We start from the raw sequence: 112,957 nt of genomic DNA, 5'->3' as shown, positions 1-112,957 counted from the left end.
GGCCGGTGAGCGCCAGTTGCCATTGAGGGTCTCCATCGCCTTGACCGCGATGCGCCGCTCCGATTCCGGGATCCCCTGATTGGAGAGGCCGCGCGCCAAGTAATCCTCCCAGCGGCGGATGGAGTCGTCGAAATGGCTGGCGGGGTCGGCCAGCAGGTCCTGGCGGCTCTGCTCGAAACGACTCGCTTCAGCACTGCTGTGGACGTAGCTCTGCAGGGTGTAGATATCCTGCTGGCCCTTGGCGGCCAGGGTGAGGCTGGCCTCGCTCACGTAGCCGAGCCCCTGCTCGTCGAGGGTGGTGCTACTCGGCAGGGTGCGATCGATGCGGTAGCTGGCGCTGCCGCTTTGCATGATGTTCCAGGTGCTGCGCAGTTTGCCGAACTGGAATGCCACGCCGCGCTCGGTCTGGCTGATGGTGCGGGTCCAGGCGGGGTACTGCTCGGCTACCGTCTTGTTGGCATCCCACTGGTTGAGCAGCTCCCCCTGCCAGTTGAGCTTGAGGGTGAGGGGGGCGTCAGTGTGGTTGATGAGGCGGGTGCGAACCAGCGCAGTGCGGGCATCGCCGTAGCGCAGCTCCAGCTCCAGGGTGAAGGGGTCGAATTCGAAGCGTTGCACCAGCGCCCCCGGGATGGCGTACAGCGCCTGTTTGCTGGCGCTGGTGAGGGGAAAGGCGCGGCCGCTCTCGTCGCTCAGGGTCAGCTTGTCCAATTCCCTTGCGAAGAACAGGCTGTACTCCTCTGCGATGACCATGGGGCCGGTAAAGCCGCCCCACTCGCTGTCGCTGGCGGGCAGCAGGAAGCCGTGCCAGGCGCCGAGATCGAGCAGCGGGTTGTATTTGAGGTTGGCGTAGCTGTCAAAGTCACGGAACTGGAGCGGGGTGCCGCTGCGGTCGATCACGTTCTGATACTGATTCGCTAGGGTGGCGCTGGGGGCGGCCGGGCTGCTGGAGTCATTGCCGTTGCAGGCAGTGAGGCCGAACAGGGCGACGCTCAGGGTGATGGAAAGTAAATTTTTACGAAACATCTCTCGCTCCAATGACAGTTTTTGTAGGTTAAGGAAGGTGTTTTATAGTGATTATTTTAGTGAAAGCGTTTGCGAGAGCCATTATAGGGCGATTATGACGGGATTATTGGCGCTGTGTCACAGTGCAGGAGGGGCGAGTGTGAGCCGGATCACCCGGTTACACGAGGTTACATAGTCTTTTGTTTTAGTAATTGTTTACTTTCGTGGTGGCAGTCAGCGAGAGAGAGGAGGGGCAGGTACGCAGGTATTGGTGGGGGGTCAGGCCGAACTCCTCCTTGAAGCGCGCGGCAAAGCGGCCGGGGGAGTCGTAGCCACAGGCGAGGGCGGTCTGAAGCGGCGTGAGCCCCTGTTGCAGCAGGGTGAGGGCGTGCCCCAGGCGTACCTGGGTCAGCACCTGGCGAAAGCTGCGCCCCTCGGCGGCCAGTTTGCGGACCAGAGAGGCGCGGCTCATGGCGAAGTGGGTCGCTACCGTCTCCAGCCGGTGATCAAGACCAGGCTCCACACTGAGGTAACGGGCCAGCCGTTCCCCCAGGGTCATGGTGGTGGCAGGAAAGAGCAGGCCAAGGCCCCCCGCTTCCCTGAGCTCGCCATAAAACCCTTGCAGCAGCTGGGTCTGGGCCGTCTCGCAGAGCTGCCGCTGCGCCATGGTGGTGACGAGATCGAAGCAGAAGGCGAGGGCCGACGTCACCCTGATGGCCGGTGGCTTGAGGAGATCGAGGGTGCTCTCTGCCAGCCACTCGGCCGGTGGCGGGGCCAGCAGGGTGAGCGCCTGGGAGCGAAACGTGCCCTGCTCCGGCTGGTTGACGAAGGTGAGCCGGTGACCCGCCGGGATCAGCAGCCAGCTCTCCTTGTCAAAGGAGAGGCGCTGCTCCCGCCACCACAGCTGCTTGCGGCCCTGCTGCACCCAGATGAGGGTCGGCGCGTAGATGAGCACCCGGCGCAGGGGCTGCTGGCGGATCCCGAAGTAGTGATTCAGTTGCAGCAGGGGCGTGCTCATCGGGCGGGCTCCTAGGGGGTGGTGAAGGTGGCGGTCAGGGTGGCCTTGCCAAGGGCCAGGCTGTTGAGCATGTAGCCTACCATGGCGGGCGGGGTGTTGGCCTTCACCTCCAGCGCCTTGGGCAGGGCCCAGACGGTGAACTGGTAGCGGTGCATGCCGTGACCGGCGGGCGGGCAGGGGCCGCCATAACCCTGGGTACCGTAGTCGGTGCCAAGCTCCAGCCCCTGCTTGATCTTGCCGGAGGCATTGCTCGGCAGCTCGCTCTGGCTGGCCGGCAGGTTCACCACCAGCCAGTGCCACCAGCCGCTGCCGGTGGGGGCGTCCGGGTCATAGGCGGTGATGGCGACGCTCTGGGTGCCGGCGGGCAGGCTCTGCCAGCTCAACTGGGGGGAGCGGTTCTCGCCGCTGCAACCAAAGCCGTTGAAGCTGAAGACCTTGTCCATGGGTTCACCCTCGCGGATGTCGGTACTCTTGAGGGTCATGGCGCCGGCGGGCAGAGCCGCGAGGCAGAACAGGGGCAGCAGCGGGATAATGGGGGATCTCATGATGGGCACTCCTTTGTGTGAATATGGCATTCACTCTAAGGGGGCTGGCTCAAAACAGAGTGCCCGTATGGCTCAAATTATGCCATGGAAACGGCTTTTGTGAGCTGTTCGGGGCTTTTGAGGGGCATAAAAAAACCGGCATCCTGGGATGCCGGTTTTTGGGAGAGGCGAGGGGCCTTAGCGCAGGATCATCTCGTCACGGCCCGGGCCGACGGAGACCATGGGCACCGGCACGCCCAGCAGGGCTTCGATGCGCAGCACATAGTCCTGGGCAGCCTTGGGCAGCTCGGCGAAGGTGCGGCAGGCGCTGATGTCTTCGCTCCAGCTCTCCATCTTCTCGTAGACGGGGGTGAGGGCGGCGGTCTGCGGCCAGATCGGGTTCTCGGTGTGGGCACCTTCGTAGGCCACGCAGATCTTCAGATCCGGCAGACCGGTCAGGCAGTCCAGCTTGGTCAGGGCCACTTCGGTGGCAGCCTGCAGCTCGACGCCGTTCTTGGTGGCGACGGCATCGAAGTAACCCACGTCACGGGGACGGCCGGTGGTGGCGCCGAACTCGTTGGTGATCTTGCGGAACTCGTCCTGGTTCTCCATGGCGGTCAGCAGGGTGCCGGTACCGACGGAGGAGCTGAAGGCCTTGGCCACGGCGATGACGCGCTCCGGGCGCAGGCCCGGCAGACCGCCACCGATGCCGGCGTAGGCGCCGGAAACGTGGGAGGAGGTGACCCAGGGGTATTCGCCGTAGATGAGATCACGGCCGGCACCCAGCTGGGCTTCGAACAGCAGGGTCTTGCCTTCGGCTTGCAGTGCCTTGAGGGGCATGCTGACGTTGCAGACGGCGTCCAGCCAGGGAGCGGACACTTCCAGCAGCCAGTCGGCCATCTCCTGGGCGGTCTGGGTGAATTCGAAGTCCGGATAGAGAGCCTTCATCTGCGGCAGTTTCCAGTCCAGCATGAACTGGATGCGCTCGACCAGCACGTCCGGCTGTTTCAGCCAGCCCACCAGGATCGCCTTTTTCATGACCCGATCACCGTAAGCCGGGGCGATGCCCTGACGGGTGGAGCCGTAGGCGCCGTCACCCAGGCGTTGCTCTTCCAGGGTGTCTTCCAGCGCGTGCAGCGGCAGGCAGAGGGTGGCACGGTCAGAGATGGCGAGCTTGGGAATGACGCCGGAGGCCTTGACCTCTTCCAGCTCGACGGTGAGCTTCTCGGGGCTGATCACCATGCCGGGGCCCAGCACGACCAGACAATCCGGGTTGAAGACGCCGCTCGGCACCTGGTGCAGCTTGAAGGTGCCCAGATCGTTGACCACGGTGTGGCCGGCGTTGTTGCCGCCCTGGAAACGAATACTGGCGCCAGCCTGGCCTGCCAGATAATCGACGATGCGGCCTTTGCCTTCATCACCCCAGTTAGCACCTACGACTACGATAGACGACATGACTCTTTCTCCTAAGACGTTAGGCGTCCATCCTAGGAGCCCCGTGAGGATTAGAAAAATTAATTATCTTTATAATTCCGATAAGGAAGCCATATAATTCCGGTGCCATTATCGACACCGCGCTCCCTTTCGTGGTGCCCGTGCCCTGGCGGCGCTGGCCTTGCCATCGACCTGGGAGAAGAGGAACCCCATGCTGGACATTCACTGGCTGCACACCTTCGTCACCCTGGCCCGGTTGCAGCACTTCGGCCAGACGGCCACCGAACTGCACATGACGCAACCCAATGTGAGCCTGCACCTCAAGAACCTGGAGCAGGCGACCCGGGTCAAGCTGGTGGAGCGCAGCCCGTTTCGCCTGACCCAGGCGGGGGAGCGGCTGCTGCAAAGCGCCGAGCGCGCCATCAACGAGTTGCAGCTCTGCCAGTCCGATCTCAATGCCCTGAGCCAGTTGAGCCAGGGGACGCTCGCCATCGCCGCCAGCGACATCATCTCGCGCCTGCTGCTCATCCAGCCGTTCCAGCGCTTCAAGCAGGCTTTCCCCGGCATCGACCTCACCCTGTTCAACACCACCTCGGATCAGGCGGCGGATCTGGTGCGGGCGGGCAAGGCGGATCTGGGCTTCGTGATGGCACAAAAGCGCAGCGAGCCGCTCTTCTACACCGAGTTGCAGCAGGTGACCTGGTGTGCCCTGGGGCACGGCCTGGCCCGCTGGCAGGCGCGGGCCAGCTCGGGGGAGAGCGATCCTCTGGACGAGCCGACCCTGATCCTGCTGGGGCACGACACCCGGACCCGGGCATTGATCGATCCCTCCCTGCCCCTGCTCGGCCTGCCGAGCTGCCGCATCATGGAGGTGGGGAGCGTGGATGCCCAGCTCGACTGGGCCGAGGCGGGTTTTGGCGTCGCCATCGTGCCGGATTTCTCCCTGCACCCCAGGCTCAAGCTGACCGCCCCGGTGACCCGGCTCACCGATTTTCCCGGTACCAGCCTGGGGTACGTGGTGCGCCAGAACCAGGTGCTGTCGCGGGCCATCAAGCAACTGCTGCACTGGGTGGAGGAGGAGATCCAGAATCCGGCGCTGCTGCTGGCGCCGTGACAGGCCAGGCGCCCGTTCCCCATAACCAAGAGGCCACCCCTGGGGTGGCCTCTTGGTTGGTGTTCATTGCCCGGCGGGGGCTGTGGTCTCCACCGCATGGTTGGGCGGGCTGGCCGGCATGGCCTGCGGTGATGGCGCCTCCAGCGGCGTTGCCGCCGAGGCGGGCGCCTCAAGCGGGGTCAGGGGATGGCCTGGCGCCAGGGTTGCGCTGCCCGGTGTGGGGGGCTTGGTCAGGGCCGGGGCCTGGTTAGTGGAGGCCGCCCCCGAACTGGTTGAGAGGGTCGCGGCGGCCGGCTGCTCCGGCAAGGTGTCGGACCCCTCCAGTGGCGCGGTGCCTTCCAGGGGGTCTATCCCATCGGTCGGTGTGGCCGCGCTGCTCGCCGGGGGCAAGGTCGGCAGGGCGCCCGAGGTGGCCCCGGCCCCGGATGCCGTGAGGGTGTCCGCCGGGAGGGTGGGCACGGCATCCAGCATGCCGGGATGGAGCAGGGCGATGCTGCCCGCCTGCATGCCTTCCCAGGTGAGGGTGGTCAGTGCCGGATGCAGTCGGGTGAACTGCTTGAGCCGCTCGTTCAGCACGTCCCGCAGGGTGCGCACCTCGCTCTCGGGCAGGCTGGCCAGCGCCACCAGTTCGGCGGTGACGGCGAAGGTGTTGACGCCGCTTGTCTGCCCCGGATAGAGGTTGGCGCCGATGCGGCTGCGATCGTAGTAGGGGTGCTGCTTGAGCAGCTTGTCCACCTGTTCCCCCTCGATGGGAATGAGGCGGGCCTGACAGCGGCCGGTGAGATCGCCGATGGCCTGATTGGGGTGACCGGCGACCACGAAGGCGGCATCCAGGGTGCCGTCACAGAGCCCCTCCAGCCGGTTGCCCGGGGAGATCACAGGCGGGCGACTGAAGTCGGCGACCCGCCACCCCATGGCATCGAGCAGGGCACGGCTGGTGACCCTGTCCCCGGAGTTGGGGGCGCCGACATCGACCCGCTTGCCCTTGATGTCGGCCAGGGTGGTGATGTTGCTGGTGGCGCTGGCAATCAGGGTCAGGGACTCCTTGTGGAGCCGCAACAGGCTGCGCAGCTGATCGTCCGGGGCCTGGCCCGCGAAGGGGCCGGTGCCGTGCACTGCATGGTAGAGCACATCCGACTGCATCAGGGCGAGCTGTACCTCTCCCTTGGCGAGGGCCGCCAGATTGGCGATGGAGCCCGAGGTACTCTGCACCGTGCAGTGCAGGTCGTGGCGGGCACTCTCCTCGTTGAGCAGGCGGCAGATGGCCCCCCCTGTGGGGTAGTAGACGCCGTTGAGGGCTCCCGTACCGATGGTGACATAGGCGGGGGAGGCGAAGAGGGAGGGCGCCAGCACGGCCGCAAGCCAGGGCAGGGCGGTACGTGACAGACGCAACAGGGCAGAGAAGGCGAATGGGCGCATAGTGGACCGAAACCGTGGCTGAACATGAGGAGGAGGCGGGCTCATCCGGTGATGAGCCTCATCTTATCCGTATCAGACGGGAAGCTGAACGGATTTTACCGCTTTCGCGCGCACCGGGCGGCCTGGGGCCGCCGCCCGGAACGGTTCGCTAGCGGGTCTGGAGAATGGCTTTCTCCATGCGGGCCAGGGCCTCGGTGAGACGGGCCCGGGTGCAGCCAAAGTTGAGTCGCACGAACTGGCCGTTGCCGAACTGGGCGCCGGGGGAGAGACCCACGCCCGCCTGTTCGAAGAAGGCGACGGGATCGTCCAGGCCCAGAGCGCTCATGTCGATCCAGGCGAGGTAGGTGGCCTGGTTGCGGGCCAGCTTGACGCCGGGCCAGCGGGCCACGGCCTGCTCGATCAGGGCCAGGTTGCCGGCCAGGTAGTCGAGCTGTTCATTCAGCCACTGCTCGCCCCCCTCATAGGCCGCCTCGGCCGCCACGAACCCCAGCAGATTGACGTCGGCGCTGATGCCGCGCATCGCCTGTTGCAGCTTGAGCCGCAGGCGGGCATTGGGGATCACGGCGAAGGAGCAGCACAGCCCCGCGATGTTGAAGGTCTTGCTCGGCGCCATCATGACGGCGGAGCGCTCGGCCGCCTCCGGGCTCAGGGCACCATAGGGGATGTGGCGGGCATCCTTGTCCAGCAGCAGATCGCAGTGGATTTCGTCGGAGCAGATCACCAGGTTGTGGCGCTCGGCGATGGCGTCGATGGCCAGCAGCTCTTCCCGGGTGAAGACGGTGCCACCCGGGTTGTGGGGGTTGCACAGCAGAAGCAGATCCGCCGAGGGGGCCTGACGCTCAAGCTCTTCGAGATCCAGCACCCAGCGGCCTTCTTCCTCCACCACGGGGACGGTGAGCAGGGGGCGGTCATTGAAGCCCGGCGCCTGCAGGAAGGGGTAGTAGACCGGCTTGGGGGTGATGATGCCGCGCCCGTGTTGGCTCCAGGCCTTGCAGGCGAGATTGAGGCCCGGCACCACCCCGGGCAGGAAGACGAGCCATTCGGGCTGGATGGTCCAGCCATAGCGGCTGGCCAGACGGGATACGATGAGTTCGATGAGCCGGGGAGAGGGGCGCGAATAGCCGAAGATGCCGTGGGCGACCCGTTTGGTAAGGGCCTCCAGTACGGCGGGGGGAGAGACGAAGTCGGTGTCTGCGACCCACATGGGCAGGACATCCTGACCCTTGTATTTGTCCCATTTCAGGCTCATGGTACCGCTGCGATCTATTTCCCGGTCAAAATCAAACATGTTAAATCCTTGTACTGGCGCTGGATGGGCTTCCAATGTACGGACTTGGACGCCCCCCCGCAACCCTTGAGGTGGCTGTTGATAATGACATAAAATAGCCGCCGCCATACGCCAAGCCCGCCCGCATCTGGCTCCTTTTTTTCTTCCATATCAATGGTATCTCTATGAGTTTGCTGTCTGTTGCCCGCAAGAGGCCGGATCCCGTCTCTCTCTCGTTTCTCGCCGTGACCTTCATGACCGGGGTGGCGGTGGCGCTGCAGGTGCCGACCTTGAGCCTGTTTCTGGCCGAGGAGGTGCAGGTGCGCCCCTTCCTGGTGGGGCTCTTCTACACGGTGAACGCGGTGATCGGCATCCTCATCAGCCAGTGGCTCGGCCACCGCTCCGACAACAAGGGGGATCGCAAGCAGCTGATCCTGCGCTGCTGCTTTGCCGGCATCGTGCTCTCCCTGCTGTTTGCCTGGAACCGGCAGTACTGGTTGCTGGTGAGCCTGGGGGTGCTGCTGGCGAGCCTGACCGCCACCGCCAGCCCGCAGCTGTTCGCCCTGGCGCGGGAATACGCCGACAGCCGCAACAAGCAGGCCGACATGTTCAGCTCGGTGCTGCGGGCCCAGTTCTCCCTGGCCTGGGTGATAGGGCCGCCCATCGCCTTCGCGCTCGCCATCGGCTACGGCTTCAAGGTGATGTATCTGGCCTCGGCGCTGGCCTATGTCATCTGCGCCTTCGTGGTGTGGCGCTGGCTTCCCTCCCTGCCGCTGCCGGTGATGGACAGCGAGGTGGAGCGGGTGAGCAGCTGGCGGGACCCGTCGGTGCGGGCGCTCTTCATCGCCTCCACCCTGATGTGGACCTGCAACAGCATGTACCTCATCAACATGCCCCTCTACATCACCCGCGAGCTGGGGCTGGAGGAGAAGCTGGCCGGTTTGCTGATGGGCACGGCGGCGGCCCTGGAGATCCCCTTCATGCTGCTGGCGGGCTACTACACCCGGCGCTTCGGCAAGCGGCCCATGATGCTGCTGGCGGTGCTGGCCGGGGTCGGTTTCTATGGCGGTCTCGTGACCCTGTCTAGCCAGCATGCCCTCATTGCGCTGCAACTGCTCAATGCCATCTTCATCGGCATCGTGGCCGGCATCGGCATGTCCTATTTCCAGGACTTGATGCCGGGGCGCGCCGGGGTGGCGACCACGCTCTTTTCCAACAGCATCCGCACCGGCTCCATCATGGCGGGGGCCATCGCGGGGACGGTGGCGGAGCTCTGGAGCTTCCACGGGGTCTTCATGGTGGCGGCGGCCCTGGCGCTGATGGCACTGGCCGCCTGCTGGCGGGTCCCCAACGTATAGGGGATGCAAAGGGGAGCCGATGTCCGGCTGTGCCGGCACCAGTGCCCCGGTCGTGCGGGGAAGAAGCGGCCTTACCTGGGGTTGTCTCCCTGGTATTCGATGCGCAGGCAGCGCAGCAGCAGCTCGGCCGCCGGCCCCAGCGCCTCCACCGAGGGGGTGAGCAGGTAGGTGTAGAGATAGCGCTCGTTGCCGCCGGTGAGGTCGAGCTGCACCAGCGAGCCCTCGGCGAGCTCCTCCTGCACCAGGTGGCGGGGCACCCAGGCGTAACCCATGCCAAGGCGCACCATGTTGAGCACCTCATGATAGTGGGTCGCCTTCCAGCCGGTGTCGTCCGCATCGTTCCAGTCCACCGAGCGGTGGATGGGGGGATGCAGGCTTATCTGGTTGTGGCTGGCCAGCACCTCGGCGGTGATGGGCTCTCCCTGCTCCGCAAGGGGGTGGCCCGCTGCGCACAGAGGAAGCAGACAGACTTCGTCCAGCGGCAGGCCGGTGCGATCCTGGGGCAGGTGCTCGGAGAGCATCAGATCTCCCGCCTGCAGCGCATTGAAGTGGCAGTGGATCCGCTCATGCAGGTTGATGCGGCAACCGCGGCTGCGGGGATAGAAGTGGGCCAGCGCCCGGTAGAGGCGCTCCCGCGGCTGCACCACGGACACATAGAGGTTGATCTGCGGCTCCCACTGCCGCTCCAGGTTGTTGGCCAGGTTCTCCAGCTCTTCCACCTGCTGGCTGAGCTGGCGCGCCCGCTTGAGGAAGATCTCCCCCGCCGGTGTCAGCACCGCCTTGCGTCCCCGCACCTCCAGCAGGGCCACCCCCAGACTCTGTTGCAGCTTGGCAACCGCATGATTGAGGGAGGATTGGCTCTTGTTCAGCGCCTCGGCAGCCTGGGCATAACCGCCGCAGTCCACCACCGCCTGAAAGATCCGCCATTGCTCAAACGTGCTCTTGGGACGAAACATAGTGCAACCTGTCTGGGGCCGATGGGATTCAACAGGGCGCGCCTTGGCACCCCCTCTTCACTGTAATCCCATCCGGTTGATTTGTTGATTTATTTGGGCTGGGCCACGAAGGTCTTGCCGCTCTGGCCCTGACTGTCACGCCCCATCAGGTAGAGATAGAGGGGCATCAGATCGGCCGGGGTCTTGAGGGTCTGCGGATCTTCCGCCGGGAAGGCGCTGGCCCGCATCCTGGTGCGGGTGCCGCCCGGGTTGAGGGTGTTGACCCGCACCCTGGTGTTCTCCAGCTCGTCCGCCAGCACCTCCATCATGCCTTCGACTGCGAACTTGGAAATGGCATAGGTGCCCCAGTAGGCGCGCCCCTTGCGGCCCACGCTGGAGGAGGTGTAGACGATGGACGCCTCGCCGTGCTCCTTGGCGGTCTGGCGAATGAGGGGCAGCAGCGCCTGGGTCAGCAGGAATTCGGATTTGACGTTGACCTGCATCACCTCGTCCCACTCCTGCTCCTGAATGTGTTCGAACGGCGACAGGGTACCGAGCAGCCCGGCGTTGAACAGCACGCCGTCGAGGCGGCCGAACTGCTGGGCGAAGGTCTCCGCCATGCCGCGGTAGTGGGCGGCAGTAGCCCCTTTCAAGTCCACCGGCACGATGGCGGGCAGGGGGTGACCGGCCGCTTCAATCTGGTCGTAGACCGCCTCCAGCTTGGCACTGGTACGCCCGAGCAGGATCACGGTGGCGCCGTGGGCCGCATAGGTGAGGGCCGCTTCGCGGCCGATGCCGTCACCGGCACCCGTCACCAGAATGACCTTGTCCTTGAGCAGATCACGGGGGGCCTGATAGTCGAGCATGTGGACTCCTGTTAACAATGCCTGGCGGCTTGGCGCAACGAATCGAGTGGGCAAGTGTACTGATCCGGCCCGGCAGTTGACCAGTATGAGACGGCAAAAATGTGAATAAAACAGGGCGATAGCATCGATCCCTCCGCCCTTGGCACGGGAGATGGCAGAGTTTTTGCGCGAGGGGGGCAAACTCCTTACTATGTGAAAAAACCGGACATTGAGCGGAGCATCAAGTGGCATTTTTGACCGAATACGGCCTGTTTCTGGCCAAGACCCTCACTTTCTTGCTGGCCATCGGCGCCGTCATCCTGATGGTGGCGAGCAGCCGCCAGCCCAAATCCCGCAAGGGGGAGCTGGTGGTGACCGATCTCTCCGGCGAGCTGGAGCAGGGGCGCCATCAACTGCAGGCAGCCCTGGCGGGCAAGGCCGAGCGCAAGCAGATGGAGAAGACCCGCAAGGCGGAGCACAAGGCCAAAGCCAAGGGGGAGGATGAGCGCAGCCGGCTGTTCGTCATCGACTTCAACGGCAGCATGGATGCCAAGGAGGTGGCCTCCCTGCGGGAAGAGGTGAGTGCCGTGATAGGCGTGGCCCGGCCCGGGGACGAGGTGCTGCTGCGCCTCGAATCCGGCGGCGGCGTGGTGCACGGCTACGGCCTGGCCGCCTCCCAGTTGCAGCGGCTGCGGGACAAGGACATCACGCTGACCGTGGCCATCGACAAGGTGGCGGCGAGCGGTGGCTACATGATGGCCTGCGTCGCGGACAAGATCCTGGCGGCGCCGTTCGCCATCGTCGGCTCCATCGGGGTGATTGCCCAGATGCCGAACTTCAACAAGCTGCTCAAGAAGCACGACATCGAATTCGAGATGCACACCGCAGGCCAGTACAAGCGCACCATCACCATGTTCGGCGAGAACGACGATCTGGGGCGGGAGAAGTTTCGCGAGGAGCTGAGGGCCATCCACGAACAGTTCAAGGCCTTCGTGGCCGAGCACAGACCCGGTCTCGACATCGACAAGGTGACCACCGGCGAGCATTGGCTGGCGAGCCAGGCCAAGCAGCTCGGACTGGTGGATGCGCTTTGCACCAGCGATGACTACCTGCTGGCCCAGGCCAGCCATCACAAGGTGGTCGGCATCCGCTACAGCAAACCCAGGAGCCTGACCCAGAAGCTTGGCAAGCAGGCGGCACTGGGGCTGGAGGCCGGCCTTGGCCGGCTGTGGCAGCAGAGCCCCTGGCGCTGAGAACCTGTTTCGAGCTTACTGCGAGGTCGTGATCAAGGCTCATGTGCTGTTCGGAATCCTCATGTGTATCTACACACTCCGGTTCCTGCGCTGCTCTTCACCTTGCTGACGATCTCTCGCTACAGCTCATGAACAGGTTTTATAGCTCAGTGCAAAGGACTAAAAAGAGAGCCGGGCATTGCCCGGCTCTCTTTTTTTATTGCGTCGGCTCTGCAGGCCGATGGCGCACCTCAGCGCTGGAAGGGGTAGACGGAGCCGAGTTTCAGGATCTGGGTCAGCTCGTCCAGGGCGGTGCGGGTCTCCAGCACCAGGGAGGGGTCGCGCAGATCGTCCAGCGCCAGGCTGTCGCGATAGTGCTTCTCGACCCACTGATCCAGGCGGGCAAACTGGCTGTCGGTGATGAGGCAGGCCGGGTTGACCGCGGCGAGCTCGGTGTCGTTCATGGCGACCCGTAGGCGCAGACAGGCGGGGCCGCCGCCGTTTCTCATGCTCTGCTTCACGTCCATGTAGTGGACGTCCTTGATGGGGGTGCCCAAGGTCACCAGCCTGGCCAGATAGGCGGACACCGCCGGGTTGTCGCGGCATTCGGTGGGGGCGATGATCGCCATCTCGCCGGATGGCAGGGTCAGGATTTGGGTGTTGAACAGGTAGGATTTCACCGCATCCTGCACCGACACTTCGCTGGTCGGCACCTCGATGAAGTGCAGTTCCCCGTCGCCGAACTTGGTACGCACCTCGGCCAGCGCCGCCTCGGTATGGAGGAACGCCTGCTGGTGGAAGAAGAGCACGTTCTGGTTGCCCACCGCGATGACGTCGTTGTGGAACACCCCCTGATCGATCACGTCCGGGTTCTGCTGAATGAAGACCGCACTCTCATCCCCCAGGCCATGCAGGCGGGCGATGGCCTGGCTCGCTTCCAGGGTCTGGCGGGCCGGATAGCGTTTGGGGGCGGGCTGGGAGACGTCGAAGGCGCTGCGGCCATAGACGAACAGCTCGACCCCCGCTTCGCCATAGGCGCGGCACAGCCGGGTGTGGTTGGCGGCGCCTTCGTCACCGAAGTGGTCGTTCTCCGGCAGATGTTGGTGGTGATAGAAGTGGCGATCGTTGTTGAACACGGCCCGCAGGATGTGCCCGGTCACCTCGGGCTCCAGGGAGCGGTGGAACTTGTTGGTCAGGTTGGCGGGGGTGAAGTGAATGCGGCCATCCTGGGTGTCGGCGCTCGGGGAGACGGTGGCGGCGTTGGCAGTCCACATGCTGGAGGCGGAGTAGCAGGCGGCCAGCACGGCGGGGGCCTGTCTGGCCGCCTGGGTCAGGACGCTGGCATCGTTGCCGGTGAAGCCCAGGCGGCGCAGGGTCGCGAGATCCGGTCTCTCCTGTGGCGCCAGCACGCCCTGCACCATGCCGAGGTCGGTCAGCGCCTTCATCTTGCGCAGCCCCTGCTTGGCCGCTTCCTTGGGGTTGGAGGCCTCTTTGGCGTTGCTCTGGGAGGCGACGTTGCCATAGGAGAGGCCGGCATAGTTGTGGGTGGGGCCGACCAGGCCGTCGAAGTTGACCTCGAAGTGCTTCATGATCACATCCTTTCGATTTTTATATGGGGAGCGGTTCCTTCCGCGCACAAAGCTGCGGTGTGCGGCCATTATAAAGAGATTTCATCCTTTGTAACAAGCTGATAACCAGAATGGGTTTTTATGTCACAAGGGTGGCTGGATATGTCATTTCCAATCTAAAAAAGGGGGGGGATATAGCATAAAAACAAAAAAGCGGTTGCTTCCCGCGCCCCGGCTTCGCATTAATAAATAAAGCAGCAGGGCGGTTCGGGCTGTCGGGCAAATTGACCCGCAAGATTGCTTTTTCCCGTCAAATCTCTTATACAGCCCCACAAAACCGCACGCCAACCCCGTCGGGTGCAATGAGGATAATAGTTACAGCATGGGCAAATCACTGGTCATCGTGGAGTCTCCGGCCAAGGCCAAGACCATCAACAAATATTTGGGCAAGGACTACGTGGTGAAATCCAGCGTAGGCCACGTGCGCGATCTGCCGACCAGCGGCAGCGCCAGCACCGAGCCCAAAAAACCTGTCATTCGCGGCATCAAGCTCAGCGAATCCGAGAAGGCGGCCAAGGATCGCAACGCCCTGTTCTCAAGGATGGGCATCAACCCAACCGCAGGCTGGCAGGCCAACTACCAGATTTTGCCCGGCAAGGAAAAAGTGGTCAGCGAGTTGCAAAGTCTGGCCGCCAAGGCCGACACCATCTATCTCGCAACCGACTTGGATAGAGAGGGGGAAGCGATCGCCTGGCACCTGCGCGAGATCATCGGTGGCGACGACAGCCGCTACAAGCGCGTGGTGTTCAACGAGATCACCAAGAGCGCCATCCAGGAGGCGTTCGCCCAGCCGTCCGAGCTGAACATTCATCGCGTCAACGCCCAGCAGGCCCGTCGTTTCCTCGACAGGGTGGTGGGCTACATGGTCTCCCCGCTCTTGTGGAAGAAGCTGGCCCGCGGCCTCTCCGCCGGTCGGGTGCAATCCGTCGCGGTGCGCCTCATCGTCGACAAGGAGCGCGAGATCAAGGCGTTCGTGCCGGTGGAGTTCTGGGATCTCAACGCCGACCTGCTCACCGCCGAGAAGAGCGAGCTGCGCATGGAGGTGGTCAGCCGCAACGGTGCCGACTTCAAGCCGGTGACCCAGGCCGAGACCTTCGCCGCCGTGGCGGCCCTGGAAGGGGTCGACTACAAGGTGGTCAACCGGGAAGACAAGCCGACCGGCTCCAAGCCGTCCGCTCCCTTCATCACGTCCACCCTGCAGCAGGCGGCTTCTACCCGTCTGAGCTTCGGGGTCAAGAAGACCATGATGATGGCCCAGCGTCTCTATGAAGCGGGTTACATCACCTATATGCGTACCGACTCCACCAACCTCAGCAAAGAGGCGGTGGATGCGGTGCGGGAATACATCGGCGAGCAGTATGGTGCCGCCTACCTGCCGAGCGAGCCGAACCTCTACGGCGCCAAGGCCAATGCCCAGGAGGCCCACGAGGCGATCCGCCCCTCCAGTGTCCAGGTGACTGCCGAGATGCTGGAAGGGATGGAGCCCGATGCCATGCGGCTCTATGACCTCATCTGGCGCCAGTTTGTCGCCTGCCAGATGACCCCGGCCCAGTACGACTCCTCCACCCTGACCGTCAAGGCAGGGGAGTTCGAGCTCAAGGCGCGCGGTCGCACCCTGCGCTTCGCCGGCTGGACCAAGGCCCTGCCGCCCATGGGCCGCAAGGGTGAAGACAGCCAGCTGCCGGCGGTGACCGTCGGCGAGGTGCTGAAACTGGTCAAGCTGGATCCGCGCCAGCACTTCACCAAGCCGCCCGCCCGCTTCACCGAAGCGGCCCTGGTACGCGAGCTGGAAAAGCGCGGCATCGGCCGTCCGTCCACTTACGCCTCCATCATCTCCACCATCGTCGACCGTGGGTATGTGCGGGTCGAGAGCCGCCGCTTCTTCGCCGAGAAGATGGGGGAGATCGTCACCGACCGCCTGGTGGAAAACTTCGTCGAGCTGATGAACTACGAGTTCACCGCCAAGATGGAAGACAAGCTCGACGGCATCGCCGAGGGGAGCCTGGAGTGGAAGAAGGTGCTCGACGCCTTCTACGCCGAGTTCACCCAGGAGCTGGAGCAGGCCGACAAGCCCCATGAAGAGGGGGGCATGCGTGCCAACCAGATGGTGCTGACCGATATCGACTGCCCGGATTGTGGCCGCAAGATGGGTATCCGTACCGCCACCACCGGCGTCTTCCTCGGCTGCTCCGGCTATGCCCTGCCGCCCAAGGAGCGCTGCAAGAAGACCATCAACCTGGTCAGTGCGGACGAGTTCGTCTCCGCCACCGACGGGGACGAGGCGGAAACCGATGCCCTGCGTGCCAAGCATCGCTGCGGGATCTGCGGCACCGCCATGGACGCCTACATCATCGACGACAGCCGCAAGCTGCACGTCTGCGGTCGCAACCCGGATTGCGATGGCTACGAGGTGGAGCAGGGGCAGTTCAAGCTCAAGGGCTACGAAGGGCCGAGCATCGAGTGCGATCGCTGCGGCTCCGAGATGCAGCTCAAGAACGGCCGCTTCGGCAAATACATGGGTTGCACCAACGCGAGCTGCAAGAACACCCGCAAGATCCTGAAAAATGGCGACATTGCACCGCCGAAAGAGGATCCGGTACCCCTGCCCGAGCTGAAATGCACCCAGTCCGACGCCCACTTCGTGCTGCGGGATGGCGCCGCCGGCCTCTTCCTGGCCGCCAGCAACTTCCCCAAATCCCGCGAGACCCGTGCGCCCCTGGTGGAGGAGCTCAAGCGCTTCCGCGATCGCCTCTCTCCCAAGCACCAGTACCTGGCGGATGCCCCGGCGTCAGATCCTGACGGAAACGCCTCCGTGGTGCGCTTCAGCCGCAAGACCAAGGAGCAGTACGTGATGACCGAGGTCAACGGCAAGGCGACCGGCTGGACAGCCCATTACGACAACGGAAAATGGCAGGAGAGCCTGCCCAAGGCGAAGAAAGCCTGATGGCGACGCCGCTCACAGCATGATGAAAGAGGCCCCTTGCGAGGGGCTTCTTTGTTGGTGGATGGCGATATACTGGAATAGCTGCATGGATGGCAGCGCAAGACAGGGAGTTGTCATGGAGATACATGAAATACAGCCGGGCATGACCTGCCTGACCCGTGAAGGAACCGCCTATGTGCTGGAGGTGGACAGACAGAGTCTGCTGGTGCTCTTGCAACGGGAGGATGAGACCATCCCGGTACAGGTGCGCAGCGATGACATTCTGGGGCCCATTGCCGGCGACTAGGGAAGAGAACGTGACGGAGGGCGACAACAGAGGCCCTCCCTTTGTTGCAAGAGCCCCCATCCCTTCGGGGCGTGCCAGCCTCGTCAGAAGGGAACCAGAAAGAGCAGCTCGGCCAGGTCGGGCTGCCACTGCCACTCCCGCATCCTGACCCGCCCGCCAATCACGGGCACCCCCTCCTCCTGCAGCAGCCCCGCTTGCTTGTCAAAGCCTGCGGATCCTTTTGGCAGCGAAATGGTGCCTGCCGCCCCCAGCACCCGGTGCCAGGGCAGCACCTTGTCGGTCTCCCGCAAGACTTTTCCCACCAGTCGTGCCCGTCCGGGCAGGCCCGCGAGATCCGCCACCTGGCCGTAGCTCACCACGCGGCCGGGGGGGATCAGGGCGAGGATCGCCTCGATGCGGGCCGTCTTGTCCAGGGGGGGCGCGTTCGTTCTCATGATGATGGCTCGTCAAAAACAGCAGAAGCGCCATTGTGGCGCTTCTGTCATGGAGCTTGCAATCTGTCAGCCGAAGGTCTGGCTCAGTCCCCTGAGCTCGCGGGCCCGCCTGAGCAGCTCCTGGCTGGAGTCGTCCACCGCCTGGATCTTCTGGCTGTTGGCGCGGGAGTATTCGGAGATCTGGTGGATGTTGCGGCTGATCTCCTCCACCACCACCTGCTGCTGCTCCGCGGCGGCGGCGATCTGGGTGGAGAATTCGGTCACCTGATCGATTTCACCCAGCACCAGGTGCAGGTTGCCTGATCCCTGGCGGGTCATCTCGACACATTCCCGGGTCTGGGCCAGGTTGTCCTGCATCATGCCCTGCCAGCGCTCCAGGGTGTGCTGGATCTGGCTGATGCTGCCCTGGATCTGCTCGGTCGCCTTGTGGGTACGGGTCGACAGGGTGCGCACCTCGTCCGCCACCACCGCAAAGCCGCGCCCTTGCTCGCCGGCACGGGCGGCCTCGATGGCGGCGTTGAGGGCCAGCAGGTTGGTCTGCTCGGCGATGCCCTGGATTTCACCCATCACGCTGCCAATGCGCTCCGACTCGCTGGCGAGCTCCACCGCGGAGTGGAAGGCCTGCTCCGCCTGGCTGGCCAGCCTGGTCATCTGCTGCTGGGTCTGATCCAGCTGTTCCACCGTGCTCTGGCAACTGCTGCGTGCCTCGGTCACCTGGCCGTTGGTGTCCTGGATATTGCGGGCAATCTCGTGTGCGGTGCTGGCCATCTGGGTCATGGCGGCCGCCATCTGTTGGGTCTGGGCATCCTGCTCGTTGATGTCGAGGAAGGCGCGGTGTGAGGAGTCCTGCAGATCGGTTGCCAGGGCCTGAAGCGGATGGGTGGCATCGTCGACCCGCCCCAGCACGGTGCGGATCCGGGCCTGCAGCATCTTCAGGTGAAAATCGGCGATGGCCCCCGGGGCATCCCCCGAATAGACCAGCCGGGTCAGGCTGTCATATTGCTGACCGAGCTGCCTGAGATAGCGGGGCAGGGCGATGAGTTCGCGCCAGTAGGCGCCCGCAATGGCGAGGGGGGGAAGCAGCATCAGCAGCGCGGTGAGGGGGCCCTGGGTGAGGGCGGCCCAGACCAGCAGCGCCAGCAGCGGCAGGCCGAGTATCAGCGGCCTGAAACGGCGCAGCGAGGGGCGGGCCGGGGTGCCCCGTTGCTCGGCCGAAAGCAGGGCCCGATAGGCCTGGGCGGCAGCCTGCTTGAGCTGGGGGTCGGGCTTGCAGCGCACCGACTGGTAGCCGCTTATCTTGCCGTGCTCGTAGATGGGGGTGACGTAGGCGTCGACCCAGTAATAGCGGCCATCCTTGCAGCGGTTTTTCACCACTCCCCGCCAGGGGTTGCCCTCCTTGAGGCGATCCCAGAGGTCGGCGAAGGCGGCCTTGGGCATGTCGGGGTGGCGAACCAGGTTGTGGTTGTGGCCGACCAGTTCATCGACCTGATAACCGGCGATACGGCAGAAGGCGGGGTTGGCGTAGGTAATGACGCCGCGCAGATCCGTGGTGGAGACGAGTTGCACGTCGGCGGGAAATTCCACTTCACTGTCCACGACCTGGGCGTGTTTGCGGGCCATAAGGGTAAGCTCCGATCTGTTTGCTGATTGTTATTGTGGCGGAACCGCAGGGAGGTGCATCCCCTGTCTGGTTTCATCGGGGGCCTTATTTTGCCAACAAAGGCAGATGAAAAGTAGGGGCTAGGTTGGGTTTTTGTTGTTGATGGGTAAAAAAACGGCGACCAAAAGGTCGCCGAAAAGAAAAAGATAACACTACCTCTGTGGCACCCGGTAACGCACTTGCAACTGGTCGAGGATGTGCAGCTGGCCGGGCAGACGGGCGACGAAGTGCTCCCACATCTTGCGGGCGGGAGTGCTCCAGGCCACCTCTGCCGTGGCCAGCATGCGCGGGAACAACATGTAGTCGAGACGATCGCGAGAGGTGATCAGTTCCGACCACAAGGGGCTCAGCACCCCCAGGATGTTATCGTTGGCATGGAAATCGGCCGGGGCAGGATCGCATGCATGCACCTGCGCCAGGTTGAGGGTACCCGCCCAGTAGAGTCCCGGCTCGTGGATGTCCTGACTCCAGGCGAGATCCAGATAGAGTTGCTGGGCAGGCGCCATCACCACGGGGTAACCGGATGCGGCGGCATCCAGGCCGGCCTGGAAGCTGGTCCAGGCGAAGACGGTGGCCTCCCGGCTCACCTTGTCACCGTGCAGTATCTCTTCCCACCCCAGCATCTGCTTGCCCTTGCCAGCCAGGTAGTGCTGGCAGTGGCGCAGCAGGTGCCCCTGCAGCTCGCGGCAATCCTGATACCCCTGCTCGGCCATCAGCTGCTGGCAGGCGGGACTGTCGGTCCAGACGCCGGTGGGCACTTCGTCCCCCCCCATGTGAACCTGACTCCCTGGGAAGAGATCGCACACCTCGTCCATCACGGCGTCCAGGAATCGATAGGTGCCGGGCAGGGCCGGGTTAAGCACGTTGTCGTCGAAATATTGCACCGAGAGGTAGCGGGAGCGGTCTGCCTCTTCCACCAGCAGCTCGGGCAGCGCCTTGATGGCGGCGTGACAGTGCCCCGGGATGTCTATTTCCGGAATGATGGTGATGCCAAGCCCGGCGGCGTAGGCGACCAGCTCGCGCACCTCGCTCTGGGTGTAGTAACCGCCATAAGGGTCGGGGCCGCCGCTCAGCTGGGGCCCCACCGCCAGGCCATGGCCGCGCCAGGCACCCACGGCGGTCAGCTGGGGGAAGGCCTTGATCTCAAGGCGCCACCCCTCGTCATCGGTGAGGTGCCAGTGGAAGCGGTTGAACTTGTAGAGGCTCATCTGCTTGAGCAGGCGCTTGAGGGTGGCGATGGAGTGGAAGTGGCGGGCACAGTCGAGGAAGATGCCGCGAAAACCGAAGCGCGGTGCATCCCGCACCGTCAGGCAGGGCAGGCTCTCTCCGTGTTGCAGCGCCCACTGGGCCAGGCTCACCAGCCCGTGGCGCCAGCCCGCCTCGCCGGCGGCCCGGATGACGATCTCTTCCGGCGTGATGGTGAGCTCATACCCCTCGGGGGGAAGTGTCGCCTCGACGAGGTGGATCTCCGCATCGTGATCCTGGGTCAGAGCCAGGCCTGTCAGCTCGTTGAAATGGACGAGCAGGGAGGCGAGGGGAATGGGGCCGTCGACGTGGGCCCGCTCGGCCAGCCGGAAGTTGCCTTCTGTATAAATCAGGTGGGCGGGCTGGGGCACGAGGCCGTTGACGGCCTCCACCTGTGGCAGGTCGGGGCCCGGGGAGGGCGGGTTGGTCAGGCCAAGGTCTTCCCCCACCAGCACCAGGGGTTGCAGCTGTCCCTTGCTCTCCAGGCTCAGGAAGAAACCCTTGGGCATATCGGAGTCATGCTTGAGCGGGGTGTTGCGACAGCAGAAGCGCAGCTCGCTCACCCCCTCGTGGGGCACCATGACCTTGTAACTGCCGCTCTGGCGCTCCAGAGCGCCCCCTTCGATCGAGTGGGGATCGATCTGGCGGGCGAGGCAGAAGTGGAGTTTCCAGGGGGCTGCTGGCAGTTGGCTCAGGGTGAAGCGAAACCAGACATCGTCACCGTCACGGTGATCGACCCGGGTGTGGATCAGGGGTGCGGACATGGGAATTCCTCTGATGGGGTGAAGGAAACGGGAACCTGTCCCGCAGGTGTTGTCGGCCCGACCAGGCTCAGGGATGCAGACATGGCAGCGTCTCCGTCCTGGCAAACAGGATGGCCCCCTCCAGCGCGTCGCGCTTGGGGGCGATCAGATGGAAGTGGCCCAGACGGGGGGCGAGGCGCGTGCCGATGCCGCCCAGCAGGGCGATCCGGTCTGCCCCGAGCTGGGTCATGCCCTCCAGCAGCATGCCGAGCTGGGCACAGGTCTCATCCAGCAGGGCGGTGGCGAGCTCGTCCCCGTCGCTTGCGGCATCGAATACCCAGGGGGCGAAGCGGCCATAGTCGGCCGGGATGGCGCGCGCAGCCCAGCGCACCACCTCGGCCTGATCCCGCTTGAAGTGATCCATCAGACGCACCGCCAGGGTGCTGGGGGGCAGGATGCCGTCGTGGCAGAGCAGGGACTGCTGGATGGCGCGCAGCCCGAGCCAGGCGCCGCTGCCGAGATCCGAGACGGGGAAGCCGCGACCCGAGCAGGTGCGAAGGCGTCCCTCCCGGTAGATGAGCCCCGCCGAGCCGGTGCCCGCGATGAGGATGGCCCCCTCCTGGCCGTCGAAGGCGCCGAGGCAGGCACCAAAGGCATCGGAGGTGAGCTTCACCCGCGCAAACGGGAAGGGCATGGTCAGCATGGCGTGGTAGCAGTCGGCGAGCTCGGCGGAGGCGAGTGCGAGCCCGACTCCCATCCGCTGTTCGCTCTCTCTGGGCAGACCTGCGTCGATGCGGGCCTGATCGATGGCAGCCAGCACATGGCCGTGGGCGAGGGCTATGCCCAGCTCCAGATTGGAGCCGGCGGCGCGCCCCTCGCCGAGCAGCTTGCCTGCGTTGTTGCGAATGCGGGCCCGGGTGTGGGTGCCGCCGCCGTCCACCCCGACCCAGAACTCAATCATGGGGGCCTCCCTGCGCGCTTTGCCAGGTGATGGCCAGGGTAAACCTGGCTGGCGGTATGGAGGATCCAGGGCTCTCCCCGGTGCCAGTGATGTGTGAACCGCTCTCAATCATGGTGGCCTCCTTGTGCGCTCTGCCAGGTGATGGCCAGGGCGAACCAGGCGGCGTGCGGGATCCATTGCTCCCCCCAGCGCCAGTTCTGATCCAGCCGATCCTTGTACGCCTCTGGAATAAAGGCCACGTCATTTTCGTCATCGAAGCCGGCGGTGATGCCGTTGCAGATCCCCCCCTGTGCATTGGGGTAGCCGGCGGTGTATTCCGGGTTGTTGATGCCCTGACCCGCCAGCATGCAGGTGTTGAAGGGGTTTCTCCCCAGGATCCAGTCGAGCTGCTGCTGGCCGAAGGTGCGCAGCAGTGCGCTCTGCCCGGGCAGGTGCTGTGCGGCAGCAAACGCCATGGCGGCGAGCGATGCCAGCCGGGCGTTCTCCCCCTGCCACCAGTAACCGGATTCGTTGTGATGGGGCATGAAAAAGCTCACCCGGGGCGCCTCATCGACCCCTTTCACATACTGGCGGGCGAGGGCGAACGGGTTGCCTGCCCGGGCCGCGAGGGCCAGCTCGGCCGCCAGGGCCTGCTCGGCGACGGTCCGGGCTGCCCACTGGCGCGCCGGATCCGGCTCGATGGCGAGATACTCCAGCAGCGCCAGCACCGGCAGGCCCGCTTCGGCGGCGTGGTAGTAGGGGCGAGAGCCATCGTCGTTGGCGACCCAATGGTGGCCGAGATCGGGGTGGGCGCGCTGGCGGGCGCACAGCCGGCCGGCCCGATCCCGCGCCTCGGCGAGCCACTCGGCGCCCAGCGTTCTGGTGAGCTCGACCGCCGCCAGCAGGGCGCAGTAGTCGTCGATGATGTTCTCGACCCCGTCGTCCAGGTAGGCGAGGTTGTGCTCGCGCAGGTGCAGGTAGCCGCGTCTGGCCGCGTCGGCGTACTGGCTTGTGTCAAGGTCGCCGCCACTCGGTTCCCGGGCGGCGCGGGCCAGGGCGGCGATGGTCATGCCGCCCCCCTGGCGAAAACCCGCCTGCCAGCGGGTGGACTTGATCCCCTGCTGGGTCGCATAGGCGCACAGCTCCCGCTGTTCGGGATCCTTGCTCCACTTGTCGAACAGGGTCATGTAGAAGAAGCCGCGCTCGTCCTGCATTCGGCAGAGAAAATCCGCCCCGTGCAACCCCTCGTCATTGAGCCGTTTGCACAGGTTCACCCCGTCGATGTCACGACGTGTCGCCAGGAGTTCCCGGCACTTGAGCAGGGACCAGACCACCATGGGGGTCTGCTGGGGATTGAGGTAGTTGGCGTAGGAGAGGTGACTCAGGTACTTGCTCATGTCGCCGCTGGCGTCGAACCAGCCGCCATGTACGTCCCGGCGCTGATCGGTGCCAAACAGGCGTGCCCTGCGGTCCGCCCGGTCGAAGGTGCCGCTGGCGCGTTGTCCCTTGAAGTAGTGGATGACATCGGAGAGGCAGCGGCGTGCCAGCAGCCCCCGGCCGATGGCAAAGGGGGTGGAGCGCACCAGGCGCTCCTGCGCTCCCGTAGTCACGACGGCCTCCAGTCGGTAGTGGCCGGGCTCGGTGAAGGCGGAGAAATCGGCCCGCCAGTAGTGGCGCCCCTGCCAGCCGGGGACACTTCCCGCCGCCACCAGCGGCGTCTCCAGCAGGAGGTGGTCGTCCTCCTGGCGCAGCAACCTGACGTGGCCGCGGATATCGAGGTCGGCGCCGCACTGCAGCAGGGCGCTCTTCTCCCCGTCACATTCGTAACCCACCTGGTTGATCAAAAGTTCCATCAAGGTCTTACTCCGAAGGCTCGCCCCTGGCGGGCGAGGCTCATTGCGGGGCCTTGCGGCCCCGACGCGAGGCATGGCCGGGCGACGGCGCCCGGCCGCGGGCCTGCTTACCCCTGTTCGTGGAGGTAGCAGCGCACGAAGTGGTTGTCGGCGAGCCGGGTCACCGGGGGCAGGCTCTCCTTGCAGCGGGGCATGGCCTGATGGCAGCGCCCGGCAAAGGGACAGCCACGGGATTCCGGGGTCCAGAGCGGGATCTCCCCCTTGCGACCTCCCTCCAGCTCGGTGTGGATGCTCTTCTCGGGATCCGGCACCGCCGAGATGAGCAACTGGGTGTAGGGGTGCTGGGGGTGGTGCAGGATCTCGTCCACCTCCCCCCACTCCACCATGTGACCCACGTACATCACCGCCAGATCTTCCGCCACGTAGCGTGCGGTGGCGATGTCGTGGGTGATGTAGAGCATGGAGACGCCGAGCTCGTTCTTCATCTGCTCCATCAGGTTGAGGATGCCGATGCGAATGGAGACGTCGAGCATGGAGGTGGGTTCGTCCGCCAGCACCACTTCCGCCTCCACAGCCAAGTTGCGGGCGATGTTGACCCGCTGGCGCTGGCCGCCGGAGAGCTGGTGGGGGTACTTGGCCGCGGTCGCCTTGGCGGGGGTCAGCCCCACCTTTTCAAGGAGGCCATAGACCATGTCGGGTAGATCCCGCTTGTCGCTCACCTTGCTGTGCAGCAGCAGGGGGCGGGCGATGTGGTGGTAGATGGTGTGGGTCGGATTCAGTGAACCGAACGGATCCTGCCACACCATCTGCACGCTCTGGCGATAGTCCAGCAGGGCGGTGCCCTTGTTGAACTCCTCGAGGTCGCGGCCACGGTAGAGGATGCGGCCGTTGGAGAGCTTGTACATCTTGGCAATGATTTTGGCGATGGTGCTCTTGCCGGAGCCGGATTCCCCCACCACTGCCAGGGCGCGGCCCCGGTGCAGGTTGAAGGTGATGTCGGACAGCGCCCGCATCTTGCCGCTCTTGATGGCGTTGGAGTTGACGGCGAAGTCCTTGTAGAGGTGCTGGACCTCGATGATGGGCGCGTCGGTTTGGGCGATTTGCATGACAGACATCCTTAACAGCCAGCGGCCTTGTCCAGATGGATCGGAAGATCCGGTTGTTCCTCTGCTGCCTCATGAAGGTGACAGGCAGCCTGTTGGCCGGGCCGGATCTCGGCCAGCCGGGTGTATTCCTGGCGGCAGCGCTCGTGCACCTTGGCGCAGCGTGCCTGGAAGCGGCAGCCCACCGGCACCTCCAGCAGATTGAGTGGGCTGCCATGGATCCCCTCCAGCACGGTCTTGGGCCCGTGCAGGGGGGGGAAGGAGTTGCCAAGGCCCCGGGTGTAAGGGTGCAGGGGCGCGGTCAGGATCGCCTTGGCCGGCGCCACCTCCACCAGCTCTCCCGCGTACATGATGCCGATGCGATCGCAGAACTCGACCATGAGCGAGAGGTCATGGGTGATGAAGAGGATGGAGAAGTTGAACTTCTCTTTCAGGGCATAGACCTTCTGCAGGATCTCCCGCTGCACCACCACATCGAGCGCCGTGGTGGGTTCGTCCATGATGAGCAGCTCGGGGTTGAGGGCCATGGCGATGGCGATCACCAGCCGCTGGCGCATGCCGCCGGAGAACTGGTGCGGGTAGTCCTTGAGCCGGCTCGGGTGGATGTCGACGATCTCCAGCAGCTCCTGGGCGCGCTTTATCGCCTCATAGCGGGTCATGCCGGGGTTGTGGGCCAAGAGCACGTCGCAGAACTGCTCCTCCATGCGCAGCACGGGGTTGAGCGCATTCATGGCGGACTGGAACACCACGCTCGCCTGGCGCCAGCGGTAGCTGCGCAACCGCTCGTCATCGAAGCCGAGGATGTTCTCTCCCTTGAACAGGATCTCGCCGCCGCTGATGTAGGCGGGCGGCTTGTGCAGCCTGGCCACAGAGAAGGCGACCGTGGACTTGCCGCAGCCGGACTCGCCGGCGAGGCCGAACACCTCACCCGGCATGATGTCAAAACTGACCGAATTGACGGCGCGCACGTCGCCGCTCTCGGTGATGTAGTCGACGCAGAGCTGGCGCACCGACAGCAGGGGTTGTTGCATGGTCATGCTGTCTTCTCCTGAGCAGTGATGGGAGTGGCAAGCTGCTTCCAGCGACGCAGGCCCTTGTGGGAACGAAGCTGCGGGTTGGCAATTTCGTCGATGGCGAAGTTGAGCATGGCGAGGCCCGCCCCCAGGGTGGCGATGGCGAAGCAGGGGGCCAGGATCTCCCACCAGGCGCCCACCAGGATGGCGCTCGAGGTCTGGGCGTTGTAGAGCATGATGCCCCAGCTGACCACGGTCGGGTCGCCGAGCCCCAGGAACTCCAGGGTCGCCTCGGTGACGATGGCGTAGATGATGGACCCGATGAAGCTCACCCCGATGATGGAGATGAGGTTCGGCAGTATCTCCACCAGGATGATGCGCCAGGCCGGTTCACCCAGCACCTCGGCGGCGATGACGAACTCCTTTTCCCGCAGGGCCAGGGTCTGGGCGCGGATGACCCGGGCACCATAGGCCCAGGAGGTCAACCCTATGATGAGGGCGATCACCATGGGGGAGGCCTCTCCGATGAAGCTTGCCAGCACCAGCAACAGGGGGAGGTTCGGGATCACCAGCACCACGTTCATCAGGAAGGTGAGGCACTCGTCCACCACGCCGCCGAAGTAGCCGGCGGTGATGCCCACCGTGATGGCCAGGGCGCACACCAGCAGGCCTGCCCCGAAGCCCACCATCAGGGAGATGCGGGCGCCGTTGGTGAACTGGGCCCAGAGATCGTGGCCCATGCGGTTGGAACCCATCACCAGCTCCACGCTGGGGGGCTGGTGGGGGCGGGCGACCCGCTTGGTGGGTTCGTTGCTGGCGAGCAGCGGGGCGAACAGGGCCATCAGCACGAAGGTGACCACGATGGCGAGGCCGAAGGCGGCCTTCTTGTTGCCCAGCAGGATTTTCAAGATAGTCGGCATACGCATCTTATTTGCCTCCTGTACGCAGACGGGGATCCAGGAAGACGTAGAGCACGTCCGCCAGGAAATTGAAGCTGAGCATGGTGATGGTCATGATGAGCAGTTGCCCCTGGATGAGGGGGTAGTCACGGGCCAGGATGCCCTGATAGAGGGTCAGTCCCAGGCCGGGGTAGTTGAAGATCACCTCGGTGATGAGGGATCCGCCGATGACGAAACCGAGCGCCATGGAGAGGGCGGTGACGCTGGGCAGCACGGCGTTGCGGGCGCCGTAGTTGAAGATCACCCGGTTGCTGGAGAGCCCCTTGGCCTTGGCCATGGTGATGTAGTCCTCGCCCAGGAGGTTGATCATGTTGTTGCGCATGGTGATGAGAAAGCCCCCTACCTGCACCGCGGCCAGGGTGCCCACCGGCATGATGGCGTGCAGCAGGATGCTCTTGATGTGTTCCCAACCAAAATCGGCGGGGATCTCGGGGCTGTAGGCGTAGCCGATGGGCAGCCAGCCGAGGCTCACGCCGAACAGGAAGAGGGCGAGCAGGGAGACCACCACGGGGGGGATGGCCTGCATCACCAGGGTGAGCGGGGAGAGGATGCTGTCCATGCGTCCGCCCCGGTACCAGGCGGCGAAGATGCCGACGATGGAGCCGATGGAGAAGCTCAGAATGGTGGAGGTGCCCACCAGGAACAGGGTCCAGCCGATGGCGCGGCCGAGGACGTCGGCAACCGGTTGGGGGTAGTAGCGCACCGAGGTGCCGAGATCCCAGGTGAAGACGCTCTTCACATAGGTGAGAAACTGGGTGCCGATGGGGCCGTCCACGAAACCGAAGGTGGCTTTGAGGGCTTCCAGCGCGGCGGGTTCCATCATGGCGCCGGCCCGGGCAAACATGACGGAGACGGGGTCCCCCGGCATGGCTCTGGGTAGCAGGAAGTTGATGGTGGCGGCCACCAGGAAGGCGACCAGATAGAAGGAGAAGCGTCTAAGTATAAATCCCATGGTGATACCTTTTACTGCAAGCCTGCCCCGCGCCGGGCAAAGCTCCCCCAACCCCGGCAGGTGCGGGGGATGGAAGACATGGCGGGGAAGAGGGCCCCCCGCAGGGGGCCGGGGTGATTAGCTGTTTGGCTTGAGTGACAGCACGTGCAGCAGACGCTCCGGAGTGTCCGGGTGAACCTGCGGCTTGGCGACCGGGTTGTCGGCACTGAACCAGCCATTGAAGCGCTTGGTGCTGTATTCGTACCAGGTCGGGTTGTTGAACACCGGGATGATGGTCTGGTTGGCCCCGACACGCTCCTGGATGGCGAACATGATCTCCTTCTGCTTGGCCGCATCGGCGGTCTGGGTGAAGTCGTCAATCAGCTTGTCGAGCTCGGGATCCTTGTAGCGGGGCGCCGCGAAGCGGTTGCCGCGCTCACCCATGTTGCGGGAGTGGAAAGCGGTCTCGAAGTACTTGTGCGGGTTGGCACCGGCAAAGTAACCCTGCAGGGCGACGTCGAAGTCACCGGTGATCAGGGACTCGGTCCAGACGGTGGCTTCCGGGGTGGCGGTCTTGGCGTTCAGGCCCAGGGCCTGCAGGCCTTCGACCCCGATCTGGACGGTGTTGACCCAGTCGGTCCAGCCGTTCGGTACCAGCACCTTGAACTCGATCTTCTTGCAGCTCGGGGTGTCGAGGAACTTGTCGCCGTCACAGTCCTTGTAGCCCGCCTGTTTCAGCAGGGCCTTGGCCCCTTCCAGGTCGAACTTGTTGTACTTGCCGTATTTCTTCTCGACGTCCGGGTTGTCCCAGGAAGCGAATGCCTTGCCAAGCCCTGACGGGTACTCGTTGACGGTGGGGTAGCCGTAGCCCGCGATGTCCACCATGGACTGGCGGTCCATGGCCATGGAGAAGGCACGGCGGAAGTTGATGTCGTTGAAGGCTTCGTGGTTGCCCGGGTTCTTGCTCTGGAAGTTGACGTTGAACGCCACTGTGCCGGAGGCGGGGAACCAGTACTTGTTGTTCTTGGGATCGTTGCCGACGTAGAGACGCTCGATGTCCGGCACGAAGGAGCCGAACCAGTCCACGTCACCCTTCATCACGGCGGCCAGTACCTGGTCGTTGGTGGCCATCTGCGGCATGCGCAGGCAGTCGATGGAGAGGCTGGCGTTGTCCCAGTAGTGCGGGTTGCGGCACTGGGTGTAGAGCTGGGCGGAGAAGTTGTCCACTTCGGTGAAGGGACCGGTCCCGACCGGCTTGTCGTTGGTGAAGGCCACCGGGTCTTTCACCGACTTCCACTGGTGCTCCGGCACGATGGGCACCAGCACCAGGTCGTTCACCACGTTGGTGTTGATCTCGGCCAGGTCGAATTTGACCTTGTGGTCACCCAGCTTCTCGACACCCTTGATCTGGGTCCAGATGGAGCGCTCGTCCAGCGCCTTGTTGGCCTTGACCAGGTTGAAGGAGAAGAGGATGTCGTCGGCGGTGAAGGCTTCACCATCGGACCACTTGACCCCTTCGCGCAGGTCGAAGGTGACGGATTTCAGATCATCGCTGAAGGCGTAGTGGGTGGCCAGACGATAGACGGGTTTGCCACCCTGCATATCGTTGAAGATCACCAGCGGCTCATAGATGAAGTGACGGGTGGTGTGGAGCAGACCCGCTTGCAGGAAGGGGTTGAAGTTCTTGACCCATGCGGTTTCCTGCTGGGCAACCAGTGTCAGCACCGTCTTGTTGTCGGCGGCCATGGCTGTGCCGGTGGCACCGGCAAGCAGAGTTCCCAGCATGACTGAGGTTGCGATTTTGGATACTTTGGCAAGCATATTTTTTCCTTTCTTATTGGTCTTCCATGGTTTTGGAATGGAGCACCGACATCGCATGCTTGGATACCGGCCCTCGCTGTTGGTCAGGTTTTGCACCCTTGTAGTTGTGTCGTCCAACGCCCTTAGAAAAGCAGAATTAACAGGAAAACAACAACCCTTCATTTCGTCGATATCGTAAAAATTGCACGGCGCACGTCATTATCGTCAAAATGCATTTTAAATCCTTTTAAATTATAAAGTTGCGTTAATTCTCACAAAGTAAAAAGTCTCCTTGCCACTCCCTGTGGCAACGATAATGTGAGCTGGATCGTGCTCGTTTTTTCCCCGTTGACACGGCTTATTTTTGTGCAGGAAACAAGCGGCTCATGTGGCAGGAGAGAAGTGTGCGCTGGTTCACGGGCGAGTGCGAAAAGAGGGAGGGGAGGGAGACCGGTGATGAGGGGTGGGACAGGGGATGACATGGGGGCATGCAAGAGCCTGACGGGCGGCGGACATTAAAAAAGCCAGTCGGTGAGACCGACTGGCTTTGAGGGGGAGTGGCGTGATTATTCCACCAGGCTGGCCCAGAGGTCGTACTCGTCCGCTTCGTCGATGCGGACCTTGACCATGTCGCCGGGCTTGAGGCCGGTTTCACCGTTCAGGTAGACCAGGCCGTCGATCTCGGGGGCATCGGCGGCGGAGCGGCCGGTGGCGCCCTCTTCGTCCACCTCGTCGATCAGCACCAGCATCTCTTTGCCCACTTTACGGGCCAGCTTGCGGATGGAGACCTGCTGTTGCAGCTCCATGAAGCGCTGGAAGCGTTCTTCCTGCACCTCGGCTGGCACCGGATCCGGCAGCTCGTTGGCCTTGGCCCCCTCGACCGGGCTGTATTTGAAGCAGCCAACCCTGTCCAGCTCCGCCTTGTCGATGAAGTCCAGCAGCATCTGGAACTCTTCTTCGGTCTCGCCGGGGAAGCCGACGATGAAGGTGGAGCGCAGGGTGATCTCGGGGCAGATCTCGCGCCACTTCTGGATGCGCTCCAGGGTGCGCTCGACGGAGCCGGGGCGCTTCATCAATTTGAGGATGCGCGGGCTGGCGTGCTGCAGCGGGATGTCGAGGTAGGGGAGGATTTTGCCGTCGCGCATCAGGGGGATGACGTCATCCACGTGCGGGTACGGGTAGACGTAGTGCAGGCGCACCCACATGCCGAGCTTGGCCAGCTCTTCGCACAGGGCCACCATGCTGGTCTTGACCGGCATGCCGTCGTAGAAACCGGTGCGGTGCTTGACGTCCACGCCGTAGGCGGAGGTGTCCTGGGAGATCACCAGGATCTCCTTCACGCCGGCCTCTTTCAGGCGCTTGGCCTCGGCTAGTACTTCGCCGATGGGGCGGCTCACCAGATCCCCGCGCATGGAGGGAATGATGCAGAAGGTGCAGCGGTGGTTGCAGCCTTCGGAAATCTTGAGATAGGCGTAGTGGCGCGGGGTCAGCTTGACGCCCTGGGCCGGCACCAGGCTGGTGAAGGGGTTGTGGGTGGGTTTTTCCACGTATTTGTGGACGTGGCCCAGCACCTCTTCATAGGCGTGGGGACCGGTGATCTCGAGCACCTTGGGGTGGATCTCGCGGATCTGGTTCTCTTTGGCGCCGAGGCAGCCGGTGACGATCACCTTGCCGTTCTCGGCCAGGGCTTCACCGATGGCTTCCAGGGACTCCTGCACCGCGCTGTCGATGAAGCCGCAGGTGTTGACCACCACCAGCTCCGCATCGTCATAGCTGGGCACCACGTCGTACCCTTCGGTACGCAGCTGGGTCAGGATGCGTTCGGAATCGACCAGGTTTTTGGGGCATCCCAAGCTCACAAAACCAATCCTTGGGGGATGAGACCTAATAATGCTGGAAGTCGCTTGTTGGACAGGTTGGTTGTCCAATGGCTGAGCCTGCGTGGTTGCAGGCGTCAGGCTGTCTGAGCTGGGGTCAAAACGGTTGACAGTCATAGGGGGTCGCTGGTCACTGATGCAAAAAAAGATGGCGGATTATACCTGATGAGCAGGAAAGAGGAAGAAGTGATGTGTGTATTTTTTGACCTGCCATATTAGGTTTCAATGCACGATATTTTGTGTCTTTTCCTGAGAGATGAAGATGATGCGCTCATCAACGACAGGGGCCTCGGTTACGAGTTCTGCCTCTAAGTCTTCAAGCCATCTTCGGCCGCCAGCATGTGCGGGAGACCTACATCAAGCAGTCCAGTACTGCCGTTGATTGCGACCGGCAAAATGAATCGCAGCTTGCTGATGATCCTAGCGTTGTTTCCTGATACCACGATTCGGAACATCCTCAATAGTTCAGCCCTCTAGGCTGTGTTCTCAAAATGCTGGTTTTCTGTCCACACATAACTCGCGCAAGTAGCGAAGGCAGAAAGCCAGTTTGATAAAGGCTGCAAAACTCTTGGCTAGCTTTTCATATCTCGTTGAAAACCGGCGAAACTTCTTCAACCAACCGAAGCACCGCTCCACGACATTGCGCCTGCGGTAATGCACCTTGTCCAGTACCAATGGACGCCCCTTATGGCGCCGTTGCTGGTCGCTGCGTTGCGGAATGACCGCTTTTATCCTTCTCCGCCGTAGCTCGGCTCGAAAGGCTTTGCTGCTATAGGCCTTGTCTGCGGCAAGATGCGCTGGCCGTGTTCGGTAGCGACCTGATGACGTTGGTATCCTCGCCATGGCCAACGCGCTTGTTGCATAGCTGATTTCTGCTGATTGCCCCGGTGACAGGCAGAAGCTCAGTGGTAAGCCATGACCGTCCGTGACCAAGTGAATTTTGCTGCCGAAACCTCCCCGCGAACGGCCAAGGGCTTGATTCATTGAGGTGTTTTTTTACGTGCACCGGCAGCATCTTTGGATGCTCTGACATTGGAGCCGTCCAGGCACCACAGGTCGAAATCGATGAGCCCTTCTTCATTGAGCTTGAGTTGCAGCGCTTCCAGAATGGCATCAATCCGGCCTGCATCCTGCCAACGCCGGAAGGTGTTGTAGACCGAATTCCATGGTCCGAAACGTTCTGGAAGGTCTCGCCAAGGAGCTCCGGTGTGGAGTATCCAGAGAATGCCATCGAGCACTTGGCGCGGTTCACGGGTAGGGCGCCCGATCAGGCTTCGAGAAGGAAACTGGGGCTCGATAAGCCCCCATTGTGCATCAGTCAGCTGATAACGGCGGGACACGGAATGGATCTTAAGCTGTTGAGAAGATGTGAGATTATATCCTCATCACTTTAAGAACACAGCCTAAGGCCAAGAACAAAAACATCTGAGTTGCATCTGTCAGCATGGTTAACCAATCTTTCATCTTCATATCCTCCTTTATTTACCATATTTCTAAAATAATCGAAACTTTTGGGTGGTCAGATATTTCTGGTATTATCGAAATATTCGTCATCGAGAGGAGTGCGCTATGCAATTGGAAGAAGTGGCTAAGGCATTGAAAGAGCTGGGTCATCCGACTCGTTTGTTCATTTTCAAGCATCTGGTCAAAGCGGGAGAGCAGGGCCTGCCTGTTGGAGACTTGCAAAAGCAGCTCGCCATTCCCGCATCGACCCTAAGCCACCACATTGCCGCGCTGGTCTCGGTTGGCCTGGTCAAGCAGAATCGGGAAAGTCGTACCCTACTGTGCGTCTCTCAATACGAAGTGCTGGAAGAGATCATCATATTTCTCCGCGAAGAGTGCTGCATGAACCGAATCTCTATCTGAGCAGGCCAAAAATAGGGTATGTCCTGATCCAGTCATCCAGCTTTCCCCAAGCGCTCTTCAATAGGTTTATTACTAATTTGTAATTTTTGTGACAGCTTCATGTAATGACTCAGAGTTTATAGTTAGTCACGTAACTTGAGTCATAATTAAATGAGGTGGTTTATGAATATTAAAATTGGTGCATTAATGGCATGTACGCTGGTCGTCGGAAGCTTCTCCGCTTTTGCTCAGGCTCCGGTGCCTTATAACGTTCGTGCTGGGCACAACATTATATATATGGATTGGAGTGCCAACGCACTTAGTACCGACACTGTGAGTGTATCTACCCTGGATGACACTAAACTGGGTACTGTAATGGCTACTCCTGGGAAGACAAAGCAACTGCAACTCCCCATGGGCAAAAGTATCAACACAGTCAAAGTCAGCTACAACGGTGATGTCCATGTGATTGCACTTCAGCATGGAATGGGTAGTGGGCGAAACAGATAAAGCAAATAAAATCATGCGCTTAACGTAAGTTTGGCGCATTTTTTTCTACGCATTGAGAAAAATGACAGTATTGTAATTGTACATTGATTTCTATAATGAGCATCATCACACATCACAGCTGTGATGAAATGGAGGCGCTTATGAATGATGTTCATAGTAAAAATGGATTTAATCCTTCTATCTCAAGAAGAAAGTTTGTTAAAGGGATTGCTGCTGGCGGAGTTGTGGCATCGATTCCTATGTCAATTAACGCTAAAGAAGAACTGCCGCAAAAGGTTTACAGCTCAGTTTTAAGTGGAACAGTAATCGATCTGGTAGTTGAAGAAGTTGTTGTCAACTTTACTGGAAGTACAAGAATTGCCACGGTTGTCAATCGCTCCATACCTGCACCGACATTACGCTTAAAGGAAGGCGATGAGGTTACTCTTCGTGTTACCAATAAGCTCAGTGAGCCTACCTCTATTCATTGGCATGGTATAATACTCCCATTTGAAATGGATGGCGTACCTGGTATTAGTTTCAATGGTATTAAACCAGGAGAGACATTCACATATAAATTCACGTTGGAACAGTCCGGTACATATTGGTATCACTCTCACTCTGGTTCTCAAGAACAGACGGGAATGTATGGCGCTTTAATTATAGAGCCAAAAGAAGGCGAGATTATATCAGCCGATAGAGATTATGTTGTTCTCTTGTCAGACTGGACAGATGAGCACCCGATGCGAATTTTATCAAAATTGAAATCGCAAAGTGATTACTATAATTTTAATCAGCCTACAGCTATCGACTTCATTAACGATGTCAGCAACAGTGGATTAAAGGTTGCCTTCACCAAACGCCAGATGTGGAATGAAATGAGAATGAATTCTACAGATTTGGCTGACTTATCCTCTGCAACTTTAACCTATTTAATGAACGGAACAACCCCTAATGGAAATTGGACTGGTGTCTTCAATAAAGGTGAGAAGATCAGACTTAGATTTATAAATGGTGCTGGAGGGTCTTTTTACGATGTCAGAATTCCAGGCATAAAAATGACGGTTGTACAAACCGATGGTGTTGATATTGAACCTATAGACGTAGATGAGTTTCGTTTCGGCCCTGGTGAAACTTACGATGTCATTGTTCAACCCATCGATAACGCCCATACGATTTTCGCACAGTCGATGGATCGTACTGGTTTTGCCCGAGGTACGTTGTCGACGGCGATTGGCCTTTCAGCTCCGATTCCTACTGTAGACAAACCTGAGCCTCTTTCAATGGAAGATATGATGGGCTCCATGGACGGAATGGATCACGGCTCCATGGCAGGTATGGATCATGGCTCAATGCCTGGTATGGCATCAGGTGCAATGCCAGCGATGGATCATAGCTCTATGGCAGGTATGGATCATGGCTCAATGCCTGGCATGGCATCGGGGGCAATGCCAGCGATGGATCATAGCTCTATGGCAGGTATGGATCATGGCTCAATGCCTGGCATGGCATCGGGGGCAATGCCAACGATGGATCATAGCTCCATGGCTGGTATGGATCATGGTTCTATGGCTGGTATGAGTAATGCTACACCGCCAAGCAAGGTTAGGCATGCCAGTACAGAGTTTGGGCCCAGTGTTGATGCGAGGGTAGATACACCAAGACGCAATCTGAATGACCCTGGTGTAGGGCTACGTAATAATGGGAGAAGAGTGCTTACGTTAGCAGACCTGAAAACTAAAGGTGGGCCCATAGATCCAAGACCAGCAGAACGCGAAATTGAACTTCATTTGACTGGAAATATGGAACGCTATACATGGTCGTTTGATGGCGTTGAGTTCGGTAAATCAACACCAATTCATTTTAATTATGGAGAAAGAGTTAGAATTACTCTCCACAATGACACCATGATGACCCATCCCATGCATTTACATGGTATGTGGAGTGAACTTGAGAATGAAGATGGCTCCTTTTTGGCAAGAAAGCACACAATACCTGTGCAGCCAGCACAACGAATTAGTTTTCTTGTGACCGCTGATGCCATTGGCCGTTGGGCTTGGCACTGTCATATTATGTTCCATATGGATGCTGGAATGTTCCGTGAAGTAGTGGTTTCTTGAGGAAATAAATAATGCTAATTCAAAGTATAGTAAAAAATGGAATATGGTTGATCAGCCTTGGGTTATTTGCTTCTCTTTCTTTTTCTGAGGAGTCAAAAGATGCTGTTAGCGGCTATCACCCTGATTTAACCGCATCTGAGGATAGCGAACAAAGAAGCCCTGATGAATATTCTGATGGACTCACACTTAGTTCAGGCCCAAGCCTTTTTGAAGGCAGAGAGCAGCTTTCCTTAGCAGATGAACATACCTTTTCTTCTCTGTTAATTGACAGGCTTGAATATTCAAATGGACGAGAGGAAAATTATGCTTCCTACAAAGCCCTTGCTTGGGTAGGGAAAGACTATCAAAAAATATGGTTTAAATCTGAAGGTGAATATAAAAATTCATTACAGGATACAGAAAACCAAGTTCTTTATGGGTATGCTACATCTGCATACTGGGACATCCTTTTTGGAGCAAGATATGATACATATCAATCTAGAAGCGATAAAGGATGGCTTGCCCTTGGCCTACAAGGATTAGCGCCATATTGGTTTGAGGTTGACTCCTCTTTATTTGTAGATCAGCATGGTCTAATGCTTTTAAGCCTAGAGGCGGAATATGACCTCTTACTTACTCAGAAATTGATACTACAGCCCCAAGCTGCAATGAATATTTACAGTAAAGATAATGATGATATGTCTGTTGGGCGAGGTATCTCAGACATCAGCACTGGCTTGCGGTTACGTTATGAAATAAGTAGGCAGTTTGCTCCTTACATAGGCGTTGAATGGAAAACTCTCGCTGGCAATACATACGATCTAGCAAAAGATCATGGGGAGAGTACATCTGATACGAGATTTATTGCAGGTGCCAGATTCTGGTTCTGATTACATAAGGAAGGTAATGTATGAAATTCAAAATGATTACTGCTGCTGTGATAGTAATTTCTACGGGTGTGATGGCTTCTGAGCAAGGTCATGACATGAACTCAATGAAGAATGGCATGAACCATGACATGAGTTCAATGAAGGGGAATCCAGCTCCTATGGGGCATGACATGGGGAGTATGGCTGGTTCCCCTGGTGTTGCCAAAGATGTGTCTAGAACCATTGACGTATCTATGGATGACACCATGCGGTTTACACCGAAAACGATATCGGTCAAACAAGGTGAAACAATCCGATTCTTTATAAAGAATAATGGAAAACTACCACATGAGTTCGTTCTCGGAACAACCTCAGAGCTCAAAGAGCATGCGGGAATGATGCAACAAATGCAAGGTATGCAGATGAAACATAGCATGCCAAACATGATCTCTCTTGCACCCAGTCAGAAGAGTGCAGTGCTATGGAAATTTGATAAAGCAGGTACAGTATCATTTGCTTGTCTTGTACCTGGGCATATGGAGGCTGGAATGCTTGGTGAAGTGGTAGTGAAATAATCCACTTTTCAAACAAAAAAAGAGGGGGCTCCCCTCTTTTTTTATTTGATTTTTTTGTGTTTTTAGTTAAAAAGTTTTGCCAATATCACAGTTTGATGATCTGCTGACACAAAAAGATCTAAATACCAATTAATGCTCGGCAGTATAACTATACTTAATATTAAGTAAAAAATACCGCATCACTCAGATAGTGTGACTTATTGGGTGAGTGAGTACAGGACGTGGTGCTGAGAGAAAATGAGTTGTCTACAGCATCTAATATTAATTGGAGGGATGTCAATGAATTCACATCACGAGCATAACCAATCTGATGAACCAGGTTTCTGGCGTTCTAGAACTGGGGTTGCTTTTATCATCATTGGTAGCGTTGCTGGTTACTTTTTGGTCACAGAACACTGGGCCCATTTCATGGGAGCCTTACCATATCTGCTTCTTCTCGCTTGCCCACTTATGCATGTATTCATGCATGGTGGACATGGTGATAACCACGAAAACGGCGATCATGGTAGTGATGAAAAAAAACAAAATATACAAAAGAGCTCACCCGACCAAAATGATAAATCTGATAAAGGAGAATCCTTATGAGTAACGATTTTTCATCCTATGGATTATGGTCGCTTGTGGTACTTAATTCAGTAGTGTTCATAATGTTTATATTTAGCTTTTTCAAACCTAAGTCGGCTAGGGATTGGCGTACATTTGGATCTATATCTGCATTTATTATTACTTTGTTTACAGAGATGTATGGATTTCCATTGACAATATATTTCATGTCTGGCTGGTTACAAAAAAATATCCAGAGGTTGATCTGCTCTCTCATAACTCAGGGCATCTGTGGTACACGTTTATAGGGGGTAATGGTGACCCACATTTTAATATCTTGCATATCCTAAGCTATTTTGTAATTGGTGCCGGATTTTACTTGCTTTCTAGTGCTTGGCATGTGCTCTTTTTTTCTCAAAAAATGAATAAACTCGCTATAACTGGCCCCTATTCAAAGATTCGTCATCCGCAATATGTCGCGTTTGCTATGATTATGTTTGGCTTTCTATTGCAATGGCCAACTATATTGACCCTTCTCATGTTTCCTATTCTCTTGATTATGTATAAGCACCTCGCGCTCACAGAAGAGCGCGAGGTTAGGTCTATATTTGGAAAAGCATATGATGATTATGCAAATAAAACCCCGCGTTTTATACCTTCATGGAAAGTAAGGAGCTGAGTGATGAGAATTAAGAAAATTTATCCATCAGCAGTAAACGATGACTTTCATCGCCATGATGATATAGAGGAACCAACAGAATTAGGCTCGCAATACCACACCGATCCTGTTTGTGGTATGAAAATACATCAAACTGAAAAATATGTTAAATATGATGGTGGGCTATATTATTTTTGTAGTGATAAGTGTTTTATTGCCTTTAATAAAAATCCAGAAACTTATGTAAGAACGGATGCGAAGCCTTCCGTATCTACCAGTGAATCTACTGCGCACCAAGCCCAGAAAGGCAGTGACAAAGAAGTCATATATATATGCCCAATGCATCCTGAAGTCAGAGTTAACAAGCCTGGTAATTGTCCTAAATGTGGTATGGCTCTTGAACCTGAAATGCCTCAGTTTGAAGATGAGGATAAAAGTGATTCTGAACTTTATATTTTCCAGTATCGGTTTTGGTTAACCTTGCCATTAACTATTGTTGTAACACTATTAGCAATGCTTGGTCATAAATTAGCATTTTTTAGCATGAATACTCAGAGTTGGGTTGAGCTGGTGCTATCCTTACCCGTAGTATTATGGGCTGCATCACCATTCTTTGAACGATGGTGGCAATCTATAGTAACTTTCAATCCTAATATGTGGACATTAATCGGAACTGGAACTGGTGCTGCATTTATTTATAGTATCATTGCCACAATATTACCAGATATATTCCCTGTGTCGTTTCAGTCAATGGGACGGGTTGCTGTCTATTTTGAAGCGGCAGATGTCATCATCTCACTGACGCTGCTAGGTCAAATCATGGAGTTAAAAGCTCGCTCAAAAACCTCTGAGGCGATTCGGTTGTTAATAGGACTAGCTCCAAAAACTGCCCGTATAATATATCCAGATAGAAGCGAACGAGATATTCCACTTTCCCAAGTTCAGGTGGGAGACATTTTACGTATCCGACCTGGTGAAAAAGTTCCTGTGGATGGGGTCGTTGTTGATGGTATCAGTACAATTGACGAGTCAATGCTGACAGGAGAGCCTATTCCGGTAAGTAAAAAACGAGGTGATAAAGTAATCGGAGCAACGTTGAATACAACAGGATCTCTTACCATGAGTTCAGAAAAAGTGGGTTCACAAACCATGCTGGCTCAAATCGTTAATATGGTTGTGCAAGCACAGCGTTCCAAGGCCCCAATGCAGGGAATGGCTGATAAAATAGCAGGTAATTTTGTTGTTGTTGTTGTACTCATTGCCATAACCACGTTCTTCACTTGGGGTTTTTTGGGGGCCACAACAGGCTGGCAGTATGGTTTACTGAATGCGGTTGCTGTATTAATAATTGCTTGTCCTTGTGCATTAGGCTTGGCAACACCGATGTCAATTATGGTAGCGACTGGTAAAGGTGCAACACAAGGAATATTATTTAGAGATGCAGCTGCGATAGAAAATTTCAGGAAGGTCGATATATTGATTGTCGATAAAACTGGTACGCTTACCGCAGGTCATCCTATATTTGAACAAGCCATATCAGTAAACGGCTTAGAAAATGATGAAATACTGAGATTAGCTGCCAGTTTAGATCAAGGAAGTGAGCACCCATTAGCACAAGCAATTGTCACAGCAGCGAAAGATAGATTCTTGACTCTGCATCATGTCAGCGATTTTGAAACCATTCCAGGGAATGGTGTAAAAGGTATCGTAGCTGAAAAGTTCCTTTTACTGGGTAATGCATCTTTGATGGAGCAAGAGGGAATAAGTACACAGGCAGTGAAGGATGATGCAGATCGATTACGTCACGAAGGTGCTAGTGTGATGTTCCTGGCCGTAAATCTTACCATCGTTGGCTTGCTAGTCATAAGTGACCCAATAAAATCATCCACACAGGAAGCTTTGGATGCATTGAAAAAAAGTGGGGTAACTGTAATTATGGCTACTGGCGATAGTCTATCTACAGCTAGGGCTGTGGGGGGTAAGCTCGGTATTAGCGAAATATATGGCGATGTTAAACCTTCAGAGAAATTGGCTCTAGTCACCAAGTTTCAACAGATGGGGCATATTGTGGCGATGGCGGGAGATGGTATTAACGATGCCCCTGCATTAGCAAGATCTGATGTTGGTGTCGCTATGGGAACAGGTACTGATGTGGCAATTAGTAGCGCCTCCGTTACTTTAGTCAAAGGTGATTTACGAGGGATTGCATTAGCCAGAACATTATCAAACATAACGATAAAAAATATGAAACAAAATCTAGCGTTCGCTTTCATATATAATGTTTTTGGTATACCGCTTGCCGCAGGTGTATTCTATGCGTCTACGGGATTCCTGTTATCACCAATGGTCGCGGCGTTAGCTATGAGCTTAAGTTCAGTCTCGGTAATTTTGAACGCGCTGAGACTCCGTGGTATGAAGGTCACGAATGCTTGATCCTATCTGCGGAGGTTATATGTCCGCAGATGAGTCTAAATGTCACCTATCGACATTCCACGACCAAGTGGCCTTGCTAGTTAATTTTAAAACAAGGCTGCTTGCTCCCTGATCGTTTTCCTTACCCAACTGACTTACTGCCAAACGGGCATACTTAAGCCCATTATCCTGTTCATGACCTTTACCCCTGCTAGGATTTCCCCCGCCACCTGCGCATTGCCTGCCTGTAAGGAAGCCCCGTGCGTAGCTGTCACTTGGGGCTGGGGAAGTCATGACTTACTGGCTGATTTTGGCAACCATGCTCTTTAATAATGCTAGTGTCGTCCTACGTTAAATAGCTAAAAGCTATTTGGCTGGGAATAATATATAAAATGAAATATAATCACCACTTAATTTGTTCCATGCCTTCCCTCCATTAACTTCGGTTATCGATTTAACAATCGATAGACCCAACCCGACACTATCGTTATTGCTAGATCTTGATAAATCTGCCCTATAAAATCGATCAAACATTCTCAAGGATTCATCGTAAGATATATCTTTGCATTTGTTCTTTATTTCAATGATAGAATTATTTCCTTCATCGTTTGATATTGAGATGCTAATGGCAGAGTTGCTCTCTGAGTATTTTATTGCGTTAGATATCAGATTGGATATCGAACGACGAAACATTATTTTGTCAGCAAATATAAGCTTATTAGTATTTGCAACGTTAAACGTAAGGCTTTTTTCTTCTGCTAAATACATAAAGAAATCTAAAATAGAAGAAAGTTCATTCTCTGAATCTAAAAATTCTTTATTTGCAGAAATCAAACCTTTGTCTGACCTGGCAATCCACAGCATATCGCTAACCATCTTTGCCAAACGCTCAAGCTCTTCCAGAATTGAATATAGGAACTCTTTATATTCGGAGATGCTCCTGTCTTGATTTAACCCAACTTGAGCCTGCATGATTATATTGGTTAATGGGGTTCTTAGTTCATGCGCTACATCATCTGAAAAATCAGATAACTTAACGAAACTATTGTTTAGTTTAGATAGCATGGTATTGAATGAGTCAACCAACTCCCTTAACTCTCTCGGATATTGGTTGGGTTCTAATGTTGAGTTCAACTGTTCAGCCTGAATAGTCGACATATGTTTGCTTAATATATAAATAGGTTTGTGGCCTTGCCTTATACCCAAGTATGTAGACAATATTATGATCGCCCAAACACCAAAGACTATGATTAATAGCTGCATCCTAAAGTCAGACAAAAAATGAGAGTGAACACTTGAGTCTAAATAGAACACGACTGAATAGGAGTTATCATTTTTTTTAAAATTAATGTTTTTACTGAGATATTTATGTGGAGCGGAAGTGTCAGTTTCAGATACATGAATTAGTGTATTGCTGAACTTTCTCAAATTAAAGCTGTCTCGTTCACTCCTATATATTTTTTTACCATCTTTTAATATCTCGATATAAAAATTAGAGTCAGGATTGATTGTATCCCAATTGATAATTCTTTGAACTGCATCTATGCGCTTTGAAAACTGCTCGATAATAATCGTTTTGTTATCTATCGTTTCATTATCAAGGTCTAAGAAATGATTTTTGATAGATGTCTCTACCAAAAATAACAAGGAAATCATACTGATCGTTATGGCGACAGAAACAAAAAGCATAGCACGTATAGTTATAGGCATGTTACTCTTCATCGCCAGCACCTTCTAATTTATATCCCATTCCTCGAATAGTATGAATTAATTTTATTTGATAATCATCATCAACCTTGGCTCTTAATCTTCTGATTGCAACATCTATTACATTTGTATCGCTGTCAAAATTCATATCCCATACCAAAGAGGCAATTAATGAGCGAGGTAATACTTCACCATGCCGCCGAGCTAATAACTCAAGTAATAGATATTCTTTAGGGGTGAGATGTAGTTTTTTACCCGACCGCTTAACTGTTCTTGATTTGATGTTTATAATCAAATCTGAAATTGATATAACCTCTTCAATATGATTGTCTTTGGATCGCCTAAGAAGGTTTTTTATTCTGGCTAGTAGTTCAGTGAATGCAAATGGTTTTGAAAGATAATCATCAGCTCCAGACTCTAGCCCCTTTACTCTATCTCCGACACCATCTTTTGCCGTCAGGAACATGACAGGTACTTGAATGTTTATATTTCTAATTTCCTCAAGAAGCTGCCATCCGTTAATCCCAGGTAACATAATATCTAGTATTATTAAGTCAAATTCATGGCTAAGTATATAAAAGCGACCATCAATTCCATTTGTGGCGAGAGTAACAATGTAGCCTGACTCAGTGAGTCCTTTCTTTAAATACTCACCTATCTTTGGCTCATCTTCAACAACTAAAATATTCATTATGTTCTCCAATATGCAGTATTAAGATAGTCAGTAGTCTATGCTACTACATACACTAAAAAATAAAAAAAATCCAGCTGCATCAAGAGTTTCAATGAAGGTTATATCGAAATTATAAAATCTAGAATGATTATTTTTAATGTTTAAAAAACGGCCAGCATAAGCTGGCCGTTTTTTACATGTGGAAGATCTTAACGGTTACTACCGCTTCCCATACCATGCGGGAGAGAGACGTTATGAATGGTTCCTTTATAGTCCACGATAACTTCTGTAATATTTTTATCAGAAGGAAGTGTTAACTGCTTGGTCTTACCAGGGAGAGCCTTCACAACGCCCAGTTTCGTGCCATCGGGGGTGGATACGTCCACGGAGTCAGTAGGCAATGCAGATATTTTCCATTCTACATAGACTACTCCATGCCCTGCTCTAAGATCGAAAGGCATTGGGGCATTAGCGAAAGCCGCTGAACTACTAATCAACATGGTGAGCGCAGCTAAGATGGTCTTGATTTTCATTGGATTACCTCATTTCGTTGTTATTGCACGGCTATCGCTAATCACTATATACAATCAACATTACATGCTGCTGTCAGCAAGATTACATTACCGTAAGGATATAGATCTTTAAGAGGGCAAGTATGTATGATTCACCCTATTGGGGTATGAGAGATGATTTTACACCACCTGGTTTTCCATATTTTGAATATATCTTAAGGGGCATGGCATGATGAAATTTATTGCAATGTTGTTAGTTTTTGTCGCAGGAGGCGGTAGTGTCTACCTGCTCACAAATTTTAAAGATGTAAATACATTAAAGGAAAAACAACCTCTTTATTGGGTAAACCCGATGGATCCAGCTGATAAGAGACCTTCTCCAGCCAAGGACACAATGGGAATGGATTTCATTCCTGTTTATGAAGAGAAAGCTCAAGGTCAAGGGTCAGCTGGCACAGTTACAATATCACCGGAAATACAGCAGAATCTTGGTGTTCGTCTCGATCAAGTCAAACGAGCTCCTACTTATCAGGAAATTGATACTGTTGGATATGTTGGATATGATGAAGACCGTCTTGAAGCTATCAACTCACGTATGGCTGGCTGGGTACGAACCCTTGCAATTAAAAGTGAGGGGCAAAGGGTTACCAAAGGTAGTTTTATTTACGCATTATATGCCCCTGATTTAGTAAATGCGCAGCATGAATACTTGTTGGCCATGAATAGCAGTAACCCTTTGTTGATTCGAGCCGCAGAAGGGAAACTCAAGGCGCTACAAATTCCAAGTGATCAAATATCTATTTTAAAGCGAACTAGGAAAGTGCGTGAAACAATTAATTTCTATGCACCTAGTGATGGATATATTTCTGAGCTAAAAATTCGAGAGGGACAGTACGTAGAACCAGCTGAGGCGCTATTTAATATCAGCACATTACAACAAGTTTGGGTCAGTGCAGAAATTTTTGAGCGCCAAGCTACCGTATTGAAATTGGGAGATCCAGTTACCATGACTCTTGATTATGCGCCAAGCAGAACTTGGGTCGGTAAAGTTGATTATTTATATCCCACCCTAGACGCATCAACTAGGACGCTTAAGGTCAGGCTACGCTTTGATAATCCAGACGAGTTCCTTAAGCCGAATATGTTTGCTCAGATCAACATAAAAGCCGGTGGAACCGAGTCTAATCTTGTGGTGCCTAGTGAGGCTATTATTAGAACAGGAACGCAGAATCGAGTAGTGCTGTCATTAGGTGATGGGCGCTTCAAATCTGTTGAAGTCACTCTCGGTTCTCAGTTTAGGGAACATATCGTTGTTACATCTGGAGTTGAAGAAGGTGATGAGATAGTAAGGTCTGCTCAGTTTTTATTAGACTCTGAGTCAAGTATCAGTTCCGACTTCCAGCGCATGACTGCATTTCGTCCTGCTCAAGTCTGGGTCAATGCTGACATCGTTGATATTGGTCAGAATAGGCAGATCACAATTGCACACCAACAAGTACCAGAATGGCAATGGCCAGCAATGCGTATGAGCTTTGAACTTGATAAGAGTATTGCTCCTTCAAGTTTAAAGATGGGTCACTCCGTGAGTGTTTTGCTAAGGCAGGATGGGGAACGATACATTATAACTGGTATCAAGGAGCCGATTGCTAAAACAAATATTAAAAATTCAGATTCAAATAGTAGCAACGGGAAAGGTAAGGCTCCATCTGCTCCACAATTGGACCATTCCAAGCATGATATGGCCGAAATGGATGAGATAGGAGGTCAGAAATGATCACATCAATAATTCGATGGTCTATTGGCAATCGATTCCTTGTTCTTTTGTTAAGTGTGTTGCTCACTGCATGGGGAATATGGTCAGTCAAGCAAACTCCTGTTGATGCGCTGCCTGATTTGTCGGATGTTCAAGTTATTATCAAAACAAGTTATCCTGGGCAAGCACCACAAGTAGTTGAAGACCAAGTAACTTACCCATTAACCACCGCCATGCTTGCTGTTCCTGGTGCAACTACCGTCCGTGGTTATTCTTTCTTTGGTGATTCTTTCGTTTATGTTCTATTCGATGACAATACGGATTTGTATTGGGCGCGGGCGCGAGTTTTAGAATACTTGAGCCAAGTTGCTCCTAATTTACCATCTTCTGCGAGGCCCCAGCTTGGGCCTGATGCAACTGGTGTTGGTTGGGTCTATCAGTATGCACTGATCGATAGAACAGGTAAGCATGACTTAAGTGAATTAACCTCACTGCAAAACTGGTTTTTAAAGTATGAATTACAGACTGTAGAGGGGGTTTCTGAAGTCGCTACGGTTGGAGGAATGGTTCGTCAGTATCAGGTTCGTGTAGACCCCAATAAGCTGCGTGCATATGGTGTACCTTTGTCTTTAATTCAGACAGCAATAGAACAAGGTAACCAGGAAACAGGTGCTTCAGTTATCGAGATGGCCGAAGCTGAGTATATGGTTCGCTCCAATGGGTATTTGAAAAATGTCTCTGATCTAAAAAACATTCCATTAGGAACAAATGTACGTGGTGCTCCACTATTGCTAGGTGATGTAGCGGATGTGGTAACTGGCCCTCAAGTACGTCGAGGCATCGCAGAGCTCAATGGTGAAGGTGAAGTCGTTGGGGGCATTATCGTCATGCGTTATGGCGAAAATGCACAACACACTATTGATGGAGTTAAGACTCGTCTTGATGAATTAAAAAGTAGTCTACCAGATGGGGTTGAGATAATAACTGTATATGACCGCTCAGATCTAATCCAAAGAGCAATCGACAACCTTTCAGGGAAGTTACTGGAAGAGTTTATTGTTGTTGTATTAGTTTGTTTAGCATTTTTATTCCACCTACGGTCATCGTTAGTAGTGATTATTACCCTACCAATTGCAATTCTAGTTGCATTTATAATAATGAATATACAGGGTGTCAACGCCAACATAATGTCTTTGGGAGGGATAGCCATCGCAATTGGAGCAATGGTTGATGGTGCAATTGTAATGATTGAAAATGTCCATAAGCATATGGAACAGACACCCCTAACTAATGAAAACAGATGGAAGGTAATTGGAGAGGCCAGTGCAGAAGTCGGCCCTGCTATATTTTTCTCTCTATTAATTATTACCATGAGCTTTTTACCAGTATTTGCTCTTGAAGCACAAGAAGGGCGGATGTTTGCTCCGCTCGCATATACTAAGACTTATGCTATGGCCGCAGCTGCTGCACTTGCAATAACGTTAGTCCCTGTTGTAATGGGGTACTTTATTCGTGGTAAGGTACTTGCTGAACAAGCGAACCCAATTAATAGATGGCTAAGTCAGGGTTATATACCTTTGCTGAAATGCGTCTTAGCATGGCCGAAGGTGACTCTTACTTTAGCATTTATCGTGACCGTTGTTGGTTTCTTGCCTTTAAAATATTTAGGGTCTGAGTTTATTCCTCCACTTGATGAGGGGGATCTGATGTATATGCCGACAACGGCAACAAATATCTCGGTAGGGAAAACGCGAGAGATATTACAACAAACAGATAAGCTGATTAGAACTGTCCCTGAGGTAAAGAATGTATTCGGTAAGGCTGGCCGTGCGGATAGTGCAACAGATCCAGCTGATCTTGTTATGATGGAAACCACTATTCAGCTGAAGCCTCAATCAGAGTGGCGTCCTGGGATGACACCAGAGAAATTACGGGAAGAGCTAGACTCATTAATTCAATTTCCTGGTTTGACAAATGCGTGGGTCCCCCCAATCAAGACTCGAACAGATATGCTCGCAACAGGAATTAAAACACCTGTTGGGATCAAGATTGCTGGTCCAGATCTTAAAGTGATACAAAAAATAGGACAGCAACTTGAGAAAATTGTTGGCAGTGTAGAGGGGGCATCATCCGTGTATGCTGAGCGTGTCGCCGGTGGTCGTTATGTCAAAGTTGATATCGATAGACTGAAGGCTGCCCGATATGGACTCAATATTGCGGATGTTCAAGCAGTACTAGCAACGGCTGTGGGCGGCATGGATGTTGGACAGACGATAGAGGGGCGAGAGCGATATCCAATCAATATACGCTATCCACAAAGCTATCGCGACTCAGTCGCTAGTCTAGAGTTGCTTCCTTTGATCACTCCCAAAGGTGAACGAATTGCTCTAGCTGATGTTGCTCGAATTTATATTAGCGATGAAGCCCCAATGTTGCGAAGTGAAAATGCTAGGTTAAATGGTTGGGTATATGTTGATATTAGTAATAGAGATATTGGATCATTTGTCGCGGATGCAAAAAAAATGGTCGGAGAACAATTAGTTCTTCCTGCTGGGTACTCTATTACTTGGTCTGGTCAATACGAATATATGGAACGAGCTAAAGCTCGCCTTACCTATGTAGTCCCATTAACCGTTGCCATCATAGTTCTATTGCTTTACTTGGCGTTTCGGCGTGTTCAAGAAGTGCTTCTTATTCTTACGACCTTGCCTCTTGCTATAGTTGGTGGCATTTGGTACGTGTGGCTAGCTGGATTTAATATGTCAGTGGCCGTTGGAGTTGGATTCATAGCACTTGCAGGTGTCGCTGTAGAAACAGGTGTATTGATGTTGATCTATCTCAACCATGCTTGGGATGATCTCGTTAAGAACGATAAACTTGATAATGCAGGATTACATGGTGCCGTTATCCATGGAGCTGCAATGCGACTACGTCCTAAAATGATGACAGTGGTAACGATAATTGCTGGCCTATTACCTATCATGTGGAGTCATGGGACTGGCTCTGAGGTTATGCAACGAATAGCCGCGCCAATGATTGGTGGGATGGTAAGCGCACTCGTTTTAACTCTCTTAGTTCTACCTGCGGCATTTTACTTATGGCGTAGACGTACTCTGAAGAGCATCACTAATACTACAGGTGTTGATATGCCTGAATAACGGTTGGTGCACAGGCGGATGCATTATATGAATATGCATCCGCTACTTTCGTTTTCTTTATTTACAATCTGTTGGTATCTATCATGATGAACAAAATGTTTTTACCTATACTCGCTCTTCTTAGTAGTTACACGCATGCGGAGGGCTTGCTAGATATTTATAACTTGGCGAAGCAAAAGGATCCGCAACTTCTTGAGTCAAAGGCAATGCGTGACCAATCATTCGAAAAAATCAATGAAGAGCAAGCATCATTTCTACCAAAGATAAATCTTGGTCTTAGTGCTAACTATGTTGACGATAATCTGGATATGCAAACTGGGAGCGCAACGAATAGTGCAATCAATCTAGAGCAATCTCTCTACAACAGTGCTAATTGGATTAATCTTGATTTAGCTGCGAAGAATGCGACACTATCAGATGTTTCTTATGTTCTTGAGCATCAAAACTTAGTGCTTCGTACAATACAGACATATTTTAATGTTCTCCAGGCTGAAGATTCGCTGATTTATTCTCAGGCAACGAAAACGGCAATTCAGAGGCAGCTTGCTCAAACCCAGCAGCGTTTTGAGGTAGGTTTGGCCGCGATTACTGATGTACATGAGGCAGAGGCCGCCTTCGATCAGTCTTTTGCCGATGAGATCTATGCAGAGAACACGCTTGAAAATAGCTATGAGGCTCTACGTGAGTTAACTGGTCTTGAGCATAGAAAGCTTAATAAGCTTGATACAGAGCGTTTCAGTCCTCAAAAAACTTTATGGAAAATTGATAAGTGGACTGATGCAGCAATTGAAAAAAATTTGGCATTACATCAGGCTCGGATTAAAAAAGAACTTGCGAAGATGCAGATCGATTTATCTAAGTCAGGACATAAGCCATTAGTTGATCTTACTATGGGGTTATCTTCAACTTATAATAACTACAAAGATAATACAGTTAATACGGACGGTTATTCCAATCAAGGCGACATTGGTATTAAATTTTCATTGCCACTATATACAGGTGGTGCAACAGCATCACAAGTCAAACAATCTTCTTTTGACTATGTTGCTGCCAGTGAGCAGCTGGAGAAAAGTTATCGCTCGGTCATGAGTGCAGTTAAGTCTTCATATAACAATGTTAATGCAAGCATAGGATCCGTTCGAGCATACCAACAAGCTGTAGTTTCTGCTGAAAGTGCTTTAAAAGCGACCGAGGCAGGATATGAGGTTGGCACTAGGACTATCATTGATGTATTGGATGCTAATAGAAAATTGTATGATGCAAAGACAAAGTTAGCTATTTCTAGATATAGTTACATAGTCAACGTTGCCACATTGAAATTAAATTCAGGGTCTTTAGGTAAAAAAGAAATAATTGATATTGATAATGGTTTAGTTAATTTAAGGTAGTTGTGTGTAATCTATTTTTCAATAGGCATCAGTTTTGCACTGATGCCTTTTATTTAACCTGGAAATTCATTTCTCTTATTTATTTTTTTTCGGAAGGTTTTTAGCACTTGTTACTATTAGTGTATAGCTATAAACTCATTCAGAAAATATAGCGACCTATAGGGCTGTAGTTTTTAATGTGGATTTAAGTTTTATAAAGACCATTGTTTAAATAATCCGCACTATACGTGCGAATTGCTCCATTTGTTCTTTCATCCGCTTTATTTCACAAATCGATGCTTCTTGAGTGGAACAATGTCCTCCCCATACGGTGCTCCTACTACAGATAGAATTAAAGGCCCACGCCGAGCAGGCATGGGCTCTCAGCATTAGATCAAGAAGTCATCCAGTGCTTTTCCAGCCGCAACTGCTTCTGCGATGGCCTTGGGAATGCGGCCCTGGCCAGTCCATGTCTTCTCCTGACCGCCTTCGGTGTACTTGTATTTTGCAGGACGGGGAGCGCGTTTGGCTTTGACTGAACCCTCGGATTTCGCCGGAGCGGCAGTGCCAACCAGCTCACTCGGATCGATGCCTGCCTGTTTCAACATTTCGGTAAACTCAGCCAGTTTTTGCAGGCGTTCAGCTGACTCTTCTCTCAGTTTGGTCTCTTGCTGTTCACGCTCAGCAAAAATTTCTTCGAATTTTTCCCTAACTTCGACTAACTGCTCAAATGACAGCTCACGCAGTGCAGCTCGCAGGCTGCGAATATTCAGCAGTGTTTTCAAAAAATCGTTCATTGATAGCCTCATGTATCACATTTTTATATCAGGAAAATTATCTCTCAATCCCAGCATCAGCTCCACTGTTTTTGGCACCAAGATGACTCAAAAAATAGCATCATTTAAAATTCGTGAGCTAAATTGCGTTTGGATCTACTTATTGGCCTAGCTCCAATCTGCTACCTGATTCGGGAATTCAGATAATAAGTGCGACACTCATGGATGAATGGCGAGAGGTGGCCAACTGCTGATTGGTGGTACCCTTCTGCTCGCCAAAGTAAAAGCAGTATCACCATGAGCTATCAGCAGTTGACCGAGGGGCAACGATACCAGTTATCGGTGCTTCGCGCACAGGGGATGTCCATCCTTGCCACCGCACGCGCCATTGGCGTTCATCGCTCCACCCTCTACCGGGAGCTGCGTCGTAACGCCGGGCCGCAGGGCTACCAGCCAGACAATGCGCATCAGCACGCCACCCACCGACGGGCCAGTGCGGCCAAATCTCGGCTATCTGCCGATGTCATCCAGTTTGTCGAGCTGACACTCGCCTGGTGGTGGAGCCCGGAGCAGATAAGCGCGGTGGGCAAGCAGATAGGCCTCATGGTGAGTCACGAGTGGATATACCGCCATGTGGCCGCCGACAAAGCCCGGGGTGGCCAGTTGTACCGCCATCTGCGCCAGGGCCACAAGCGCTACCGCAAGGGGGCGAGCAGCCTGCGTTCTCCCATCAAGGAAGCCCGCTCTATTGATGAACGGCCGGCTATCGTCGATAGCCGGGAGCGGCTCGGTGATTGGGAGGCGGACACGGTGCTGGGCAAGCAAGGCACAGGTGCACTGGTCACCCTGGTGGAGCGCAAGAGCCGGCTCTATCTGGTCAAGCGGGTCGCGAGCAAACAGGCTGGGGTGGTGCGGGATGCGATAATCGAGATGTTAACGCCCTACATCGAGCAGGTGCATACCATCACCTTTGACAACGGCGGCGAGTTTGCCGAACACAAGGCGATAGAGGAAGCGCTGGGTGCCGAGACTTACTTTGCGCACCCTTACTCTTCGTGGGAGCGCGGTCTGAACGAGAACAGCAATGGGCTGTTGAGGCAGTTTATCCCAAAGGGAACAGACCTGAGAGAGGTCACGGACGAGGATGTCAGGAGAGCGGAGCAGTGGCTCAACCTACGACCTCGGAAATGTCTCGGATTCAGGCAGCCTGTCAAGGTATTCGAAGAGTACCGTCAGGCGGCATAGGCGAGTGTCGCACTTCGAAGTTGAATTCGCGCTTTTGCAGAGTATGATTGTTTTACCAATGCAAACTCTTCTCTGCTGCGCCTGTCGCAGGTTGTCACAACCAGATCGTTTTCTTGCACCCGTTGAATCCCAGAACAATCAGATCCCGTCGGACTCCATCTGACCTTCAAGTCGATGGATGCGTTGTGCTATGGCTCCTAGACAAGCGAGAAAATCCCCCCATGCTGGAACGTGCAATATTTGGTTAGAGTAACAGCTATGGTTATGGCAGCAATGATGCAGGCGAGACCCCAAGAGCTTTGGCGATCAGATAAACTTTTTCCAAGGTTACCCTAGTCTCCCCACGTTCGATTTTTCCCATGTGACCACGATCTATACCAGCAATTAGCGCAAGTTTTTCCTGTTGCATACCGCGTGCAGACCGCAGTTCCCGTACATTTTTACCGAATGCAGTTGCGAGCACCGCAAGATCAAACTCGTCAGAATCCATGTTATCTCCTCACAAGAGGAGATATGGTCTACATTATACGGCACACTGTACACGGCTATGAGTACACGCCTATAATGACACTGCATATAAGCATCATTTGAGGGTGGAAAATGTCCAATCAACAGATCGTTTTGAGTCAGAATCAAAAAAGTAGCACCGTGACACTAATTTTTCAAAACGCGGATTTCTTAGCCGCAGTAGGAGATTCTCTGAGAGTGGAGTCATTCTTACATGTCACTATTAATCAATCCACATATGATGAATTTGTTAAGGGTGTTATGGCTTCGTTTGTTGCCGAATTTATGGATTTTAAGGAGCAATGGCCGATACCTCAGGAGCTTCAGGAGCTAAGGAAGGTCTGAACAAGTCTCTGGCATGGGATGTCGGAATTCATACGGATCTTCATCTCGGAGGGGTGGTCATTAGTAATGCTTGGTATTCCACAGTCAGTCTACAGCCCTTGGGTGAATCACATAGAGCGGCAGTAGCAAAGTTAGAGAGACCATCACACGCAATCATCAATGCAGAGGAGTGGTCAACCTGCGGACTCGATGCAGTTGATTCGCAGATGCTGCATGAATGGAGTAACAGGATATGAAAATCATGACCAAAAAAGAGGTCGAGGTAATCAGCGATATTCGCTGTGATGTTTGTGAAGAGAGTTGCCAAACGGAGGGGGCTGTTAGCAATATCGAGTTTGGCACATTGAGTGCCCACTGGGGTTATGGAACTCAGCACGATGGCGAAAGTTACGAGGTTCACCTGTGCGAGAGTTGCTTTTTTCAGGCCATAGCAAATCTGAAAGAGCAGCGGCGAGGTGCACTGATGTTTTCAGAGAAAGGGTATGAACCAGTTGCTGATTTTGGATTGATTAACCGGCACCTTGAACTTATCTGAACAGATTCGATATTGATCTTTGTAGGTTGTGTTTGAGCCAAGTTGCTTCAACTTTGATGTCTTCCAACGGAAGACCGCCGCTCTTCGCTCATCGTGGTTTGTCGCAGCGGTGGATGCATTTGTCGCTGGACCTCGTAAAGTAATGCTAACCCAGCCTCAGCTTGTTTTGGATTATAACCGGCGCTAAGTGATGGGATACCGCTAGCACAAGCCTGACTGTATTAGATGTGGATTGGTCTTGCGATCTTAGGTCAACCCAAGGAGACGAATCCTACTTTGGGGGCCTGTTTTGTGTTGGACATCGCTCAATCACTCTTAGGTGGCTCTTATTCAAGGGCGCGGATTTTACCGGAATGGCTAACCAAAAACTATACAGCCGACACGTCGGAAGCGAACAATCTCTTTGCCCGGGGACGCGGTGTGGGGCGGGCGTGACATGACCACGGGCAGGGAGGGAGCCGTCGCCAGTGCGGGCGGGATCACGATCCCTGTGCGCCGTCACCATTTGGCAGGAGGGGCAAAACGGGTGTCACTATACTCCCAACAGGCCTACAGAAGGATGTGCGGGATGGAGAGTTCATTTGGTGAGAAAGTGCAGAATGTGCACGCCACCCTCAGGCAGCGGTTTGACAAGTTGAGCCGGGTGGCGATCGCCATCTACGACCCGCAGACGGACCAGCTCAAGACCTTTGCCCACAGCACGGACGGGGGCTCGCCGCTGTTGCAGTACGAGGTCAGGCTGAGCGAGGTGCCTTCCCTGCGCTACCTGGCCGAGCACCAGCAGCCCAGGGTGCTCGATACCCTGGATTCCCTGCTGGGCTCACCCTCCGAGCACAGCCGCAAAGTGCTGGCGGCCGGGTACGCGTCGAGCTATACCGAGCCGCTGCTGCTCAACAGTCGCTTGTTCGGCTTTCTGTTTTGCGATGCCAAAGAGCTCGGTTACTTCGATGGCGCCATTTGCGGTGAGCTGGCGGCCTATGCCCAGATCCTGGCGGCCATCATCGCGGTGGAGTTCTTTTCCATCCAGACCCTGAACGGGGCCCTGACCACGGTGCGGGAGTTCAGCCGCTACCGGGACGAGGAGACCGCCAATCACCTGCACCGGATGTCGGCCTATTCGCGGTTCATCGCCCGGGAGGTGGCAGCCCATTACCCCTTGAGTGACGAGGAGGTGGAGTTCATTCACCTCTTCTCCGAGCTGCACGATATCGGCAAGATTGCGGTGCCCGACGCCATCCTGCTCAAGCCGGGCAAGCTCACGGCCGAGGAGTACGGGGTGATGAAGACCCACCCCTTCAAGGGACGGGAGATGATCGCCCTGATGATCCGCGAGTTCGGCCTCGACGGCATCCATCACACCGACATGCTGAAGAACATCATCGCCTACCACCACGAGCGTTTCGACGGTCAGGGTTACCCGGAAGGACTGGCGGGGGAGGCGATCCCCCTGGAAGCCCGCATCGTCGCGGTGGCGGATGTGTTTGACGCCCTCACCAGCGAGCGACCCTACAAGCAGGCCTGGCCCCTCGAAACGGCCTTTGAATACCTCAAGACCCATGCCGGCAGTCAGTTCGACCCTGTCTGCGTCGCGGCGGCGCTGCAAAGCCGGGAGGCGTTTTGTGCCATCCATCGGCAATATCGGGATCCCGTGATCACCTGATTGCGCCCCTCTCTCCTCCCCGGTTTCTCCCGGATTCCCCAGGCCCCGTCATCTGACGGCGGGGCCCTGGGGCCCTCTCTCGTTTCATCGCCTTTAGGTGCATCCGGCGCCGGGGTTGTTCTGCGGCATTGCGGCATTGCGGCTTTGCGGCGAGGCAGGGCGCCGCGGTGAGCGGGGCGGCCAACGGGAGGATTGTCCGGGGTAAGGTCATAAGAGTGCCTTATAAAAAGAGGCCAGATATTAGCCATATGACTGGCATGAGGCCGCTAGTGGGCACGACATGGCCGGGGCGGCGCCTCTGGCGGCCTGTTCCGCCGCGATGTCGGCTCGGTGGTGACACTTTGATCATTTCAATAATTCTTGTATAGTTGAAATGAAGCATCCAAGGGGGGAGACCCATGAACAAAGAGACGGCCACCAAGGTCTTTGAATCACTGGCTTCCGGGATCCGGCTCGAGGTGTGGCGGCTGCTGGTCAAGGCCGGGCTGGAGGGGCGGGTCGCGGGGGAGCTGGCCGGCGAGCTCGACATCGCCCCCAATACCCTCTCGTTTCACCTCAAGGGGATGCTCAACGCCGGGTTGCTGTCGGTGGAGCAGGAGGGGCGCTTTCTGCGCTACCGCGCCAACATCCCCCTGATGCTGGGGGTGATCGCCTACCTCACCGAGGAGTGTTGCGCTGGTCATCCCGAGGCGTGCGGCCTGCTGCCCGCCGGGCCCGGCAGCGCTTCCCGCGCCGAGGGGTCGTCGCCCTGCTGCGGCGAGTCGTAACGGGCCAGGGCGGGCTGTCGATGCCCATGCGCCGTGTCATTCATCTATCCAACCTGGGGTGCGAGCGTGGATCGCACCGGGAGTCATCATGTCTGCAAGCTGTGAGGCCAAGGCAGCCCCTGCCATCGGCTTTTTTGAACGTTATCTGACCGCCTGGGTCGCCCTCTGCATCCTGGTGGGCATTGGTCTGGGGCAGGGGTTACCGAGCCTCTTCAAGGCCATCGGCGCCATGGAGGTGGCCAGGGTCAACCTGCCGGTGGGGCTGCTTATCTGGGTGATGATCATCCCCATGCTGCTCAAGATCGACTTTGGCGCCCTGCACCAGGTGAAGGGGCACCTCAAGGGAATCGGGGTCACCCTCTTCATCAACTGGCTGGTCAAGCCCTTCTCCATGGCCTTCCTCGGCTGGCTCTTCATCCGCGTGCTGTTTGCCGACTGGCTGCCAGCGGATCAGCTGGACAGCTACGTGGCTGGGCTGATCCTGCTGGCAGCGGCCCCCTGCACCGCCATGGTGTTTGTCTGGAGTCGCCTCACCAACGGCGATCCCTACTTCACCCTGTCGCAGGTGGCGGTGAACGACCTCATCATGGTGTTTGCCTTTGCCCCGCTGGTGGCGCTGCTGCTCGGGGTCTCCAGCATAGTCGTGCCCTGGGATACCCTGCTCACCTCGGTGGTGCTCTACATCGTCATCCCTGTCATCCTCGCCCAGCTGCTGCGCAAGGTCTTGCTGAGAAAGGGGCAGGCCCATTTTGACGGCGTCATGACCCGCATCCAGCCCTGGTCGGTGGCGGCCCTGCTGCTCACCCTGGTGCTGCTGTTCGCCTTTCAGGGCAACGCCATCATCGAGCAGCCGCTGGTCATCGCCCTCCTGGCGGTGCCCATCCTGATCCAGGTGCTGTTCAACTCCGGGCTCGCCTACTGGCTCAACCGCAAGGTGGGGGAGAAGCACTCGGTGGCTTGCCCTTCCGCCCTGATCGGGGCCTCCAACTTCTTCGAGCTGGCGGTGGCCGCCGCCATCAGCCTGTTCGGCTTTCATTCCGGTGCGGCGCTCGCCACCGTGGTCGGGGTGCTCATCGAGGTGCCGGTCATGCTGCTGGTGGTGCGCGTGGTCAACGCCAGCAAACCCTGGTACGAGGCGGGGCTAAGCCGCTAACGGATGGCGGCTAACCCATTTCTATTCACTTGAGTCATGAGAGACAGGCAAATGAGTGCAATCACCCTCTATCACAACCCGGAGTGCGGCACCTCCCGCAACACCCTCGCGCTGATTCGCAACAGCGGCGTGGAGCCCACCATCATTCATTATCTGGAGACGCCCCCCTCCCGCGACGAGCTGGTTGCCCTGATCGCCGCCATGGGCATGCCGGTGCGCGATCTGCTGCGTAAGAACGTGCCCCCCTACGAGGCGCTGGGGCTGGCGGAAGATCGCTTCAGCGATGACGAACTGATCGATGCCATGCTGGCCCACCCCATCCTCATCAACCGGCCCATCGTGGTCACCCCCCTCGGCACCCGGCTGTGCCGCCCGTCGGAGGTGGTGCTCGATATCCTGCCCGACCCGCAGCAAGGGGCCTTTGCCAAGGAGGATGGCGAGCAGGTGGTGGACGGTCAGGGCAAACGGCTTCGTTGAGCCCCTGCGCGTCAGCGTCTGACCCGCGCCGGGGGGATGCCCTTAACGGGCAGGCGCCAGATCTGCTACTGTGACCTTCGACTCATCACAGAGGGTGGAAACAATGAAGATTCGATTCCTGGTGATAGCCACGGCACTGGCGCTGGCCTCGACCCCCAGTCTGGCCGACTGGGCAAAGCTGAAGGAGGCCGCCTCCGAACTCGGTACCGCGGTGAGCGATACCAGCAAGGAGGCGTGGAAAGGGATCACCGATTTTTCCAAGGAGACCTGGGAGTCGGTGTCCAGCTGGGGGGCCGAGGCCTACAACAAGGCGGGGGCCTGGACGGCAGAGAGTGCGGCCACCGGCAAGGAGTGGCTGACCGCCGCCGACAAGAAGCTCGACACCATGCTCGAGCCCAAGACCCCGGAGGAGGCGAGAACCGCCCTCGATACCATGGCCGATACCGCCCTGGTGCGGCTGTTCAACGAGCAGCCTTCGGCCAAGTTGCTGTTTGACAAGGCTTATGGCTATGCGGTGTTCGACTCGCGCAAGTTCTCCCTGATGATCCACACCAATCAGGGGGCCGGGGTCGCCGTCAATCGCACCAGTGGCAAGCACACCTACATGAAGATGTTCGGTGCCGGTCTCGCGGCCGGGATCGGCGGCAAGTTCTACCAGCAGGTGATCCTGTTCGAGGACAAGGCGAGGTTCGATGCCTTCGTCAGCAAGGGGTGGGAAGCCACCTCCGAGGTGGGCGCCGTGGCGGGCAAGGAGAGCGCCGAGCTCACCGCTAAGTACAATGGGGGCATGGCCATCTACCAGATTGGCGAGAAGGGGCTGTTGCTGGACGCCAACATCTCGGGCTCCAAGTACTGGCTGGATGATGACCTGAACAAGTGATCCCTGCCGATCTGACTCGTTTTTTCTTGGAGGAGATCGAGGTGCACTCTGTTTAATTGTCGGGACTTGCAGTAAAAAGAGGGCCTTGGGCCCTCTTTTTCATGGGCGCCGTACAGAGTCCAGCGACAAGGAGAGCAAGATGACCCATGAGGCCGAACAGGAGCGGATGGCTGCCCACCGCCGGGAGTGGGACAAGCAGAGCATCTATCTGCGCCTGCAGGAGGGGATCCCGGCCGCGTTCTGGGTCTGGGGGGATCTGGTGGCACCGCTCGAACCCTGCCTGACACAGGGTGATCAGGGGGCATCCTTCGGTTGGGGGGAGGCCGACGAGGCCTGCCTGGCGCTTTCCCATGCCATCATCGCCAGGCTGGTGAGCGTGGGGCTGGTGGCCCCCGAGCAGGCGGGGGAGAAGGCCCGCTACCTGCGCGACGAGGTGCTGGCCAAGCTGCCTGCAGGCGAGCACTACGATCTGCACCTGAGTTACCTGCGGCTGCTGCTGGGCGATCCCCCCGGATCGGCAACCTGATCCCCGGATGGCCGGTGCCCGCCGGCCTGATCGCGCCCCGCTTTTATCCCTGATCTCGAGATCCCACTCTGGTTGGCACCTTTATTGCTTCAAGCCAGTCAGTGTCAATGATTTGTCTGGGAAGGGAAGATGGAAATTAGCGCAAGCAGCCTGATGCAAGAGATGCAGGCCCTCAAGGTGGAAGCCGGTGCCACGCCGTTGACCCAGCCCGGTCGTCCGGTCAGCTCGGATTTCGGCCAGATGCTGCAACAGGCCCTGGACAACGTCAACGAGTTGCAGGGCACCGCCAACGATCTGCGTACCCGCTTCGATCTCGGCGACAAGTCGGTGGATCTCTCCCAGGTGATGATCGCCGGCCAGAAATCCTCCATCGCCTTCGAGGCGACGGTGCAGGTGCGCAACAAGATGGTCGATGCCTACAAGACCATCATGAACATGCCGGTGTAACTCGGGCCCATGGCGACCGAGCATCATGAACATGTCAGCAACAAGGACATAAACCGTGGCAACTGATCAAAACGGCGATCTGCTGATCAACAACGAGGGGGCGGCCGCCCTCGACGAGCACGAGCAGAAGAGCTCGGCGCTGGGCTTCCTGTCCAACACCGATGTGTTGCGTCAGATCACCCTGATCCTGGGGCTGACCATCTGTCTGGCCATCGCCGTCTTCATCCTCTTGTGGGGCAAGGAGCCGGAGATGCGTCCCCTCGGCACCTTCACCACCCAGGAGCTGGTCTCCACCCTGGATTACCTGGATCAGCAGAAGATCCCCTATCAGGTGGATGGCAAGAGCGTGCTGGTCAGTGCTGAAAACTATGCGGACATCCGGTTGCGCCTGACCCGCGCCGGTCTGGCCAACAACAGCGACGCCAGCAACGACGGCGAAGCCATCCTGCTCAAGGACTCCAGCTTCGGCGTCAGCCAGCGCATGGAGAGCGAGCGCCTGAAACTGAGCCGCGAGCGCCAGTTGGCGAGCGCCATCGAGCAGTTCCAGAACGTCGCCAAGGCCCAGGTGCTGCTGGCTATCCCGAAAGACAACGTGTTCGCCCGCAACGAACGCAAGCCCAGCGCCACCGTGGTCCTGAGCCTCAAGGGCAACGCCCTGGGCCAGGGTGAGGTGGACTCCATCGTCGACATGGTCGCCTCCGCCGTTCACGGTCTGGAGCCGACCCGCGTCACCGTGACCGACCAGAACGGTCGCTTGCTCAACTCCGGCTCCCAGGATCCCCTCTCTGCCCAGACCCGCAAGGAGTTTGCGATGCAGCAGAAGCAGGAGCTCGAATACAAACAAAAAATTGACGCCATCCTGATCCCGGTGCTGGGGGCCGACAACTATACGGCAGAGGTGGATCTCTCCCTCGACTTCTCCCAGCAGGAACAGACCCGCAAGACCTACAACCCGGACCTGCCGGCGGTGCGCTCCGAAATGACCATGGAAGAGAACAGCGCCAGCGGCAGCAACGGCGGGGTGCCCGGCGCCCTCTCCAACCAGCCGCCCGCCGCGTCCAACATTCCCGAGCAGGCTGCCGGCGGGGAAGGAACCGCCTCTTCCGGCCGTTCCCGCAAGGAAGCGACCCGCAACTTCGAACTGGACACCACCGTCAGCCACATCCGGCGCCAGCAGGGCGGCATTCGCCGCATGACGGTGTCGGTGGCGGTGGATTACAAGGCCATCCCCGGCGCCGACGGTGCCGTGACCCGGGAAGCCCGCAGCCAGGCCGAACTCGATACCCTGCGCCGTCTGCTGAGCGGCGGTCTGGGCTTTGACGTGACCCGGGGGGATACCCTGGAGGTGGTCGCCATTCCGTTCAACCGTCCGGAACTCGAGACCGTGGCCGACATCCCCCTCTACGAGCAGCCCTGGTTCTGGCGCGCGGTGCGCATCGCCGCCTCAGTGCTGGTCATCATAGTGCTCATCGTCACCGTGGTGCGGCCCATGCTCAAGCGCCTGCTCTACCCGGACGCCAAGCCGGAAGGGGAGCTGGACTTCGACAACCACACCGTGCTGGGTGGCGACGACGAACTGAGCCTGCTGGCCGCCCAGGCCGAGGCCGAACCGGTATTCGGTCTGCGGGATGGTCAGCTCAAGCTGCCTGACCTGCACCGTGACGAGGATCTGCTCAAGGCCGTGCGCGCCCTGGTAGCGAACGAACCTGACCTGGCCGCCCAGGTCATCAAAGAATGGGTAACCAAAGATGCCTGAAGAGAATAAAAGCCAGGTCACCGGCAACGACATCACCGAAAGCCAGCGTCTGATCCTGGATCAGATGGGGGGCATGGAGATGGCGGCGGTGCTGATGCTGAGCCTCAACGAGGAGGACGCGGCCCAGATCTTTCGCCACCTCGAGCCCAAGCAGGTGCAGCGGCTCGGCATGTCCATGGCCTCCATGTCGGATTTCAGCCACGATCGGGTGGCGGCGGTGCATCGTCAATTTATCGACGACATCCAGAAGTACACCAACATCGGCATCGGCAGTGAAGACTTCGTGCGCAAGGCTCTGGTGGCGGCGCTCGGGGAGGACAAGGCCAGCAACCTGGTGGATCAGATCATCCTGGGCTCAGGCGCCCGTGGCCTCGACTCCCTCAAGTGGATGGATGCCCGCCAGGTGGCCAGCATCATCCAGAACGAGCACCCGCAGATCCAGACCATCGTCCTCTCCTATCTGGAGCCGGAGCAGTCCGCCGAGATCCTGAGCCAGTTCCCGGAGCAGGTGCGCCTGGATCTGGTGATGCGCATCGCCAACCTCGAAGAGGTGCAACCGGCGGCGCTGCAGGAGCTCAACGACATCATGGAGAAACAGTTCGCCGGTGCAGCCGGTGCCCAGGCGGCCAAGATGGGCGGCCTGAAGGCGGCGGCCAACATCATGAACTACCTGGACACCAACATCGAAGGGCAGCTGATGGACTCCATCCGCGAGTCGGACGAGGAGATGAGCCAGCAGATCCAGGATCTGATGTTCGTGTTCGAAAACCTCATCGACGTGGACGATCGGGGTATCCAGACCCTGCTGCGGGAAGTGCCCGGGGATCTGCTGCAACGGGCCCTCAAGGGGTCGGACGACCAGATGCGGGAAAAAGTATTCAAGAACATGTCCAAGCGGGCCGCCGAGATGCTGGCGGACGACCTCGAGGCCATGGGGCCGATCCGGGTCTCCGAGGTGGAGGCCGCCCAGAAGGAGATCCTCTCCACGGCGCGCCGCCTGGCGGATGCGGGCGAGATCATGCTGGGGGCGGGTGGTGGCGAAGAGTTCCTCTAAGCCATGGGCCATGGAATGTGCGATGATGTCGGCCCCTGTACCCGGCCCTCGATAGGAGTCTCTTCGGCACATGAATGACAAGAACAGCAAACTGCGCGGCTATCTGAGGCCCGAGTCTGACACGGCGCAGATTGAGACCTGGGGCTGGCCAGAGATGGAGACCGAAGCCGAGGTCGAGACCAATGCCCTGGGGCTGGCTCCTGACTGGTATCGTCAGGAGCAGGCCGATGCGGCCCTGCCGGAAGAACAACCCGAAGAACCCGCCCCCAGCATCACCGCCGAAGAGGTGGAGGCGATTCGTCAGGCCGCCTGGGAAGAGGGGATGCGCGATGGGCGCGAGGCCGGTTTTGCCAAGGGGCTGGAAGAGGGCAAGCTCGAAGGCTTGCAGCAGGGCCACCAGGCCGGGCTGGAGCAGGGCAGGGAAGAGGGACTCGCCATGGGGCGGGAGCAGGTGGAGCTGGAGATAGCCCGCTGGCAAGCCCTGGTCTCACGCCTGGCCACTCCCCTTGGCGAGATGGACGAGGCGGTGGAGCAGCAGCTCATCGCCCTGGTGCAACAGCTCGCCCGCGCCCTCATCCGCCATGAGGCGCAAACCTCCCCCACGCTGCTGCTGGAGGCCCTCAAGCAGGGGTTGGCCCTGCTCCCTGCCGCCGAGCAGGGGGTCACCCTGATGCTGCACCCGGAGGATGTGACCCGGGTAGAGGCCGCTTTTGGCGCCGAGGAGTGCGCCAGGCGCCACTGGCGGCTGCAAAGCGAGCCCACCTTCTCCCCCGGCGATCTGCAACTGGCCACCGAGCTTTCCAGCATCGATCTTACCCTCTGTGGGCGCATCGATCAGCTGCTGCGCAATTTCCTGCGTGACAACGCGAGCTGAGCCATGGCCCGGTTCGAACCCGTCGTGCAGCGCCCTGCTGACGGCATCATCAGGCACCCATCGTCGGAGGCGACATGACGGCACCCCTTCTTGATCGGCTTAAAGGCTACCGGGTTCGCGAGCAGGCCCCCATACCGCCCGTGGCAGGCAAGCTCACCCGGGTGGTGGGGTTGACCCTGGAAGCCATTGGCTGCCGCGCCGCCATCGGCTCCCTGTGCCGTATCGATACCCAGGATGGGGCCCTGGAGGCCGAGGTGGTGGGGTTTGCCGGGGATCGCCTGTTCTTGATGCCGAGCGAGCAGCTCAAGGGGGTCATTCCCGGCGCCCGGGTGGTGCCCGTCACCGAAGATCACGGCATTCCGGTGGGCATGAGTCTGCTTGGCCGGGTCATCGACGGCATCGGCCAGCCCCTGGACGGGCTCGGTCCCATCCTCTCGTCCCAGACGGTGCAGTTCGCCCAGCACCGCATCAATCCCCTGGCCCGTCGCCCCATCCATCAACCCATGGACGTGGGGGTACGGGCCATCAATGCCGTGCTCACCGTGGGCCGGGGTCAGCGCATGGGGCTGTTCGCCGGCTCCGGTGTCGGCAAATCCGTGCTGCTTGGCATGATGACCCGGGGCTCGGTGGCGGATGTCGTCGTGGTGGGCCTCATCGGCGAGCGGGGCCGGGAGGTGAAGGAGTTCATCGAGGAGATCCTCGGCGCCGAGGGGCGCGAGCGCGCCGTGGTGGTGGCCGCCCCTGCCGATGCCTCGCCGCTGATGCGCCTCAAGGGGTGCGAGACGGCGCTCGCCATCGCCGAGTATTTCCGCGAGCAGGGGCTCAACGTGCTGCTGCTGATGGACTCCCTCACCCGCTACGCCCAGGCCCAGCGGGAAATTGCACTGGCGGTGGGGGAGCCGCCGGCCACCAAGGGCTATCCCCCCTCGGTGTTTGCCAAATTGCCGGCGCTGGTGGAGCGGGCCGGCAACGGCAGCGACGGCCAGGGCTCCATCACCGCCTTTTTCACCGTGCTGACGGAGGGGGACGATCTGCAGGATCCCATCGCCGACGCGGCCCGGGCCATCCTTGACGGCCACATCGTGCTGGCGCGGGAGCTGGCGGATGCGGGCCACTATCCGGCCATCGACATCGAAAAATCCATCAGCCGGGTCATGCCCATGGTGACCTCACCGGAGCACATGGAGCTGGCGCGCACCTTCAAGCAGTTCTACTCCCTCTACCAGCAGAACCGGGATCTCATCACCATCGGCGCCTACAGCCAGGGATCGGATCCGCGCATCGACCGGGCCATCATCCAGAAACCCTATCTGGATCAGTTCTTGCAGCAGAAAATGCGCGAGGTCATTCACTACGATGAAGGCCTGCAATCCCTGCAACTGGTGGCCATGCCCCTGATGCGTTGACCGGTGGAGAGCCCTTATGAGTAAAGGATTGACGTTGCTGGCGAGTCGGCTGGAGGAGGCCGAACAGCAGGCCGCCATGGCGCTTGCCAAGGCCCAGCAGGATCTCAAGCTGTTCATGGATCAGCAAAACGCCCTCAACCAGTACCGCCAGATCTACCACCAGCAGTGGACGGAGCGCGGTCTGCAGGGGATCAGCCCCCAGCAGAACAGCCAGTATCACGCCTTCATCAACAAGCTCGAAAACGCGGCGACCCAGCAGTACCAAGGGGTGTTGCAGGTGCGCGAGGCGCTGGCCGAGTGCCGCACCCAGTGGCTCGAAGCCCAGCAGCGGCGCAAGGCGGTCGAGCTGCTGCTGGAGAAGAAGGCGGACAAGGTGCGCCAGAAGGCCCAGCGCCAGGAGCAGAAGATGCTGGATGACTACGCCATCCTGCGTCGTTATCACCAATCTGGCCTGTAATTTGCTTTCTTCCGGTCATGCGAGGCCGATGGGCCAAGTCATGACCGCACGTGCGGCCGTCACCGAATCGTCGTCAGGGATCCCAGCATGATACAGACCCCCTTGATTAGCACTCTCCCCCAGGCGCCTTCTGCCGATGGCAGCGCCACCCTGCTGGCTCCCACCGTGGGGGGCGAAGGGGGTGTGCAGCCGTCAGGCGAGGGCAAGGCCGCCTTCTCGCAAGCTATGGCCATGGCCCAGCTGATGGGCAAGGCGCCAGCCAGTCAGGGAAATCCAGCGCTCCAGGGGCCCGCCGAGGGCGCCCGGGAGGGGCTTGCCCCGGCTGCCAAATCTTTGGCGTCTGACGAGCCCGCCACCGAGTCCGCGTCTTCCTCGAAGGGGGCGGACGACGAGGGGGAGCTGCCTCCCGACGACTTCCTGCAACAGTTGCAAGCCTCCCTGCGCCAGGATGTGAGCCTGGTGGTGCCCCCGACATCGCCCGCCCTGGCCGGTGAGGCAGCGGCGCCTGTGGACGGCAACCCCTTGCCGCCTGGCGCCGCTGCGCCTGGGATGGCAGAGGGGGTGGGAATTGCAGAGGACGTGGGGATGGCAGAGGGCGTGGAGGCGGCAGAGGGGAGCGCCTTCCTGCCGCAGATGACGCCAGAGCGTCAGCAGGAAGGGAACAAAACGAAGGCAGCTCCCGGTGCGGCCCAAGGCGCCAGCGCCGTGCCAAGCGGTCAGGGGGCTCTGCCGCAGGGAGCGGAAGAGCCCCCCTTGGCCGATGACACTGCCGTGGCCGACCAGGGCGGAGCGACCCGCCAGCCCATGGCAGGCAAGGGAGCGGAGCCGGGTGCCAAGGGGGCCGAGCCCCCTCTCTCGGGTCAGGAGCGTGCCGCCCTGCTCGCCAAAGTGGTGGCCGGAGAAAACGCCCAGGCTCCCACTGTCACCCGGGCTGACTCATCGCAAGAGGCACGGGTGAGCGATCCCCTGGCGTCGGCCGGACAGGGGGCAACCGCTTCCCGTGCCGCCAGCGCCTATGGCGATGGAGTGATCCGGACGGTGGCGCAGGGGCCGGCCCCTGCGGCCACACCGGAGTCCGCCCCGCCCGCGACGGCAGCAGGGGCAGAGAAGGAGGCCCCTGTCGCCGGTGAGGCCAGACAGGCCGAGGCCGCGAGCGGGCAGGGAGCCCGTGCAGGGGCCGAGCCTGTAGCGAATGCAGGGAGCAGCCAGCCCGTGACGACGGAGGACCCGGCCCCAGTCCAGGCGGCGCCGCAGATCCTGGCCCGTCACGAATCCCAGGGGGCACAGGCCCCCCTGACGGCCCTCTCGGCGGGCCTGGACCAGATGGAGAGCGCCCCCGTGGTGGCCGCCGGCGCGGCCGTGTCGGTTAAGCCCGCGGTGGACAAGTCCCGGCTCGATGAGCTGGGCAAACAGTCGGGGATGGAGGTCAAGGGCAGTGAACCCGCCGAGGGGAGCCAGCCTTTGCATCAGGCACAGAGCCAGGTCGGCGAGAACAGACCGCTGGCCGAGGCGACCGTCAGACGGGAGCCTCAGAGCCTGCCCCACCTCAAGCTGGCGACCCCTGAGGCCCCCGAGCAGCTGCACCACAAGGTGAACCTGATGCTGGCGGACAAGCTGCAGCAGGCGGAGATCCAGCTAGACCCCCTGGGGCTTGGCAAGATGAAGATCCAAATCCAGATGGATGCCTCCAGCCAGGCCAGCGTGCACTTCGTGGTGCAGCATGGCCAGACCCGTGAGATGCTGGAGCAGGCCATGCCGCGCCTGCGCGACATGCTGGCAGGGCAGGGGATCCAGCTCGGCCAGACCGTGGTGCAGCAACAGGCGCAGCAGCAAGCCTTCCAGCAGCAGGGGCAGTCATCCTCCCAGGGTCAGTCCGGTTTCGGTGACCAGGGGCGACAGGGGGGAAATGGCGGTGGCAGCGATGGCAGAGAGGCCGAGGGGAGCGCTCGCAACCTCACGCTGCTGGTGGAATCGGCAAACGATGCCGGAATCGATTTCTATGCTTGATGCATTCTTAAGTAAGTTTATGATACCGAACAAGTTTGAGACTAGGGTGGACAAGGGATGGCAGACGATAACGAACTGACGCTGAAGGATCCGGCGGCAGGCAAGAAAAAGAAGCTGATCATGATAGTCGCCCTGGCCGTCGTGCTCCTTGGCGGGGGCGGCGCCGGCGCCTGGTTCATGCTCGCCGGTGGGGATGAGCCCGCTGCCGAAAAGAGCGAGGCCAAGCCGGAGGCGAACACGCCCCAGCCCTCGCTCTATGTGGGCATGCCCCGTCCCTTCGTGTTCAACGTGGCGGGAGGCCAGCGGGATCGGCTGGTGCAGATCAAGATCCAGCTGATGGTGCGCGGCACCGCCGACGAAACCCTGGCCAAACAGAACATTCCCCTGATCGAAGGCACCTTGCTGCGGGTCTTCAGCTCGGCGACCGCCGAACAGCTGATGACCTTCGAGGGCAAGGAGAAGCTGCGTCAGGATTCGCTGGAAGAGTGCCGCCGGGTGCTGAACGACCTGGTCTCTTCTCCCGTAATCGAACAAGTGCTGTTTACCGGCTTTGTCATGCAATGAAAGGTGAAGCGTGAGCGATCTGTTAAGTCAGGACGAGATTGATGCCCTGCTGCACGGCGTCGACGATGTCGAGGAGGAGGAGCTGGGAGCTGCCGGGGATCCCGGTATCGCCCAGTTCGACTTCTCCTCCCAGGACCGCATCGTCCGCGGCCGCATGCCGACCCTGGAGCTGGTGAACGAACGGTTTGCCCGCCACATGCGCATCAGCCTGTTCAACATGATGCGGCGCACCGCCGAGGTCTCCATCAACGGCGTGCAGATGCTCAAGTTCGGCGAATATGTCCACACCCTGTTCGTGCCCACCAGCCTGAACATGGTGCGTTTCCGCCCCCTCAAGGGGACGGCGCTCATCACCATGGAGGCGCGGCTCGTCTTCATCCTGGTGGAGAACTTCTTTGGCGGTGATGGCCGCTACCACGCCAAGATCGAGGGGCGGGAATTCACCCCCACCGAGCGGCGCATCATCCAGATGCTGCTCAAGCTGGTGTTCGAGGACTACAAGGATGCCTGGGCACCGGTGATGGACGTGGGCTTTGAATACCTTGACTCCGAAGTGAACCCTGCCATGGCGAACATCGTCAGCCCCACCGAGGTGATCGTGGTGAGCTCCTTCCACATCGAGCTGGACGGCGGTGGCGGCGACTTCCACGTGGCCATGCCCTACTCCATGCTGGAACCCATCCGCGAACTGCTGGATGCGGGGGTGCAGAGCGACAAGGGGGATACCGACGTGCGCTGGAGCAAGGCCCTGCGCGACGAGATCATGGACGTCAAGGTGGAGCTCAAGGCCAAGCTGCTGGAGACCGAGCTCTCCTTGCGTGAGCTGATGGAGCTCAGACCCGGGGACATCATCCCGGTGGAGATGCCGGAGAACCTGCTGGTGTTCGTGGAGGACTTGCCCACTTTCCACGCCAAGATGGGGCGCACCAAGGAGAACGTGGCGCTCAAGATCACCGACAAAATCAAGCGCCCTGACGGGGTCAAGACAGAGATGCATCTGGTGACCCGCGGGGGCGTGCGCATTGATGGCGAAGCCGAGCTGGAAGAGCTCGAGCGAAGCATCTCTGACAAACACCCTGATTGATCCTCCCCCAGGGGAGGTGTTGCAACACTGAGGAATTGAAGATGAGCGGAACCGATGACGAGCAGGATTTGATGGCTGACGCCTGGGCGGCCGCACTGGAGGAGCAGGTCACGGCCGAAGCCAAGCCTGCCCCCCTGGAGGAGTTGAAGGACGAAGCCCCCATCAGCGCCGAAGAGCGGCGCAAGCTGGACACCATTCTGGACATCCCGGTGACCATCGCCATGGAAGTGGGCCGCAGCCAGATCAGCATTCGCAACCTGCTGCAACTGAACCAGGGCTCGGTGGTGGAGCTGGATCGGGTGGCGGGTGAGCCCCTGGACGTGCTGGTCAACGGCACCCTGATCGCCCACGGCGAGGTGGTGGTGGTGAACGACAAGTTCGGTATCCGCCTCACCGACGTCATCAGTCAGATTGAAAGGATCAAGAAGCTCAAATGATCCGTGTGCTCCCGTTGTGGCTGTTTTCCCTGCCTGCCCTGGCCAACCCGGGGGTAGGGGCCAATCCCCCCAGCCTCACCTCCTGGCTGCTCTCCAGCCTGATGGTGATCGGCCTCATTCTGGTGCTCGGCTTCCTGCTCAAGAAGAGCAAGCTCTCCCAGGTGATGGGAGGGGGCCAGATGAAGGTCATCGCCACCCTGCCCCTTGGCTACAAGGAGAAGCTGATGGTGGTCAAGGTGGGCGGCCAGCAGCTGCTGGTCGGGGTGACGCCGCAGCAGGTCAACTTCCTCTATCGCCTGGAGGAGCCGCTGGACGAGAGCCAGCCCCAGGCGTTCTCCGAGCAATTGGGCAAACTGATGGGCAAGCATGAAAAACGTTAACTGGACCCGGTGGCTGGCACTGCTCTCCCTGGTGCTCTCGCCCCTGGCGATGGCCCAGGACGGCATGTCGGCACTCACCGTCAAGACCATGGCGGATGGCAGTCAGGAGTACAGCCTGACCCTGCAGGTGCTGGCGCTGATGACCGCGCTCTCCTTCCTGCCGGCCATGGTGATCATGATGACCTCCTTCACCCGGATCATCGTGGTGCTCGGCATCCTGCGCCAGGCCATCGGTCTGCAGCAGAGCCCCTCCAACCAGGTGCTGATCGGCATCGCCCTCTTCATGTCGTTTTTCATCATGTCGCCGGTGCTGGATCGCATCAACAACGAGGCGCTGCAGCCCTATCTGGCCGAGACCATCGGGGCCAAGGAGGCCCTGGAGAAGGCGGAGCTGCCCATTCACCAGTTCATGCTGGCCCAGACCCGGGTCAAGGATCTCAATACTTTCATGGAGATAGCGAACGTGCAGGTGGCCGAGCCTGCGGACGTGCCGCTACGGGTGTTGATCCCGGCCTTTGTCACCAGCGAGCTCAAGACCGCCTTCCAGATAGGCTTCATGTTGTTTCTGCCTTTCCTGGTCATCGATCTGGTGGTCGCCAGTATCCTGATGGCCATGGGGATGATGATGCTCTCCCCCATGCTGGTCTCCCTGCCGTTCAAGCTGATGCTGTTCGTCATGGTGGATGGCTGGAACCTCATTCTGGGTTCCCTGGCCACCAGCTTCGGGCTGGGCTCGGGTGGTTAGGGGAGGGCAGACCCTCCCCCTGGCTCTCCCCTTCACTTGGGGAGGGCGCGAGGCCTCTCTTTCTCTCGAAGGAGGAGGCCAGGAGGATGCGGCCCTGGGCAAACCCATCACAAGGAGCGAGCAATGAGTCCTGAAACCTTCGTCGACGTCTTTCGCGAGGCGCTTTGGCTGGTGACCATCATGGTGTGCGCCGTGATCCTGCCGAGCCTGATGGTGGGGTTGGTGGTCGCCATCTTCCAGGCCGCCACCTCCATCAACGAACAGACCTTGAGCTTCCTGCCCCGTCTGGTGGTCACCCTGCTGGCCCTGGGAGCGGGGGCTCACTGGGGATTGCAGAGTCTGATGGACTTCTTCCAGCTGATGGTGAGCCAGATCCCCGAGGTGGTGGGCTGATGCCAGCCAAGGGCCACCCTTTCGCTCTGGCAGACCGGTGCCTGCGTCCTCCCGTTGGCCTGCCCCTGCCGGGAGTGTTGCTGTCATGACCTACACCACGGCGCTCATCATGGAGTGGCTCTCCTCCATCCTCTGGCCCCTGGCCCGGGTGAGCAGTCTCCTGATGGTGATGGCGGTCTTCGGCAGCCGGCTCGCCCCCGCCCATATCCGTATCGGCCTGGCGCTGGCGATCACCCTCATCATCGCCCCCCTGCTGCCCCCGATGCCGAAGATCGAGCTCTTCTCTCTCGGCAGCTTTCTGGTGCTGGGGCAGCAACTGCTCATCGGCATTGCGCTCGGCCTCATGACCCAGTTCCTGCTGGAGACCTTCGTGATGGCGGGTCAGGTCATCGCCATGCAGACCAGCCTGGGCTTTGCCACTCTGGTGGATCCCATGAACGGCCAGTCGGCTCCCGTGGTGGGTCAGTTCTACCTGATGCTGGCGACCCTGGTGTTTCTCGCGGTGGACGGCCACCTGCTGATGCTGCGCATGGTGGTGCTGAGTTTCGAAACCCTGCCGGTATCTGACAGCGGGCTCACCCTGCCTGCCATCCGCAGCCTGGTGAGCTTTCTCGGGGTCATGTATCAGGCTTCTCTGGTGATGGCGCTCTCGGCCATCATCGCCCTGCTGCTGATCAACTTCGCGTTCGGGGTGATGACCCGTGCGGCCCCCCAGCTCAACATCTTCAGCATCGGCTTTGCGGTGAGCATGATGTCGGGCCTGTTCATCCTCTGGCTCACCATCGGTGGCTTCATGGGGCACTTCGACGCGCTCTGGGAGCGGGTGCAGGAGACCAGCTGCGAGCTCATCAACGTCCAGTGCTTCGGGGGCCAGCATGACTGAGGCCCTCCCGGTTGCGGCCCTTTTGCCGCCACTCTGGCGGGCCGCCAGTCGGCTGATGCCGGCAGGAGGCCAGCATGGCTGATACCGATCAGGAACGCACAGAACAACCCACGGGCAAACGACTGCAACAAGCCCGGGAAAAAGGGCAGATTGCACGTTCCAAGGAGCTGGGTACCGCCAGCGTCCTGCTGGCGACCGTGTTCGGCCTCCTGATGATCAAGGAGAGTCTGGCAGGGGCCATGATCAAGGTGCTCACCATGGGCTTTACCCTGGACCGGGACCAGGCGTTCGACCCCAATGCCATGGGAGCCATGGTGCCCGCCCTGCTGGGGGAGCTGATCCAGCCTCTGGGGCTGCTGTTCATGCTGGTGATCATCGCCGCCTTCGTCGGCAACACCCTGCTCGGCGGGATGAACTTCTCCTCCGAGGCCATGCTGCCCAAGTGGAGCAAGCTGAGCCCCCTGAGCGGCATCAAAAGGATGTTTGGGGTGCAATCTCTGGTGGAACTTGTCAAATCCATCGCAAAAGTGGTGTTTATCAGTCTGTTCGCCTGGTGGATGCTGTCGAGCCAGTTCAACCATCTGCTGAATCTCTCTCTTGAGGGCTTTCCCGGCGGCATCGTCGATGCCCTGGACCTGCTGCTCTGGATGCTGATCATCCTCTGCTGCGCCCTGATCCCCATTGTCGCCATCGATGTGCCGTTCCAGAGCTGGAACCACAATCGCCAGCTCAAGATGACCAAGCAGGAGATCAAGGACGAGTTCAAGGACAGCGAAGGCAAGCCCGAGGTCAAGGGGCGGATACGCCAGTTGCAGATGCAGATGGCCATGCGCCGCATGATGGGGGATGTCCCCAAGGCCGATGTGATCATCACCAACCCGACCCACTACTCGGTGGCGCTCAAATACGATGCGGGCAAGCCGGGGGCTGCGCCCAAGGTACTGGCCAAGGGGGTCGACGAGGTGGCGATGAAGATCCGGGAGATCGGGCGCGAATACGACATCCCCGTCATGTCCTCCCCGCCGCTCACCCGGGCCCTTTACCACGCCACCGAGATTGGCCAGGAGATCCCGGAGGGGCTCTTCGCCGCCGTCGCCCAGGTGCTGGCCTATGTCTATCAGCTCAAGAAGTTCCGCCGTGGCCGCGGCCGGCGCCCGACCCCCATCGCCAAGGATCTGCCCATTCCCCCCGAGTTTCGCAAATAACGCAGTGGAGGCAGCCTGATCCCAGGTGCTCTCCCTTGTGCCCCGTGTTTCGCAAATAAAGCGGCCACCATCCGATCTCTCTCTTGTGTCGCAAACAAGGCCGCTATCTCCTTGTCGAGGCGCGTCGCCTCGCCCCATGGCCTGGGCTGGCCTTTGGCCTGCTTGGTGAAGGCAGCTTCCCCCCTGTCACCATTCCCCGTGACGCCAACGACGGACTTCTGACAGCGTTAAAATAAAAACCATATAAATCAATATATTGAATCCTTGGCTTGATATTTGCTTTAATCCGCTATTGGCAGTTTATCATTGAGATGCACGATGGGATTCAAAGCGGGACTGGGCCGTTTCAAAGAGTACAAGTGGCTGCTCAGCAGAGGGGTAGGGACGCCGCTGCTGGTATTGGCCTCTCTGGGGATGGTGGTACTCCCCATCCCGCCCCTGATGCTGGATATCCTCTTCTCCTTCAACATCGCCCTCTCCATCGTGGTGCTGCTGGTGGCGGTCTATACCCGCCGCCCCCTGGAATTTGCCGCCTTCCCCACCGTCTTGCTGATCGCAACCCTGCTGCGGCTCGCCCTCAACGTCGCCTCCACCCGGGTGGTGTTGCTGGAAGGCCACAACGGCAGCGCGGCGGCAGGCCACGTGATCGAGGCGTTCGGCAACGTGGTGATCGGCGGCAACTATGCCGTGGGCATCATCGTCTTCATGATCCTGGTGATCATCAACTTCGTGGTGGTCACCAAGGGTGCGGGCCGGATCTCCGAGGTGAGCGCCCGCTTCACCCTTGACGCTATGCCAGGCAAGCAGATGGCCATCGATGCGGACCTGAACGCCGGTCTCATCAATCAGGAAGAGGCCAAGAAGCGCCGTCAGGACGTGACTCAGGAAGCGGACTTCTACGGCTCCATGGACGGTGCCTCCAAATTCGTGAAAGGGGATGCCATCGCCGGCATCATGATCCTCTTCATCAACATCATCGGCGGCTTCATCATCGGCATGATGCAGCACCAGCTCACCTTCGGCGAAGCGGCCCAAGTCTATACCCTGCTCGCCATCGGTGACGGTCTGGTCGCCCAGATCCCCTCGCTCCTGCTCTCCATTGCCGCGGCCATCATCGTTACCCGTCAGAATACCGACCAGGACATGGGGACAGCGGTACTCGGCCAACTGTTCGAAAATCCCAAGGCGCTGGTGATCTCCGCCGGCATCCTGCTGATGATGGGCAGCGTACCCGGCATGCCGCACCTGGCTTTCCTGAGCCTGGGGGCGGTGGCGGCGGCGGGCGCCTGGTGGCTGCTGCGCCGCGAGAAGCAGAACAAGGCGAAGGCGGCGAGCGGCGAACTCATGCCGGCCCAGGGGGATGCCCCGGTGGAGCAGAAGGATCTCAGCTGGGACGACGTCATGCCGGTGGACATCATCGGCCTGGAGGTGGGTTATCAGCTGATACCTCTGGTGGACAAGAATCAGGGGGGCGAGCTGCTCAACCGGATCAAGGGGGTGCGCAAGAAGCTCTCCCAGGAGCTGGGCTTTCTGGTGCCTGCCGTCCACATTCGCGACAACCTGGATCTTGCCCCCAACCAGTACCGCATCACCCTGATGGGCGTGAGCACGGGGGAAGCCACCGTCTATCACGACAAGGAGATGGCCATCAACCCGGGGCAGGTGTTCGGCCAGATCCACGGTATCGCCACCCAGGACCCGGCGTTCGGGCTGGAGGCGGTCTGGGTCGCCAAGGAGCAGGTCTCCCAGGCCCAGACCCTTGGCTACACCGTGGTCGATGCGGCCACCGTGGTGGCTACCCACCTGAGCCAGATCCTCTCCAACCATGCGGCGCTGCTGCTGGGTCATGACGAGGTGCAACAACTGCTCGACATGATAGGGAAGCATCAGAGCAAGCTGGTGGAAGGACTGGTTCCCGAGGTGATCAGCATGGGCAACCTGGTGAAGGTATTGCAGAATTTGCTCAATGAAGGCGTGCCAATTCGCGATATGCGCACTATCCTGCAGACCCTCGTGGAATATGCGCCCCGCAGCCCGGACCCGGAAGTGCTGACCGCAGCCTGCCGGATAGCCCTGCGCAGATTGATTGTGCAGGAGATTGCCGGCCCCGAGCCCGAGCTGCCGGTGATCACCTTGTCACCAGAACTGGAACGTATATTGCATCAATCCCTGCAAGCAGGTGGGGGAGATGGCGCCGGTATCGAACCGGGACTGGCGGAGCGGATGCAACGCTCCCTGGTGGAAGCCACTCAACGACAAGAACTGGAAGGCCAGCCGGCCGTGCTTCTGACATCGGGGATATTGCGCAATACCCTGGCGAAATTTGTCAAGAATGCCATTCCTGGATTACGCGTGCTGTCCTATCAGGAAGTGCCTGACGACAAGCAGATCCGCATCGTCAGTGCGGTGGGACAGGGCTAGTTAGCGGAGATGACGGGTGAAGATTAAGCGGTTTTTTGCCAAAGACATGCGCACGGCGCTGGCCGAGGTCAAGGAGACTCTCGGACCCGATGCCGTCATCATGTCCAACAAAAAGGTCACCGGTGGGGTGGAGATAGTCGCGGCCGTCGATTATCAATCCCAGGTACCGGGGCCCAAAGACGCGCCGGTTCGCCGTCAGTTGAATGAAGAGAGCGTCAATATCTCGTCTGCGGGCAAACAGATGACGAGGTCGGCGCCACCCAAGGAACAGAACGAATACTACGCCGATACCCTGGCGGCCCTGCTGGCACGCCAGCAGAAGCTCAATCCGGCCAACCCGGCGGGTGGCAATGGCGCCCCGGGATCATGGTCTGGCAGCGGAGCGGGCAACGGTCAGCCAGCCTCGGCCTCCTGGCCCGCCAATGGCGCTGCCGGCACCCAGTCCGCCGGACTGGCGGGCGCGGCCAGTGCTCCCAGAACCCTGGCCGAACAGGGCCAGTGGGGCGCCGCTCCCGAGCCCGCCAAGCCCAAGGCCCGTCCTGCCGCCGCCCCGCGCCAGGCCCAGTCCGCCCAGCGGGATCAGGAGATGGAGGGGATGCGCAAGGAGATGGCCAGCATCCGCAAGCTGCTGGAGCACCAGATCTCCGGCCTGATGTGGCAGGAGGTGGAGCGCCGTGAACCCATGCGCGCCCTGCTCATCAAGGAACTCAAGAAGATGGGGTTCGACGACGCCTTTGCCGATCAGCTGGCGGGCCTCATCCCCGAAGACATGCCGATCCATCAGGCCATGGCCCAGCTGGCCGAGGTGCTGACGGCCCAGCTCAAGATCAGCGAGGACGAGATCCTGCGTCAGGGGGGGGCGGTGGCCCTGCTCGGACCGACCGGGGTGGGCAAGACTACCACCATCGCCAAGCTGGCGGCCCGCTTTGCCATGAAGTATGGCGCCGAGCAGGTGGCGCTCATTACCACGGACAACTACCGGATCGGTGCCCACGAACAGTTGCAGACCTATGGTCGCATCATGGGTTGCCCGGTGCGCCAGGTGCGGGACGCCGAAGAGCTGGCCAGTGCCCTCTATCAGTTCCGCCATCGCCGGCTGGTGCTCATCGACACCGCCGGGGTGGGTCAGCGGGATATCCGCCTGACCGAACAGCTCGACACTCTGGTGAAGAATGCCAAGGTGCGTATCCGCAGTTATCTGGTCATGTCGGCCACCTCCCAGCGACGTGTGATGCAGGAGGCGGTGGATCACTTCCGGCGCATTCCGCTCTCCGGCTGCATTCTGACCAAGCTCGATGAGAGCCTGAATCTGGGTGAAGTGATCAACGTGTGCATTCAAAACGCCCTGCCCATCAGTTACATCACCGACGGGCAACGGGTGCCGGAAGATATTCAAGTTGCCAACGCGGCGCTGCTGGTCGGTGCCGCCATGGGGTCGCTGGAACGGGAAGCAGAAGATCCCTATTTCTGGGGATCGGGTTTTGGCGAATCCGAAGATTCGGAGTTTTATGAGTAACATGTATATGGATCAGGCGAGTGGTCTGCGCAAAATGCGTCAAAACAATCGAGTGAAAGTGATCGCCGTGTCCGGAGGCAAGGGGGGCGTCGGCAAGACCAACGTGACCCTGAACGTGGCGGGAGCCATGGCCGCCCAGGGCAAGCGGGTGTTGGTGCTGGACGCCGACCTTGGCCTGGCCAACGTCGACGTCATGCTGGGGCTGAGGGTGCATCGCAACCTCTCCCATGTGCTGGCCGGGGAGTGCACCATAGACGACATCATCGTCGAGGGGCCCTACGGCATGATGATAGTGCCGGCCACCTCGGGCACTCAGTCCATGGTCGAGCTCTCCCCGGTACAACATGCCGAGCTCATCCGCGCCTTCAGCGAGATGAAGACCCAGGTGGACGTGTTGCTGGTGGACACGGCGGCGGGGATCTCCGACATGGTGCTGAGTTTCACCCGTGCAGCCCAGGACATCATGGTGGTGGTGTGCGATGAACCCACCTCCATCACGGATGCCTACGCGCTCATCAAGATCCTCTCCAAGGATCACGGTGTGTTCCGCTTCAAGGTGGTGGCCAACATGGTCCGCTCCCTGCGCGAGGGGCAGGAGCTGTTCGCCAAGCTGACCCGGGTCACCGACCGCTTCCTGGATACCTCCCTGGAGCTGGTGGCCTGCGTGCCTTACGACACCAACCTGCGGGCCGCGGTGCGCAAGCAGAAACTGATAGTTGAGGCGTTTCCAAAATCCCCTGCCGCCCTGGCATTTCGTGCCCTGGCGAACAAGGCGGCGAGCTGGCCCATCCCGAATCAACCGGGGGGCCACCTCGAATTTTTCCTGGAAAACTTGTTGCAAAAGCCGGTCATAACACAGGAAGACTCCCGTGAATAAAGCCCAAGCATACTTGCGTCATCAGGATTCCTACGTGCTGGTCGAGCGACACGCTCCGCTGGTCAAGCGGATTGCCCAGCATTTATTGGCTCGCCTGCCAAGCAGTGTCTTGCTGGATGACCTGATCCAGGCAGGTATGATTGGGCTGCTCGAAGCTTCCCGCAACTTTGACGGCAGCAAGGGCGCCAGCTTTGAAACCTATGCCGGCATCCGCATCCGTGGTGCCATGCTCGACGAGATCCGCCGCGGAGACTGGGTGCCCCGCTCGGTGCACCGCAACAGCCGTGCCATCGCAGAAGCGATCGAGAACGTGGAGCAGGCCCATGGCCGGGATGCCAGAGACACCGAGGTGGCCGCCAATATGGGGGTGTCCCTCGGGGAGTACCATGCCATGCTGCAGGATGTCTCCTGCGGCAAGATCATCGGCATCGAGGATCTGGGGGTCAGCGAGGATGTCATCGGTCATCCCGATGACGGCAACGGTCAGGGAGGATTCGACGATCTGGCGGCTGAACGCTTCCAGGGGGCTCTGGCCGAGCACATCGCCCGCCTGCCGGAGCGGGAGGCGCTGGTGCTCTCCCTTTATTACGATGAAGAGCTGAATCTGCGCGAGATCGGTGAAGTATTGAGTGTGAGTGAGTCTCGGGTGAGCCAGATTCATAGTCAGGCCATGCACAGGCTGCGCGCCCGTTTGCGAGATTGGAATTTATAAGTGGTTGTACTGGCTACACTGGAGCACAACTCTAAGGCATAATCCGCACCATAAAACCTGCGATCTGCATCATGTAAGTGAGCCGTCTTGGCGGCTATTTAGGAGGAACTTTGGACAAGAACATGAAAATCCTCATCGTCGATGACTTTTCAACGATGCGCCGGATTATCAAGAACTTGCTGCGTGACCTGGGATACAACAATACCCATGAAGCAGACGATGGCAACACGGCGTTGCCGATGCTGAAAAATGGCGACTTCCAGTTCGTGGTCACCGACTGGAACATGCCCGGTATGCAGGGCATCGACCTGCTCAAGGCGATTCGCCTCGACGACAAGCTCAAGCACCTGCCGGTTCTGATGGTGACTGCCGAAGCCAAACGCGAGCAGATCATCGAAGCCGCCCAGGCCGGGGTCAATGGCTATATCGTCAAGCCGTTCACCGCTGCCACCCTCAAAGAGAAGCTCGACAAAATCTTTGAACGTATCGGCTAAGGAGCGGCAGGGATGAAGGCCAAAACGAGTGCCATGATCTCGCTTGACCAGGCAAGGATGCTGGTTGCCCACCTGGAGCGGGAAGAGTTTGAACAGGCCGATACCATCCTCGCCGATGTGTGCGCCCCCAACGCGGCGGCCCTGTTTGACAAGGTGGGGCAGCTGACCCGCCAATTGCACAATTCATTGCAGGATTTTCGCCTGGATCCCAGGATCCCCGACCTGGCCACCCATGAGATCCCGGATGCCCGGGAGCGTCTGAGCTATGTCATCGACATGACGGACAAGGCGGCCAATCGCACCATGGATGCGGTCGAGGCAAGCCTTCCCATCGCCGATCGACTCAACGACAACATTCAGCTGGTCATGCCCAACTGGAATGCCCTGATGAGCCGGGATCTCGAGCTGGGTCAATTCAAGGCGCTGTGCCATCAACTGAATGATTTTATTAAGGCTTCTGAGACGGATGCCGATAAGTTACGACAACTGCTGACGGAAATTCTGATGGCTCAGGATTTCCAGGACCTGACCGGTCAGATGATCCGCAAGGTGATCAAACTGGTGCAGGAAGTTGAAACGAAGTTGATAGAGATGCTGACCATGTTCGGTGAGGGCGTTAGCGACAATTCGGCACGTAGCCTGCCAGTGAGCGGCATCGAGGCGGAAGGTCCCATCATGAACCCGCAGACCCGCTCAGATGTGGTCAATGGTCAAGATGATGTGGACGATCTGCTGTCTAGCCTGGGATTCTAATGGAGTGACGCATGGCCTTCGAAGTTGATGAAGACATACTGCAAGACTTTTTGGTCGAAGCATCAGAAATATTGGAACAGTTGTCTGAACAACTGGTCGACTTGGAAAAGCGGCCCGATGACAAGAACCTGTTGAACGCCATCTTCCGCGGCTTCCACACCGTCAAGGGGGGAGCGGGCTTCCTCTCCCTCACCGAACTGGTGGATGTCTGTCACGGTGCCGAGAACCTGTTCGACATGCTGCGCAACGGCAAGCGGACCCTCAGTGCTGAGCTGATGGATGTCATCTTGCAGGCGCTGGATGCCATCAACGTCATGTTTGCCCAGGTCCAGAACCGCGAAGAGATAAGCCCCGCTTCTCCCGATCTGCTGCACGATCTGCACGAGCTGTGCAAGCCGGAAGGGCAGGAGCAGCTGCGTACCGCCAGCGTGGCGGCCCAGCCAGCACCCGAGCCTGAGCCCGAACCCGCACCAGAACCCGAGGTCATCGCCGAGGTGGCGCCTGTCGCCGTCAATGGCGGTGGCTCCATCGACGAGATCTCTGCCGACGAATTTGAACGCCTGCTCGATGAGCTGCACGGTGTCGGCAAAGCGCCGACGGTCTCCGCCGCCCCCGTGCTGAGCGGGTCAGGTGACATCACAGACGACGAATTCGAAGCCCTGCTCGACCAGCTCCATGGTCAGGGCCAGCACGGTGGTGCCCCCGATCTGGCACCTTTGCAGTCGGTCCAGAAAGAGGTGGACGAGCTCATCGACGACGATGAGTTCGAGCGCCTGCTGGATGAACTGCACGGCCGTGGGCAGGGGCCCCAGCACAGTCTGGCGTCTGCTCCTGCGCCCGCTCCCGAACCCAAGGCTCCGGCACACGCTGCCCCCGCAGCCCCGGTGACGCCGCCCAAGGCGCCGGTGGCCGCCAAACCTGCGCTGGCAGAGCCCCCAGCGCCAGCCAGGGCCGCCCCTGCCAAGCAGGCGGCTCCCGCCGAGAGCAACGCAGTACAGAGCGATACCACGGTGCGGGTGGATACCAAGACCCTGGACGTCATCATGAACATGGTGGGCGAACTGGTGCTGGTGAGAAACCGCCTGGTGAGCCTCGGCATCGCCAGCAATGACGAAGAGATGTCCAAGGCTGTCGCGAACCTCGACGTCGTGACCGCCGATCTGCAGGGCGCGGTCATGAAGACCCGCATGCAGCCTATCAAGAAAGTATTCGGCCGCTTCCCGCGCGTGGTGCGCGATCTGGCTCGTACCCTCAAGAAGGAGATCGAGCTGGTGATGGTGGGTGAGGACACGGATCTGGACAAGAACCTGGTGGAGGCCCTGGCCGACCCCCTGGTTCACCTGGTGCGCAACTCCTGCGACCATGGCGTCGAGATGCCGGACGTGCGCGAGAAGGCGGGCAAGCCCCGTCAGGGCACCATCACCCTGAGCGCCTCCCAGCAAGGGGACCACATTCTGCTCTGCATCGAGGATGACGGCGCAGGGATGGACCCGGAGAAGCTCAAGTCCATCGCCATCAGCCGTGGCGTGCTCGATGCTGACAGCGCGGCGCGCATGAGCGACAACGATGCCTACAACCTGATCTTCGCCCCCGGCTTCTCCACCAAGTCGGAGATCTCCGACATCTCCGGCCGTGGAGTAGGCATGGACGTGGTGAAGACCAGCATCGTCAGCCTCAATGGCTCGGTGCACATCGATTCCACCTGGGGCAAGGGCACCCGTCTCGAGATCAAGGTTCCCCTGACCCTGGCCATTCTGCCGACCCTGATGGTGGAGGTGGGTCAACAGACCTTCGCCCTGCCCCTCGGTTGCGTGAATGAAATTTTCCACCTGGATCTGAAAAAGGCCAACGTGGTGGATGGCCAGCTCACCATCATCGTCCGTGACAAGGCGATTCCGCTGTTCTACCTGCACAAGTGGCTGGTACGCGGTGCCGGCAAGACGGCCCGCCAGGACCAGGGCCACGTGGTCATCGTCCAGATAGGGACCCAGCAGGTGGGCTTCGTGGTAGACAACCTCATCGGTCAGGAAGAGGTGGTGATAAAGCCCCTGGACAACCTGCTGCAAGGTACCCCCGGCATGGCCGGCGCCACCATTACCAGCGACGGCGGTATCGCCCTCATTCTAGATGTGCCCAGCCTGCTCAAGGCCTATGCCCGTCGCCACTGAGCGCCAGGCTCAAGGAGTTAAAAGAATAACAATGGCAGTCAAGGTATTAGTGGTCGACGATTCGAGTTTCTTCCGCCGTCGGGTCAGCGAAATCATCAATCAGGATCCCCTGATGACGGTGATCGACACGGCTCAGAACGGGCGGGAGGCGGTAGACAAGGCGCAGCAGTTGCGGCCCGATGTCATTACCATGGACATTGAAATGCCGGTGCTCGACGGCATCAGCGCCGTGCGCGAGATCATGGCCAAGTGTCCGACCCCCATCCTGATGTTCTCCTCCCTGACTCACGAGGGAGCCAAGGCAACCCTGGATGCGCTGGATGCGGGCGCCCTCGATTTTCTGCCCAAGAAGTTTGAAGACATCGCCCGCGACAAGGACGAAGCCGTGAACCTGCTGCAGCAGCGGGTCAAGGAGATCGCTCGCAAACGCTTCCTGATGGCGACCCGGCCCCGTGCCCCCGAGCCTGCCGTCCGGCCCGCCGTCACGGGGACCCTGAATCGCCCCTTGGCCGAACGCCAGCCCGAGCCTGTGCGGGCAGCGGCGGCTCCCGCCGCGTTCAAGCGCAGTGGCAAGAGTTACCAGCTGGTTGCCATCGGTACCTCCACCGGCGGGCCAGTGGCACTGCAGAACGTGCTGACCAAGCTGCCGGGAGATTTCCCTCATCCCATTCTGCTGATCCAGCACATGCCGGCCACCTTCACCGCTGCCTTTGCCGCCCGCCTCAACGGGCTGTGCCAGATAGGTGTCAAGGAGGCGCAGGACGGCGACGTGCTCAAGCCGGGTCAGGCCTATCTTGCCCCCGGTGGCAAGCAGATGCTGCTGGAAGGGCGCGGGCCCGGTGCCCGTCTTCGTATCATCGATGGCAATGACAAGGTCAACTACAAACCCTGTGTGGACATCACCTTCGCCTCCGCCGCCAAGACCTATGGCGACAAGGTGCTGGCCATCGTACTGACCGGCATGGGGGCGGATGGCCGCGACGGTGCCCGTCTGCTCAAGGAGCAGGGGGCGACTATCTGGGCGCAGGATGAAGCCTCCTGCGTGGTCTATGGCATGCCCCAGGCTGTTGCCAAAGCGGGCATAGCAAGCGAATCCCTGCCGCTGGATCGAGTGGCCCAGCGCATTCTGGTCGAGTTGGGTCGCTGACCATGGGCATGCTCGGCCTGGTGCTGGCGCTGGGGGCCGTCGCCATCGCCCAGTGGTGGCATGGCGGGAGCCTGCTGACCCTGCTGGATGGCCCGGCCTTTGTCATCGTCGTCGGGGGAACCTGGGGGGCGGTGATCTTGCAGACTCCCCGCAGGTACCTGCTCAGTGCCCTGAGGCAGGCAACCTGGATGCTGTTTCCGCCGCAGCTGGATCTTGCGGAGCAGGCCGAGCGCCTGAAGGCGTGGGCCCAGTTCGCCCGCCAGCAAGGCTTGCTGGCGCTGGAAAACCAGGCCGAGGCCGAGCCCGATCCCTTCACCCGCCAGGGGCTTTCCATGATTGTGGATGGCGTCTCCATCGAGGATATCCGCAGCCTGCTGGAGGCGGATATCGACATCGAGCAGGAGCGCAACGAGCACTCGGCCAGGGTGTTCGAGTCCATGGGGGGGTACAGTCCCACCATCGGCATCATCGGGGCCGTGATTGGCCTCATCCAGGCCATGTTTCATCTGGAGGAGCCAGGCACCCTGGGGGCGGGCATTGCCGTGGCCTTCGTCGCCACCATCTACGGGGTGGGCTTTGCCAACTTGCTCTATCTGCCGATTGCGAATCGGTTGCGCGCCTTCCACTACCATTACGGCCTCTATCAGGAGATGACCCTGGAGGGGCTTCTGGCCATCGCCCACGGGGAGAACGGCCCGCAGGTTGAAAGGCGGTTACGGGCTTATCTGAAAGGGGAGTAGCCATGCGCAAGCGCTATCGTTTGCACCTGCAAGGGCGAGAGCATCTCGATCGCTGGCTGGTCTCCTATGCCGATTACATGACGCTCATCTTCGCCCTTTTCGTGGTGCTCTACTCCGTTGCCATCGTCAACAAGGAGGAGTACCGCGCCGTCATCGAGGGCATGACCCAGGCCTTCAACCAGGCGCCGCGCAGCGATGGCCTGCTGGAAGGGCGGGGTAATTCCTTGCTGGACAACCCGGTCTCGGCCGCCCCCAGCCTGCTGGAGAGCCAGGCCTCTGCGTCCCCCTCGCGTGCCCCCATCACGGGTACGCCCGTCTCGCAAGATGGCACGGCTCTTGCGCAGATCGACATGCAGATCCAGGAGTCCATGGGCGCCCTGGTCGATGCAGGGGTGGTGAAGCTTGCGCAGGATGACAACTGGCTGACGGTGGAGCTGAGTTCAGGTCTCCTGTTCAACAGTGGCAGCGCTTTTCTGGGGAGCAATGCCGCCCCTGTGCTCGATACGCTTTCAGGTATTCTCAAACCGGTCGATAACTATGTCAGGGTGCGGGGCTACACGGATAACCAACCGATAAACAACGAAATTTTCCGCTCCAACTGGACATTGTCAGCGGCCCGCGCCGAGGCAGTGCTCAATGCCCTGGTGGGCAAAGGGGTGGCTCCCGGTCGGCTCGCCTACGAGGCGTACGGAGAGTTTTCCCCCTTCGTCGACAATGGCACCGAGCAGGGACGATTACAGAATCGCAAGGTGGTGGTCGCCATATCCAGGTTCGCCTGGGTGCCGCCAGCCCCCGTCAAACCGCTGACGGTGGCACCGGTGCAGGACGCACCGCAGAGTGTCGACAGTGAAAAGATCAGGGTGATCGCGCTGCCCGGTGGGGGCATACGCATAACAACAAGGCAGGATTGATACAGTGATTGTTTGGACGGTTGCCAATCAGAAAGGTGGAGTCGGTAAAACCACCACGGTCGTCTCCCTGGCGGGCATTCTGGCCCAGCGTGGCCAGCGGGTACTGCTGATCGACACCGACCCCCACGCCTCCCTGACCTCCTATCTCGATTTCGACTCGGACAGGCTGGAAGGCACCCTGTACGAGTTGTTCCAGGCGGCCAAACCCAGCGCCGAGCTGGTCAACCGGATGACCCTCAAGACCCGATTCGAGAACATCAGCCTGCTGCCCGCCTCGATTACCCTGGCCACGCTGGATCGGGTGATGGGCAACCGGGAAGGGATGGGGCTGGTGCTCAAGCGCGCTCTGCTGCGGGTGCAGGATCAGTTCGACTACGTGCTCATCGACTGTCCGCCGGTGCTGGGGGTCATGATGGTGAACGCGCTGGCGGCCTGCGATCGCATCCTGGTGCCGGTGCAGACCGAATTCCTGGCCCTCAAGGGGCTGGAGCGGATGATGAAGACCTTCGAGATCATGCAGCGCTCCAAGCGGGAGAAGTTCCGCTACACCATCATTCCGACCATGTTTGACAAGCGTACCCGTGCCTCCCTGATGACATTGCAGTCCATCAAGGAGCAGTATGGGGAGGCGGTGTGGAATGCGGTCATTCCCATCGACACCAAATTCAGGGATGCCAGTCTGGTGCACATTCCTCCCTCCATCTATGCACCGGGCAGCCGGGGCACCTATGCCTATGAGACCCTGCTCAACCATCTCGACGCGCTGGAGCGTCAACGGATCCAGGAGGTGATGCCGTGAGAGAGACCACCCAGGTTCGGGCCATGGACGACTATTTCCACTCCCTGCTGCTGGACGATGCCCTGCTGCGGGAAGATCCCGAAGACGAAGCACCGGCCCCAGCGTTGCAACGTCAGACCGTCGCCGTGCCGGAGGTGGCTGCCACCCCCTATCTTGAAGCCGATACCCGACTGGCCCAGCTGAGCGAGCTGCTTGCCCAGGTGGGACAGGTCCAGTTCGAGATGGATGCCCTGAGCCACGAAGAGGTGCATGTCGAGCCATTCCAGCTCGAGGCGGAGGTGGTTGACAGTGAGCCTCTGGTCGCCCTGGCAGAGCCGGTGGTGGAAGCCGTGGTGGAGGAGGTCGAGCCCGTCGCCCTCGCGGTGGCAGAACCCGCACCCGCCCTCGGAGCGGTGCCCGCACCGTCGACCTGGGAGAACCTGGATACCGGCAACGAGTTTCAGGCGCTCTTCTTCGATGTGGCCGGGGTGACGTTTGCGGTGCCTCTGACCGAGTTGGGGGGCATCCATCAACTGGGGGAGGTGACCTCTCTCTTCGGCCAACCGGGCTGGTACAAGGGGATCATGACCTCCCGCGAGCAGAAGATGAACGTGGTGGACACGGCCCAGTGGGTCATGCCGGGCCAGCATCTGGAGATGGACGATTACAAATATCTGATTATGCTGGGAGAATCACCCTGGGGATTGGCCTGTCACCAGTTGAAGGGCACAGAACTGCTGCACCGGGACCAGGTGAAGTGGCGCCATCAGGAGGGCAAGCGCCCCTGGTTGGCCGGCATGGTCAAGGAGAAGATGTGTGCCCTGCTGCACGTCAGGGAGCTCTTGCTGCTGCTTGGCCGGGGCGTGAACATCGAAGGCCGCTGACAACGTCGGCATCGCCATGGTTTTATTGCTAATTTTACCCGTTGACGGGTTCATACAAGGATCAAGAAGATGACAGAGAAGCGCAATATTGCACAGAATCTGGCCGAAGACGAAGTGCTGCAGTGGGTGACCTTCCAGTTGGAAAACGAGACCTATGGCATCAACGTGATGCAGGTTCAGGAAGTGTTGCGCTACACCGAGATCGCTCCGGTCCCGGGTGCACCTGACTACGTGCTGGGCATCATCAACCTGCGTGGCAACGTGGTGACCGTCATCGATACCCGCTCCCGTTTCGGCCTGCCGGCCGGGGACGTGAGCGAGAACTCCCGCATCGTCATCATCGAGGCGGAGAAGCAGGTGATCGGCATCATGGTGGACAGCGTGGCCGAGGTGGTCTATCTGCGCTCCTCCGAGATCGATGCCGCCCCGGCGGTAGGCACCGAGGAGAGCGCCAAGTTCATCCAGGGCGTCAGCAACCGTGACGGCCAACTGCTGATCCTGGTGGATCTCAACAAGCTGCTCTCCGACGAAGAGTGGGAAGACATTGGTTCCCTGTAACAGGGACGGGAACGTGCGGACGGGGGCGATGGCACCTGTCCGCCTCCCTGTGACGGTAAGGTGATGGTTTGATGATTGAATTTGCAGCCTTGGGGTTGTCCTTGCTCGCACTGGTGCTGGCCCTTTACGGGATCCTGGGGCACCGTCGTCGCCAGCGAGAGTCCGAGGCCAGGGTGGAAGCGCTGCAGGGGCAGCTCGAGAGTCTGCGCAAGCAGATGATGGAGTTGCACACGGGCGCCATCGGCATGGGCCAGCGTCTGCAAGCCGCAGAAGGGGCCATGCAGAAGATCCACGACAGCCAGCAGGAGCTGACGTTGCAGGATCCGGAGCGCCGCCTCTACAGCCGCGCCGCCAAGATGGTGGAGCTTGGTGCCGATCTGGACGAGGTGATGAGCGAGTGCGAGTTGCCCCAGGCGGAAGCGGAGCTGCTTATTTCCTTGCGAAAGGGACGCAGCTGACGGATGTGTCGCGGGGAGGCCGGTGCCTCCCCGCTTTCTGTTCGGCCCGTGGCCACTTCTTTCTCGATGCCGGGACGGTGATAATCCTTTGGCATCAATCTCTTTGGTGGAGGCGCGATCTTCCCCACAAATCCTGTTGATTATTGGCATCTTTGAAAAGACGCCTCCGGATCCTGTGTTAAGATGCAGGCCGCCTCATTTTCAACGATTACATCCCCATGCTGCTTCAAGCGAACAATCTGAGCTGCGTGCGTGAAGATCGCACCCTGTTTGAACATCTCTCCTTCGCGGTGCGTGCCGGGGATTTGATGCAGATTGAGGGTCCCAACGGGGTGGGCAAGACCAGCCTGTTGCGCCTGCTCACCGGCCTCTCCCAGCCCTTTGCTGGCGAGGTGTGCTGGAATGGGGAGAATATCCGCCATTGCCGGGATGAATACCACGCCAGCCTGCTTTACCTGGGCCATCAGCCCGGCGTCAAGGCGACCCTGACCCCCCTTGAGAATCTCTCCTTCTACCAGAAGCTTCATGGCCCTGCCGGGGACGGCGTGGATCTCTGGCGGGTGCTGGCCCAGGTCGGCCTCGCCGGTTTCGAAGACTATCCCGCGGGGCAGCTCTCCGCCGGGCAGCAGCGACGGGTGGCGCTGGCCAGGTTGTGGCTGAGCGAGCGACCGGCGCTCTGGATCCTGGACGAGCCCTTCACCGCCATCGACAAGCAGGGGGTCAGGGTGCTGGAGCAGTTGTTCCTCGCCCACGCGGACAGGGGGGGCATGGTGGTCCTTACGACCCACCAGGATCTGACCCTGATGCAGGGACGGCTCAAGACCCTCTCTCTGACCTCGCTGTTGCAGGAGTAGCCCATGCTGCGCGCCGTCATACACCTTATTCACCGCGAGTTGCTGATGGCCCTGCGCCAGCGCGCCGACATCTTCAACCCGCTCTGGTTCTTCCTCATCGTCATCACCCTGTTTCCATTGGGGATCGGGCCCGAGCCCCAGTTGCTGGCCCGCATCGCTCCCGGCATCATCTGGGTGGCGGCCCTGCTGGCGGCCATGCTCTCCCTGGAGCGGCTGTTTCGTGACGACTTCAGCGACGGCGCCCTGGAGCAGATGATGCTGATGCCCCATCCCCTGGGGTTGCTGGCCCTGGCCAAAGTGATCGCTCACTGGTTGCTGACCGGTCTGCCGCTGTTGCTGGTCTCCCCCTTGCTCGCCATCCTGCTCTCCCTGGAGCTGAAGACCTATCTGGCCGTGGTGGCCACCCTGGCGCTCGGTACGCCGGTGCTGAGCCTGCTCGGGGCGGTCGGAGTAGCGCTGACCGCAGGGCTGCGCAAGGGGGGCGTGCTGCTCAGCCTGTTGCTGCTGCCGCTCTATATTCCGGTGCTTATCTTCGCCACGTCCGCCATCGACGCGGCGAGCATGGGACTGCCCTATGCCGGCCAGCTCGCCATCCTGGGGGCCATGCTGGTGGGGGCATTGACCCTGACGCCCCTGGCTATCTCGGCGGCGCTGCGGGTGAGTGTCAACTGATTGATTTGGTGAAAAGATTTTCGTTTGAAGCCTTGTTAGGGGCGAGATAGTTGAGATAGATCAAGGGGATGGCTGCTTATTGCTTTCGGGGGATATGATGTTTTTCCCCCATGGGTATGGTAGCCCTCGCCACTTAAAAATTAATAACTGAAAGGTTTCGTGAGCTATGTGGAAATGGTTGCACCCTTATGCCAAACCCGAGCGCGCCTATGGGCTGGCCGGCACCCTGCTGCCCTGGTTTGCCGTGACAAGCCTGCTTGCCTTCATCATCGGCACCGTCTGGGGGCTGGCTTTTGCACCCGCCGATTACCAGCAGGGCGACTCTTTCAGGATCATCTATATCCATGTGCCTTCCGCCATCCTCTCCATGGGCGCCTACTCCACCATGGCGGTGGCCGCCTTCATTGGCCTGGTGTGGCAACTGCGCATGGCAGACATGACGGTGGCGGCCATCGCCCCGGTGGGGGCCGTCTTCACCTTCATTGCCCTCTTTACCGGCGCCGCCTGGGGCAAACCCATGTGGGGCACCTGGTGGGTGTGGGATGCCCGGCTCACCTCCGAGCTCATCCTGCTGTTCCTCTATCTGGGTGTCATCGCCCTCTACAACGCCTTCAGCGACAAGGTGGTGGCGGGCCGCGCCGCCGGCATCCTGGCGCTGGTCGGGGTGATCAACCTGCCCATCATCCACTACTCGGTGGAGTGGTGGAACACCCTGCACCAGGGGGCCACCATCACCAAGTTTGACAAACCCTCCATCTCCCCCGAGATGCTGTGGCCGCTGCTCATCATGATCCTGGCGTTCGCCGCGTTTCTCGGTGCCCTGACCCTGATGCGTTTTCGCAATGAGCTGCTGATGCGGGAGTGGCACCGCCCCTGGGTCGCCGACATCGCCAGGCAGGAGAAGTAAGCATGCACTTTGCCTCGTTCAGTGATTTCATGGCCATGGGAGGCTATGCCTTCTACGTCTGGCTCTCCTTCGGTCTGACCCTGCTCTGCCTGGTCGGCATCGTCATTTCCACCCGATTGAAGACCCGCAGCCTGCTCGGCGAACTGCGCAACAAGCAGGCTCGGGAGGCACGCCGCAAGGCGGCCCAGCAGATGGAGAACACCCTATGAACCCGCGCCGCAAGAAACGCCTCACCATCATCCTGGCCATCAGCCTGGGCCTTGTCAGCGTGACTGGCCTGGTGCTCTATGCCCTGAGCCAGAACATCGACCTCTTCTACACCCCGAGCGAGCTGGTGGAAGGGAAGGGGCCGGAGAAGATCAAGCCCGAGGAGGGGCAGCGCCTGCGCATCGGTGGCTTGGTGGTGCCGGGGTCTGTGGTGCGGGATCCCCAGAGCCTCAAGGTAGCCTTCAAGCTGGTGGACAACGGCGGCCATCTGGTGACGGTGGAGTTTGACGGCATCCTGCCGGATCTCTTCCGGGAAGGGCAGGGGATCGTCGCCCAGGGCACCCTCAAGGATGCCACCACGGTCGCCGCCTTCGAGGTGCTGGCCAAGCACGACGAGAACTACATGCCGCCGGAAGTGGCCGACGCCACCAACGGCATGCACTTCAAGCCCGAATACACAGAGGCACAGTTGCAGGGAGCCAAGCAATGATGCCGGTATGCGCCAAGAATTCACTTCTTTATACCGCCAAATCGGCAGGTTTCTCCGTGCAATCGAGAGGGAATAGTCAATGATCCCGGAATTAGGGCAGTTCTCACTGATCCTGGCCTTCGCCACCGCCCTGCTGCTGGGCAGTTACCCGCTGATCGGGGCCCATCTCGGTCGTCTTGGCATGATGTCGGCGGCCCGCCCGCTCGCCTACAGCCAGTTCCTGCTGCTGCTGCTGTCGTTTATCTGCCTCACCTGGGCCTTTATCGACAACGACTTCACCGTGCAGTACGTGGCCACCAACTCCAACAGCCTGCTGCCCCTGCAATACCGCATCTCGGCGGTGTGGGGAGCCCATGAAGGCTCGCTGCTGCTCTGGGTGCTGACCCTGGGGGGCTGGACGGCGGCGGTAGCCCTCTTCAGCCGTCGCCTGCCGCTCGATGCGGTGGCGCGGGTACTCGGGGTGCTCGGCCTTATCTCGGTGGGCTTCACCGCTTTTGTGCTGTTCACCTCGGATCCTTTCACCCGCACCCTGCCGTATTTCCCGGTGGACGGGCGGGATCTCAATCCGCTGCTGCAGGATCCCGGTCTCATCTTCCACCCCCCCATGCTCTACATGGGCTACGTGGGCTTCTCGGTGGCCTTCGCCTTCGCCATCGCCTCCCTGATGACGGGGCGTCTGGACGCCACCTGGGCGCGCTGGTCCCGTCCCTGGACCATGGCGGCTTGGGTCTTCCTGACGCTGGGCATCGTGCTCGGTTCCTGGTGGGCCTATTACGAACTTGGCTGGGGTGGCTGGTGGTTTTGGGACCCGGTGGAAAACGCCTCCTTCATGCCCTGGCTGGCGGGCACGGCCCTGCTCCACTCCCTCGCGGTGAGCGAGAAGCGCGCCACCTTCAAGGCCTGGACCGTGCTGCTGGCGCTCTCGGCCTTCTCCCTGAGCCTGCTCGGCACCTTCCTGGTGCGTTCCGGCGTGCTGGTGTCGGTCCATGCGTTTGCCTCGGACCCGACCCGGGGTCTGTTCATCCTGGGCTTCCTGCTGGCGGTGATAGGCAGCTCCCTGCTGCTGTTCGCCTTCAAGGGCTCCCAGGTGAAGAGCCACGGCAAGCATGAGCTGTGGAGCCGCGAGACCCTGCTCCTTGGCAACAACATCCTGCTGGTGGCGGGCCTGCTCACCGTGCTGCTCGGCACCCTGTTGCCCCTGGTGCACAAGGAGCTGGGGCTTGGCAGCATCTCCATCGGCACCCCCTTCTTCAACCACATCTACAGCTGGCTCATCATCCCCTTCGCCCTGCTGCTGGGGGTGGGCCCCCTGTTCCGCTGGCGCCGCCAGGATCTCGGTGAGCTCAAGGGCAAGGTGATGCTCGCCCTGGTGCTGAGCCTGGCCGCGGCTCTGCTGTTGCCCAAACTCTTTGCCGAGGCGTTCAAACCCTGGGCTGCGCTCGGTATCGGCCTTGGCGTCTGGATCATCGTCACCAGTGTGCAGGAGACCTGGGCGCGGGCCACCCACAAACACGGTTTTGCCACCGGCGTGCGCAAGCTTGGCAACAGCCACTGGGCCATGATCCTGGGGCACGTGGGGCTCGCGGTCAGCATCATCGGCATCGCCTGCACCCAGAACTACAGCATCGAGAAGGACCTGCGGATGCAGGCCGGCGATCGCGTCCAGTTCGCCGATTACGAGTTCGTCTTCACCGGCATCAAGGAGAAGAACGGCCCCAACTACGACGGTTTCAAGGGCGTGCTGGAAGTGCACCGGGATGGCAAGCAGGTAGCCCTGCTCAAACCCGAGAAGCGGATGTACACCGTGAGCCGCATGCCGATGACCGAGGCGGCCATCGATGCGGGGGTTACCCGGGATCTCTATGCGGCGCTCGGCGAGCAGCTCGACAACGGCGCCTGGGCGGTACGGATCTACTACAAGCCCTTCGTGCGCTGGATCTGGTTCGGCGGCGTCTTCATGGCCCTCGGCGGCGTGCTGGCCATGCTGGACAAGCGCTACCGCTTCGGACGTCGTGACGAGGAGGCCAAGGCATGAACAAGAAGACCTGGCTCTATCTGCTGCCCTTCATCATCTTCCTGATGGGGGCCGTGTTTCTGTTCAAGGGGCTCTACTCCGATCCCACCAAGCTCGAATCCGTGATGGTGGACAAGGAGGTGCCCGTGTTTACCCTGCAGGACATCTATGACCTGGGCAAGCAGCACGACAGGAGTATCCTCAAGGGGCGCCCCATGCTGCTCAACGTCTGGGCCACCTGGTGCCCGACCTGTTACGGGGAACACACCTACCTCAAGGAGCTGGCGGGGCAGGGGATCTACATCGTCGGCATGAACTACAAGGACGAGCGTGACAAGGCCATCAAGTGGCTGGCGGAGCTTGGCAATCCCTACCAGGTCAACCTCTACGATCCGGACGGCATGCTGGGGCTGGATCTCGGTGTCTATGGCGCGCCCGAGACCTTCTTCATCGACAGCCAGGGCATCATCCGCTATCGCCACGTGGGGGACATCAACCCAGACGTCTGGGCCAGTACCCTCAAACCCATCTTTGATGCCATGAAGTGAGGCCTCCCCGATGAAAACACTGATTGCATCCCTGTTGCTGCTGGCCGGTCTCGTCTGTGCCGGACAGGCCCGCGCCGCCATCGATGTCTACACCTTCGAGAGCGACGCCCAGGAGCAGACCTTTCGCGAGCTGACTAAGGAGCTGCGCTGCCCCAAGTGCCAGAACCAGGACATCGCGGACTCCAACGCCGGGCTCGCCAAGGATCTGCGGGACAAGACCTACCAGATGGTGCGCGAGGGCAAGGAGAAGCAGGAAGTGGTGGACTACATGGTGGCCCGCTACGGCAACTTCATTCTCTATGATCCCCCCCTTATGGCCTCGACCCTGATCCTCTGGCTTGGCCCCTTGCTGGTCATCGTGATTGGCGTCGTCACCGTGGTGGTGCGAAGCCGCCGCCATGCCCCTGCTCCCTTGCAACAGCCTGAAGGCACCCTGAGTGCAGAAGAGCAGGCTAGGCTGTCCGCCCTGCTCAAAGAGGAAGATAAACCATGACCCCATTCTGGATACTGGGTGCGGCCCTGCTGGTGCTGGCGAGCCTGGCGCTGATCGTGCCGCTCTGGCGCGGCGAGGGCAGGCAGAGCATCAGTCGCTCGGCCCTCAACAAGCAGCTCTATCGCCAGCGCCTGCTGGAGATAGGGGAGGAGCGGGAGCAGGGGATACTGGCGGAGGAGCCGGAATCCCTGGTGGAGCTGCAGCGCAGCCTCCTGGACGACATTCCCGACGTGGAGCAGACCGCCCGTGGCGGCAAGAGCCTGATCTGGATCCCCGGTGTGCTGGTGCTGGCGGTGGTGAGCATCGGCCTCTACGCCAAGCTCGGCGCCTGGCAGGAGGTGAGCCGCTGGCAGGATGCCAGCAGCCGGTTGGGGGAGCTCAGCAATCGCATCCTGGTGGAGCGTGATGCCCGGGTGACCGAGCAGGATCTGCTGGACTTCACCCTGGCCCTGCGAACCCGGCTGAAAGAAGAACCGAACGACTACCGTGGCTGGCTGCTGCTGGGGCGCCTGACCCTGGATGGCAATGATCCCGAGATGGCCCGCGAGGCGCTGGAGCGTGCCTACGCCCTCGCGCCCCAGAAGGCCATGGTGGCGGTGCCCTATGCCCAGGCCCTGATGATGACGGGGGAGGAAGCCCGTGCGGATCAACTGTTGCAGGCGGTCATTGCCGAGGACCCGGCCAACATCGAGGCTCGCTCCGTCCACGCCTTCATGGCCCTGCAAAAAGAGGATTTCCAGACCGCCCTCGACCGCTGGCAGGGGATGTTGCCGCTGCTGGAGCCGGGCTCGGCCCGCTACACCATGGTGGAGCGCTCCATGGAGTACGCCAGGCAGCAGCTTGGCCAGCGTGGCATCGCCGTGACCACCCCGTCTGCCGAAGGCCAGGCACAAGCCGGGGTGCTGGCGGTGAAAGAGGGGGAGTTCCCCCTGCACATCACCCTGGCGCCGGGTATAAAGATGCCGGAAGATGCCCATCTGTTCGTCTTTGCGGTGATCCCCAACGGTCCGCCCATGCCCATCGCGGTCAAGCGCATTGCAGGCCCGCATCTCCCGCTCACCCTCTCCCTGGGGGACGGGGATGCCATGATGGAGGGGAGCAAGCTGGCGGCCCATGCCGAGCTGCAGTTCAAGGCGCGCCTCTCCCGGGGCGGCAACGTCATGAACAAGGAAGGCGCCTTTGAAGGGGTTTCGGTCACCGTGCCGACCAGCACCATCCCCACAGCGCCGATTGACATCCGCATCGATCACGCCCTCTAATACGCTTTTGGCCCACCCCTTGGGGTGGGCCCCCTGTATAATTCATATCAATACCCAAAAAAATCTTAGGACTTTCATATGTATCTGCGTTCAGGAGCATTGGCGGTGGCATTGCTGCTCGCGGGCTGTGCGGGCGGGCCTCCCAAGCCGGGCCCGGAGAGCCTGGATCTCGGCGAGACCCCGAGCCGCCCCGGGGCATCCAGCACGGCCAGCGATCCTCGCGACCCCTTCCAGGGGCCCAACCGTGCCATGTGGGCCGTCAACTATGACGTGCTGGAGCCCTATGTGGCGCGCCCCGTGGTACACGGCTATGCCCGCTATGTCCCGCAAGGGGTGAGGGACAGCATCGAGAATTTCGTGGACAACTTCGACGAGCCGAGCAGCATGGTAAACCACCTGCTGGTGGGTGATCTGAAAGGGGCCGGTACCAACCTGGGCCGCTTCACCCTCAACACCACTGTGGGCCTGCTCGGTCTGTTCGACGTGGCCAAGCATGCGGGCCTGGCTCGCAACACGTTGGAGATGGACACCGTGCTCGGCAAGGCCGACATCGGGGATGGCGCCTATCTGATGGTGCCGGTCTACGGTCCCACCACCACCCGGCAACTGGTTGGGGATACCATCGATACCATCTACTTCCCCTATGCCCTGCTGACCTTCCCGCTGAAGGTGGTGCACTGGGCGCTGGATGGCCTCGGTACCCGCTCCAAGCTGATCGATCAGGAGCGCATCATCGACAACGCGCTGGATCCTTACGCCCTGACCAAGGACTTCTACTTGCAGTACAACGATGGCAAGGTGACGGGTCGCAAACCCGAGCTCCAAGAGCAGAAGCCAGAGGCGGCGGATGATGGCAACCTCGACGATTACATGGACGAGATAGACCAGTAAGCACGGTCATCTTCCACAAGGCGCCTGCGGGCGCCTTTGTTGTCGATGGCAGGTATTCGACCATAAAAAAACGCCCCGCAAGTGCGGGGCGTTTTGGCAAGAAAGGCTTATCAGGCAGCCAGGTTCTTGGCCACGAATTCCCAGTTGACCAAGGCCCAGAAGGTTTCCATGTACTTCGGACGCAGGTTGCGGAAATCGATGTAGTAGGCGTGTTCCCACAGGTCGACGGTCAGCAGCGGGGTGGTACCGGCTTCGGTCAGCGGGCAACCGGCGTTGGATGTGTTGACTATGGCCAGGGAGCCGTCAGCCTTTTTCACCAGCCAGGTCCAGCTGGAGCCGAAGTTGCCGATGGCAGACTTGGTGAACGCATCCTTGAACTCGGCGAAGGAGCCGAAGGCCTTGGTGATGGCATCGGCCAGGGCGCCAGTGGGCTCGCCACCGCCGTTCGGGGAGAGGCAGTGCCAGTAGAAGGTGTGGTTCCAGATCTGGGCAGCGTTGTTGAAGACGCCACCAGTGGAGGTCTTGATGATCTCTTCCAGAGACTTGCCTTCAAACTCGGTACCCGGCACCAGGTTGTTCAGGTTGACCACGTAGGTGTTGTGGTGCTTGCCATGGTGGTATTCCAGGGTTTCCTGGGAGATGTGCGGTTCCAGAGCATTGATTGCATAGGGCAGAGCGGGAAGTTCGAAAGCCATTTTCTACTCTCCATTGGCTGGTCCGTGCGAAGGCGACGGTTGCAAGACATTGCGTACTCTTTTCTATCTTGAAAAGAATTGTTCTTGAAATGAGGGGGCCAGACGGCCCAAAGCCCGTCGATTGTAGCAGTATCAAAGATGGGCGAACAACCCTTGATTCTTGCCATGATCCGGATCAAGCTGCGGCGTATTGATGCATGACTTCTTTCATTCGCAACGGTTTGCCAGTTTGTGGTCTGCCCGGATTGCAGTAGAATGGCCGCCGAAATCGCTCCAGTGAGGCATTTATGGAAACTATTGAAAAGATCAAACAGCAGTTGGCTGAGAATCCCATCATCCTCTACATGAAGGGATCCCCCAAGCTGCCCAGCTGCGGTTTCTCTGCCCAGGCCTCCCAGGCCCTGATGTCCTGCGGCGAGCCTTTCGCCTATGTCGACATCCTGCAGAACCCGGACATCCGCGCCGAGCTGCCGAAATTCGCCAACTGGCCCACCTTCCCGCAACTGTGGGTCGAGGGCGAGCTGGTCGGTGGTTGCGACATCATGATCGAGATGTTCCAGGCCGGCGAGCTGCAGACCCTGATCAAGGAAACTGCCGCCAAGCACAAGCAGGATGACGCTGCCGCCGAATAAGGCCGCATTCATACCATGCAAAAAGGGGAGCCACTGGCTCCCCTTTTCTTTGTGCCCACGACAGACATCAGACGATGCGCTCGAGGCGCGCCATGTAGAAGCCGTCGAAGCCGGTCTCGGCCGGGCTGACGTTGTGATCGCCGATCAGGCGGAAGTGCTCGTTGGCGGCGAGGAACTTGTCCACCTGCTGGCGGTTCTCCTCGGGCAGGATGGAGCAGGTGGCGTAGACCAGCAGGCCGCCCACCTTCACCATCTGGCTGTAGCGCTGCAGGATCTCCTCTTGCAGGGCGACCAGCACCGGCAGGCGCTCGGCGGTGTCGCGCCACTTGGCATCCGGGTTGCGCTTGAGCACGCCAAGGCCGGAGCAGGGGACGTCCAGCAGCACGCGATCGGCGCTTTCTTTAAGGCGCTTGACGGTCTTGCTGCTGGTGATGACCCGGGTCTCCACGTTGTGGGCACCGGCGCGGCGGGCGCGCTGCTTGAGGTTCTCCAGTTTCCACTCTTCCACGTCCATGGCCAGCAGACGGCCCTTGCCCTGCATCATGGCGGCCAGGTGCAGGGTCTTGCCGCCGGCACCGGCACAGGCGTCGATGACCCGCATGCCGGGCGCCACGTCCAGGGCCGCGGCCACCAGCTGGGAGCCGGCATCCTGCTGCTCGAAGCAGCCGTCGGCAAAGGCCTGGGTACGGAACAGGGCGGCGTCCGAGGTCACTTGCAGGGCGGTCTCCACTCCGTCGACGGGCACTGTGGTGACATGCTCTTTGGCCAGCATGGCTTGCAGCTCGTCCCGGGTGCACTTGAGGGTGTTGACCCGCAGGTAACGCTTGGGCATCCAGGCCAGGGCGGCACGCTCGGCCGGCCAGGCGTCGCCCAGTTGCTCGCTGCCGAGTTTTTCCAGCCAGGCAGGGCAGCCGTCCATCAGCACGGGGTTCTTCTTGGCCTCGGTCAGGCGGCGGCGGAACGCCTCCTCGTTGAAGCGATCCAGGGTCGGGTGGTTGGGCTGATCTATCTTGTGGAAGGCGTGCCAGCTGTGCAGCAGCGGCCAGACATTCTTCTCCGCCTGACGGACCTGGATGCCGGTGAGGAAGCAGTAGAGGCTAAGGCGGCGCAGCAGATCGCCGGTGACCAGGGCAATCCTTGCCTGTTCTTGGGGTTTGAGTTCGATGCCGGAGAAGTGACGTGCATAGGCGCGGTCGAGGGTAAGACCCTGACCCAGCACATCGTCAACGATGGCAACGACCAGATCCCCGAAACGGGGCAACAGTGGGGACTTGAGCATGAGATTAACCTTGGCCAAAGAAAGAGTGAACCGGCCCCGTCGAAGAGGGGTTCTGGAACGGACAAATCCGCGCCATGATAGGGGCTAGTCTGCATTGGTGCAACCTTCCCCATTCGAGGAATGTACAGAGGATGTTGCTGGACTAATCGGACCAGCGGGCAAATGATGCCGTGGCAGTTCAGGTGAATCCGTTTAAAAAGGAATTAAAAAGATGCAGTTGATGAAATATTCTCCGCTGGCGGTGCTGGTGGCGGGTCTGATGACGTCCGGCAACCTGATGGCCGGCGAGTGGCATACGGTCACGGCGCGGGCCACCGCCGCCGACGGGTACGAGGTGAGGGCCAGCCAGTATCGCATCGTCACCGTCTCCACCGATTACCTGGCTGCCCTGAAGGGGGGCGAGCGCCGCCTGACCCTGCCCCTGCCGGATGGCAAGGAGGTGACCTTCAGCCTGCAACCCTATGATTTGCTGCCAGCGGATCTGGCTGCCAAATATCCCGATATCCTGGCTTTCAAGGGGCATAACGAAGTGGCGCTGGGCGAGACCGGGCGCTTCGATCTCGGTCCCCAGGGATTCCACGCCATGTTCAGCCATGAAGGGAAAATGGTGTTCGTCGATCCCCTTCGCAATGGGGAAGGCTATGCCGTCTATTACCAGCAGGATGCTCACAGCCGGCTGGAAGAAGAGGCGGACAAGGTGATCGGGGGCGAGGCCAAAAAGCTGGCCCGCCAGGTGCTGGTGGATGGCAACGAGCGCAAGCGCTATGTCATCGCCATCTCGGCGGCGGGGGAGTACACCCAGTATCACGGTGGCACCGTGGAGGCGGGTCTTGGCGCCATCACCACCCTGCTCAACCGGGTCAACGAGGTCTACCAGCGTGACGTGGCGGCCGAATTCCAGCTGGCCAGCGGCAACGACACCATCATCTTCACCGACGTGGCGAACGATCCCTTCAACAATGATGACGGCGATATCGATGCCAACATGCAGGTGCAGGCCGATGCCCTGACCAAGGGTCTGGGGGCCTTCGACATCGGCCATGTGGTCAATACCGGTGGCGGTGGCCTGGCGGGACTGGGCGTACTCTGTACCGACGAAAAATCGGCGGGGATGACGGGCTCCTCCGAGCCGGTGGGGGATGCCTTCTTCATCGACTACGTGGCCCACGAGATTGGTCACCAGTTCGGGGCAGAGCACACTTTCAACGGCACCACAGGCAGCTGTGGTGGCGGCAACCGGGAGGCAAGCCAGGCCTGGGAGCCGGGCAGCGGCAGCTCCATCATGGCCTATGCGGGGATCTGCGGAGACGAAGATCTGCAGCCCCACAGCGAGCCCTATTTCCACAGCAAGTCCATCGAGCAGATGCGGGCCCACATGGCCACGGAGCCAAATTGCGGCACCCCGTTGGCGCTGGTCAACAATGCGCCCCAGGTGGCGGCAGGCAATGACTACGTCATTCCCGCCAACACCCCCTTCGTGCTCAAGGGGGCGGGGGCCGATCTTGACGGCGATCCGCTGAATTACACCTGGGAGCAGATCGATCTGGGGACGGAGTCGAGCAGCCCGGCCACCATGGTGGACGACGGCAGCCGCCCGCTGTTCCGTTTCGTGGCGCCGACCAGCGTGCCGGAGCGCACCCTGCCGAGTCTCACCTCCCTGCTCACCAACACCCTGGCAATAGGGGAGGCCTGGCCTGCCACCAACCGGGACCTGAACTTCCGCCTCACGGCGCGGGACGGCAAGGGCGGTGTCGCCAGCGATGACATGAAGATCCAGGTGGTCAACACCGGCAAGGCCTTTGCCCTGACCAGCCCGGTGGTGACCCCCCTGGGGGCGGGCAAGACGCAGACCATCAGTTGGGAAGTGGCTGGCTCCAATGCAGCCCCCATCAACTGCAGCAAGGTGGATCTCTTCATGACCCGGGACGAGGGGGCAAACTGGACTCCCCTTGCCAGCGGCAAACCCAACTCGGGCTCGGCGAGCGTCACCATCCCGGCGGGCCAGGACGGCACTGCCCGCTTGAAGGTGGCGTGCAGCGACAACATCTTCTTCGCCATCAGTCCCCTCAAGCTCTCGGTCACCCAGCGCGGTGAAGAGGGGGGAAGCGGTGGCGGTGGTGCCCTCGGCTTCTGGACCCTGGCCCTGGCGTTGCTGGGCTGGCAGCGGAGGCGGGCATGAGACTGGCAGGGGTGCTGCTGCTCACCCTGCTCGGCGGTTGTCAGGCCGATGCAGACACCCTGGATCAGGCGGTCAGCGCCAGCCTCGCCAGGCAGGATTACCGGCTGATCGTGCGGGCCGGGCGCGGCGAGGTGGCGCCCGGGATCGCGGCGGATCAGCAGGCGGCGGCCAAGGCCCGCTGCGGCGTGCGCTATCTCGACGGATTCGGGGATGTCATCAAGCCGGATCAGAAGGAGGCCCATGCCAGGCTGAGCGCCTATGCGGCGGACTACAACCGGCGCATGCTGGCCCATTGCCCGCCGGTTGACGGCAAGCAGTAGGCTGACGGCCATCGGCATAAAGAGGGAGGCATGAGCCTCCCTCTCTTTTTGCTCCGCCATTTGGCCGCCCCGAGGCTTGTACCCATGGCGCGCTCGTCGCACAATGCCTGCACCCATCGCCGCACGGGCGGCAGAGAAAGAGAGAAGGAAAATCAAGATGATGGATGTGGCTGATCTGCGTCGCGAATACACCAGGGGTGGACTGCACCGGGCCGATCTGCCGGCCGAACCCCTCGCCCTGTTCGAGAAGTGGCTGGCCCAGGCGTGCGAGGCCAAACTGACCGATCCCACCGCCATGGTGGTGGGCACCGTGGATGCCGATGGCCAGCCCTGGCAGCGCACCGTGCTGCTCAAGCACTACGATGCCGAAGGCATGGTGTTCTACACCAACATGGGCAGCCGCAAGGCGCATCAGCTGGAGGGCAACCCCCGTATCAGCCTGCTCTTCCCCTGGCACACCCTGGACAGACAGGTACACGTGACCGGTCGGGTGGAGAAGATGAGCACCTTCGAGGTGATGAAGTATTTCCACAGCCGTCCCAAGGATAGCCAGATCGCCGCCTGGGTCTCCAAACAGTCGACCCGCATCTCGGCCCGTGGCGTGCTGGAGGCCAAGTTCCTCGAACTCAAGCAGAAGTTTGCCAATGGCGAGGTGCCGCTGCCGAGCTTCTGGGGTGGTTTCCGGGTGCGCATCGACACCGTCGAGTTCTGGCAGGGCGGGGAGCATCGTCTGCACGATCGTTTCTATTACACCCGCGAGGGGGACGGCTGGCACATCGAGCGCCTGGCGCCCTGATGAACATCGCCCGGCTCAAGAACTTCACCGAGATAGTGAAGAACAACTTCAACATCTCGGCGACGGCGGAGAAGCTCTATACCTCCCAGCCGACCCTCAGCAAGCAGATGAAGATGCTGGAAGAGGAGCTGGGGCTGGCGCTGTTTACCCGCAAGGGCAAGAACCTGGCGGGCCTGACCCCCATGGGGGAGCAGGTGATGGAGCTGGCCAGGGGAGTGGTGGCCCAGGTGGAGCAGATTGGTCAGCTTTCCCTCGGGGATCAGCTGGCCACCAGCGGGGTGCTGCGCATCGCCACCACCCACACCATGGCCCGCTACAAGCTGTGCCGGCGGTCATTACCGAATTCTCCCGCCGCTACCCCGAGGTGAGCATCCAGCTGCATCAGGGAGCCCCTGCCCAACTGGCGCAGATGGCGCAAAACGGGGATGTGGAGATGGCCATCGCCACCGAGTCCATGCACCTGTTCGACGAGCTGGCGACCGTGCCCTGCTATCGCTGGGGGCGCAGCGTGGTGGTGCCCCACGGCCATCCGCTGCTGGACTGCCAGCCGCTGGCCATGGCGGATCTGGCCCGGTATCCCCTCATCACCTATGTGTTCGGTTTCACCGGCCGCTCCAAGATGGACAAGGCGTTCGGTCGCCATGGCCTCAGCCCCCGCATCGTGCTGACGGCCACCGACAGCGACATCATCAAGCACTATGTGCGCCTGGGGATGGGGGTCGGGGTGATCGCCACCTCGGCGTTCGACGAAGGGGACAGGGAGAGCCTGGTCTGCCTCAACATCGATCATCTGATCGCCTCGAGCGTGGCCCATGTGTGCCTGCGCAGGCACGCCCACCTGCGGGACTACATGTACGACTTCATCCACCTCTATGCCCCCCATGTGAGCCGGGAGACGGTGCAGCTGGCGCTGCTCAACCAGGGAACGCCCGCTCCGTCTGCAACTCTGCCCTGGCTCTGACGCCGAGACATAAAAAAGAGAGGCCGTCGGCCTCTCTTTGCATTGCTATCCCCTTGTACTGACCCCTCAGGCGGCTCGGGTCGCCAGATTGACGAAGATCTGGGCTCCCACCAGCAGGCAGTCGTCGTCCAGGTAATAGGGGTTCGCGTGCAGGTAGTTGCAGATCCCCTTGGCCTGATTGCCGCTGCCGAGGAAGAACATGGCCCCCATGCGGCTTGGCGTGGCGTTGATCATGTAGCTGAAGTCCTCGCTGCCGGTCATGGGCTGGCCCTTTGCGTTGATCCCGTCGCTGGACAACACATTCGAGGCGGCTTGTTGCAGGCGCTCGCAGGCCTGGGGGTGGTTCTCCACCGCCGGGTAGCCGGCATGGACCATGGTGGTCTTGAAGCCGCGCAGCTCGCTCTGGGCGATGATGTCCCTGAAGCTGTTTTTCAGGATCTGGTCGGTTTCGGCATCCATGGCGCGGATGGTGCCACGGGCCTGCACATGATCGGCGATGGCGTTGGGAATGGTGCCGCCGTTGATCATGCCGCAACCAAAGACCGCCGGGCTGAACGGGCTGGTGCGCTTGGCGACGATGTAGTCCATGTCCTCGATGATCCGCACCGCCTCCCGGATGGCATCCAGCCCCTTGTGGGGGGGGGGGGAGCCGTGGGCGGAGATGCCGTGCACATCAAGCGTCCAGGCCGACCCCCAGGAGGACATGACCCCCTGGTTGAACTTGATGGTGCCCGTCTCCATAGCGCCGTCGTTGTGCAGGGCATAGACCTCGTCCACCCCCTTCATGCAGCCAAGCTCTACCATCTTTTCGGCACCGGGGACGCGCATGTCCTCTTCCGCCATCTGGAAGATGAAGCGGACGTTGTACCGCAGGCGATCGCGGTTGGCGGCCAGAAACCTGGCGGCGGTCAGAGCGATCGCCATGTGGGAGTCGTGGCCGCAGTTGTGGGCCATCCCCTCATGGGTGGATTTGAACGCCACCTCGCTCATGTCGTGCATCTCCAGGCCATCCATGTCGGCACGAAAGGCAATGGTGGGCAGGGTGGGGTCGACCGCCAGATCCCCGTGAAAACCAGTGAAGCCGGGATACAGGGTGATCCTGTAGCCGAACTCTTCCATCAACCCACGGCAGTAGGCAGAGGTCTTGAACTCGGCCCCGGAGTATTCCGGGATGCGGTGCAGGTGGTGGCGCACTTCGTAGCTGAAGTCGCGCAGGGCCAACAGGTCAGGTTCGATATGGTAGTGGTTCATCAGATGATCCCTTGAATGGAGAAACCGAGCTGGGCAACCAGGGAGGCGCCAAAGAAGCAGCAGGTGGAGACGATCATGAAGATGAGGATCACTTTCCACGACATCTTCTTGAGTTCTTCGAGCTGACCGCCGACGGAGAGGCCGGCAAAGGCCAGCAGCGGCACGCAGCAGGAGAGGAAGGAGATCTTCGCCACGGCATCGATGAAGAGGCCGCGCACCGGGGTCTCGGGCAGGCAGATGAGAATGCCGATGATGGTGGCATAGGCAAAGGCCGGCAGGGAGGAGGGCAGATAGCGCTTGGTCACCAGGGAGGCGAACACCACCAAGGACATGGCGACGAAGCTGTCCCCCATCTGCCACAGCGGCAGGCCCGAGGTCAGGGTCTGGGTGAACATGGCCAGCAGGATCGCCAGGAAGACGAAGCGCATATCCATCACGATGCTTTTCATGCTTTCTCTCCTTTGGCGGTCAGGGCATAGATTTTTTCAGCGAGCGGCAGACCCAGATAGGTGAGGGAGAGCGCTCCCAGGGCCGACGAGAGCAGGTTCGAGGCGGCGGCGATGCTGAGCACCTGCTGGGCCATCGCCTCATCGAGGCCGTTGATGAGGGCACCGGAGGCGGCGCTCAGCATGGAGCCGGATCCCACGCCGGAACCGGCGGCCAGGGCCAGGGGGTGCAGCCCCGTGAGGGGGGCAATGCTGCCGAGCACGCTGAACCAGAGGGTGCCGATGACGGAGCCGCACAGGTAGATGGCGAGCACGCCGATGTACTCCTGGGAGCCGGTGCCGAACTTGCCCTGGATCACCGCGACCGAGGGTTCACGGCTGATGGAGGAGCAGGCCCCGATGGCGCGGCGGCCAAAGCCGAACTTCACCGCCAGCGGAATGGCGATGAGGATGGGCAGGAGGTTGCCTATCTCCTGCAGGAAGAGCGGTACGCCGACGCTCAGGATCATCTTGAGGTTGGGGATGATCATCCTCGCATACTGGGTCCCGAGGATCAGCAGGCTGAAACCCACCATCTTGCCGCAGAAGCCCTCTTCTCGCTCGGTGAAGAGCCTCTTCCAGCCGGGAATGCGATCCTTGACGGGCTTGGCGGAGACGATCATGCCGATGATGACGGCAAAGAGCATGGGCAGGATGGGGATGATGGCGATGCCGAGTCTGATCTCCTGCTTCCCGATGAGGGATTGGGCCACGAAGATCAGCAGGGCGGTCGCCAGGGTACTGACTACTACCGTTTTGAGTGGGCTGGTTGGCTGCATAGTGTGTTCTCTTGTTATCCGTTGTCCTTCATGGGCGTCTTTGGTCACGCCATGATGGGGGCATGATAGGAAGCGAAGAGAGGAAGGAATGTGACCGCCATCAAGTCAGCCATATGGCATTTTTTCATGGGGTATGCCGTTTAACCATGGTAAACATATGGTTTAACAACTCATTGGCAGCTGCTTATGCTGCCTCAGACAGGAGTGTGGTGCCGCCCGGGCACCCGGTGCCTGATCCGGGGGGGGGGGATGTGGGGGAAGGAATGGATCTGTTGATAGAGGGCGCGCTCTGGCGCCCCTCCTGGCAAGCGGCGTTGCAGGCCTGGCAGCACCGGGGAAACCGCTGGTGGCTGCTGCTTGGCAAAGGGGAGGCGAGGGAGATGGCACCTTGGGCGGCCAGCCCGCCAGATGGCATTCTCCTTGCCCGCGACCTGCTTGCCGCCTGGCTGGGTGAGGCCGCCTCCCCGCTGATGGCGACACAGCCGGACCGGCAGATCCTGATCGCTGCCTCCGGCTCCCTGCTGACCCTGGCCAGAGAGAGCGGCCTGCTCACCCTGGGGCCCGTGGGGGCGGATCACCGCCTCGGTGCCGATGACGACCTTGGGGTTGCCCTGCAACGCCTGCTTGCCCGCCGCCTGATGACCCCGGTGCTGCGCGAGCCTGGCGGGCAGGACGCGCTGGTGCTGCGCCCCCTGCTGCCCGGCGATGAGAGCGCCATCCTGCGTTATTGTTCGGATGCGGCGCTCGCCCGCTATACCCTCAACATCCCCCACCCCTATTCGCCGGAGGCGGCGCGGGACTGGCTTGCCCTGAGCGGGCGCAAGGCTGCTCTCGGGCTGGGATGCACCTGGGCCCTGACTCTGCCCCAGGGGCGTGGAGATGAGCCCGCTCCCCTGGTCGGCACCCTCTCCCTGCACTGGCACGGGGAGCTGGCATGGTGGGTCGGCGTGCCCTGGCAGAACAGGGGGCTGGCCACCCGGGCCGCGAGCCTGGTCAGGGCGTTTGCCTTCGAACAGTGGCACCTGCCTGCCCTCACCGCCCGCCACATGCCGGGCAACCTCGCCTCAGGCCGGGTGATGGAAAAGACTGGCATGCACCATGACGGGCATCGGTCAGATCCGGCCGATGGCGCCCTCGAGCTCGATCACTGGCGGCTGGATCGCCCGGCGCGTCTGACGGATGCACGCAAAGAGGCGCTGGCCCCCTGGCTGGATGACGAGGAAGTGGTCGTGGCCATACTGCACGATGAGGGGGTGGCGCTCTTCATGGCGGGGGAGGCGACAGAGGGCGAGCAGACACTCAGTGGGCTGACGGTGCGGCGCTATCCCCTGGCCATGCTGGCGCCAGAGGCGCCCGGGGTGCAGGCCCATGGTGGTGGCGCCCTGCTCAAGGAGTGCGGGGATCTGGGCCTCGCCTATCTGCGGCGATTGCGACAGCCTGATGACGGACGCTGATGACTGGCACAAGAGAGCTCATCGCGAAGCCTGGTGCGGGGCCTGTCAGGTGTTTTCCTGAGTCCGCCCTCCCATTTTCAGACAAAGGCAGTGAAGTGGCGCCCCACTTCTGTGGAATAATGGTCGCCCTGCTGTACGAGGAGTAACGCTGTATGTTGAGAACCGAGCGTCCCGGCGACATGCTGCCAGTCTATGAGCTGGTGAGTGCCGCCTTTGGTCGTCCCGACGAGGCCGAACTGGTCAACCGCCTGCGAGAATGTGGGGCCGCCGTGGTCACCATGGTCGAGGAGGAAGAGTACGAGTTCATGGGGCACCTGATGCTGAGCCCGATCACCATTGAGGGACAGGAAGGGCCCTGGCTGGGACTGGCACCCGTGGCCGTGCATCCCGACTGGCAGGGGCAGGGCATTGGCTCGGATCTGGTGCGGGAAGGGCTGGACACGGCACTGGAGATGGACTGGAAGGCGGTGGTGGTGCTCGGGGACCCTGCCTACTACGCCCGTTTCGGCTTTCGGCCTGCCAGCGACTTCGGCCTGCACTGCATCTACGAGGTGCCGACGGAGTGTTTCATGGCGATGGAGTTGCAACCCGGCGGGCTCGACGGGGTAAGGGGCGAGGTGCTCTATCACCCCCTGTTCGATGAAGAGCCGGTGGAGTGACCGCCTGCCCATCCATGAAAAAGGACCCTTAGCGGGTCCTTTTTCATGCCATGCCCATCGCTTGAACGGACGTCACTGGGCCAGGGATTTCAGCTGCTGCTTGCCCGGCGGGTTGTTCCAGTCGATGGGACCGTGGGTGAAACGGTACTGAAGCCTTGGCAGACTCAATTCCAGCCACTCCTCCCGGAAGTAGGCATAACCCTGGTCCCAGTCTGGATCCTGCGCCCAGCCGGTCTGCAGGAAGTGGAGCCGGGTGCCCTGGCCCTCCGGCACGAAGCGCAGGCTGACCTGGGTCTTCTGCTGACGAATGTGGGGAAACTGGGGAGGGAAATTCCAGCTGAAGCTGAGCAGATCATGGGGCATGACCGCCATCACCCGGCACCCTTCGCTGCCACGCTCGCCGAGGGGAGCATCGGGTCTGAAATAGATCTCGAACGGTCCGTTGGGTTCCGGGACCATGAGGCACTCCGGCGCCAGAAAACTGCGCAGCCCGCTCTCCGTGGTCCAGGCCCGCCAGACATCGTCAATGTGGGCGGGTACCAGAATACTGCCTTCAATTTGCTTGTTATCCATAAATCAGTGAACCTCAAACCAGTCATGGACGGGACCTCGGCAGTATAGCCCCTGAGGCGATAAAATAGGCAGCCCTGTGTCACACGGTTACGTATTCAAGAGGGTCCACATTGCCGATTTGACAGCACGGCGGGATCCATCGAGAGTGGGAAGCGACAAGCACGCAACGCAAGGATGGTGTCATGATCAGAATGATGACGGAAGCTGACGAGCCCATGCTGGCGCAGCTCTTCCTCAAGGGAAGGCGCCAGGCCTTCCATTGGGTTGATCCCGCCCTGTTCCGGCTCGAGGATTTTGCCGAGCAGACCCGGGGCGAGGAGATCTGGGTGGCGGAGAAAGGGGGCAGCCCGTGCGGATTCGTCTCCATCTGGGGGGCCGAGAGCTTCGTGCATCATCTCTACGTGGTGGCGGACTGGCACGGGCAGGGCATGGGGCGGGCCTTGCTTGCCGCCGGCTTGGCCGGATACCCCTCCCCGGCCTCCCTCAAGGTGGCCATGCGCAACACCACGGCGATGGCTTTCTATCATCGCCTGGGCTGGGAGAACACCGAAGAGACGGGTCATTGCGACATCACGGGCCCCTGGCGCAGGCTGGTGTTGACGCCCGATGCCGCAGGGGAATAAGCCGCTGGCAGACTGCGGCAACCGCACCGCACATTGATCTCCAGCCCTGGCAGGGCATAAAAAAGCCACTTCGCGGGAAGTGGCTCTTCAACACATCCGGGGGAGGGCAGACCTTCCCTCGCTCAACCGATGATCACAGGGCCGCCACGGCCTCTCTTACCAGGGCGGCCAGCTCTTCCCACCTGCCCTCGTCGATGAGCTTGGCCAGCACCATCCAGGTGCCGCCGCAGGCGATCACGGCATTCAGCCCCAGATACTCTTTCAGATTGGCCGGCGTCACGCCGCCGGTGGGCATGAAGCGCACCGGATAGACGGCGCCCAGGGCCTTGAGCATGGCGGTGCCGCCTGACTGCTCTGCCGGGAAGAACTTGAGGTGGCGAAGCCCCATCTTCATGGCTTGCTCCACCAGGCTGGGGTTGTTGACCCCGGGGATGATGGTGACGTCCTTGTCCAGGCAGTACTGCACCGTGGTCGGGTTGAAGCCGGGGCTGACGATGAAGTCAGCACCCGCCGCAACGGCCGCATCCACCTGCTCGCGGTTGAGCACGGTGCCGGCCCCGATCAGCAGATCCGGGTAGGCCGCGCGCATCTGGCGGATGGCCTCTGCGGCGGCGGGGGTGACGTCGGCCCCTTGCAGGCGTGCGGCGAGATAACCGGCGCTGAAGGAGTTGCCCGCCGCCGTGGTGTCGATCACCTGTTTGGCGGACAACCGCAGGGCGGCGATTTCGATCCGCTGCGTTGCCGTGACCACCAGGCAACCTCAGAGCCGCGCTTGACGACGATCTCGCCCACCCCGAAGCCCTGGCTCCCTGGCTGCATTGCGAGCGCAACCCCTACTGGCGCAAGCTCCACGAGCATATCGACGACAAGGCCATCTCCAGCTGGTGCGACGATCACGACCAGATCCTCAAGGCCCTGATGCGCAAGGATCCGCAGGCGGCCAAGCTGGCCATGTGGCAGCACCTGGAGAACACCAAGCAGATGCTCTTCCAGGCCACCATCTTCGATGACGAAATGGAGGATGACCGCTACCTCTTCTCCGAAAATCCCGTCGTTCATCTGACCCAGCCTTCCACTGCCAACGGCTAGTGGAAGATTCTCGGGGGCGAACCCTCGAGGTTGTTTCAACCCCATGGAGGCGCTGGGCTGATGGCGTGGCCCACAGCTCCCGGGCAAATTGCTGCTCCACTCGCCGGTTTTTGCTGGCGACGCCACCTGGAGCTGGCCCATGTCAAATGCAGCCACCCCTCGCAGAGCCTTTGGCCTGATCTGGAGATGTGCTGCGCTCGTGGGGCGGATACATCCTCTCAAGGTGAGAAAAAGGATACAAAAAGGGCCACTTCTTGCGAAGTGGCCCTTTCCAAACGTTTGGCTGGGGGAGTCTGAATCTATAATTCATGTTATTGATTTTAAATGATTTTGCTGTATCTATCAGGATGGTGATGTTGCTATTGGTGTTACTGGCGAATAAGCCACCCCACATTTTTGCCATTGAGGCGTACCGGTCTACCCCGCGAAAAAGCCGGCCAGGTCTCCGGCTACTTCGAGCGCTCGCGACGCACTTCTCGGGATGCGGGTTCAAATTCCTATGACCCGGATCCCACGATTCATACTCACCGTGTTGTTCTTCGTGCCGACGTAATTCGTTTTTCACTGGGCTGCGCAATTGCGCACTCTCTAAGCCTCCACCAACGCCTCCAGCCCTTGCTACACCTAGCTCTTCCAGTATTGGACCACCATTGTATTTCGATTTTGCACAGCGGCTTGTGCGCAGAAAAATGCGCAAATTGCGCAGTTTGTAGTGCGCAGTTCAGAGGGGATTGCGCAGGTACTGATAGGGGCAAGCGGCCGGCCCAGGAAGGATGGCTCATTCGGTAGCGGTGGGAGGTCGTTTCACATGCCGTGGCAGGAGCGCTCCATCACCGCCCTTGGCTTTCTGCCGGCTTAGCCGCGGAGTTTGTGGCCAGTGGCGGTACCAGGTGTAACGGATCCCCGTCGAGTTAGGTGCGGAGTTACCGCTTGGAGCATGGCATATCAGGGAACCCACGACACTGCCGATTCAGAGGGCCACCTGGTGAGTACAGCTAATGGCCAGGGAATGGCGCAGCATGAACAGAGCCCACCAGGTGACGGCAGGAAGTATAGCTAAAACAACACGCAGCTCGAAACTAGTCTCGGGTGAGATCTACTTCTGTACAAACATTACAACTTAGTTCCGTTACTAGATGACGAGCCATGTAGGATCCTTCTCAGGTTCCGTGGCACTTTTTGAATTTGAGGCCTGAACCACAAGGGCACTGCTCATTTCTGCCAATTTTCTCCGAATATTGACTTAATGCCAACTTGGGCTTCTGGCTGGCAACCCTAGCTTGATGCTTTAACTGCGTTATGTATCTTGACTGATTTTCAACCTCTGTACGTTGGTCTCCGGTTAGCCCTTCAATATAAGGAGACAAACGCCGCATTTCTGCGCCAGCCTCATCGTGTTGCCCACAAAGGGCGAGTATTACTGCATACTGGCTTCGGACCTGAACTAATCGATTCACTAAATAGCTGTTCCGAATAGTAGATCACCGGAGGAAGGGAACTCAGTCCAGTTTGTGCGATCTGATTAGTCGCTAAACAAAACAAGCCACACCCAAAGGACTGAGTTGATGCCTATCCTACCACCTCTGCCACGACCACAACGGCGCCGCATTCACAAAATCATCCATGCCACCCGTGATAAAGGACATGCTCGTCGCTTGATGGCCATCTTGCTGTTACATGAAGGACGCACGATCACCGATGTTCATCACCTTACCGGCGCTGCGCGCTCGACCATCGGTCGTTGGCTTCGGTGGTATCGAGATGAAGGCATAGATGCGCTAGAAGCCTTACCGGCTGGCCGTGCCCCAGTCTTACCTATCGCCAAGATTGTCACCCTACTGGTGCTGCTCATGCAGTTTTCTCCGCAAGATTTTGGTTATCAGCGCAGCCGTTGGTGTACTGAACTATTGGCTATAAAAATCAATCGGTTAACAGGGCTCAATGTGGCAGCCTCCACGCTCCGCCGATGGTTACCTCGTATGGGCATTGTCTGGCGCAGGCCCGTGCCGACCTTGCGGATAAAAGACCCAGCCTATCAGGAAAAAATGGCGAATATCGACGCCGCGCTGGCCCGCTGTGATGCCGATAATCCGGTGTTTTATGAGGATGAAGTCGATATAGACCTCAATCCCAAATTAGGAGCCGACTGGATGTTCAGAGCGCAGCAAAAGCGGGTTGTCACACCGGGGCAGAATGCCAAGCATTATCTGGCAGGCGTTCTCCACGCAGGCAACGGAAGGGTACTTTACGTCAGCGGGATCAAGAAAAACTCATCGCTGTTTATTGCCATGCTGGAAAAGCTGCGCCACCACTACCGACGAGCCAAAACCATCACGTTGATCCTCGATAACTACATCATTCACAAAAGCAAACAGACCGAGCGATGGTTGAAGAAGAATCCCAAGTTCTGCCTGGTGTTCCAGCCAGTTTACAGCCCTTGGGTTAATCACATAGAACGGCTATGGCACAAGTTACATGAAACCATCACGCGCAATCATCAATGCAGAGGGATGGCAAACCTGCTGGCCCGAGTGAAACACTTCATGGATACCGTGTCTCCTTTCCCGGGGAATGGCTATGGCACAGCGAAGGTGTAGCACTATTGGGATCAGTTATTTAGGCCTTCTCCATGTACGACTGGCAGCACGTGTTGTTCCATGACTTCTCGAGCGCCTATATAATCTCCTCTAGGGAAGGTGCTAACAAGTCACTTGGCACAAAAACACACCATTCTAAATTATTGATATTAAATGGCTAAACTTTTTAGTTTTGGCACATAGGGTACTTATTCGCACCTTCCCTAGCAACAAATTCATCAGCCAAATCCTGTCCTACCCGAACCATAGAATCTGCAGCCCGAACCATATTGTAGAATTTCATAGAATGAATACGAACGAATGGAGCTATTTTCTTCTGAGCATCCAGAGTTCTGGCGTAAAGCTCAAGGGCATCTGCAAGATGCTTAATATGCTCTTGTACATTTTCTGGCTTATTTATTATTTCCCATAACACATCTGCATTTTTACCCATTACATCATCAGGACTAATTCCGATTATACTATAATAATCGCCTATTATTTCTTGACACAAAACTTCTGCATCTTGGTGTTTCTTCAGTTTCCATAGAGCAATAGCATAGTTATAGTCAAAAATACGTTTATGATCGGCATCTGGTAGCTTGTGACGAAAATCAGTCACAAGCTGTTCAACATCGTTGGCATTACCAATATCTGCTGAGAACAATATTTTCTTCATTATATAGGCAGCTTCCTCGCTGTAGCCAAACTCATTCTCTGCGAGTAGCGCCTCCATAGCTTCAAATCGATGATAAGCTTTATCAAAATCCCCTTGCCTAAATTCAGAGAAAATAATTCCATCTAAAGCCCAGAATTTATGAACAGGGTCCAACGTATCTGAATTTAATGCATTTTCAAGGCTGGCCATTATGTCTACGGTGATCCCCATTTCATGAAATAGCTCCTCACCCGAAAGAGAAATAAGCGCCATAACATCGTTGAGCCTGATGAAAACCTGCGTTAACAAGGAGAACCTAGAAGTGTCGCGAGTTTCATGAAGACTTGCGATCAGTAGATCTCTTAACGCTAACAATGCGTTGTTAGTCACCTGAGGGTTCATTAGCTCC

Annotated in this window: 109 protein-coding genes and 4 pseudogenes (2 of these 113 only partly in view); 77 read left to right on the top strand and 36 right to left on the bottom strand. The window is 58.9% G+C overall.

What is annotated here, in order from left to right; translation table 11 throughout:
- The 4 genes from ygjK to I6L36_RS07130 all read right to left on the bottom strand — a co-directional run.
- A protein-coding gene (gene ygjK / locus I6L36_RS07145; RefSeq protein WP_109112821.1) for an alpha-glucosidase crosses the window boundary here: on the bottom strand, positions 1-1,023 show its beginning. Its footprint begins 1,458 nt before the window's first position; the window shows 1,023 of its 2,481 coding nt (coding positions 1-1,023); its start codon is at positions 1,021-1,023; its stop codon lies beyond the left edge, outside the window.
- 184 nt (positions 1,024-1,207) lie between these two features.
- The gene (locus I6L36_RS07140) at positions 1,208-2,020 is read right to left on the bottom strand and encodes an AraC family transcriptional regulator (RefSeq protein ID WP_048207195.1); all 813 of its coding nucleotides are present in this window, start codon (positions 2,018-2,020) and stop codon (positions 1,208-1,210) included.
- Positions 2,021-2,031: 11 nt separating this feature from the next.
- Positions 2,032-2,565, bottom strand: a complete 534-nt coding sequence (locus tag I6L36_RS07135; RefSeq protein WP_049637270.1) for a YbhB/YbcL family Raf kinase inhibitor-like protein — start codon at positions 2,563-2,565, stop codon at positions 2,032-2,034.
- Between the two features lie 177 nt (positions 2,566-2,742).
- Positions 2,743-3,999: an adenylosuccinate synthetase gene (locus I6L36_RS07130; RefSeq protein ID WP_042880306.1), complete on the bottom strand. Its 1,257-nt coding sequence runs from the start codon at positions 3,997-3,999 to the stop codon at positions 2,743-2,745.
- 190 nt (positions 4,000-4,189) lie between these two features.
- Between I6L36_RS07130 and I6L36_RS07125 the strand changes: the two genes are divergently transcribed.
- Positions 4,190-5,092: a LysR family transcriptional regulator gene (locus I6L36_RS07125; RefSeq protein ID WP_041212603.1), complete on the top strand. Its 903-nt coding sequence runs from the start codon at positions 4,190-4,192 to the stop codon at positions 5,090-5,092.
- 63 nt (positions 5,093-5,155) lie between these two features.
- On the opposite strand, the gene I6L36_RS07120 is transcribed toward I6L36_RS07125, so the two are convergent.
- Both I6L36_RS07120 and I6L36_RS07115 read right to left on the bottom strand, forming a co-directional pair.
- Positions 5,156-6,511: a TAXI family TRAP transporter solute-binding subunit gene (locus I6L36_RS07120; protein ID WP_216987095.1), complete on the bottom strand. Its 1,356-nt coding sequence runs from the start codon at positions 6,509-6,511 to the stop codon at positions 5,156-5,158.
- A 148-nt stretch (positions 6,512-6,659) separates the two neighbouring features.
- Positions 6,660-7,799 (bottom strand): MalY/PatB family protein, encoded by a 1,140-nt coding sequence (locus tag I6L36_RS07115; RefSeq protein ID WP_010673889.1) that lies wholly within the window; start codon positions 7,797-7,799, stop codon positions 6,660-6,662.
- Between the two features lie 164 nt (positions 7,800-7,963).
- Between I6L36_RS07115 and I6L36_RS07110 the strand changes: the two genes are divergently transcribed.
- Positions 7,964-9,136, top strand: a complete 1,173-nt coding sequence (locus I6L36_RS07110) for an MFS transporter (RefSeq protein WP_069652864.1) — start codon at positions 7,964-7,966, stop codon at positions 9,134-9,136.
- 71 nt (positions 9,137-9,207) lie between these two features.
- Here I6L36_RS07110 and I6L36_RS07105 read toward each other — a convergent pair whose 3' ends face one another.
- Positions 9,208-10,092, bottom strand: a complete 885-nt coding sequence (locus I6L36_RS07105; RefSeq protein ID WP_042015608.1) for a LysR family transcriptional regulator — start codon at positions 10,090-10,092, stop codon at positions 9,208-9,210.
- A gap of 89 nt (positions 10,093-10,181) precedes the next feature.
- Positions 10,182-10,937: a YciK family oxidoreductase gene (locus tag I6L36_RS07100; RefSeq protein ID WP_039040520.1), complete on the bottom strand. Its 756-nt coding sequence runs from the start codon at positions 10,935-10,937 to the stop codon at positions 10,182-10,184.
- 224 nt (positions 10,938-11,161) lie between these two features.
- Here I6L36_RS07100 and sohB point away from each other — a divergent pair, with 224 nt between their 5' ends.
- Positions 11,162-12,169: a protease SohB gene (sohB, locus tag I6L36_RS07095; protein ID WP_109112764.1), complete on the top strand. Its 1,008-nt coding sequence runs from the start codon at positions 11,162-11,164 to the stop codon at positions 12,167-12,169.
- A gap of 230 nt (positions 12,170-12,399) precedes the next feature.
- Here sohB and astB read toward each other — a convergent pair whose 3' ends face one another.
- Entirely contained in the window at positions 12,400-13,737 is a 1,338-nt protein-coding gene (gene astB / locus I6L36_RS07090) for an N-succinylarginine dihydrolase (protein ID WP_109112765.1), read from the bottom strand.
- 361 nt (positions 13,738-14,098) lie between these two features.
- Here astB and topA point away from each other — a divergent pair, with 361 nt between their 5' ends.
- Entirely contained in the window at positions 14,099-16,720 is a 2,622-nt protein-coding gene (topA, locus tag I6L36_RS07085; protein ID WP_109112766.1) for a type I DNA topoisomerase, read from the top strand.
- Between the two features lie 115 nt (positions 16,721-16,835).
- Complete coding sequence (locus I6L36_RS07080) at positions 16,836-17,006, top strand: hypothetical protein (protein ID WP_174213896.1); 171 nt, start codon at positions 16,836-16,838, stop codon at positions 17,004-17,006.
- Positions 17,007-17,089: 83 nt separating this feature from the next.
- Here I6L36_RS07080 and I6L36_RS07075 read toward each other — a convergent pair whose 3' ends face one another.
- The 12 genes from I6L36_RS07075 to I6L36_RS07020 all read right to left on the bottom strand — a co-directional run bounded on the left by I6L36_RS07075 (position 17,090) and on the right by I6L36_RS07020 (position 32,904).
- Positions 17,090-17,440, bottom strand: a complete 351-nt coding sequence (locus I6L36_RS07075; protein WP_039040524.1) for an MGMT family protein — start codon at positions 17,438-17,440, stop codon at positions 17,090-17,092.
- A gap of 66 nt (positions 17,441-17,506) precedes the next feature.
- Positions 17,507-19,060, bottom strand: a complete 1,554-nt coding sequence (locus I6L36_RS07070) for a PAS domain-containing methyl-accepting chemotaxis protein (protein WP_201922568.1) — start codon at positions 19,058-19,060, stop codon at positions 17,507-17,509.
- 192 nt (positions 19,061-19,252) lie between these two features.
- A complete protein-coding gene (locus tag I6L36_RS07065) occupies positions 19,253-21,109 on the bottom strand; it encodes a beta-N-acetylhexosaminidase (RefSeq protein ID WP_216987094.1) in 1,857 nt (618 codons plus the stop codon).
- A gap of 67 nt (positions 21,110-21,176) precedes the next feature.
- A complete protein-coding gene (locus I6L36_RS07060; protein ID WP_109113238.1) occupies positions 21,177-22,049 on the bottom strand; it encodes a BadF/BadG/BcrA/BcrD ATPase family protein in 873 nt (290 codons plus the stop codon).
- A 104-nt stretch (positions 22,050-22,153) separates the two neighbouring features.
- Complete coding sequence (locus I6L36_RS07055) at positions 22,154-23,881, bottom strand: glycoside hydrolase family 9 protein (RefSeq protein ID WP_216987093.1); 1,728 nt, start codon at positions 23,879-23,881, stop codon at positions 22,154-22,156.
- A gap of 107 nt (positions 23,882-23,988) precedes the next feature.
- The gene (locus I6L36_RS07050) at positions 23,989-24,987 is read right to left on the bottom strand and encodes an ABC transporter ATP-binding protein (protein WP_109113088.1); all 999 of its coding nucleotides are present in this window, start codon (positions 24,985-24,987) and stop codon (positions 23,989-23,991) included.
- Positions 24,988-24,998: 11 nt separating this feature from the next.
- Positions 24,999-26,021, bottom strand: coding sequence for an ABC transporter ATP-binding protein (locus I6L36_RS07045; protein WP_109113089.1), 1,023 nt, complete (start codon positions 26,019-26,021; stop codon positions 24,999-25,001).
- On the bottom strand, positions 26,018-26,923 hold the full coding sequence (locus I6L36_RS07040) for an ABC transporter permease (protein WP_010673904.1): 906 nt from the start codon (positions 26,921-26,923) through the stop codon (positions 26,018-26,020). Before I6L36_RS07040 ends, I6L36_RS07045 begins: the two co-directional genes overlap by 4 nt.
- A gap of 1 nt (position 26,924) precedes the next feature.
- Complete coding sequence (locus I6L36_RS07035) at positions 26,925-27,908, bottom strand: ABC transporter permease (RefSeq protein WP_010673905.1); 984 nt, start codon at positions 27,906-27,908, stop codon at positions 26,925-26,927.
- 117 nt (positions 27,909-28,025) lie between these two features.
- Entirely contained in the window at positions 28,026-29,708 is a 1,683-nt protein-coding gene (locus I6L36_RS07030) for an ABC transporter substrate-binding protein (protein WP_010673906.1), read from the bottom strand.
- 545 nt (positions 29,709-30,253) lie between these two features.
- Positions 30,254-31,681 (bottom strand): 30S ribosomal protein S12 methylthiotransferase RimO, encoded by a 1,428-nt coding sequence (rimO, locus tag I6L36_RS07025; protein WP_233768393.1) that lies wholly within the window; start codon positions 31,679-31,681, stop codon positions 30,254-30,256.
- Between the two features lie 369 nt (positions 31,682-32,050).
- A protein-coding gene (locus tag I6L36_RS07020; RefSeq protein ID WP_103261584.1) for an IS5 family transposase occupies positions 32,051-32,904 on the bottom strand; the annotation gives its coding sequence in 2 pieces (ribosomal slippage) (positions 32,051-32,562 and positions 32,562-32,904; 855 coding nt in all).
- A gap of 229 nt (positions 32,905-33,133) precedes the next feature.
- Here I6L36_RS07020 and I6L36_RS07015 point away from each other — a divergent pair.
- The 8 genes and pseudogenes from I6L36_RS07015 (at position 33,134) to I6L36_RS06980 (ending at position 41,075) form a co-directional block, all read left to right on the top strand.
- Entirely contained in the window at positions 33,134-33,430 is a 297-nt protein-coding gene (locus I6L36_RS07015) for a helix-turn-helix transcriptional regulator (protein WP_021140725.1), read from the top strand.
- Positions 33,431-33,592: 162 nt separating this feature from the next.
- On the top strand, positions 33,593-33,919 hold the full coding sequence (locus I6L36_RS07010) for a hypothetical protein (RefSeq protein ID WP_017778717.1): 327 nt from the start codon (positions 33,593-33,595) through the stop codon (positions 33,917-33,919).
- 140 nt (positions 33,920-34,059) lie between these two features.
- The gene (locus tag I6L36_RS07005; RefSeq protein WP_080989874.1) at positions 34,060-36,018 is read left to right on the top strand and encodes a copper resistance system multicopper oxidase; all 1,959 of its coding nucleotides are present in this window, start codon (positions 34,060-34,062) and stop codon (positions 36,016-36,018) included.
- 11 nt (positions 36,019-36,029) lie between these two features.
- Positions 36,030-36,887, top strand: a complete 858-nt coding sequence (locus tag I6L36_RS07000; protein ID WP_005303868.1) for a copper resistance protein B — start codon at positions 36,030-36,032, stop codon at positions 36,885-36,887.
- A gap of 20 nt (positions 36,888-36,907) precedes the next feature.
- Positions 36,908-37,441 (top strand): cupredoxin family protein, encoded by a 534-nt coding sequence (locus I6L36_RS06995; protein ID WP_005303871.1) that lies wholly within the window; start codon positions 36,908-36,910, stop codon positions 37,439-37,441.
- 279 nt (positions 37,442-37,720) lie between these two features.
- Complete coding sequence (locus I6L36_RS06990; RefSeq protein WP_021140721.1) at positions 37,721-38,026, top strand: DUF2933 domain-containing protein; 306 nt, start codon at positions 37,721-37,723, stop codon at positions 38,024-38,026.
- Positions 38,023-38,663: pseudogene (locus I6L36_RS22250) on the top strand (isoprenylcysteine carboxylmethyltransferase family protein). Before I6L36_RS06990 ends, I6L36_RS22250 begins: the two are co-directional and overlap by 4 nt.
- A gap of 3 nt (positions 38,664-38,666) precedes the next feature.
- The gene (locus I6L36_RS06980; RefSeq protein ID WP_111589429.1) at positions 38,667-41,075 is read left to right on the top strand and encodes a heavy metal translocating P-type ATPase; all 2,409 of its coding nucleotides are present in this window, start codon (positions 38,667-38,669) and stop codon (positions 41,073-41,075) included.
- A gap of 134 nt (positions 41,076-41,209) precedes the next feature.
- Here the strand turns inward: I6L36_RS06980 and I6L36_RS06975 are convergent.
- The 4 genes and pseudogenes from I6L36_RS06975 to I6L36_RS06960 all read right to left on the bottom strand — a co-directional run.
- A pseudogene (locus I6L36_RS06975) lies at positions 41,210-41,308 on the bottom strand (IS5/IS1182 family transposase); the annotation flags it as partial.
- A gap of 112 nt (positions 41,309-41,420) precedes the next feature.
- On the bottom strand, positions 41,421-42,776 hold the full coding sequence (locus I6L36_RS06970) for a heavy metal sensor histidine kinase (RefSeq protein ID WP_005303879.1): 1,356 nt from the start codon (positions 42,774-42,776) through the stop codon (positions 41,421-41,423).
- Complete coding sequence (locus tag I6L36_RS06965; protein ID WP_021140716.1) at positions 42,766-43,452, bottom strand: heavy metal response regulator transcription factor; 687 nt, start codon at positions 43,450-43,452, stop codon at positions 42,766-42,768. The genes I6L36_RS06970 and I6L36_RS06965 overlap by 11 nt, the downstream gene beginning before the upstream one ends.
- Positions 43,453-43,643: 191 nt before the next feature.
- A complete protein-coding gene (locus I6L36_RS06960; protein WP_021140715.1) occupies positions 43,644-43,967 on the bottom strand; it encodes a hypothetical protein in 324 nt (107 codons plus the stop codon).
- Positions 43,968-44,175: 208 nt separating this feature from the next.
- Between I6L36_RS06960 and I6L36_RS06955 the strand changes: the two genes are divergently transcribed.
- From I6L36_RS06955 to tolC, 3 genes are all read left to right on the top strand, one after another.
- Positions 44,176-45,720: an efflux RND transporter periplasmic adaptor subunit gene (locus I6L36_RS06955; RefSeq protein ID WP_017778712.1), complete on the top strand. Its 1,545-nt coding sequence runs from the start codon at positions 44,176-44,178 to the stop codon at positions 45,718-45,720.
- Entirely contained in the window at positions 45,717-48,857 is a 3,141-nt protein-coding gene (locus tag I6L36_RS06950) for an efflux RND transporter permease subunit (RefSeq protein ID WP_005303884.1), read from the top strand. The genes I6L36_RS06955 and I6L36_RS06950 overlap by 4 nt, the downstream gene beginning before the upstream one ends.
- A gap of 86 nt (positions 48,858-48,943) precedes the next feature.
- On the top strand, positions 48,944-50,245 hold the full coding sequence (tolC, locus tag I6L36_RS06945; RefSeq protein WP_041202624.1) for an outer membrane channel protein TolC: 1,302 nt from the start codon (positions 48,944-48,946) through the stop codon (positions 50,243-50,245).
- A gap of 368 nt (positions 50,246-50,613) precedes the next feature.
- Here the strand turns inward: tolC and I6L36_RS06940 are convergent, their stop codons facing one another.
- Positions 50,614-51,021: an H-NS family nucleoid-associated regulatory protein gene (locus I6L36_RS06940; protein WP_109113143.1), complete on the bottom strand. Its 408-nt coding sequence runs from the start codon at positions 51,019-51,021 to the stop codon at positions 50,614-50,616.
- Between the two features lie 276 nt (positions 51,022-51,297).
- Here I6L36_RS06940 and I6L36_RS06935 point away from each other — a divergent pair, with 276 nt between their 5' ends.
- A complete protein-coding gene (locus tag I6L36_RS06935) occupies positions 51,298-52,245 on the top strand; it encodes an IS30-like element ISAs2 family transposase (RefSeq protein ID WP_019706001.1) in 948 nt (315 codons plus the stop codon).
- A gap of 262 nt (positions 52,246-52,507) precedes the next feature.
- Here I6L36_RS06935 and I6L36_RS06930 read toward each other — a convergent pair whose 3' ends face one another.
- Positions 52,508-52,735, bottom strand: coding sequence for a helix-turn-helix domain-containing protein (locus tag I6L36_RS06930; protein WP_042019791.1), 228 nt, complete (start codon positions 52,733-52,735; stop codon positions 52,508-52,510).
- 110 nt (positions 52,736-52,845) lie between these two features.
- Here I6L36_RS06930 and I6L36_RS06925 point away from each other — a divergent pair, with 110 nt between their 5' ends.
- From I6L36_RS06925 to I6L36_RS06690, 48 genes and pseudogenes are all read left to right on the top strand, one after another.
- Entirely contained in the window at positions 52,846-53,097 is a 252-nt protein-coding gene (locus I6L36_RS06925) for a hypothetical protein (protein WP_017778755.1), read from the top strand.
- An 81-nt stretch (positions 53,098-53,178) separates the two neighbouring features.
- Positions 53,179-53,278: pseudogene (locus I6L36_RS06920) on the top strand (IS630 family transposase); the annotation flags it as partial.
- 51 nt (positions 53,279-53,329) lie between these two features.
- Positions 53,330-53,632 (top strand): hypothetical protein, encoded by a 303-nt coding sequence (locus I6L36_RS06915; protein WP_042878961.1) that lies wholly within the window; start codon positions 53,330-53,332, stop codon positions 53,630-53,632.
- A 568-nt stretch (positions 53,633-54,200) separates the two neighbouring features.
- Positions 54,201-55,292: an HD-GYP domain-containing protein gene (locus I6L36_RS06910; protein ID WP_109113209.1), complete on the top strand. Its 1,092-nt coding sequence runs from the start codon at positions 54,201-54,203 to the stop codon at positions 55,290-55,292.
- Positions 55,293-55,690: 398 nt separating this feature from the next.
- Positions 55,691-56,059 carry a helix-turn-helix transcriptional regulator gene (locus tag I6L36_RS06905; protein ID WP_039039917.1) on the top strand — a complete coding sequence of 123 codons (369 nt, stop codon included), beginning with the start codon at positions 55,691-55,693 and terminating at the stop codon, positions 56,057-56,059.
- A gap of 88 nt (positions 56,060-56,147) precedes the next feature.
- The gene (arsB, locus tag I6L36_RS06900) at positions 56,148-57,212 is read left to right on the top strand and encodes an ACR3 family arsenite efflux transporter (RefSeq protein ID WP_109112490.1); all 1,065 of its coding nucleotides are present in this window, start codon (positions 56,148-56,150) and stop codon (positions 57,210-57,212) included.
- A gap of 51 nt (positions 57,213-57,263) precedes the next feature.
- On the top strand, positions 57,264-57,689 hold the full coding sequence (arsC, locus tag I6L36_RS06895) for a glutaredoxin-dependent arsenate reductase (RefSeq protein WP_089503660.1): 426 nt from the start codon (positions 57,264-57,266) through the stop codon (positions 57,687-57,689).
- Between the two features lie 103 nt (positions 57,690-57,792).
- Positions 57,793-58,569 (top strand): hypothetical protein, encoded by a 777-nt coding sequence (locus tag I6L36_RS06890; protein WP_109112489.1) that lies wholly within the window; start codon positions 57,793-57,795, stop codon positions 58,567-58,569.
- A gap of 139 nt (positions 58,570-58,708) precedes the next feature.
- A complete protein-coding gene (locus I6L36_RS06885; protein WP_010673914.1) occupies positions 58,709-59,095 on the top strand; it encodes a hypothetical protein in 387 nt (128 codons plus the stop codon).
- A gap of 129 nt (positions 59,096-59,224) precedes the next feature.
- Positions 59,225-59,542 (top strand): flagellar hook-basal body complex protein FliE, encoded by a 318-nt coding sequence (gene fliE / locus I6L36_RS06880; RefSeq protein ID WP_029314161.1) that lies wholly within the window; start codon positions 59,225-59,227, stop codon positions 59,540-59,542.
- A 55-nt stretch (positions 59,543-59,597) separates the two neighbouring features.
- Positions 59,598-61,298 carry a flagellar basal-body MS-ring/collar protein FliF gene (fliF, locus tag I6L36_RS06875; protein WP_041212623.1) on the top strand — a complete coding sequence of 567 codons (1,701 nt, stop codon included), beginning with the start codon at positions 59,598-59,600 and terminating at the stop codon, positions 61,296-61,298.
- Positions 61,291-62,352, top strand: a complete 1,062-nt coding sequence (gene fliG / locus I6L36_RS06870) for a flagellar motor switch protein FliG (RefSeq protein ID WP_010673917.1) — start codon at positions 61,291-61,293, stop codon at positions 62,350-62,352. Before fliF ends, fliG begins: the two co-directional genes overlap by 8 nt.
- A gap of 70 nt (positions 62,353-62,422) precedes the next feature.
- Positions 62,423-63,226, top strand: a complete 804-nt coding sequence (fliH, locus tag I6L36_RS06865; protein WP_010673918.1) for a flagellar assembly protein FliH — start codon at positions 62,423-62,425, stop codon at positions 63,224-63,226.
- A 74-nt stretch (positions 63,227-63,300) separates the two neighbouring features.
- Positions 63,301-64,632, top strand: a complete 1,332-nt coding sequence (gene fliI, locus I6L36_RS06860) for a flagellar protein export ATPase FliI (RefSeq protein ID WP_029314163.1) — start codon at positions 63,301-63,303, stop codon at positions 64,630-64,632.
- Positions 64,633-64,648: 16 nt separating this feature from the next.
- Positions 64,649-65,089, top strand: a complete 441-nt coding sequence (gene fliJ / locus I6L36_RS06855; RefSeq protein WP_039039911.1) for a flagellar export protein FliJ — start codon at positions 64,649-64,651, stop codon at positions 65,087-65,089.
- Positions 65,090-65,176: 87 nt separating this feature from the next.
- Positions 65,177-67,096 (top strand): flagellar hook-length control protein FliK, encoded by a 1,920-nt coding sequence (locus I6L36_RS06850; protein WP_109112488.1) that lies wholly within the window; start codon positions 65,177-65,179, stop codon positions 67,094-67,096.
- A gap of 57 nt (positions 67,097-67,153) precedes the next feature.
- Positions 67,154-67,660 (top strand): flagellar basal body-associated protein FliL, encoded by a 507-nt coding sequence (fliL, locus tag I6L36_RS06845; RefSeq protein ID WP_010673922.1) that lies wholly within the window; start codon positions 67,154-67,156, stop codon positions 67,658-67,660.
- Positions 67,661-67,670: 10 nt separating this feature from the next.
- Positions 67,671-68,744, top strand: coding sequence for a flagellar motor switch protein FliM (fliM, locus tag I6L36_RS06840; RefSeq protein WP_010673923.1), 1,074 nt, complete (start codon positions 67,671-67,673; stop codon positions 68,742-68,744).
- Between the two features lie 41 nt (positions 68,745-68,785).
- Positions 68,786-69,181 carry a flagellar motor switch protein FliN gene (gene fliN / locus I6L36_RS06835; RefSeq protein WP_010673924.1) on the top strand — a complete coding sequence of 132 codons (396 nt, stop codon included), beginning with the start codon at positions 68,786-68,788 and terminating at the stop codon, positions 69,179-69,181.
- Positions 69,178-69,561 (top strand): flagellar biosynthetic protein FliO, encoded by a 384-nt coding sequence (gene fliO / locus I6L36_RS06830; RefSeq protein ID WP_010673925.1) that lies wholly within the window; start codon positions 69,178-69,180, stop codon positions 69,559-69,561. The genes fliN and fliO overlap by 4 nt, the downstream gene beginning before the upstream one ends.
- Positions 69,548-70,306, top strand: a complete 759-nt coding sequence (gene fliP / locus I6L36_RS06825; protein ID WP_010673926.1) for a flagellar type III secretion system pore protein FliP — start codon at positions 69,548-69,550, stop codon at positions 70,304-70,306. The genes fliO and fliP overlap by 14 nt, the downstream gene beginning before the upstream one ends.
- Before the next feature lie 123 nt (positions 70,307-70,429).
- On the top strand, positions 70,430-70,699 hold the full coding sequence (fliQ, locus tag I6L36_RS06820; protein WP_010673927.1) for a flagellar biosynthesis protein FliQ: 270 nt from the start codon (positions 70,430-70,432) through the stop codon (positions 70,697-70,699).
- 85 nt (positions 70,700-70,784) lie between these two features.
- Positions 70,785-71,582: a flagellar biosynthetic protein FliR gene (gene fliR, locus I6L36_RS06815; protein ID WP_010673928.1), complete on the top strand. Its 798-nt coding sequence runs from the start codon at positions 70,785-70,787 to the stop codon at positions 71,580-71,582.
- 74 nt (positions 71,583-71,656) lie between these two features.
- Entirely contained in the window at positions 71,657-72,787 is a 1,131-nt protein-coding gene (flhB, locus tag I6L36_RS06810; protein WP_041212629.1) for a flagellar biosynthesis protein FlhB, read from the top strand.
- A gap of 318 nt (positions 72,788-73,105) precedes the next feature.
- Entirely contained in the window at positions 73,106-75,208 is a 2,103-nt protein-coding gene (gene flhA / locus I6L36_RS06805; RefSeq protein WP_010673930.1) for a flagellar biosynthesis protein FlhA, read from the top strand.
- 16 nt (positions 75,209-75,224) lie between these two features.
- The gene (flhF, locus tag I6L36_RS06800) at positions 75,225-76,724 is read left to right on the top strand and encodes a flagellar biosynthesis protein FlhF (RefSeq protein ID WP_045525209.1); all 1,500 of its coding nucleotides are present in this window, start codon (positions 75,225-75,227) and stop codon (positions 76,722-76,724) included.
- 1 nt (position 76,725) lies between these two features.
- Positions 76,726-77,601, top strand: a complete 876-nt coding sequence (locus tag I6L36_RS06795) for a MinD/ParA family protein (RefSeq protein WP_041212631.1) — start codon at positions 76,726-76,728, stop codon at positions 77,599-77,601.
- Positions 77,594-78,313, top strand: coding sequence for an RNA polymerase sigma factor FliA (locus I6L36_RS06790; protein ID WP_041212632.1), 720 nt, complete (start codon positions 77,594-77,596; stop codon positions 78,311-78,313). Before I6L36_RS06795 ends, I6L36_RS06790 begins: the two co-directional genes overlap by 8 nt.
- A gap of 110 nt (positions 78,314-78,423) precedes the next feature.
- Complete coding sequence (gene cheY, locus I6L36_RS06785; protein WP_010673934.1) at positions 78,424-78,807, top strand: chemotaxis response regulator CheY; 384 nt, start codon at positions 78,424-78,426, stop codon at positions 78,805-78,807.
- A 12-nt stretch (positions 78,808-78,819) separates the two neighbouring features.
- Positions 78,820-79,560, top strand: coding sequence for a protein phosphatase CheZ (locus tag I6L36_RS06780; protein ID WP_041212633.1), 741 nt, complete (start codon positions 78,820-78,822; stop codon positions 79,558-79,560).
- An 11-nt stretch (positions 79,561-79,571) separates the two neighbouring features.
- Positions 79,572-81,728, top strand: coding sequence for a chemotaxis protein CheA (locus I6L36_RS06775; RefSeq protein ID WP_109112102.1), 2,157 nt, complete (start codon positions 79,572-79,574; stop codon positions 81,726-81,728).
- Between the two features lie 31 nt (positions 81,729-81,759).
- Complete coding sequence (locus tag I6L36_RS06770; RefSeq protein ID WP_109112101.1) at positions 81,760-82,875, top strand: chemotaxis response regulator protein-glutamate methylesterase; 1,116 nt, start codon at positions 81,760-81,762, stop codon at positions 82,873-82,875.
- 2 nt (positions 82,876-82,877) lie between these two features.
- Complete coding sequence (locus I6L36_RS06765) at positions 82,878-83,615, top strand: flagellar motor protein (protein WP_042016381.1); 738 nt, start codon at positions 82,878-82,880, stop codon at positions 83,613-83,615.
- Positions 83,616-83,617: 2 nt separating this feature from the next.
- Positions 83,618-84,526 (top strand): OmpA family protein, encoded by a 909-nt coding sequence (locus I6L36_RS06760; protein ID WP_043154490.1) that lies wholly within the window; start codon positions 83,618-83,620, stop codon positions 84,524-84,526.
- Positions 84,527-84,530: 4 nt separating this feature from the next.
- Positions 84,531-85,325 carry a ParA family protein gene (locus I6L36_RS06755; RefSeq protein ID WP_109112100.1) on the top strand — a complete coding sequence of 265 codons (795 nt, stop codon included), beginning with the start codon at positions 84,531-84,533 and terminating at the stop codon, positions 85,323-85,325.
- Positions 85,322-86,188, top strand: a complete 867-nt coding sequence (locus I6L36_RS06750; protein WP_109112099.1) for a chemotaxis protein CheW — start codon at positions 85,322-85,324, stop codon at positions 86,186-86,188. The genes I6L36_RS06755 and I6L36_RS06750 overlap by 4 nt, the downstream gene beginning before the upstream one ends.
- Before the next feature lie 69 nt (positions 86,189-86,257).
- On the top strand, positions 86,258-86,746 hold the full coding sequence (locus I6L36_RS06745; protein ID WP_010673942.1) for a chemotaxis protein CheW: 489 nt from the start codon (positions 86,258-86,260) through the stop codon (positions 86,744-86,746).
- Positions 86,747-86,817: 71 nt separating this feature from the next.
- On the top strand, positions 86,818-87,204 hold the full coding sequence (locus I6L36_RS06740) for a DUF2802 domain-containing protein (protein ID WP_010673943.1): 387 nt from the start codon (positions 86,818-86,820) through the stop codon (positions 87,202-87,204).
- Between the two features lie 218 nt (positions 87,205-87,422).
- Positions 87,423-88,058: a cytochrome c biogenesis heme-transporting ATPase CcmA gene (ccmA, locus tag I6L36_RS06735; RefSeq protein ID WP_039039903.1), complete on the top strand. Its 636-nt coding sequence runs from the start codon at positions 87,423-87,425 to the stop codon at positions 88,056-88,058.
- A gap of 3 nt (positions 88,059-88,061) precedes the next feature.
- Complete coding sequence (gene ccmB, locus I6L36_RS06730) at positions 88,062-88,730, top strand: heme exporter protein CcmB (protein ID WP_010673945.1); 669 nt, start codon at positions 88,062-88,064, stop codon at positions 88,728-88,730.
- A gap of 166 nt (positions 88,731-88,896) precedes the next feature.
- Positions 88,897-89,637, top strand: a complete 741-nt coding sequence (locus I6L36_RS06725) for a heme ABC transporter permease (protein WP_010673946.1) — start codon at positions 88,897-88,899, stop codon at positions 89,635-89,637.
- A 2-nt stretch (positions 89,638-89,639) separates the two neighbouring features.
- The gene (ccmD, locus tag I6L36_RS06720) at positions 89,640-89,846 is read left to right on the top strand and encodes a heme exporter protein CcmD (RefSeq protein WP_039039901.1); all 207 of its coding nucleotides are present in this window, start codon (positions 89,640-89,642) and stop codon (positions 89,844-89,846) included.
- Entirely contained in the window at positions 89,843-90,334 is a 492-nt protein-coding gene (gene ccmE / locus I6L36_RS06715) for a cytochrome c maturation protein CcmE (RefSeq protein ID WP_052815847.1), read from the top strand. Before ccmD ends, ccmE begins: the two co-directional genes overlap by 4 nt.
- 79 nt (positions 90,335-90,413) lie before the next feature.
- Positions 90,414-92,369 carry a heme lyase CcmF/NrfE family subunit gene (locus tag I6L36_RS06710; RefSeq protein WP_109112098.1) on the top strand — a complete coding sequence of 652 codons (1,956 nt, stop codon included), beginning with the start codon at positions 90,414-90,416 and terminating at the stop codon, positions 92,367-92,369.
- Positions 92,366-92,896, top strand: coding sequence for a DsbE family thiol:disulfide interchange protein (locus I6L36_RS06705; RefSeq protein WP_103243522.1), 531 nt, complete (start codon positions 92,366-92,368; stop codon positions 92,894-92,896). The genes I6L36_RS06710 and I6L36_RS06705 overlap by 4 nt, the downstream gene beginning before the upstream one ends.
- Positions 92,897-92,906: 10 nt before the next feature.
- Positions 92,907-93,389 (top strand): cytochrome c-type biogenesis protein, encoded by a 483-nt coding sequence (locus I6L36_RS06700; protein WP_010673951.1) that lies wholly within the window; start codon positions 92,907-92,909, stop codon positions 93,387-93,389.
- Positions 93,386-94,648: a c-type cytochrome biogenesis protein CcmI gene (gene ccmI, locus I6L36_RS06695; RefSeq protein WP_104455540.1), complete on the top strand. Its 1,263-nt coding sequence runs from the start codon at positions 93,386-93,388 to the stop codon at positions 94,646-94,648. The genes I6L36_RS06700 and ccmI overlap by 4 nt, the downstream gene beginning before the upstream one ends.
- 78 nt (positions 94,649-94,726) lie before the next feature.
- Complete coding sequence (locus tag I6L36_RS06690) at positions 94,727-95,539, top strand: VacJ family lipoprotein (RefSeq protein WP_029314176.1); 813 nt, start codon at positions 94,727-94,729, stop codon at positions 95,537-95,539.
- Between the two features lie 110 nt (positions 95,540-95,649).
- On the opposite strand, the gene sodB is transcribed toward I6L36_RS06690, so the two are convergent.
- Entirely contained in the window at positions 95,650-96,234 is a 585-nt protein-coding gene (gene sodB / locus I6L36_RS06685; protein WP_010673954.1) for a superoxide dismutase [Fe], read from the bottom strand.
- A 287-nt stretch (positions 96,235-96,521) separates the two neighbouring features.
- Between sodB and I6L36_RS06680 the strand changes: the two genes are divergently transcribed.
- Positions 96,522-96,866 (top strand): Grx4 family monothiol glutaredoxin, encoded by a 345-nt coding sequence (locus I6L36_RS06680; RefSeq protein ID WP_010673955.1) that lies wholly within the window; start codon positions 96,522-96,524, stop codon positions 96,864-96,866.
- A gap of 67 nt (positions 96,867-96,933) precedes the next feature.
- On the opposite strand, the gene I6L36_RS06675 is transcribed toward I6L36_RS06680, so the two are convergent.
- Positions 96,934-98,145 carry an RsmB/NOP family class I SAM-dependent RNA methyltransferase gene (locus tag I6L36_RS06675; protein WP_109112097.1) on the bottom strand — a complete coding sequence of 404 codons (1,212 nt, stop codon included), beginning with the start codon at positions 98,143-98,145 and terminating at the stop codon, positions 96,934-96,936.
- 211 nt (positions 98,146-98,356) lie between these two features.
- Between I6L36_RS06675 and I6L36_RS06670 the strand changes: the two genes are divergently transcribed.
- The 5 genes from I6L36_RS06670 (at position 98,357) to I6L36_RS06655 (ending at position 102,401) form a co-directional block, all read left to right on the top strand.
- A complete protein-coding gene (locus tag I6L36_RS06670) occupies positions 98,357-100,324 on the top strand; it encodes a reprolysin-like metallopeptidase (RefSeq protein ID WP_109112096.1) in 1,968 nt (655 codons plus the stop codon).
- On the top strand, positions 100,321-100,644 hold the full coding sequence (locus I6L36_RS06665; RefSeq protein ID WP_039039894.1) for a hypothetical protein: 324 nt from the start codon (positions 100,321-100,323) through the stop codon (positions 100,642-100,644). Before I6L36_RS06670 ends, I6L36_RS06665 begins: the two co-directional genes overlap by 4 nt.
- Positions 100,645-100,801: 157 nt before the next feature.
- Positions 100,802-101,440, top strand: a complete 639-nt coding sequence (pdxH, locus tag I6L36_RS06660) for a pyridoxamine 5'-phosphate oxidase (protein WP_010673959.1) — start codon at positions 100,802-100,804, stop codon at positions 101,438-101,440.
- Positions 101,440-101,808: a LysR family transcriptional regulator gene (locus I6L36_RS21930; protein WP_254052366.1), complete on the top strand. Its 369-nt coding sequence runs from the start codon at positions 101,440-101,442 to the stop codon at positions 101,806-101,808. Before pdxH ends, I6L36_RS21930 begins: the two co-directional genes overlap by 1 nt.
- Entirely contained in the window at positions 101,763-102,401 is a 639-nt protein-coding gene (locus I6L36_RS06655) for a LysR substrate-binding domain-containing protein (RefSeq protein WP_254052365.1), read from the top strand. Before I6L36_RS21930 ends, I6L36_RS06655 begins: the two co-directional genes overlap by 46 nt.
- A gap of 66 nt (positions 102,402-102,467) precedes the next feature.
- Here the strand turns inward: I6L36_RS06655 and I6L36_RS06650 are convergent, their stop codons facing one another.
- From I6L36_RS06650 to I6L36_RS06640, 3 genes are read right to left on the bottom strand one after another with little or no spacing between them, the layout of a single operon-like run.
- The gene (locus I6L36_RS06650; protein ID WP_109112095.1) at positions 102,468-103,652 is read right to left on the bottom strand and encodes a M20 family metallopeptidase; all 1,185 of its coding nucleotides are present in this window, start codon (positions 103,650-103,652) and stop codon (positions 102,468-102,470) included.
- Positions 103,652-104,101: a hypothetical protein gene (locus I6L36_RS06645; protein ID WP_042016367.1), complete on the bottom strand. Its 450-nt coding sequence runs from the start codon at positions 104,099-104,101 to the stop codon at positions 103,652-103,654. The genes I6L36_RS06650 and I6L36_RS06645 overlap by 1 nt, the downstream gene beginning before the upstream one ends.
- The gene (locus tag I6L36_RS06640; protein WP_109112094.1) at positions 104,098-104,916 is read right to left on the bottom strand and encodes a DUF3100 domain-containing protein; all 819 of its coding nucleotides are present in this window, start codon (positions 104,914-104,916) and stop codon (positions 104,098-104,100) included. The genes I6L36_RS06645 and I6L36_RS06640 overlap by 4 nt, the downstream gene beginning before the upstream one ends.
- A 263-nt stretch (positions 104,917-105,179) precedes the next feature.
- On the opposite strand from I6L36_RS06640, the gene I6L36_RS06635 reads away from it, so the two are divergent.
- On the top strand, positions 105,180-106,370 hold the full coding sequence (locus I6L36_RS06635; protein ID WP_109113119.1) for a GNAT family N-acetyltransferase: 1,191 nt from the start codon (positions 105,180-105,182) through the stop codon (positions 106,368-106,370).
- Positions 106,371-106,522: 152 nt separating this feature from the next.
- Positions 106,523-107,029 (top strand): GNAT family N-acetyltransferase, encoded by a 507-nt coding sequence (locus I6L36_RS06630; RefSeq protein WP_010673966.1) that lies wholly within the window; start codon positions 106,523-106,525, stop codon positions 107,027-107,029.
- A gap of 72 nt (positions 107,030-107,101) precedes the next feature.
- Here the strand turns inward: I6L36_RS06630 and I6L36_RS06625 are convergent, their stop codons facing one another.
- Positions 107,102-107,602: an SRPBCC domain-containing protein gene (locus I6L36_RS06625; protein ID WP_010673967.1), complete on the bottom strand. Its 501-nt coding sequence runs from the start codon at positions 107,600-107,602 to the stop codon at positions 107,102-107,104.
- 182 nt (positions 107,603-107,784) lie between these two features.
- Here I6L36_RS06625 and I6L36_RS06620 point away from each other — a divergent pair, with 182 nt between their 5' ends.
- Positions 107,785-108,225: a GNAT family N-acetyltransferase gene (locus I6L36_RS06620; RefSeq protein ID WP_042880882.1), complete on the top strand. Its 441-nt coding sequence runs from the start codon at positions 107,785-107,787 to the stop codon at positions 108,223-108,225.
- A 133-nt stretch (positions 108,226-108,358) separates the two neighbouring features.
- Here I6L36_RS06620 and eda read toward each other — a convergent pair whose 3' ends face one another.
- On the bottom strand, positions 108,359-108,976 hold the full coding sequence (gene eda / locus I6L36_RS06615; RefSeq protein ID WP_109113120.1) for a bifunctional 4-hydroxy-2-oxoglutarate aldolase/2-dehydro-3-deoxy-phosphogluconate aldolase: 618 nt from the start codon (positions 108,974-108,976) through the stop codon (positions 108,359-108,361).
- A gap of 50 nt (positions 108,977-109,026) precedes the next feature.
- Here eda and I6L36_RS22245 point away from each other — a divergent pair.
- Together I6L36_RS22245 and I6L36_RS06610 are read left to right on the top strand one after the other, a co-directional pair.
- Positions 109,027-109,134 (top strand): annotated as a pseudogene (locus I6L36_RS22245) (GntR family transcriptional regulator); the annotation flags it as partial.
- A gap of 9 nt (positions 109,135-109,143) precedes the next feature.
- A complete protein-coding gene (locus I6L36_RS06610) occupies positions 109,144-109,314 on the top strand; it encodes a hypothetical protein (RefSeq protein ID WP_010673970.1) in 171 nt (56 codons plus the stop codon).
- A gap of 1,160 nt (positions 109,315-110,474) precedes the next feature.
- On the opposite strand, the gene I6L36_RS22240 is transcribed toward I6L36_RS06610, so the two are convergent.
- On the bottom strand, positions 110,475-110,690 hold the full coding sequence (locus I6L36_RS22240) for an SEC-C metal-binding domain-containing protein (protein ID WP_367142363.1): 216 nt from the start codon (positions 110,688-110,690) through the stop codon (positions 110,475-110,477).
- A gap of 189 nt (positions 110,691-110,879) precedes the next feature.
- Here I6L36_RS22240 and I6L36_RS06600 point away from each other — a divergent pair, with 189 nt between their 5' ends.
- Positions 110,880-111,911: an IS630-like element ISAhy2 family transposase gene (locus tag I6L36_RS06600; protein WP_001809438.1), complete on the top strand. Its 1,032-nt coding sequence runs from the start codon at positions 110,880-110,882 to the stop codon at positions 111,909-111,911.
- Between the two features lie 166 nt (positions 111,912-112,077).
- Here the strand turns inward: I6L36_RS06600 and I6L36_RS06595 are convergent, their stop codons facing one another.
- Positions 112,078-112,957, bottom strand: partial view of an ATP-binding protein gene (locus I6L36_RS06595; protein ID WP_216987091.1) — the final stretch only. Its footprint extends 1,667 nt past the window's final position; 880 of the gene's 2,547 nt are visible here — the last part of the coding sequence; its start codon lies beyond the right edge, outside the window — the gene reads right to left on this strand; it ends in the stop codon at positions 112,078-112,080.

This window comes from Aeromonas sp. FDAARGOS 1406, assembly GCF_019048565.1.
Taxonomy (GTDB): Bacteria; Pseudomonadota; Gammaproteobacteria; order Enterobacterales; family Aeromonadaceae; genus Aeromonas; species Aeromonas caviae.
Note: the sequence above shows the minus strand (reverse complement) of the source record. Positions and strands in the feature narration are given on the sequence as shown.

Excerpts from the sequence above, each read along its gene's own strand:
- I6L36_RS07110 (WP_069652864.1), top strand. The coding sequence starts at position 7,964 with ATGAGTTTGCTGTCTGTTGCCCGCAAGAGGCCGGATCCCGTCTCTCTC.
- I6L36_RS07035 (WP_010673905.1), bottom strand. The coding sequence starts at position 27,908 with ATGGGATTTATACTTAGACGCTTCTCCTTCTATCTGGTCGCCTTCCTG.
- I6L36_RS06925 (WP_017778755.1), top strand. The coding sequence starts at position 52,846 with ATGTCCAATCAACAGATCGTTTTGAGTCAGAATCAAAAAAGTAGCACC.
- I6L36_RS07140 (WP_048207195.1), bottom strand. The coding sequence starts at position 2,020 with ATGAGCACGCCCCTGCTGCAACTGAATCACTACTTCGGGATCCGCCAG.
- ccmA (WP_039039903.1), top strand. The coding sequence starts at position 87,423 with ATGCTGCTTCAAGCGAACAATCTGAGCTGCGTGCGTGAAGATCGCACC.
- I6L36_RS06905 (WP_039039917.1), top strand. The coding sequence starts at position 55,691 with ATGAACAAAGAGACGGCCACCAAGGTCTTTGAATCACTGGCTTCCGGG.
- I6L36_RS07010 (WP_017778717.1), top strand. The coding sequence starts at position 33,593 with ATGAATATTAAAATTGGTGCATTAATGGCATGTACGCTGGTCGTCGGA.
- fliR (WP_010673928.1), top strand. The coding sequence starts at position 70,785 with ATGACCTACACCACGGCGCTCATCATGGAGTGGCTCTCCTCCATCCTC.
- I6L36_RS06630 (WP_010673966.1), top strand. The coding sequence starts at position 106,523 with ATGTTGAGAACCGAGCGTCCCGGCGACATGCTGCCAGTCTATGAGCTG.
- I6L36_RS06910 (WP_109113209.1), top strand. The coding sequence starts at position 54,201 with ATGGAGAGTTCATTTGGTGAGAAAGTGCAGAATGTGCACGCCACCCTC.
- I6L36_RS07125 (WP_041212603.1), top strand. The coding sequence starts at position 4,190 with ATGCTGGACATTCACTGGCTGCACACCTTCGTCACCCTGGCCCGGTTG.
- I6L36_RS06610 (WP_010673970.1), top strand. The coding sequence starts at position 109,144 with ATGCGCAAGGATCCGCAGGCGGCCAAGCTGGCCATGTGGCAGCACCTG.
- flhA (WP_010673930.1), top strand. The coding sequence starts at position 73,106 with ATGGGATTCAAAGCGGGACTGGGCCGTTTCAAAGAGTACAAGTGGCTG.
- I6L36_RS07015 (WP_021140725.1), top strand. The coding sequence starts at position 33,134 with ATGCAATTGGAAGAAGTGGCTAAGGCATTGAAAGAGCTGGGTCATCCG.
- I6L36_RS06885 (WP_010673914.1), top strand. The coding sequence starts at position 58,709 with ATGACCCATGAGGCCGAACAGGAGCGGATGGCTGCCCACCGCCGGGAG.
- I6L36_RS07040 (WP_010673904.1), bottom strand. The coding sequence starts at position 26,923 with ATGCGTATGCCGACTATCTTGAAAATCCTGCTGGGCAACAAGAAGGCC.
- I6L36_RS06980 (WP_111589429.1), top strand. The coding sequence starts at position 38,667 with ATGAGAATTAAGAAAATTTATCCATCAGCAGTAAACGATGACTTTCAT.
- I6L36_RS07055 (WP_216987093.1), bottom strand. The coding sequence starts at position 23,881 with ATGGAACTTTTGATCAACCAGGTGGGTTACGAATGTGACGGGGAGAAG.
- I6L36_RS06930 (WP_042019791.1), bottom strand. The coding sequence starts at position 52,735 with ATGGATTCTGACGAGTTTGATCTTGCGGTGCTCGCAACTGCATTCGGT.
- I6L36_RS06960 (WP_021140715.1), bottom strand. The coding sequence starts at position 43,967 with ATGAAAATCAAGACCATCTTAGCTGCGCTCACCATGTTGATTAGTAGT.
- I6L36_RS06850 (WP_109112488.1), top strand. The coding sequence starts at position 65,177 with ATGATACAGACCCCCTTGATTAGCACTCTCCCCCAGGCGCCTTCTGCC.
- I6L36_RS06915 (WP_042878961.1), top strand. The coding sequence starts at position 53,330 with ATGAAAATCATGACCAAAAAAGAGGTCGAGGTAATCAGCGATATTCGC.
- flhB (WP_041212629.1), top strand. The coding sequence starts at position 71,657 with ATGGCTGATACCGATCAGGAACGCACAGAACAACCCACGGGCAAACGA.
- I6L36_RS06645 (WP_042016367.1), bottom strand. The coding sequence starts at position 104,101 with ATGAAAAGCATCGTGATGGATATGCGCTTCGTCTTCCTGGCGATCCTG.
- I6L36_RS07050 (WP_109113088.1), bottom strand. The coding sequence starts at position 24,987 with ATGCAAATCGCCCAAACCGACGCGCCCATCATCGAGGTCCAGCACCTC.
- I6L36_RS07105 (WP_042015608.1), bottom strand. The coding sequence starts at position 10,092 with ATGTTTCGTCCCAAGAGCACGTTTGAGCAATGGCGGATCTTTCAGGCG.
- I6L36_RS06700 (WP_010673951.1), top strand. The coding sequence starts at position 92,907 with ATGAAAACACTGATTGCATCCCTGTTGCTGCTGGCCGGTCTCGTCTGT.
- I6L36_RS07060 (WP_109113238.1), bottom strand. The coding sequence starts at position 22,049 with ATGATTGAGTTCTGGGTCGGGGTGGACGGCGGCGGCACCCACACCCGG.
- fliQ (WP_010673927.1), top strand. The coding sequence starts at position 70,430 with ATGAGTCCTGAAACCTTCGTCGACGTCTTTCGCGAGGCGCTTTGGCTG.
- fliH (WP_010673918.1), top strand. The coding sequence starts at position 62,423 with ATGAATGACAAGAACAGCAAACTGCGCGGCTATCTGAGGCCCGAGTCT.
- pdxH (WP_010673959.1), top strand. The coding sequence starts at position 100,802 with ATGATGGATGTGGCTGATCTGCGTCGCGAATACACCAGGGGTGGACTG.
- fliG (WP_010673917.1), top strand. The coding sequence starts at position 61,291 with ATGCCTGAAGAGAATAAAAGCCAGGTCACCGGCAACGACATCACCGAA.
- I6L36_RS07115 (WP_010673889.1), bottom strand. The coding sequence starts at position 7,799 with ATGTTTGATTTTGACCGGGAAATAGATCGCAGCGGTACCATGAGCCTG.
- tolC (WP_041202624.1), top strand. The coding sequence starts at position 48,944 with ATGAACAAAATGTTTTTACCTATACTCGCTCTTCTTAGTAGTTACACG.
- rimO (WP_233768393.1), bottom strand. The coding sequence starts at position 31,681 with ATGACTGTCAACCGTTTTGACCCCAGCTCAGACAGCCTGACGCCTGCA.
- I6L36_RS06740 (WP_010673943.1), top strand. The coding sequence starts at position 86,818 with ATGATTGAATTTGCAGCCTTGGGGTTGTCCTTGCTCGCACTGGTGCTG.
- I6L36_RS06650 (WP_109112095.1), bottom strand. The coding sequence starts at position 103,652 with ATGAACCACTACCATATCGAACCTGACCTGTTGGCCCTGCGCGACTTC.
- topA (WP_109112766.1), top strand. The coding sequence starts at position 14,099 with ATGGGCAAATCACTGGTCATCGTGGAGTCTCCGGCCAAGGCCAAGACC.
- I6L36_RS06640 (WP_109112094.1), bottom strand. The coding sequence starts at position 104,916 with ATGCAGCCAACCAGCCCACTCAAAACGGTAGTAGTCAGTACCCTGGCG.
- I6L36_RS21930 (WP_254052366.1), top strand. The coding sequence starts at position 101,440 with ATGAACATCGCCCGGCTCAAGAACTTCACCGAGATAGTGAAGAACAAC.
- I6L36_RS06970 (WP_005303879.1), bottom strand. The coding sequence starts at position 42,776 with ATGAAGAGTAACATGCCTATAACTATACGTGCTATGCTTTTTGTTTCT.
- I6L36_RS06890 (WP_109112489.1), top strand. The coding sequence starts at position 57,793 with ATGAAGATTCGATTCCTGGTGATAGCCACGGCACTGGCGCTGGCCTCG.
- I6L36_RS06665 (WP_039039894.1), top strand. The coding sequence starts at position 100,321 with ATGAGACTGGCAGGGGTGCTGCTGCTCACCCTGCTCGGCGGTTGTCAG.
- fliP (WP_010673926.1), top strand. The coding sequence starts at position 69,548 with ATGAAAAACGTTAACTGGACCCGGTGGCTGGCACTGCTCTCCCTGGTG.
- I6L36_RS06710 (WP_109112098.1), top strand. The coding sequence starts at position 90,414 with ATGATCCCGGAATTAGGGCAGTTCTCACTGATCCTGGCCTTCGCCACC.
- I6L36_RS06635 (WP_109113119.1), top strand. The coding sequence starts at position 105,180 with ATGGATCTGTTGATAGAGGGCGCGCTCTGGCGCCCCTCCTGGCAAGCG.
- I6L36_RS06680 (WP_010673955.1), top strand. The coding sequence starts at position 96,522 with ATGGAAACTATTGAAAAGATCAAACAGCAGTTGGCTGAGAATCCCATC.
- I6L36_RS06775 (WP_109112102.1), top strand. The coding sequence starts at position 79,572 with ATGGCCTTCGAAGTTGATGAAGACATACTGCAAGACTTTTTGGTCGAA.
- I6L36_RS06770 (WP_109112101.1), top strand. The coding sequence starts at position 81,760 with ATGGCAGTCAAGGTATTAGTGGTCGACGATTCGAGTTTCTTCCGCCGT.
- I6L36_RS06690 (WP_029314176.1), top strand. The coding sequence starts at position 94,727 with ATGTATCTGCGTTCAGGAGCATTGGCGGTGGCATTGCTGCTCGCGGGC.
- arsB (WP_109112490.1), top strand. The coding sequence starts at position 56,148 with ATGTCTGCAAGCTGTGAGGCCAAGGCAGCCCCTGCCATCGGCTTTTTT.
- I6L36_RS06670 (WP_109112096.1), top strand. The coding sequence starts at position 98,357 with ATGCAGTTGATGAAATATTCTCCGCTGGCGGTGCTGGTGGCGGGTCTG.
- sodB (WP_010673954.1), bottom strand. The coding sequence starts at position 96,234 with ATGGCTTTCGAACTTCCCGCTCTGCCCTATGCAATCAATGCTCTGGAA.
- I6L36_RS07065 (WP_216987094.1), bottom strand. The coding sequence starts at position 21,109 with ATGTCCGCACCCCTGATCCACACCCGGGTCGATCACCGTGACGGTGAC.
- fliJ (WP_039039911.1), top strand. The coding sequence starts at position 64,649 with ATGAGTAAAGGATTGACGTTGCTGGCGAGTCGGCTGGAGGAGGCCGAA.
- fliE (WP_029314161.1), top strand. The coding sequence starts at position 59,225 with ATGGAAATTAGCGCAAGCAGCCTGATGCAAGAGATGCAGGCCCTCAAG.
- I6L36_RS06620 (WP_042880882.1), top strand. The coding sequence starts at position 107,785 with ATGATCAGAATGATGACGGAAGCTGACGAGCCCATGCTGGCGCAGCTC.
- I6L36_RS06995 (WP_005303871.1), top strand. The coding sequence starts at position 36,908 with ATGAAATTCAAAATGATTACTGCTGCTGTGATAGTAATTTCTACGGGT.
- I6L36_RS06780 (WP_041212633.1), top strand. The coding sequence starts at position 78,820 with ATGAAGGCCAAAACGAGTGCCATGATCTCGCTTGACCAGGCAAGGATG.
- I6L36_RS06705 (WP_103243522.1), top strand. The coding sequence starts at position 92,366 with ATGAACAAGAAGACCTGGCTCTATCTGCTGCCCTTCATCATCTTCCTG.
- I6L36_RS06955 (WP_017778712.1), top strand. The coding sequence starts at position 44,176 with ATGATGAAATTTATTGCAATGTTGTTAGTTTTTGTCGCAGGAGGCGGT.
- I6L36_RS06950 (WP_005303884.1), top strand. The coding sequence starts at position 45,717 with ATGATCACATCAATAATTCGATGGTCTATTGGCAATCGATTCCTTGTT.
- I6L36_RS07005 (WP_080989874.1), top strand. The coding sequence starts at position 34,060 with ATGAATGATGTTCATAGTAAAAATGGATTTAATCCTTCTATCTCAAGA.
- I6L36_RS07080 (WP_174213896.1), top strand. The coding sequence starts at position 16,836 with ATGGAGATACATGAAATACAGCCGGGCATGACCTGCCTGACCCGTGAA.
- I6L36_RS22240 (WP_367142363.1), bottom strand. The coding sequence starts at position 110,690 with ATGCGGCGTTTGTCTCCTTATATTGAAGGGCTAACCGGAGACCAACGT.
- fliI (WP_029314163.1), top strand. The coding sequence starts at position 63,301 with ATGACGGCACCCCTTCTTGATCGGCTTAAAGGCTACCGGGTTCGCGAG.
- I6L36_RS07135 (WP_049637270.1), bottom strand. The coding sequence starts at position 2,565 with ATGAGATCCCCCATTATCCCGCTGCTGCCCCTGTTCTGCCTCGCGGCT.
- arsC (WP_089503660.1), top strand. The coding sequence starts at position 57,264 with ATGAGTGCAATCACCCTCTATCACAACCCGGAGTGCGGCACCTCCCGC.
- I6L36_RS07070 (WP_201922568.1), bottom strand. The coding sequence starts at position 19,060 with ATGGCCCGCAAACACGCCCAGGTCGTGGACAGTGAAGTGGAATTTCCC.
- ccmB (WP_010673945.1), top strand. The coding sequence starts at position 88,062 with ATGCTGCGCGCCGTCATACACCTTATTCACCGCGAGTTGCTGATGGCC.
- fliN (WP_010673924.1), top strand. The coding sequence starts at position 68,786 with ATGAGCGGAACCGATGACGAGCAGGATTTGATGGCTGACGCCTGGGCG.
- fliL (WP_010673922.1), top strand. The coding sequence starts at position 67,154 with ATGGCAGACGATAACGAACTGACGCTGAAGGATCCGGCGGCAGGCAAG.
- I6L36_RS06795 (WP_041212631.1), top strand. The coding sequence starts at position 76,726 with ATGTATATGGATCAGGCGAGTGGTCTGCGCAAAATGCGTCAAAACAAT.
- fliO (WP_010673925.1), top strand. The coding sequence starts at position 69,178 with ATGATCCGTGTGCTCCCGTTGTGGCTGTTTTCCCTGCCTGCCCTGGCC.
- I6L36_RS06675 (WP_109112097.1), bottom strand. The coding sequence starts at position 98,145 with ATGCTCAAGTCCCCACTGTTGCCCCGTTTCGGGGATCTGGTCGTTGCC.
- I6L36_RS07100 (WP_039040520.1), bottom strand. The coding sequence starts at position 10,937 with ATGCTCGACTATCAGGCCCCCCGTGATCTGCTCAAGGACAAGGTCATT.
- I6L36_RS06940 (WP_109113143.1), bottom strand. The coding sequence starts at position 51,021 with ATGAACGATTTTTTGAAAACACTGCTGAATATTCGCAGCCTGCGAGCT.
- I6L36_RS07000 (WP_005303868.1), top strand. The coding sequence starts at position 36,030 with ATGCTAATTCAAAGTATAGTAAAAAATGGAATATGGTTGATCAGCCTT.
- I6L36_RS06990 (WP_021140721.1), top strand. The coding sequence starts at position 37,721 with ATGAATTCACATCACGAGCATAACCAATCTGATGAACCAGGTTTCTGG.
- I6L36_RS07120 (WP_216987095.1), bottom strand. The coding sequence starts at position 6,511 with ATGCGCCCATTCGCCTTCTCTGCCCTGTTGCGTCTGTCACGTACCGCC.
- I6L36_RS07075 (WP_039040524.1), bottom strand. The coding sequence starts at position 17,440 with ATGAGAACGAACGCGCCCCCCCTGGACAAGACGGCCCGCATCGAGGCG.
- I6L36_RS06765 (WP_042016381.1), top strand. The coding sequence starts at position 82,878 with ATGGGCATGCTCGGCCTGGTGCTGGCGCTGGGGGCCGTCGCCATCGCC.
- I6L36_RS07045 (WP_109113089.1), bottom strand. The coding sequence starts at position 26,021 with ATGACCATGCAACAACCCCTGCTGTCGGTGCGCCAGCTCTGCGTCGAC.
- ccmE (WP_052815847.1), top strand. The coding sequence starts at position 89,843 with ATGAACCCGCGCCGCAAGAAACGCCTCACCATCATCCTGGCCATCAGC.
- ccmD (WP_039039901.1), top strand. The coding sequence starts at position 89,640 with ATGCACTTTGCCTCGTTCAGTGATTTCATGGCCATGGGAGGCTATGCC.
- I6L36_RS06935 (WP_019706001.1), top strand. The coding sequence starts at position 51,298 with ATGAGCTATCAGCAGTTGACCGAGGGGCAACGATACCAGTTATCGGTG.
- I6L36_RS06965 (WP_021140716.1), bottom strand. The coding sequence starts at position 43,452 with ATGAATATTTTAGTTGTTGAAGATGAGCCAAAGATAGGTGAGTATTTA.
- I6L36_RS07030 (WP_010673906.1), bottom strand. The coding sequence starts at position 29,708 with ATGCTTGCCAAAGTATCCAAAATCGCAACCTCAGTCATGCTGGGAACT.
- I6L36_RS06725 (WP_010673946.1), top strand. The coding sequence starts at position 88,897 with ATGTGGAAATGGTTGCACCCTTATGCCAAACCCGAGCGCGCCTATGGG.
- I6L36_RS07130 (WP_042880306.1), bottom strand. The coding sequence starts at position 3,999 with ATGTCGTCTATCGTAGTCGTAGGTGCTAACTGGGGTGATGAAGGCAAA.
- I6L36_RS06625 (WP_010673967.1), bottom strand. The coding sequence starts at position 107,602 with ATGGATAACAAGCAAATTGAAGGCAGTATTCTGGTACCCGCCCACATT.
- ccmI (WP_104455540.1), top strand. The coding sequence starts at position 93,386 with ATGACCCCATTCTGGATACTGGGTGCGGCCCTGCTGGTGCTGGCGAGC.
- I6L36_RS06760 (WP_043154490.1), top strand. The coding sequence starts at position 83,618 with ATGCGCAAGCGCTATCGTTTGCACCTGCAAGGGCGAGAGCATCTCGAT.
- I6L36_RS06745 (WP_010673942.1), top strand. The coding sequence starts at position 86,258 with ATGACAGAGAAGCGCAATATTGCACAGAATCTGGCCGAAGACGAAGTG.
- I6L36_RS06600 (WP_001809438.1), top strand. The coding sequence starts at position 110,880 with ATGCCTATCCTACCACCTCTGCCACGACCACAACGGCGCCGCATTCAC.
- astB (WP_109112765.1), bottom strand. The coding sequence starts at position 13,737 with ATGAAGCACTTCGAGGTCAACTTCGACGGCCTGGTCGGCCCCACCCAC.